Annotated in this window: 77 protein-coding genes and 1 tRNA gene (2 of these 78 cut by a window edge); 41 read left to right on the top strand and 37 right to left on the bottom strand. The window is 32.9% G+C overall.

The features are described from left to right. The 5 genes from Q0975_RS06795 to galE form a co-directional block, all read left to right on the top strand. On the top strand, window positions 1-1345 hold the 3' end of the coding sequence (locus Q0975_RS06795; protein ID WP_299434673.1) for a VCBS repeat-containing protein. It extends 2018 nt beyond the left edge of the window; the window shows 1345 of its 3363 coding nt (coding positions 2019-3363); its start codon lies beyond the left edge, outside the window; it ends in the stop codon at window positions 1343-1345. Next, complete coding sequence (locus tag Q0975_RS06800) at window positions 1326-3143, top strand: glycoside hydrolase family 36 protein (RefSeq protein ID WP_299434675.1); 1818 nt, start codon at window positions 1326-1328, stop codon at window positions 3141-3143. The genes Q0975_RS06795 and Q0975_RS06800 overlap by 20 nt, the downstream gene beginning before the upstream one ends. A 204-nt stretch (window positions 3144-3347) precedes the next feature. Beyond that, a complete protein-coding gene (gene glpK, locus Q0975_RS06805) occupies window positions 3348-6527 on the top strand; it encodes a glycerol kinase GlpK (RefSeq protein ID WP_299434677.1) in 3180 nt (1059 codons plus the stop codon). A 45-nt stretch (window positions 6528-6572) separates the two neighbouring features. Beyond that, window positions 6573-8219: a solute:sodium symporter family transporter gene (locus tag Q0975_RS06810; protein WP_299434679.1), complete on the top strand. Its 1647-nt coding sequence runs from the start codon at window positions 6573-6575 to the stop codon at window positions 8217-8219. 98 nt (window positions 8220-8317) lie between these two features. Continuing rightward, a complete protein-coding gene (gene galE, locus Q0975_RS06815) occupies window positions 8318-9334 on the top strand; it encodes a UDP-glucose 4-epimerase GalE (protein WP_299434681.1) in 1017 nt (338 codons plus the stop codon). 80 nt (window positions 9335-9414) lie between these two features. Here galE and Q0975_RS06820 read toward each other — a convergent pair whose 3' ends face one another. The 7 genes from Q0975_RS06820 to Q0975_RS06850 all read right to left on the bottom strand — a co-directional run bounded on the left by Q0975_RS06820 (window position 9415) and on the right by Q0975_RS06850 (window position 17797). Continuing rightward, window positions 9415-11490, bottom strand: a complete 2076-nt coding sequence (locus Q0975_RS06820; protein ID WP_299434682.1) for a peptidylprolyl isomerase — start codon at window positions 11488-11490, stop codon at window positions 9415-9417. Between the two features lie 149 nt (window positions 11491-11639). Continuing rightward, window positions 11640-12332 carry a lysoplasmalogenase gene (locus tag Q0975_RS06825; protein ID WP_299434684.1) on the bottom strand — a complete coding sequence of 231 codons (693 nt, stop codon included), beginning with the start codon at window positions 12330-12332 and terminating at the stop codon, window positions 11640-11642. A gap of 73 nt (window positions 12333-12405) precedes the next feature. Then, the gene (locus Q0975_RS06830; protein ID WP_299434686.1) at window positions 12406-13674 is read right to left on the bottom strand and encodes a hemolysin family protein; all 1269 of its coding nucleotides are present in this window, start codon (window positions 13672-13674) and stop codon (window positions 12406-12408) included. Window positions 13675-13877: 203 nt separating this feature from the next. Then, the gene (gene lptC, locus Q0975_RS06835; RefSeq protein ID WP_299434688.1) at window positions 13878-14435 is read right to left on the bottom strand and encodes an LPS export ABC transporter periplasmic protein LptC; all 558 of its coding nucleotides are present in this window, start codon (window positions 14433-14435) and stop codon (window positions 13878-13880) included. Then, complete coding sequence (locus Q0975_RS06840; RefSeq protein ID WP_299434690.1) at window positions 14435-15805, bottom strand: tetratricopeptide repeat protein; 1371 nt, start codon at window positions 15803-15805, stop codon at window positions 14435-14437. The genes lptC and Q0975_RS06840 overlap by 1 nt, the downstream gene beginning before the upstream one ends. A gap of 16 nt (window positions 15806-15821) precedes the next feature. Next, window positions 15822-17069: a hypothetical protein gene (locus Q0975_RS06845; RefSeq protein WP_299434692.1), complete on the bottom strand. Its 1248-nt coding sequence runs from the start codon at window positions 17067-17069 to the stop codon at window positions 15822-15824. Continuing rightward, entirely contained in the window at window positions 17066-17797 is a 732-nt protein-coding gene (locus Q0975_RS06850) for a type III pantothenate kinase (RefSeq protein WP_299434694.1), read from the bottom strand. Before Q0975_RS06850 ends, Q0975_RS06845 begins: the two co-directional genes overlap by 4 nt. A 208-nt stretch (window positions 17798-18005) precedes the next feature. Between Q0975_RS06850 and Q0975_RS06855 the strand changes: the two genes are divergently transcribed. Continuing rightward, a tRNA-Phe gene (locus Q0975_RS06855) sits at window positions 18006-18078 on the top strand. Between the two features lie 123 nt (window positions 18079-18201). Here Q0975_RS06855 and Q0975_RS06860 read toward each other — a convergent pair. The 5 genes from Q0975_RS06860 to Q0975_RS06880 form a co-directional block, all read right to left on the bottom strand. Next, window positions 18202-19413 (bottom strand): cytochrome-c peroxidase, encoded by a 1212-nt coding sequence (locus Q0975_RS06860; protein WP_299434696.1) that lies wholly within the window; start codon window positions 19411-19413, stop codon window positions 18202-18204. Window positions 19414-19878: 465 nt separating this feature from the next. Next, the gene (locus Q0975_RS06865) at window positions 19879-20697 is read right to left on the bottom strand and encodes a T9SS type A sorting domain-containing protein (RefSeq protein WP_299434698.1); all 819 of its coding nucleotides are present in this window, start codon (window positions 20695-20697) and stop codon (window positions 19879-19881) included. A 41-nt stretch (window positions 20698-20738) separates the two neighbouring features. Then, a complete protein-coding gene (locus Q0975_RS06870; RefSeq protein ID WP_299434700.1) occupies window positions 20739-28421 on the bottom strand; it encodes a matrixin family metalloprotease in 7683 nt (2560 codons plus the stop codon). A 380-nt stretch (window positions 28422-28801) separates the two neighbouring features. After that, window positions 28802-30427: a 7TM diverse intracellular signaling domain-containing protein gene (locus tag Q0975_RS06875; protein WP_299434701.1), complete on the bottom strand. Its 1626-nt coding sequence runs from the start codon at window positions 30425-30427 to the stop codon at window positions 28802-28804. A gap of 256 nt (window positions 30428-30683) precedes the next feature. After that, window positions 30684-32387, bottom strand: coding sequence for a 7TM-DISM domain-containing protein (locus tag Q0975_RS06880; RefSeq protein WP_299434702.1), 1704 nt, complete (start codon window positions 32385-32387; stop codon window positions 30684-30686). 665 nt (window positions 32388-33052) lie between these two features. Here Q0975_RS06880 and Q0975_RS06885 point away from each other — a divergent pair. The 7 genes from Q0975_RS06885 to Q0975_RS06915 all read left to right on the top strand — a co-directional run bounded on the left by Q0975_RS06885 (window position 33053) and on the right by Q0975_RS06915 (window position 41850). After that, the gene (locus tag Q0975_RS06885) at window positions 33053-33460 is read left to right on the top strand and encodes a response regulator (RefSeq protein ID WP_299434703.1); all 408 of its coding nucleotides are present in this window, start codon (window positions 33053-33055) and stop codon (window positions 33458-33460) included. Between the two features lie 18 nt (window positions 33461-33478). Beyond that, window positions 33479-34018: a heme NO-binding domain-containing protein gene (locus Q0975_RS06890; protein ID WP_299434705.1), complete on the top strand. Its 540-nt coding sequence runs from the start codon at window positions 33479-33481 to the stop codon at window positions 34016-34018. Beyond that, a complete protein-coding gene (locus tag Q0975_RS06895; protein WP_299434707.1) occupies window positions 34018-35613 on the top strand; it encodes a PAS domain S-box protein in 1596 nt (531 codons plus the stop codon). Before Q0975_RS06890 ends, Q0975_RS06895 begins: the two co-directional genes overlap by 1 nt. Next, on the top strand, window positions 35610-35930 hold the full coding sequence (locus tag Q0975_RS06900) for an Hpt domain-containing protein (RefSeq protein ID WP_299434709.1): 321 nt from the start codon (window positions 35610-35612) through the stop codon (window positions 35928-35930). Before Q0975_RS06895 ends, Q0975_RS06900 begins: the two co-directional genes overlap by 4 nt. A 14-nt stretch (window positions 35931-35944) precedes the next feature. Further along, the gene (locus Q0975_RS06905) at window positions 35945-36673 is read left to right on the top strand and encodes a LytTR family DNA-binding domain-containing protein (RefSeq protein ID WP_299434711.1); all 729 of its coding nucleotides are present in this window, start codon (window positions 35945-35947) and stop codon (window positions 36671-36673) included. A gap of 334 nt (window positions 36674-37007) precedes the next feature. Further along, entirely contained in the window at window positions 37008-37622 is a 615-nt protein-coding gene (locus Q0975_RS06910; protein ID WP_299434713.1) for a hypothetical protein, read from the top strand. Window positions 37623-37893: 271 nt separating this feature from the next. Continuing rightward, on the top strand, window positions 37894-41850 hold the full coding sequence (locus Q0975_RS06915) for a DUF4114 domain-containing protein (RefSeq protein ID WP_299434715.1): 3957 nt from the start codon (window positions 37894-37896) through the stop codon (window positions 41848-41850). Window positions 41851-41905: 55 nt separating this feature from the next. Here the strand turns inward: Q0975_RS06915 and Q0975_RS06920 are convergent, their stop codons facing one another. Then, window positions 41906-42571, bottom strand: coding sequence for a GyrI-like domain-containing protein (locus Q0975_RS06920; RefSeq protein WP_299434717.1), 666 nt, complete (start codon window positions 42569-42571; stop codon window positions 41906-41908). Window positions 42572-42692: 121 nt separating this feature from the next. Continuing rightward, a complete protein-coding gene (locus Q0975_RS06925) occupies window positions 42693-44780 on the bottom strand; it encodes a tetratricopeptide repeat protein (RefSeq protein WP_299434719.1) in 2088 nt (695 codons plus the stop codon). A gap of 185 nt (window positions 44781-44965) precedes the next feature. Between Q0975_RS06925 and Q0975_RS06930 the strand changes: the two genes are divergently transcribed. The 3 genes from Q0975_RS06930 (at window position 44966) to Q0975_RS06940 (ending at window position 48216) form a co-directional block, all read left to right on the top strand. Next, entirely contained in the window at window positions 44966-45262 is a 297-nt protein-coding gene (locus tag Q0975_RS06930) for an STAS domain-containing protein (RefSeq protein WP_299434721.1), read from the top strand. Between the two features lie 316 nt (window positions 45263-45578). Next, entirely contained in the window at window positions 45579-46826 is a 1248-nt protein-coding gene (locus Q0975_RS06935) for an oligosaccharide flippase family protein (RefSeq protein ID WP_299434723.1), read from the top strand. A 160-nt stretch (window positions 46827-46986) separates the two neighbouring features. Further along, entirely contained in the window at window positions 46987-48216 is a 1230-nt protein-coding gene (locus Q0975_RS06940) for a glycosyltransferase (RefSeq protein ID WP_299434725.1), read from the top strand. An 87-nt stretch (window positions 48217-48303) separates the two neighbouring features. On the opposite strand, the gene Q0975_RS06945 is transcribed toward Q0975_RS06940, so the two are convergent. The 3 genes from Q0975_RS06945 to Q0975_RS06955 are packed head-to-tail and all read right to left on the bottom strand — an operon-like array spanning window position 48304 to window position 54163. Next, window positions 48304-49851, bottom strand: coding sequence for a cellulase family glycosylhydrolase (locus Q0975_RS06945; protein WP_299434727.1), 1548 nt, complete (start codon window positions 49849-49851; stop codon window positions 48304-48306). Continuing rightward, window positions 49848-51068: a hypothetical protein gene (locus Q0975_RS06950; protein ID WP_299434729.1), complete on the bottom strand. Its 1221-nt coding sequence runs from the start codon at window positions 51066-51068 to the stop codon at window positions 49848-49850. Before Q0975_RS06950 ends, Q0975_RS06945 begins: the two co-directional genes overlap by 4 nt. Beyond that, window positions 51068-54163, bottom strand: coding sequence for a hypothetical protein (locus Q0975_RS06955; RefSeq protein ID WP_299434731.1), 3096 nt, complete (start codon window positions 54161-54163; stop codon window positions 51068-51070). The genes Q0975_RS06950 and Q0975_RS06955 overlap by 1 nt, the downstream gene beginning before the upstream one ends. A gap of 246 nt (window positions 54164-54409) precedes the next feature. On the opposite strand from Q0975_RS06955, the gene Q0975_RS06960 reads away from it, so the two are divergent. Continuing rightward, the gene (locus Q0975_RS06960) at window positions 54410-55231 is read left to right on the top strand and encodes a dolichyl-phosphate beta-glucosyltransferase (RefSeq protein WP_299434733.1); all 822 of its coding nucleotides are present in this window, start codon (window positions 54410-54412) and stop codon (window positions 55229-55231) included. A 26-nt stretch (window positions 55232-55257) separates the two neighbouring features. After that, a complete protein-coding gene (locus tag Q0975_RS06965) occupies window positions 55258-56226 on the top strand; it encodes a type I phosphomannose isomerase catalytic subunit (protein WP_299434735.1) in 969 nt (322 codons plus the stop codon). A gap of 433 nt (window positions 56227-56659) precedes the next feature. Here Q0975_RS06965 and Q0975_RS06970 read toward each other — a convergent pair whose 3' ends face one another. Continuing rightward, window positions 56660-57883: a hypothetical protein gene (locus Q0975_RS06970; protein ID WP_299434737.1), complete on the bottom strand. Its 1224-nt coding sequence runs from the start codon at window positions 57881-57883 to the stop codon at window positions 56660-56662. Between the two features lie 123 nt (window positions 57884-58006). On the opposite strand from Q0975_RS06970, the gene Q0975_RS06975 reads away from it, so the two are divergent. Further along, window positions 58007-58921, top strand: coding sequence for a phosphatase PAP2 family protein (locus Q0975_RS06975; RefSeq protein WP_299434739.1), 915 nt, complete (start codon window positions 58007-58009; stop codon window positions 58919-58921). 23 nt (window positions 58922-58944) lie between these two features. Here Q0975_RS06975 and Q0975_RS06980 read toward each other — a convergent pair whose 3' ends face one another. The 8 genes from Q0975_RS06980 to Q0975_RS07015 all read right to left on the bottom strand — a co-directional run bounded on the left by Q0975_RS06980 (window position 58945) and on the right by Q0975_RS07015 (window position 77692). Next, window positions 58945-59847 (bottom strand): GyrI-like domain-containing protein, encoded by a 903-nt coding sequence (locus tag Q0975_RS06980; RefSeq protein ID WP_299434741.1) that lies wholly within the window; start codon window positions 59845-59847, stop codon window positions 58945-58947. A gap of 4 nt (window positions 59848-59851) precedes the next feature. After that, window positions 59852-61246, bottom strand: a complete 1395-nt coding sequence (locus Q0975_RS06985; RefSeq protein WP_299434743.1) for a vanadium-dependent haloperoxidase — start codon at window positions 61244-61246, stop codon at window positions 59852-59854. After that, window positions 61233-64496 carry a VCBS repeat-containing protein gene (locus Q0975_RS06990; protein WP_299434745.1) on the bottom strand — a complete coding sequence of 1088 codons (3264 nt, stop codon included), beginning with the start codon at window positions 64494-64496 and terminating at the stop codon, window positions 61233-61235. Before Q0975_RS06990 ends, Q0975_RS06985 begins: the two co-directional genes overlap by 14 nt. 23 nt (window positions 64497-64519) lie before the next feature. Beyond that, entirely contained in the window at window positions 64520-67846 is a 3327-nt protein-coding gene (locus Q0975_RS06995) for a VCBS repeat-containing protein (protein ID WP_299434747.1), read from the bottom strand. Continuing rightward, the gene (locus Q0975_RS07000; protein ID WP_299434748.1) at window positions 67839-71159 is read right to left on the bottom strand and encodes a VCBS repeat-containing protein; all 3321 of its coding nucleotides are present in this window, start codon (window positions 71157-71159) and stop codon (window positions 67839-67841) included. The genes Q0975_RS06995 and Q0975_RS07000 overlap by 8 nt, the downstream gene beginning before the upstream one ends. Window positions 71160-71246: 87 nt before the next feature. Next, window positions 71247-72731 carry a RagB/SusD family nutrient uptake outer membrane protein gene (locus Q0975_RS07005; RefSeq protein WP_299434750.1) on the bottom strand — a complete coding sequence of 495 codons (1485 nt, stop codon included), beginning with the start codon at window positions 72729-72731 and terminating at the stop codon, window positions 71247-71249. 23 nt (window positions 72732-72754) lie between these two features. Beyond that, on the bottom strand, window positions 72755-75733 hold the full coding sequence (locus Q0975_RS07010) for a TonB-dependent receptor (RefSeq protein ID WP_299434752.1): 2979 nt from the start codon (window positions 75731-75733) through the stop codon (window positions 72755-72757). A gap of 291 nt (window positions 75734-76024) precedes the next feature. Then, window positions 76025-77692 carry an alpha-glucosidase gene (locus Q0975_RS07015; protein WP_299434754.1) on the bottom strand — a complete coding sequence of 556 codons (1668 nt, stop codon included), beginning with the start codon at window positions 77690-77692 and terminating at the stop codon, window positions 76025-76027. A gap of 690 nt (window positions 77693-78382) precedes the next feature. Between Q0975_RS07015 and Q0975_RS07020 the strand changes: the two genes are divergently transcribed. Next, a complete protein-coding gene (locus Q0975_RS07020) occupies window positions 78383-79414 on the top strand; it encodes a LacI family DNA-binding transcriptional regulator (RefSeq protein ID WP_299434756.1) in 1032 nt (343 codons plus the stop codon). 279 nt (window positions 79415-79693) lie between these two features. Here the strand turns inward: Q0975_RS07020 and Q0975_RS07025 are convergent, their stop codons facing one another. The 4 genes from Q0975_RS07025 to bglX all read right to left on the bottom strand — a co-directional run bounded on the left by Q0975_RS07025 (window position 79694) and on the right by bglX (window position 88257). Further along, window positions 79694-80716 carry a LacI family DNA-binding transcriptional regulator gene (locus Q0975_RS07025; RefSeq protein WP_299434758.1) on the bottom strand — a complete coding sequence of 341 codons (1023 nt, stop codon included), beginning with the start codon at window positions 80714-80716 and terminating at the stop codon, window positions 79694-79696. Window positions 80717-80737: 21 nt separating this feature from the next. Next, window positions 80738-83452 carry a LuxR C-terminal-related transcriptional regulator gene (locus tag Q0975_RS07030; protein WP_299434760.1) on the bottom strand — a complete coding sequence of 905 codons (2715 nt, stop codon included), beginning with the start codon at window positions 83450-83452 and terminating at the stop codon, window positions 80738-80740. Window positions 83453-83667: 215 nt separating this feature from the next. Next, window positions 83668-85938 carry a glycoside hydrolase family 3 N-terminal domain-containing protein gene (locus Q0975_RS07035; RefSeq protein WP_299434762.1) on the bottom strand — a complete coding sequence of 757 codons (2271 nt, stop codon included), beginning with the start codon at window positions 85936-85938 and terminating at the stop codon, window positions 83668-83670. 3 nt (window positions 85939-85941) lie between these two features. After that, a complete protein-coding gene (gene bglX, locus Q0975_RS07040) occupies window positions 85942-88257 on the bottom strand; it encodes a beta-glucosidase BglX (protein WP_299434764.1) in 2316 nt (771 codons plus the stop codon). 657 nt (window positions 88258-88914) lie between these two features. Here bglX and Q0975_RS07045 point away from each other — a divergent pair. The 7 genes from Q0975_RS07045 to arsM all read left to right on the top strand — a co-directional run bounded on the left by Q0975_RS07045 (window position 88915) and on the right by arsM (window position 94147). Next, entirely contained in the window at window positions 88915-89250 is a 336-nt protein-coding gene (locus Q0975_RS07045) for an arsenosugar biosynthesis-associated peroxidase-like protein (RefSeq protein ID WP_299434766.1), read from the top strand. 56 nt (window positions 89251-89306) lie between these two features. Then, window positions 89307-90362: an arsenosugar biosynthesis radical SAM (seleno)protein ArsS gene (arsS, locus tag Q0975_RS07050; RefSeq protein WP_299434768.1), complete on the top strand. Its 1056-nt coding sequence runs from the start codon at window positions 89307-89309 to the stop codon at window positions 90360-90362. A gap of 13 nt (window positions 90363-90375) precedes the next feature. After that, window positions 90376-91056, top strand: a complete 681-nt coding sequence (locus Q0975_RS07055) for a DUF2064 domain-containing protein (RefSeq protein ID WP_299434770.1) — start codon at window positions 90376-90378, stop codon at window positions 91054-91056. 147 nt (window positions 91057-91203) lie between these two features. Further along, entirely contained in the window at window positions 91204-91704 is a 501-nt protein-coding gene (locus tag Q0975_RS07060; RefSeq protein ID WP_299434772.1) for a rhodanese-like domain-containing protein, read from the top strand. After that, window positions 91668-92318: a TIGR04282 family arsenosugar biosynthesis glycosyltransferase gene (locus Q0975_RS07065; RefSeq protein WP_299434774.1), complete on the top strand. Its 651-nt coding sequence runs from the start codon at window positions 91668-91670 to the stop codon at window positions 92316-92318. Before Q0975_RS07060 ends, Q0975_RS07065 begins: the two co-directional genes overlap by 37 nt. Further along, window positions 92311-93123, top strand: a complete 813-nt coding sequence (locus tag Q0975_RS07070; RefSeq protein ID WP_299434776.1) for a purine-nucleoside phosphorylase — start codon at window positions 92311-92313, stop codon at window positions 93121-93123. The genes Q0975_RS07065 and Q0975_RS07070 overlap by 8 nt, the downstream gene beginning before the upstream one ends. 55 nt (window positions 93124-93178) lie before the next feature. Further along, window positions 93179-94147, top strand: a complete 969-nt coding sequence (arsM, locus tag Q0975_RS07075; RefSeq protein ID WP_299434778.1) for an arsenosugar biosynthesis arsenite methyltransferase ArsM — start codon at window positions 93179-93181, stop codon at window positions 94145-94147. A gap of 90 nt (window positions 94148-94237) precedes the next feature. On the opposite strand, the gene Q0975_RS07080 is transcribed toward arsM, so the two are convergent. Together Q0975_RS07080 and Q0975_RS07085 are read right to left on the bottom strand one after the other, a co-directional pair. Then, complete coding sequence (locus tag Q0975_RS07080) at window positions 94238-94417, bottom strand: hypothetical protein (protein WP_299434780.1); 180 nt, start codon at window positions 94415-94417, stop codon at window positions 94238-94240. A gap of 188 nt (window positions 94418-94605) precedes the next feature. Further along, window positions 94606-94782, bottom strand: coding sequence for a hypothetical protein (locus Q0975_RS07085; protein ID WP_299434782.1), 177 nt, complete (start codon window positions 94780-94782; stop codon window positions 94606-94608). A gap of 122 nt (window positions 94783-94904) precedes the next feature. On the opposite strand from Q0975_RS07085, the gene Q0975_RS07090 reads away from it, so the two are divergent. From Q0975_RS07090 to Q0975_RS07100, 3 genes are all read left to right on the top strand, one after another. Further along, entirely contained in the window at window positions 94905-95036 is a 132-nt protein-coding gene (locus tag Q0975_RS07090; protein ID WP_299434784.1) for a hypothetical protein, read from the top strand. 415 nt (window positions 95037-95451) lie between these two features. Next, a complete protein-coding gene (locus Q0975_RS07095; RefSeq protein WP_299434786.1) occupies window positions 95452-96201 on the top strand; it encodes a LytTR family DNA-binding domain-containing protein in 750 nt (249 codons plus the stop codon). Window positions 96202-96209: 8 nt separating this feature from the next. Then, complete coding sequence (locus Q0975_RS07100) at window positions 96210-97688, top strand: histidine kinase (protein WP_299434788.1); 1479 nt, start codon at window positions 96210-96212, stop codon at window positions 97686-97688. A 10-nt stretch (window positions 97689-97698) separates the two neighbouring features. On the opposite strand, the gene Q0975_RS07105 is transcribed toward Q0975_RS07100, so the two are convergent. Then, window positions 97699-98919 carry an NADH:flavin oxidoreductase/NADH oxidase family protein gene (locus tag Q0975_RS07105; RefSeq protein WP_299434790.1) on the bottom strand — a complete coding sequence of 407 codons (1221 nt, stop codon included), beginning with the start codon at window positions 98917-98919 and terminating at the stop codon, window positions 97699-97701. A gap of 744 nt (window positions 98920-99663) precedes the next feature. Here Q0975_RS07105 and Q0975_RS07110 point away from each other — a divergent pair. The 11 genes from Q0975_RS07110 to Q0975_RS07160 all read left to right on the top strand — a co-directional run bounded on the left by Q0975_RS07110 (window position 99664) and on the right by Q0975_RS07160 (window position 112595). Next, window positions 99664-105339, top strand: coding sequence for a GEVED domain-containing protein (locus tag Q0975_RS07110; RefSeq protein WP_299434792.1), 5676 nt, complete (start codon window positions 99664-99666; stop codon window positions 105337-105339). A gap of 244 nt (window positions 105340-105583) precedes the next feature. Then, window positions 105584-106297, top strand: a complete 714-nt coding sequence (locus Q0975_RS07115; RefSeq protein ID WP_299434794.1) for a DUF547 domain-containing protein — start codon at window positions 105584-105586, stop codon at window positions 106295-106297. 27 nt (window positions 106298-106324) lie between these two features. Next, window positions 106325-107035 (top strand): TIGR04283 family arsenosugar biosynthesis glycosyltransferase, encoded by a 711-nt coding sequence (locus Q0975_RS07120; RefSeq protein WP_299434796.1) that lies wholly within the window; start codon window positions 106325-106327, stop codon window positions 107033-107035. Window positions 107036-107059: 24 nt separating this feature from the next. Beyond that, window positions 107060-108175, top strand: coding sequence for a helix-turn-helix domain-containing protein (locus Q0975_RS07125; protein ID WP_299434798.1), 1116 nt, complete (start codon window positions 107060-107062; stop codon window positions 108173-108175). A gap of 123 nt (window positions 108176-108298) precedes the next feature. Further along, window positions 108299-108700, top strand: coding sequence for a hypothetical protein (locus Q0975_RS07130; protein ID WP_299434800.1), 402 nt, complete (start codon window positions 108299-108301; stop codon window positions 108698-108700). A gap of 2 nt (window positions 108701-108702) precedes the next feature. After that, window positions 108703-109191 carry a hypothetical protein gene (locus Q0975_RS07135; protein ID WP_299434802.1) on the top strand — a complete coding sequence of 163 codons (489 nt, stop codon included), beginning with the start codon at window positions 108703-108705 and terminating at the stop codon, window positions 109189-109191. 13 nt (window positions 109192-109204) lie between these two features. Further along, window positions 109205-109777 (top strand): YceI family protein, encoded by a 573-nt coding sequence (locus Q0975_RS07140; protein WP_299434804.1) that lies wholly within the window; start codon window positions 109205-109207, stop codon window positions 109775-109777. Window positions 109778-109853: 76 nt separating this feature from the next. Further along, a complete protein-coding gene (locus Q0975_RS07145; RefSeq protein WP_299434806.1) occupies window positions 109854-110720 on the top strand; it encodes an AraC family transcriptional regulator in 867 nt (288 codons plus the stop codon). Between the two features lie 85 nt (window positions 110721-110805). Beyond that, the gene (locus tag Q0975_RS07150; RefSeq protein ID WP_299435891.1) at window positions 110806-111681 is read left to right on the top strand and encodes an NAD(P)-dependent oxidoreductase; all 876 of its coding nucleotides are present in this window, start codon (window positions 110806-110808) and stop codon (window positions 111679-111681) included. 5 nt (window positions 111682-111686) lie between these two features. Continuing rightward, complete coding sequence (locus Q0975_RS07155; RefSeq protein ID WP_299434808.1) at window positions 111687-112292, top strand: NAD(P)H-dependent oxidoreductase; 606 nt, start codon at window positions 111687-111689, stop codon at window positions 112290-112292. Between the two features lie 99 nt (window positions 112293-112391). Next, window positions 112392-112595: a hypothetical protein gene (locus tag Q0975_RS07160; protein ID WP_299434810.1), complete on the top strand. Its 204-nt coding sequence runs from the start codon at window positions 112392-112394 to the stop codon at window positions 112593-112595. 169 nt (window positions 112596-112764) lie between these two features. On the opposite strand, the gene Q0975_RS07165 is transcribed toward Q0975_RS07160, so the two are convergent. The 4 genes from Q0975_RS07165 to Q0975_RS07180 all read right to left on the bottom strand — a co-directional run. Further along, window positions 112765-113151: a hypothetical protein gene (locus Q0975_RS07165; RefSeq protein ID WP_299434812.1), complete on the bottom strand. Its 387-nt coding sequence runs from the start codon at window positions 113149-113151 to the stop codon at window positions 112765-112767. A gap of 10 nt (window positions 113152-113161) precedes the next feature. Continuing rightward, window positions 113162-113560, bottom strand: a complete 399-nt coding sequence (locus tag Q0975_RS07170) for a DUF4440 domain-containing protein (RefSeq protein WP_299434814.1) — start codon at window positions 113558-113560, stop codon at window positions 113162-113164. A gap of 1 nt (window position 113561) precedes the next feature. Continuing rightward, a complete protein-coding gene (locus Q0975_RS07175) occupies window positions 113562-114494 on the bottom strand; it encodes a pyridoxamine 5'-phosphate oxidase family protein (protein WP_299434816.1) in 933 nt (310 codons plus the stop codon). A 162-nt stretch (window positions 114495-114656) separates the two neighbouring features. Continuing rightward, window positions 114657-115343 carry the 3' portion of an NmrA family NAD(P)-binding protein gene (locus tag Q0975_RS07180; protein WP_299434818.1) on the bottom strand. Its footprint extends 192 nt past the window's final position, so the window shows 687 of its 879 coding nt (coding positions 193-879); its start codon lies off the right edge, out of view; the stop codon is at window positions 114657-114659.

The following is a 115343-nucleotide window of genomic DNA, read 5'->3' on the forward strand; positions in this document are numbered from 1 at the left end:
AGGTAGTAAAGGCAAGCCTGGTTTCCTTTTTACTGAAGCTGATAACGGAACTTACCAACCTAGTCAAGAATTTGATGCTATGTACGAAGACACCGCTTCTTTATTTATTGACTTAGATAATGATGGTGATAAAGATTTATATGTTGGAAGTGGAGGAACAGATGCAGGACGCAACGAAGAATTACTTCAGGATAGAATATATCGTAACAATGGAAAAGGATTGTTTTCTAAAATTGAAAACAATAACATTTCCAAAATTAAAACAAATACAAGCTGTGTAGTCGCCAATGATATAGATTCTAATGGATATCAAGATATTTTTATTGGTGGTGGTGTATCACCAGGTAAATATCCTCTTTCTACTCCAAGTTATATAATAACCAATCAACAAGGAAACTTATCCGTAAACGATAAGATCTCATTTTCTATTCCAGGAATCGTAACAGATGCGGTTTGGGCAGACATCAACAATAACAATACTAAAGAGCTTATTGTAGTCGGACAATGGATGCCTATTAGTATATATGACATTAAAAAAGACAGTGCAAAAGAAATCCCAATACATTGGCAGGACGCGGAAGGAAAACCAATAAACATGTCTGGTTGGTGGAATAATATTACCATGGCAGATTTTGATAATGATGGGGATCAAGATATACTTGCAGGAAATCAAGGAATCAATGGATTCATAAAGCCAATTCCTAATCAACCTGTATATATCTACACAAAAGATTTTGACGGTAACGGTAGTATTGATCCTGTTTTAGCTCAATATTTTGAAACTTCAGACGGAACTTCTCTAAAACCTATTCATACTAGAGATGATATCATGAAACAATTGGTAAGCTTAAAAAAGGTATATCCTACCTATGACAAATTCTCTAAAGCTAGTTTTGAAGAATTACTAAATATCAAAAATCTAAAAACTGAAACCCTCAGCGCTCATATATTCCAATCAATTTATGCAGAAAACATAGGTAATAACACTTTTAGAGTTATTCATTTACCTCAAGTTTGTCAGACATCTCCTATCAATGATTTTCTGGTTGGAGATTGGGATCTTGATGGTTTTAAAGATGTCCTGATTGTAGGTAATAATTATTCTGCCGAAGCCAATTATGGAAGACATGATGCAATGGTTGGAATCTATTTAAAAGGAACAAAAAATGGATTCATTCCTATAAAAAATAGCGAAAGTGGCTTTTTAGTACCAAAACAATCGAATCACATTGTCTCAGTCGAAAATAAGCACAATGAAAAATTAATTATTGCAACACAAAACAATGATAGTATCATCGTACACAAGATAAACGATAAAAAAAGCCATGTTTTGGCAAACAATTGATTTTGCCAAAATATCAAAGAATAAAAAACGCATGAAAGAAGCAATTACTTGCAATATAGAGGTGCTAAAGGAATCAGAGGATTTTCAGGTTGACATCTCTTTGCTCGAAGAACATAACGGAGTTTCCATTTACAATATTAATTTTTCTTCAGACTTAGAATTCCAACCTCAAAAAGTCACTTTTAAATGGAAAATTCCTGCAGTTAATGTAAAAGGTGTTTGGAAACCGACCACAGATTTTGCAAAAAGAATCATGGATGACTGGGAATTAGATCATATGGAATCTCGAATTTCTGTAGATTCTCCTGTGATTTCATTGTTTGGTCATGATGATAGTAATATAATAACCTTTGCTTGTTCGGATGCTATAAACACAAAAAAGCTAAACGCCTTATATAGAGAAGAAGATAATTGTATTTATTGCCACATTTCTTTTTTTACGGAAAGACATCATTCCATAACAAATTATAACGCTCAATTAAGGATTGATCAAAGGGATCAGCATTTCTCAGAATCTCTTAAAAATGTAGGGAAATGGTGGGAAAACTTTGAAAACCTCACTCCTGCTATTGTTCCAGATTTAGCAAAAGTACCTGTATATTCTACTTGGTATCAATTTCATCAAAAACTGGATATTAAAGACCTCCTTGAAGAATGCAAAATCGCTTCTACATTAGGATACGAATTGATCATTCTTGATGATGGTTGGCAAACAAAAGATGAAAACAGAGGGTACGATTACACTGGAGATTGGTATCCCGAAAGAATTCCTGATATGGAAGGCTTCGTTAATGAAGTTCATAAAACCGGCATGAAATTAGCGTTATGGTATTCTGTTCCTTTTTGCGGAAAAAAATCCAAAGCTTACAAGAAATTTAAGGACAAGTTTCTTACTGAAGAACATCGTTGGGCTCCAGTATTTGATCCAAGATATCCGGAAGTACGATCCTACCTTATCAGTTTATACGTAACCGCATTAACCACATGGAAAATTGATGGGTTCAAACTTGATTTTATAGACGAATTTAAAGTGTATCCCAGTACTAAACTAACAAAAGAAGACGGAAGGGATTACTCCTCAGTAAATCTGGCAGTAGATCGTTTAATGACCGACATAATTAGCTCATTACACGCCATTAAACCTAATGTTGTAATTGAATTTCGTCAGAAATATACTGGTCCTGCCATGCGTAAATATGGCAATATGTTTAGAGCGTTTGATTGTCCTGGAGATTCTGCCATGAATCGAGTACGCATTGCTGATATCAAAATGCTTTGTGGAAATACTGCTGTTCATAGTGATATGTTCACCTACCATAGAGAAGAGCCTCTAGAGATAAAAGCATTACAATTAGTGAACACCTTGTTCGGAGTTCCACAACTTTCCATTTTACTACAAAAAGCAACAGAAGATGAGTTATCTATGATTCGCTTTTACACACTCTATTGGAGAAATCACGCTAATGTTTTTTTAAATGGAAAGTTTACTCCTCATAAACCTTTGGCTAATTACCCTATCCTTAAATCCTCTTCAGAAGAGCTCACAATTATAGGATTGTATGATAATTATGTAATCAATTTTGAAGAAAAAACACATCAAATAGATATTATCAACGGACAATCGGATGCTAAAATTATAGTAAGTAGTACTAAAAATTATGGAGCATACCATTCTACTACTTATGATTGTACCGGAAAAAAGGTGACAGAATGTAACTTAATGATTCTCATCGGGGTTGTTCAAATAAAAGTCCCTCCTTGTGGATTAATTAGGTTAGAAAAAAATACAGGAACTTGAATTCTTTTCTAAAAACAATAAAAATGATCACCAAGCACATAAAAAAATAATACAAACGATTACATTTTTTTTAATTAGTAATTATTTTTTCTATTGCTTTAATAATTTAGATATTTATAAATAAATGGTTGACATCTTACAAAACATCTTCTTTTTTAAGATAATTACGAAAAAATATCTAGCAATAAAGCTTAACACCTTCTAATGAGTAAAAAATATATTATAGCATTTGATCAAGGCACGACGAGTACCAGAGCTATCATTTTTGATAATAGAGGTATCATTTGTGGCATTTCTCAAAAAGAATTAACCCAACATTACCCTAAATCGGGATGGGTAGAGCACGATCCTCTTGAGATTTTTAAACATCAACAGGAAGTCTTTGAAGAAGTATTATCCACATCTAAGATATCCATTGATGAAATTGCCGGAATTGGCATAACTAACCAAAGAGAAACGACTGTAGTTTGGGATAAAAACACAGGAGAACCCATACACAATGCAATTGTCTGGTTAGACAAGAGAACCTCGAAAATTTGTGAAAACCTTAAAGCAGCCGGACTCGAAGATTATGTCACTAAAAATACCGGACTCGTAATAGACTCTTACTTTTCAGGAACAAAATTAAAATGGATATTAGACAATGTAGCGGGTGCCAGAGAAAAAGCTGAAAAAGGAGCGTTATTATTTGGTACCATCGATACTTGGCTCATCTGGAAATTTACAAATGGGACTAAACACCTTACAGATCATTCTAATGCCTCTAGAACGATGCTGTATAACATTATACAACTAGAATGGGATAAGACAATGTTAACAGCATTAAACATCCCTGAGGCAATGCTTCCAGAGGTTCAACATTCCTCGTCGGATTTTGGAAGTATTTTATATCAAGGGAATGAAATTCCGATATATGGAGTAGCTGGTGATCAGCAAGCTTCATTATTTGGTCAAGGAGGATATAAGTCGGGAATCGCTAAAAACACATACGGAACAGGTTGTTTTTTATTATTAAATACTGGAAAAAAAGCGTATCAGTCAAAGAATGGTTTATTAACTACTTTATGTTGCAGTCTCCCTAATGATAAAATCAAATACGCTCTAGAAGGCAGTGTTTTTGTTGGAGGTGCTTCAGTACAATGGTTACGAGATAAATTACAAGTAATATCAAAAGCTTCTGAAACAGAAGAAATTTGTACATCTACTCCTTCTTCTGAAGGTTTATATGTAGTTCCTGCATTTGCAGGTTTAGGTGCACCACATTGGGACATGAATGCTAAAGGAGCCATATATGGACTAACATTAGATTCTGGAAAAAACGAAATCATAAAAGCTACTGTCGATGCCCTAGCCTATCAAACCCGTGATGTACTTGATGCAATGGTAGAAGATAGCGGTAAACTTATGAAAGAACTCAAAGTAGATGGCGGAGCATCTGCTAATAACTATTTAATGCAATTTCAGGCAGATATTCTTAATGTAGAAGTTGATCGACCTAAAATGTTAGAAGTAACAGCACTTGGTGCTGCATTCCTGGCAGGAATAAAAGCTGGGGTTTGGACCAAAAAGGATATCTCAAAAATTAGAATTGTTGATACCAGATTCAAACCCAAAATTACAGAGCATCAACGAAATCGAAAATATAGCGGATGGCAGGAAGCTGTAGAGCGCACAAAAACGGCCAACGCAACTATGCTCTCCGTAAAAGAAGAAGGGCCAATTCGTTTCTCGATACTCGATCGTGACAGACAATTACAACGGGCTCAAACAACCAAATATGATTTAATCATTATTGGAGGCGGGGTAACCGGAGCTGGTATTGCATTAGATGCTGCTTCCAGAGGACTAAAAGTATGTCTTGTTGAGAAAAATGATTTCGCATCAGGAACGAGTAATAAATCCACAAAACTTATTCACGGCGGATTACGTTATCTAAAACAAATGGAAATCGCTTTGGTAAAAGAATCCGGAAGTGAACGGGCAATGGTTCATAAACTCGCTCCTCATCTGGTAGTTCCAGAAAAGATGTTACTACCTCTCATAGAAGGAGGAACATATGGCAAAATGATGACTGCTATTGGGCTAAAAGTATATGATTTTCTTGCGAATGTAGAAGGAGATGATAAACGAAAAATGTTAAGCGTAGAAGAAACAATCGCCAAAGAACCTTTATTAAATAAAAGCAAACTTACTGGGGGAGGATATTATGCAGAATATCGTACAGATGATGCCAGACTTACTGTAGAACTTTTGAAAAAAGCAGCTTCTTATGGAGCTAATATTATCAACTATTGTGAGATGACCACTTTTAATTATGATGATGAGGGAAAAATTAAAAGTCTAGAATGCCTAGATCACAATTCTCAAAAAAGATTTATTATAAAATCTCGAAACTATGTTTCTGCTGCAGGTCCTTGGGTGGATCTATTGCGTGAAAAGGATCATTCTATGAGCAGTAAGCACCTACACCTTACAAAAGGCGTACATATTGTGTTCTCCAGAGAACGTTTTCCACTTACACAATCTATCTATTTTGATGTTCCTGATGGAAGAATGATTTTTGCAATTCCGAGAGGACGCGCTACCTATGTCGGCACAACAGACACCAATTATAGTTCTAATTTAAATCGTGTGGTCGCCACAAAAGAAGATTCAAAATACTTGCTAGATGCTGTAAATAACATGTTTCCTACTGTAAATCTTACTCCAGATGATATTGAATCTAATTGGGCTGGTTTAAGGCCATTAATCCATGAGGATGGCAAAGATCCTTCAGAATTATCTAGAAAAGATGAGATTTTTGTTTCTAAAACTGGATTGATCTCTATAGCTGGAGGGAAACTTACAGGGTATCGCAAAATGGCACAAAGAGTTATTGATGCTGTTTTAAAAACAATGAGTGATAAGAAAAGAGAGCAATTTTCAAAATCATATACTCAAAATATACCGCTAACAAGTGATCCTTTAAAAGATACTCAAGAAGTCGATCAATATTTAGAAGAAGTTAATCAACAACTTAGAGATATCGGGATACAAGATGAATATTATGGTTGGTATTTGGCCACCACGTATGGCAAACAAGCAGATACCATTATCAATAAAGCAAGTTATTTCTTAAACGATTCTATCGAAGAAAAACTGATACGATCAGAAGTCTGGTATGGAGTACATCATGAGATGATCAATGGTTTAGCTGATTTTTTTGTACGAAGAACAGGAAGATTATATTTTGACATTGCCAGTGTTCGACACTATCGTTCTATGGTTCAAGAAGATCTAATAAAATATTTAGGATGGGATGAACATCGTTTGGAAAATGAAAACAAATACCTTGATTTGTTATTACAAGACGCTTCTACCTATTACGAACATGAAATTGCTTAAAAATAAAAACTTTTTGGGGCGCTATTAATAAAAAACTTTACAACTATGGGAATAATTTCATTTATTGGGTTCACACTATTAGTAGCAATATATGCCTGGTGGAAGACAAAAGATACTGATGAAAAGTCTGCTGATGGGTACTATCTAGGAGGAAGGAGTCTTGGTGCAATTACCATCGCAGGTTCATTGCTTCTTACCAATTTATCTGCAGAACAAATAGTAGGACTAAATGGACAAGCATTTACGGAAGGAATTCTTGTAATGGCGTGGGAAACATTAGCAGCTATTGCCATGGTATTTACGGCTATATGGTTACTTCCTAAATATATGAAAGGAGGTATAACTACAATTCCTGAGTTTATAGAAAAACGTTTTGACGAAAATACGAAAGCGATCTTATCTGTGTTATTTTTAATTGCATTTAGCATTGTATTGCTACCTACAATTCTCTATTCCGGATCCTTAGCTTTTAGTACTATGTTTGATTTACCATCTTTATTAGGTTGGTCTAAATCCGCTACCATTTGGCTTTGCGTATGGAGCATTGGATTGATAGGGATTATATATGCCATTTTTGGAGGCCTAAAAGCTGTAGCTGTATCAGATCTTATAAATGCTATAGGATTATTAATAGGTGGATTATTAATTCCATATTTTGGATTAAAGTTAATTGGTGATGGGAGTATGATGCATGGTATTAACACCCTATGGACAGAAAATCAAGATAAGTTTAATGTCACTGGAGGAGTTACTTCATCTATACCACTAGGAACTATTTTTACGGGAATGATGATAGCACAAATGTATTATTGGGGAACGAATCAATCTATATTACAACGTGTTTTTGGTGCAAAAAGTTTAAAAGAAGGGCAAAAAGGAATGATGCTGGCTGCCTTTGTGAAATTCTTAATTCCTGTAATCGTTGTACTACCTGGTATTATCGCCTGGAATGTATTTAATGGCGACCTAAGTTCAGCAGATCAAGCATATCCAGAACTCGTGCGCAAAGTACTCCCTCCTGCATTGCTTGGTTTTTTTGCCGCTGTGCTTTTTGGAGCAGTTTTAAGTTCATTCAATAGTTTATTGAATAGTAGTGCAACACTTTTTGGGTTTGATCTTTATAAGAAATTTTTTAAGCCTGATGCGAATGAACTTCAGACCGTAAAAGCTGGGAAATTATTTGGATTGGTTATCGCTATAATTTCTATGACCATTGCGCCATTTATCGCTAATGCCCCAGAAGGATTATTTTCTTATATACAGCAAGCATTAGGAAGTCTAAGTGTCCCGATTCTGGCAGTAGTAGTTATTGGTATTTTAACAAAGAAAGTACCTGCCATTGGAGCCAAGATAGTTTTAATTGCTGGAGTTCTTATGTACTTGATAAGCCTACTTGTTTTAGGTCCTCATTTTACTAGTGAAGCATTATCTGAAGCCATTAGCACAGGCATTACGGATCCCGATCAACTAGCCATTATTAAAGCTGAGGCGTACCCGCATTTCTTGCATATTATGGGAATTTTATTCGTAATTAATGTGGTTATTATGCTTATCATAGGAATGATAAAACCAAAAACAGATATATATGTTCCTATCACGACGGAAGCGATAGATACAACTCCTTGGAAATATGCCTTAATAACCGGAACACTCATTACTATTTTGGTAATCAGTACGTATTTAATATTCTGATAATTACTATGGGTATGTTTTTATCTGTTTTTAGTTAAGTTATACCAGGGATTATTAACTTTACAACTTCACATCAAAAAACTCTTAAAAAGTAAAAAATGAAAATATTGGTAACTGGTGGTTTGGGGTTTATAGGATCACATACAGTAGTAGAATTACAAAATGTAGGATATGAAGTTGTTATTATTGATAACTGCTCTAACTCTTCTGTAGATGTATTAAAAGGCATTAGTACAATTACAGGAAAAGAACCTATTTTCGAGAAATTTGATCTTAGGGAAAAAAGTAAGGTTCAAGATTTTTTTACTCGTCATGCTGATATTAATGGTGTAATTCATTTTGCAGCATCAAAAGCTGTTGGTGAAAGTGTAGAAAATCCATTATTGTACTATGAAAATAATATCAATGTACTCATATATATTCTGCAAGAGTTACAGAAAAAAGATAAAACCAATTTTATATTCAGTTCTTCGTGTACCGTTTATGGTCAGGCAGATGAACTACCAATTACTGAAAATGCACCGGTAAAAGCTGCAGAATCTCCGTATGGAAATACCAAACAAATTGGAGAAGAAATCATACGTGATACGTGTAAAGTAAAATCAAACTTACATGCTATTGCTCTACGTTATTTCAACCCCGTTGGAGCACATCCTTCTGCAGAAATTGGTGAACTCCCTATAGGAGTTCCTCAAAATTTAATTCCATTCATTACCCAGACAGGTATTGGACTTCGAGAACAACTTTCTGTTTTTGGTGACGATTACCCTACAGAAGATGGAACTTGTATTCGGGATTACATACACGTAGTTGATTTGGCAAAAGCTCATGTAGTTGCGTTACAACGTCTTTTAAATAGTAAAAACACAACTAACTACGAAGTATTTAATGTTGGAACGGGAACTGGAAGTTCTGTATTAGAAGTGATAAAATCTTTTGAAAAAGTATCTAAACAAAAATTGAACTACAAAATTGTAGATAGAAGAGAGGGTGATATCACAGCTGCTTATGCCAATACTGACAAAGCCAATAATGAACTAGGCTGGAAATCTCAAAGAAATCTAGATGAAGCATTATCCTCTGCTTGGAAATGGGAGCAAAAGGTGAGAGGTTAGCATTAAAAAGTAATATTTATAAATAAAAAAATCCTGAAGACACATCTTCAGGATTTTTTATATCTAACTCTTCTAGTTTATTAATAGAAATTAGCTCTTTTATCTTCTATTTCAGCCGCTTCTTTTAGTGCATTAAACACTTTAGAATTAACTGCATTAGCCTGCGTCTTCGATTCTTGTGATGCATAACTCATATATGTATCTAAACCACTAGCTGGTGTTTTCTTAGTTACTTCTACTACATATACTCCATTACTACCCACAATTGGCCCAGAAATTTCACCAATTTCTAAAGCAAAGGCAGCTCCAACCACTTTAGGCTCTGTTCCAGCTCCACTTATAGTAGGAGTTTTCATACTCAAAGCAGATGCAGTTTTCACTGTTTGAGATTGATTTTTAGCAATATCTGCCAAGGTACTTCCTGAAACTTTCTTTTTAAGAATTTCTGCTTTTTTCTCTTTAATAAGAATAGGCTTTACAGAAGCGCTAGCATCCGCTACTTTTTGTACTCCTTTAGAAGCTTTTGCTGTCAACTGCACAACCGCATATCCATCAGTAACATCAAAACGTTTTACATCACCAACCTTAGTTTCCTCCTTAAATGCCCACTGCACTAAAGTTCTTTGAGAACCAAGTCCAGGAACATTTTCTGCTAATTCACTGATCTTATTTACAGGACGAATAGTATATTCATTTTCTTTAGCTTTCTCTGCAAAATCAGCATCTTTTGTAGCGATCTGGAATTTTGTAGTTTCCGTAAATATAGCATTTATCGTTTTTTCACTAGCTTCAATTTCTCTAGCTATAGTACCAACCTTTATCGCTTTCTGTTCATTCTTTTTATCCTCGACAGTTATAATATGGTATCCAAAAGCAGTTTCTACTATTCCCATATCTCCAACATTATTATCAACAATATAGTCATTGAAAGCAGGCACCATTGCTCCAGGAGCAAAATAACCTAAATCTCCTCCTTTATCTTTATTAGAAGTATCTGCAGAAAAATCTTTTGCCAATGTTAAAAACTGAGCTTTATCAGTTTTAACAACAGATAATAAGCTATCAGCTAATACTTTAGCTTCTTCTTTTGTTCGTTGAGTATCTCCTGCTGTACCTAAACCTTTCCAAGAGACAAGAATATGACTCGCTTTCAATGAATCGTGAAGTTGTTTCTGAGCAACAATCTTAGATATCTTTATGTATTTTCCATCTTTATAAGGTCCAAAAACTTCTCCTACAGGAAGATTATATAATGTATCTGCTACAGATGCTGGTAAATTTTTCTTAAATACAAAACGGTCGTTATATTTTAGTGCAGAACCTTTATCCAGGTTTATAAATTCTTCAATATTTTCAGCAACTTTTAATGCTTGTACATCTTTAGCTACTTCTGCAGTTAACTCATCTTCATCTTCTTGGCTTGGTTCTTCTTTGAAGAACACATATCTCATACTTCTTGAAGCTTCAGCCTTGTACAATTCTGAATGTTTATCCACATACGCCTGAATTTCAGCATCCGAAACATTAACTTCTGAATCTTCTATTCCAGAAAACGGAAGTTGAACATATTTAATATCCACTACATCATTTTCCATTTTATATGCTAATTCACCTTCCTTAAGTGTAACACCAACTCCAGCTTTGATCATATTAAGGTATGTTTGCTCTAAAGCACCTTTACCTAAAGAAATTTTATAATCTCTCCATTGTTGATATGCTACAGGATTCTCTTTGATACTAGCAACATATTCTTGCATTTTTGCTTTATCAAACACACCTGCATCATTCTGAAAAGTTGGATTATTAGCCAATCCTTCTTCTAGTAATTGATTCACTTGATCAGCACCAGCTCTAATTCCTAGTTCTTCAAACTGTCCGTCAAAAACTATTTGTCTAACTTCCTGATTCCAAACATAGTTTACTGTCTGTAGATTAGATCCATTGGATCCAAAATTCCTAGATGCTGCTTCAACTTTTTTTGCAAAATCAGTTCTATCAATTTCTTTCCCGTTTATTGTAGCAATTGTATTTGCCGCTTTTTGAGAAATAGCTCCTCCATTTCGAATCAAATCCGCTAATACAAATGAGAAAAGCGCTAATGCGATAATCACAATTAAGAAAACGGAACGTTGTCTGATTTTATTTAAAACTGCCATTATAAGTTTAATTTATTGAAATATAGTGGGCGAAAATACCATTTTATTAGAATATTACCAATTAAAGACAGAAAGTCTTTACAACTTTTTTCGGTTTTTATTTTTGAAGAAATTTCAGATCTTATTATCTAAGGCTTCAGAATCAAAATTTAACCTCTATCTTCCTGATTTAAAACACCGTATACAATTAAGAATTGTGCAATTGCATAGGTAGACATTATAAGAATATTTCCCAGAAATAATGACGTATGAAACATATTGATTGCCAAAAGGCTATCTGAAAGCATAAAAAAAAGCGATCCTATAAAAACTAAACCATAACTTATATGTGGCACCATACCTTTTCGTAAGTATGCCATATTTGACATCGTTAAAATTATAATCATATATACAGCAACTGGCATCAGTAATGCTGCTAAACCTTCTTGAATAACACAAAACAAAACAGCCCCATAAACCAACGTAAAAATTAAGAATACTGTTCCTTTCCTCTTTTTATTTCTCTTTTTTGCAAAAACCAATACATAGAAAATGTGAGCCATTAAAAAAGAAGCCAAACCACCTATAAAAAACAATGAATGCATTTTATCAAACAACAAAAACACATCTCCAATTAAAGAAAAGATGATAGCTAATAGCATATATCTGCGTACTCCTTTTGTTAACATGGAGTTGTTTTTAATAAAAAAAACTAGTAAAGCTATTAGAATTGAAGGTTTCGTAAAATACCTAAAAACTTCAAAACCCTCTAGACTGCCACATATCAAATCAAGTATCACTATGAAAGCATAGCACCAAGCAAAACGAATAGTATTAGTTTTTGAGATAACTTTTTCACTCATTGTTCTTCATTTTTTCTGATTAAAAGAACAAGATAGGAACTATTTTTTTTTTAATAAGGTGTAAGAAACAATATCAATCCTCTGATAGGATTTTTAGCTCTACTATTTCAATTTTGGTGTTGGAAGTCTCAATAATATTGATTGTTACTGACTCAATATTTACAACATCTCCTTGTTCTGGAATTTCTTCAGTGTGATTAACAATCATCCCACCCAGTGTTTCGTAGTATTCACTTTCTGGCAGATTTAATTTATAGGTTTCATTAATGTAATCCACTTCCATTCTCGCAGAAAAACGATAATGATTTTCTTCTAGTTTCTCTTCAATAAGATCTATAGAATCATGCTCGTCTTCGATCTCACCAAAGAGCTCTTCTACAATGTCTTCTACCGTAATAATTCCACTTGTACCACCATACTCATCAATAACGACTGCAATACTTTTATGCTTCTTAGTTAAAAGATTAAGCACATCTTTTACATACATCGTTTCAGGAACGAAAACCACCGGAAGCAATATGGAACTTATAGATTTAGGCTTTCTGAACAATTCAAAAGAATGCACATACCCTATAAGATCATCAATCGTTCCTCTATAAACCAATACTTTAGACAAGCCAGTATCAATAAAAAGCTGACTAACCTCTTCTAGAGATTGAGATTTTTCTACAGCTATAATCTCAGTACGAGGAATCATAACCTCACGTGATTTTACATCCGAAAAATCAAGAGCATTCTGAAAAATTTGAATCTCACTATCAATTTCATCATGTTCTTCTACCGTTTCCATTTGTTCGTTAATATAATCTCCTAATTCAGTCTTACTAAACGCAAGTTGAACCTCATCTCCATCTGTCTTAAAAAATTTCTTTAGGACTAAATCAGATATCCAGATAACAAAAGAAGATATAAACCAAAATAATAAATAAAAGAAATAAGCGGGTAGCGCAAAGATCTTCAATAAAGTATTTGCATAAATTTGAAAAAACACTTTAGGAAGAAATTCTGCGGTAAGCAATATGACTAGAGTAGATATGATAGTTTGTAGCAACAAGTTAATGCTTCCAGCCATATCTGGATAATACCCTTGAATAACATCCATTAACAACTCGCCCATATAAAACCCATAAACTACTAAGGCTATATTATTACCCACTAACATGGTAGCAATAAATTTTGAAGGTTTTTTTGTTAATCGAGATAGTATGTTAGCAAGAAATCCATCTTGCTTTTTTTCTATTTCGATATGGATTTTATTAGACGATATATAGGCAATCTCCATCCCAGAAAAAAAAGCAGATAGAATAACAGAAAGTACAATTACTATAATTTGTAGTTCCATTAATTATTCTTGTTATTGGCATCAAATCTTTTCCGGAAATTTCTTTTGAAAAAAAACATAAAAATTGCTACTCCTGCAAAACATAAATACAAAATGCTTCGGCTATCTTCCTTTCCCCATTCTTCATATGCTTGGTATAAGAAAAAACACATTATTGCGAGATAAGCGAACTCAAAAAATCTAAAAATTTTCATCATATAAGTTTATTCTTCGATGAACATTATTCCTTCATTGATGCGAGAATTCAATATAGTAAAATCCTGATTAGCATCAAAACCATCAGCTTCATTAACAGTGCCATCTGGAAGATAACTTTTGTATGGCTGATCCGTAAATACCCAATTTATGCTTTGATCCCAATATAGTTGACGCGCTATAAGATGTGTGCTATCTGCTGTTTTTATATCTACGTTCCCTCTCATATCAATGAGTCCCGTGTTTTTATAAAAAATAGCATAATCTGATTTAACCACACTTACTTTACCATCTTTATCAATGATATCTAAAATAATACCTTCTGGAAACTCCTGGTATCCAAAATTTTTATTTGTATAATCTTTTACTTTGGGGGTTTTAAGAATTGCAGTAAGTCTACCAGAATCAGTATATTTTAGATTCACCTCATATGCTTCTGCAACTGGAGCATCTTCTGTTATATTATAGTTATTAGTTTTTGACACATTTGATTGACATGAAAAAAACAATGTCACAGCAAACGCTGTGACAAAGTTTAATAATATATATAAATTCTTTTTTTGCATTATAGCTTCGGTACTTTTACCGTTTCACCAATCCAACATCCTATTTTTACTGAAGTAATTCCAGGATTATTAAAGATATCTGTTTTAGAAGGTGCTTTTGCTTTATAATTTGCTGCTGCTGCTGCCGAAGTTTTCTTTAAACTAGGATCTACTCTCCCTGCTCTTCTTGCATAATTTTCAGCTAACCAATATACTGCTCTTTTACTAAATACATCAGATCCACAGCTATTAGCACTTTTAGCAACCATCGTCGCAATTCTTAAATAAGCAGTACCAAATGAAGGTTTATTAGCTAGGGCTTTCTTGTAGTAAGATCTAGCTTTACTATAATTACCTTGTTTTTTCACTACTTCTCCAATTCTAAAATACACTTTAGCCTTATCACTTGCTTTTGTTTCTAACTGCGCTGATTGGTTAAAGTATTCTAAAGCCTTAGATGTTTTTTTATCTTTAAGAGCTAATATTCCTAAGTAGTATGCTGATTTTGCAGAAGGATCTGCCTTATGCAATGCTTCAACTAACTTAAAGAATAACGGATCATCTGTACATTCTTTTGCAGACATTCTACTTGCTGCTCCTTTTAACCAATTAATATCAGTCTTTTTACCTTCGAATTGTCCGTTATAAAGAGGTATTAAATTTTTACAATCTGCTAATTCTCCTAGCTTTTGATTGATTCCTCCTTTTACTTTACTGTAAGCTCTTAGGTTTATCCCAGCATTTTTAAGGCTTCTCTTTTCCTTAGAAGTCAACGCTGCACCTGATTCTTCTTTCTCACTAAGCGTAGCTATTGTCTTCGCTTTCTTACTTTCTTCTTCTTCTATTTTTTCAGTAATATTATCATACAAATTAAATACATCCTGAAGCTCTTTTTTTCCACTAGCCTGCAAATCAACTAACAAAGAAAAATACGTGTATAATTTTTTAGGTCTCTTAAAGTTTGTTTTATCTTCAGTATACGCCTTATCAAACTCAGTAAATTGACTTTCAGCAGTACCCATTTTATTATTATACATAATCTGACCAATATCAGAATACATATCTCCTACCTTAGTTTTAGCAGGAAAATACTGAAGACGTTCTTTCCACAAAGCAATCATATCATTCGCAATAGCAGTTTTTTCTGCTCCAGTTGCTTTTTTATATTTACTCTCAAGTAATTTTTTTCCAAACTGAAAAGTAGCAACACTGTGCGTAGGGCATTCTTTTCTTACTTTCCATAAAGGCTCTTCTGCCGCCTCATAATTTTTCACCTTCGCATGCTCGTAGGCTATAGATGCCGTCGTAGCACAGTCAGTAGCTTGAGCACTAACACTTGTAGCACTTAAAACTAATCCTGCTGCTATTGTATATAAAAATTTAGTATTCATAGCTGTATAATTGTAGTTAATTAAATTTCACTTTTCTAAACCATTTATCATTTAGTGACAAACTTAATGATAAATTAAAAAATTCCTCTTTTACCAGTCCTGCGTTTGTTGTCCCTCTTGTTCCGAACTCAAAACCTACATTGGCGTTAGAGAATAGTCTTCCAACTGGTAACCCTACTCCAAAAGATATGCCAAACTCATTAATTGCTTGTCCATTTATGTTTAAACCCGTTTCTTCATACCTGAATCCAGCTCTATAAACAATTCTATTAAGATAGCTGGTCAAAGAGTTATATTTAGGTATGTAGTACCCTCCTAATTTCACTTTCGAAGCATTTTCATACACTACATTATCTGTTGTAAATGATCTATTATCAAATTTACTAGCATTAAAATATGTATATTCTGCTCCAACAAACCATTTTTTTGATTCTCCAATTCCTCCTCCTACTTTTACTTCTGCGGGAAGATCTAAATCTCTGTCAGCGACCTCTATATCTTGTCTTTGCACAACTCTTTCTGCTCCATTAGATGCCACTTGAACTGTCGCTAACTCTAAAGTGTTTTCAGATGCTAGTTCAAATGATGGAGTAGAAACAATCGACGTTGTCAATTCTAACTTTTCAGTTAACATTCTCTTATAAACAACACCAAAAGACAAGCTAACCCCAGACAAATCAGAATTATTGATTTCTCTAGTATCAAATTGTAGTTCTGGGCGTCTTAAAAGCGCTTTGTTTTCAATATTTCCAAAGTTATAATTAATATCCAAACCAACACTTAAATTCTCGTTAACTTTAAAGCCCGCCGCAACGAATACTTTATTAAGACCACCTGTCCCAAAGAACTGATTCTCAGAACCATCACTATTAAAAGAGTTCGTTTGATATCCAACAGAACTAACTGGAATAACTCCAAAACCAAAACCAAATCTACCCGCTGGAATACCAATTGCAAGGTAATCCAAAGATGCATTATCCTTATAAGAATCATCTCCTGCGGCATTATCAAGATTCAACGCATTATAATTAGCACCTAATGTATAGGTAGTTAATCGTAATTCTCCATAGGATGCTGGATTCTGAAGATTTAAGTGAATACTATCCGTAAGTATACCTAATCCCCCCATCGATCTATTTTCTACTGTTCCCTTGAACTTCTGTAATCCTACTCCGTAAAAAGAGTATGGAGAGGAAGTTCCTTCCTGAGCATAAGATACACTGGTAACTATTACCAGAATTACTAATAAAATCTTCTTTATCATTGACTATTATTAAAAGCTAAAATGTGATTTAGTCCCTCCAACAAAAAATTAGAGGTGGCAAATATGCTATTTTTTAATCTTTTAGACAAAAAATGTGCATCTCCTCCGGTTAAAATAACTGTTAAATCTGGGTAAGTGTTGCAATATTCATCAATTGTACCTTTAATTTCGTACAAAACACCATTCACAACTCCAGAATGTATGGCTTGATTTGTTGTATCTCCAATATGATTTTTTGGGGATTCTAAATCTAGCAAAGGTAATTTTGAAGTAAAATTATTTAAACTAGTATATCTTAATCTAAGACCTGGTGCTATCGCTCCACCTAAATATTCTCCTTGTTTATTTTTAAAATCATACGTAATGCAGGTTCCTGCGTCGATTATTAATACATCTTTTCTAGGAAACTGATGAATAGCGGCTGCTACTAGAGCTAACCTATCCACTCCAAGAGTAGTAGGTGTTGCGTATAAGTTTTTAAAAGGCATATGTATCGTATGATCCAGGATCATTGTGCGAAACAAATCTTTTACAAAACTCACATCTTTCTCTTTAATACTTGCAACCGAAGAAAGTAAAGCTTGATCGATAAGAGGATAATCGTGATGAATTTTCTTAATAACCTCTAAAAAACTCTCTGGCTCCATTGTTTCTTTATGAACAATCGAATCTCCTTCAAAAACACCAATCTTTATAGAAGTATTACCAACATCAATAACCAGATTCATCTATCTATTTTTATTATTTTAATTGATCAGACATCGTTTATCCAAAGTCTGAAAAAATTTGTGATAATAATTGAGATAATTGCAGCTTCTGTATTACAGCATATTACACTCCTTTATTTACAAGTTGGTAAAAATACAAAACGATTTTTTTATATTTTTCTTTTGAGGATTAAAAAAAGCGTTATATATTTGCATCCGCTTACAGCGAGGTGCCTTAGCTCAGTTGGTAGAGCAAAGGACTGAAAATCCTTGTGTCCCTGGTTCGATTCCTGGAGGCACCACCTTAAAAACCCGAACGTTTGTTCGGGTTTTTTGTTTTTTCAAAGGATTTTCAATTATGTAATGAAATTCGGATCCATCAAAAATCCTTTAATTAAATTTTCTGTCTAAATGCCTAACATCAATTAATTACTTAAAAAAGGATTGCTCCATTTCTCGTTGGCATATACATCATTTCCTGTAAGAGTTTTCATAAAAAATTCTATGGCTTCCATTTCTGTTTCGGTAAGATTCAGTTGCTGACCATTTTGTCCCGGATCACCTCTCAATCTTGGATCCAGATTCGTGTTTCCGGTTGCGTCGATTGCGTTATAATGTTCTACAACTTCAATCATAGATGCTTTGCCGGCATCGTGCATTAAATTTCCATTGAGCAAACCATTTGGTCCAAAAACATCCCGAAGTGTTGGTGCTCTTGTTACTTTTTCGTCTGTAACTGATATATCTCCAAAAACTCCAATAACGCCATTATTTAAACTCCGAGGATCAATATCAAATTCTGGTGCCCTATGACATCCCATACAACCAGCACCTCCCTGATTCGGTGGATCCATAAATAATCGTTTTCCCTGATTCTCCTGCGTAGTGAAGTTGGGAAAGTTTTGGTTAATATTATTAGTCTGTGAGAGTCCCTGATCAAATCTAGAATCAAAGGATTGTATACTTCTTATAAATTGCGCTATACTTTCCTGAAGTCGGGTTTCAGTAATTTGCAAATCTCCGTACACGTGTTCAAAAATTACCGGATAGTATTCTGTATCTGCAAGTTTTGCAAGTAAATCGTTTAGTGACGGATCTCCATCTTGTCCACTAAATCCCATCTCTGCGTGATCCTGTATAGGCTGAGTAGTTTGTTGTTCCAGCGTAGCCGCTCTTTCATCCCAGAAAAAACGGACCTCATCCGAAAACCGACTGTTAATCAGCCTCATACTATGCCTGCCGGTTGCTCCATTGACTCCCTGGCTTACAGCTACCTGATCACCAAAGGCAAAAGCTTGTTGGTGGCAGGATGCACAAGAAATGGTGTTATCCACGGATAGATTTTTATCATAAAATAATATCCTTCCCAATGTAGCCTTTTCATCAGTTATCACATTGGCTGCCGTATTATCTTTGGTAATATAAGCAGGAATCTCCTGGTTCTCATAATTGGCTAAACCATTAAAATCAATGGAATTGCCAAAATAATCTGATATTAATACTGAAAGTTCAGTACTTATCTCTTCATCCTCAGATTCTATAGAAATATATCCATCATCTGATTTACAAGAGTGCAAAAGGAATTGAAAAAAAATGACAATAAATAGCGTCTTAGAAACATATTTTGGGGCTTTCATATGGGTTAGTTGTTTAAAATTAGTTTATTATTATTAGGCTTTGGGACTTCTATTTGGTTTAAAAACTGCCCAGAAAAATCCCAGGCAGTTATCAGCGGTGATCTTGCCAATGTTATTCTGTTACAAAGCCCCTTATCTCTTTGCAAAATCCCATTGACAACTCACTAGATTATCTAAATCAAGCAAAAGATAATATCATTATGGTATAAAACATAGCTGAGTAAAACAATATTAAGGTTATGGATAGTCTATGTTTTGCAATCAATCTTTTCACCATACTATTGTTTTTTAATTTTAGGGATACTTTCAAATCAGCCTTAAGCTATCACAATGATTTTCTACATCTGTTTTGGTTTGTTATGCATATGTAAACCGTAACACGTTTTTACCAAAACCTGCATCATTGTTGCTTATATCAAAAATTAATTTCGTTAATACTAACGTATTATCGAAATCAATGTATTATTACTTCTTGAGAATTTGTTTCACATCAACCCCCTTCTCGGTAAAGATGTGTACCGAGTACATTCCATTTGGTAATGAAGCCATTTCGACCTCATTATTAGCGGTTGTCAACACCTTTTGACCTATGGTGTTATATACAACAACCTGTTCTACATTGTTTGTGATGTAAAGCTTATCTGTTGTTGGATTTGGGTATACATCGATAACCTGGAAAGTAATATCCAGATTGGATAGCAAATTAAACCCGTGGTTATTGTCTCCACTTTGACCCAAATATCTGTTCTCAAAACTTACACTGCCATCATCATCCGTGTCCACTTGAAAAAAACTATCCAAAGCTCCATTCAATGCAGAAGAACTCGCTGGAGAACTCTCGTTATCTACAAGACGAACCTCTCCACTGGCAGGATCACCGTTAACCGTAAAAGTCAGTAAGTTAATAGGCTGTGCATCGGTATGTGCTCCGATTCCTATACCGGCAATGTCGGTATTGATAAAATAATAGTCAAAGTTGGATACATCTGCATCCACACCAGAAAGACCATTCAAATTTGAACCATCTACAAAAGTTACTGTTTCTGTAGCTCCAGATGGCAATGCTTCGGTAACCGTAAGGTCTACCCCATCAGGAAGCTCTATAGTGAAACCGTAGCTGTTGGCCAATGGAGAAAAAGATCCGGAATCAAAGTTGGATACAGCTGCCACCGTATAGCTATAACTTCCATTATCTAATAAGGTAAATGTATAGCCCTGAGCGCTGGTAGTAAATACACAGCATAATAGGCTTACTATAAGGATATAATAGGTTGTATTTTTCATAATTTGTAAATAGTTATGTTATATCAAAAAGGGGTTAGGAATTATTTTCTATATTTCTTCTCAAGGTTCTTGCGCTCCTGTAAGGTAGCATCTATAATTTCTGGCAATTGAGCTTCTATAGGCCACGAAGGAAGGCTTAAAAAGTTGGCCGGATTGGCAAGAACGTTCTGTAAAATGATAGGGACATCTGTATTGGTTCCTGTGTATTGGGAGGTCTGATCTAGATTCAGGTCCGTTTCGGTATACTCATCAATACTCCACGATGGTAAGCCCAAAAAGTTACTCGAGTGGTTCAACACAAAAGATAAAATGGTCGGTGTCTCCGGGGCACTACCGGAATATTGAACAATACCATCGGCATTGGCATCTCCTGCCCACATGGCCACTACGCCATCTGGCATTCCAGAAGTCGTTTGGGCATTCGTACCGTAAGTAATCTCGTTTGTGGCGTTGGTAAAGTTGACGTTGTGAATAGGACCACTTATTAATGTGACCGGACTTACTGTCATGATACCTAAATGATTTCTGTGTCGTACGCTAATATAGTAGAGGTCATTATCTAAAGCAATAATTAAATCAGAAATACCATCTGCATCAACAACATCACCATCGCGTTGTAATAGTGCAGATTGCGAGTAGCTTACTGTAGAAGGATCTGTTGAATCTCTAAATTCAATCAATATCCAATCTACGATGGCATTATTGCCTGTGGTATCGAATACGGACGCATCACAAGTTAATCCATCACCATACGGACTTGTGGTTGGTATTAAACCTGCAACACGCAGGTCGTCTCGCATTAGGTTTTCTTCGCCTGTATTTGGATTTAAAGCTGCACCTTGTAAAAAGACATCAATTGCAATGGTATACTCTAAGGAACAATCCTCACTAAAACTTGTAGAGGTATCAACACTTGTCCAATTTGTTGTACTGTATGATGCATCGTCAACTTGCATACAGGCTAAATCTGGATTATTATTACTAGCATAAATTGAAATGTTTGTATTGTTGCCGTTTTGAAGGTTCACACTTGTCAATGCATTGTCATTTACTAAAAACCATTCTAAAGCAACATTAGTAGAGGCATCTAGTGTGGTAATTGCATTGTTGTAACACACAAATTCTACCAATGCTGTATTACCAGCAATATCTATACTAGACAATAGGTTGTCATTAACCCATAATTTTTCGAGTAAGATATTATTAGAAACATCGATAGTTGTTATAGGATTGTTACTAGTATGTAACCATAGTAAAGCTGGATGACTAGAAACATCAATGGAAGTAACGCTATTGTTAGAGAAAATTAAATATTCTAAAGCAGTGTTATTGTCTACGTTTAAGCTACTCAAATCATTTGATTCTATACTTAGATAAGTAAGGCTTGTATTGCTTGATAAGTCTATGCTTGTTAAAGCATTTTCTCCTATAACGAATGTGGCTAAGTTTATAGACGATGATATATCTACGGTACTTAAACTGTTATTACTTAATGACAATGAATTAAGAACACTTAAACCGGTGAGATTAACGCTTGTTAATCCATTGTTGCTACACTGAATTGTTTCTAAATTAGTATTCCCGCTAAAATCCACAGTAGTTAAATTTGGATTATTATTACAAATAAAGGTTACTAAACTACCATTGGTTGGTAAACTTAATGTAGCAAGGTCATTAGAGTCTAAATCTACCGTTTCTAAAAGCGTATTATTACTAAGGTCTAATGATGTTAAATTATTTACTTCCGCGTCTAAATCAACAAGTGCGGTAAAATCTTCAATTCCTGTTAAATCACTAATACTTTTGCTACTCACATCTAATGAAGTAACTACTTCAATGAATGCTGTTGGAACTTGCCCATCTCCAGAAATATCATCATATCCCAACACTTCCAATTCTGTTTCAAAAACAGCATCTGGAATAGCAGTATAAGCGATTTCACAAACGGTATCACTAAAAGAAGTTTGTGTATCTATAGTAGTCCAATTTGTAGTGCTATAATTAGCGTCATCTACTAGAATACAATTCAAATAATTATTATCAGCTGTAAAATTAGTAATGTTTGTATTATTTCCATTTTGAACATTTAAAGAAAGCAACGCATTATTATTAACTGTAACTTCTTGTACTGAAGGATTATTAGACAAATCAATAGTAGTTAATGAGTTATTATTCACTCTGAATCTTGTTATTAAAGGATTGTTGCTAACATCCAAAGAGATAAGTTGATTGTTGTTGATTTGTAAAATCCCCAAATCTGGTTGATTGCTTAGATCTATAGAGGTTAAATTATTATTTTCAATACGTATATCAGTTAATAGCGGGTTGTTTGATATGTCTAAGGTTTCAAAATTATTTGTTAGCGCCCATAATCTTGCTAAAGACGTTAAATTAGACAAATCAACACTACTTAGCTCATTATCACTAATATAAAGAGACTCTAACCCTACAAAATCTTCTATACCAGATAAGTTAGTGATAGACAAACTCCTAACATCTAAAGAAGTTAATGCTTCAACTTCTGCTGTTGGTACCTGGCCATCTCCAGAAACATCGTCATATATTATGGCTTCTAAGGCAGTTTCAAAATTAGCATCAGGAATCAATGTATACCTACAATATTCAGCTTCTGTAAAACTGGCATGATCGTCTATTACTACCCAATTTGTGGTACTATAATCGGCATCATCTACTTGAATGCACGTTAGATTATCATTATTATTTACCGTAAATTGTGCAATACCAGTGTTAGCACCATTTTTTACGCTTAATTTAGATAGGTTAAGGTTGTTTTTTATTTCAAGAGAATCCAAACTTGAGTTTAAACTTAAATCTATAGTAGTAAGATTATCCAAATTACTAAGTGTTAGTAATCTTAGCAAGGTATTATTACTTAAATCAATATCTGTAAAACTTTCGTTATCGGTAACGGATAAATCTTCTAAAAGGATATTAGATGAAAAATCAATGGAACTAAATATGTTATTTGAAGAACTAACTTTCTCTAGTAGTGGACAACTTGTAACATCAATACTAGCTAGATCAACATTATTGCTACAAGATAACTCTACTAAATTTGAATTACTTGTTAGGTCTAAAGATGTTAGACTGTTTGAATCAACATTTAATGTTTGAAGCGCAACAAAAACCTCTATACCCGATAGGTCTGTAATTGAGCTATTAGATGCATCTAATGTGGTAACCACCTCTATTAATTCAGTTGGAACTTGACCATCTCCGGAGATATCATCATATCCTAAAGCCTCTAAAGCGGCTTCAAAATTTGCATCTGGAATAGTTGTATAATTACAGTTGGTATCACTAAAAAATGATTGAGAATCTATATTGGTCCAATTGGTGGTACTATAGGCAGCATCATCAACAATAATGCAAGTCAACTCAGAATTATCTATCGCATTAAATCCCGTAATGTTGGTATTATTCCCGTTATTGATATTAAGGTAGGATAAGTTATTTTGTTGCAAAGCCACAGTTTTTAAAACAGTATTGGCACTTAAATCAAGGGTTGTAAATGCATTTCCGTTGAGTCTTAATTCAGATAAAAGCGTATTATTGCTTAAGTCTATTTCTGTAAGTCCCAAACCGCCAACGTGTAAAGTATTTAAGGATATATTATTTGTAACATCGATACTAGTAATATTGGTAGAATAGCATTCTAGTTTCTCTAAGTTTGAATTGTTAGAAGTATCTAAAACAGAAATATTTGTGCCAAAAATATTTAAAATACGTAAAGCTGTGTTATTTGAAATATCTAGACTTGATATATTTGTGTAATAACATTCTAGCGTTTCTAATAGCGGATTGTTACTTACATCTAAGGTTTCTAAATTACCATTACTCATTAATTTTAAGCTTGTTAAATTTAGGTTATTTGATACATCTATTGAAGTTAAATTATTACTTCTTGCATCTATAGATGTTAAAGCTGTATTATTTGTAAGATCTAAGCTAGTTAAACTGTTTGTTCTACAGTCTAATGATTCTAAGGCAGTAAAATCTTCAATACCTGTTAAATCTGAAATTGATTGTGATTGTACAGATAAGGAAGTAACAGTGTTTATAAAAATTGTAGGTACTTGTCCGTCACCAGAAATATCATCATAACCCAGTGCTTCCAATCGCGCTTCAAAATTAGCATCAGGAATTGCCGTATAGTTACAGTCAACTGCACTAAAACTAGTTTGCGAATCTATATTTATCCAATTTGTTATACTATAGGCTACATCATCTACTACAATGCAAAATAAATTACTATTACCGGTAGTGTCAAATGTTTGGATTAAAGTATTAGTGCCATTTTGAATGTTAAACTCAGTTAATTGATTGTCGTTAACTTCTACATACGTCAAAGCTGTATTAGAAGACAAGTCTAAGCTTGAAATTTGATTATTGTATAACGTTAAATGGTTAAGTGAAGTGTTAGTATTAGTATTTAACGATGTTAAGGAATTTGAATAGGCTGAAAGTTCTTCTAAATTGGTGTTCTGAGAAATATCTAAACTTGTAAAGCCACAAGAATTGGCCTGAAGATATTTTATACTTGTATTATTCGATAAATCTAAGGTTGTAATGCTATTGTCTGATATATTTAAATCAATTAGAGCTGTAAAATCTTCAATTCCTGTAAAATCAACGATGCTCTCACTAGATAAATCTAAATTTGTAATGCCTTCAATTAAAACTGTTGGAACTTGACCATCTCCTAAAATATCATCATAACCTTGAGCTTCTAATGCGGTTTCAAAATTAGCATCTGGAATGGACGTATAGACGCAGTAATTAGTTTCTGTAAAATTGGTTTCACTATCTATGTTCCCAGACCAGTTTGTATTGCTGTAGTCTTCATCGTCTACCAAAATACACGAAAGACTTGCATTGTTAGTGGCATCAAACAATGTAAAATTGGCGTTGTTTCCGTTTCTCACATTCAATGAATTTAGCAAGTCATTATCAGACACGTCTAATACAACTAATGCGGTATTGGCAGAAACGTCAATACCCGTAATATCGGTTAGCTCTAAACTCAACTCCGTCAGATTAACCAACGCGGTAAGATCAATATTAGTCAAGGGATTATTATCCAAACTCACTTTTTCTAATAACGTATTATTGGATAAGTCAATAGATGACAGTCCAATTTGGTAGAAATCTAATTCAGTTAATGATGTAAAATCCTCTAGGCCGGTAACGTCATTTATAGAGTTATCACCAATTTGTAAGCTAGTTACATTTTCAATTAAAGCGGTAGGGACTTGTCCATCATTAGAAATATCGTCATAACCTAAAGCTTCTAAGGCGGCTTCAAAATTGGTGTCAGGGATTGTAGTATACCCGCAATAGGACGTGTCACTAAAATTAGTAGTAGCCTCTACATTAGTCCAATTGGTTGTACTATAAGCTGCATCGTCTACCAGTATACAGGTAAGATTTGCATTTCCTGTAAAGTCTGTAGAGCTTAAAATTGTATTCGCGCCATTACGTAAGTCTATACTGGTTAGTGAGTTATTACGTACGTTTACTTGCGTTAATGCTGCGTTAGTACTTAAATCTAGTATTGATAAGCTGTTATTTCGTATGGCTAACACTTCCAGTAGTGTATTATTGCTTAAATTAATTGTAGTTAAGTTGTTAAAAGCCCCGTAAATATCTGTTATGTTAGGACTATTACTAATATCCAGCGTTGCAATGCTATTTTCTCTGAAAGCAACTGTAATTAAAGCGGTATTAGCACTTAAATCCAAAGTTGTTAAACTGTTGTTTCTTACCTGTATGAATTGAAGCGCTGTAAAATCTTCAATCCCAGTTAAATCAGAAATATTGGAGTATTGAACATCCAATGAGGTTACATTTTCTATTAAATAAGTAGGTACTTGCCCGTTTCCCGAGATATCGTCATAGCCTAAAGCTTCTAAAGCAGCTTCAAAATTAGCGTCTGGTATCGCTGTGTAACCATAAACCGTCAGCGTTGCCTGATCTGTATTGAGAAATTCACTACAATTATTTTCAAGATAAGCTCTGTAAAAAAGACCATCGTAATTTGCAGGAACATTACTTAAAGTCAAGGTGGCTGTTGTTGTTCCCGAATAGATGCTATCATCAGAAAGTGCAGTCCAGGAGTTACCATCTGCACTACTAAACCAAGATACAGAATCGTAACCTGATGCGGTTACCGAAAATTGCCCGGAACCATTTTCTCCGATACTGATATCTTGCGGTTGCGAACTAATAGCTATATCATCACAGCACAACACATTTGACGACATTGGTGTTACACCACATCCGGGTGACTCTGTAAACTCACCCATAACATATTGCGCAGCTGCTATATCGTTAGATGCAAGATTGTATTTATTCTCTCCGGCACCTAAACTGTAATGCATAACAAGATCGGTATCTATAACGTGACCTAATTGATGTGCATGTCCTAATTCGTGTAAAGCCACTGTCTTAAAATCGTACTGCGAACTCGATGGATCACCGTTGCCATAATACCAATTAGTGCTATCATCCCAGGTAATATCAATTTCGTTTACAATCGCTTTTCCTGTAGAAACACAAGACCCTAGATATCTTGTGGTCACCTGTCCCAAGACACCTGATGCCAGTTCACTTCCATTGTCAAAACGTACAATATTAACACCATCTTCTACAGACTCATCCGTAGTTGTCGTACCGTCAAAAACAAAATTTATGCTCGACTCACAATTCCATAGTTCAAAGGCGTCCTCAAAATAAGTTTTAGCAGAACTCGTATCGAAGTCGGTATGATACACAAAGGTAAATCCGCCATTACCATTATCATCCTGAAGTACATTTGGATATTCATTGGTACCTGTTGAGCCATTTAAATGACTATAGCTAATTGTTAAGGGAACCGTTGTTGTTTGAGATTCATTATCGGTATTGGTCACCACAATACTTCCTGTTCCGGCCAAATACGGAATCTCCACCTGAATTTCGGTGTTACTCCAACTGATGACCTGAGAATCGAGCGCTGTTGTATAACTTGAAGCACCATCATTGGCATTAGAGAATCCAACAGATCCTGTATCTGTACCAAAGTTATTACCTGTAATAGTTAAAACTGTTTGGGTACCAGCCGTTGCTGTAAGTGGTGAGAAGCTATAAACAATCGGAGCGGCCTTGGCAAAGGACTTGGATTGAGCAACCGGACGGTTTTTAAGATTTGTGAATGCACGATTTGTAGAAAGTTGAATTCTGCCATACAGTTCATTTTCAATAGAAGGATATTTATTAAAAAGATCAGATGCTTCATCTGTATACTTACTATACTTTACGACACCCTGAGCAGCAGCAACCAATTGATAAAGTCTGCCTTCAACATTCATCTCTTTATTAAAATCTTTCATCAGGAAAATCCCTGTGGTTCCTTTCGATAGATTAGGAGCACTCGAAGTGATCTGTATCGCTCCATCAACCTGTCCACCCAAGGTAACCACCTTAAGAGTATTTCCGGTACTTCCTTTGAAACTTTTATAAGTCTCAATCGTATGTACTGTATAAATATTTCGCCTTTTGGTATCCCAGTGCGCTTCACTAGAGACAATGACACCTTCTATAATAATCGAGGCTTCAGCTATCCGCTCCTTTAGCGAAATAGGTTTCATTAATGCGCTACACTCCTGCGCAAAAATCGAGATGGGTAAACATAGAAAAATTAGGATAAGTACAATTCTCTTCATTTGGGATGCTTTACTATTAATACTTGTTACTTTACAGCATAAAATTCACCAAATGCTACATGTTTATATTGTGCTTTGGGGCTTTTACACAGTATTCAGTTTATGAGTTCGCACCATCCTCACCTGAAAATGAAGTTAGGGAGAAACTCAGACTGCGAAATAATAGAATTTGTTTAAAACCCCAAAGAATAGACTGCGGACAAACAGGCGGACAGTACCGTTAAACTATTGATTTTGATGAAGAAATGGTATTTGTACGTTAATTTTTAAAGAAAAGCATGAGTTCAAGGCTTGGGATAAAAATTTTATCTTGGATCTCGAATGGATGGATTTTTGGATAAGGAAATTAAAATGTACAATGGATTGTATCTAACAATAGACTATATACTTTTCAAATAATTTTCTAAGTCTTCATCGATTTCCAGTTCCAGTTTTTTTCGAATGCGATAGCGAGACTTTCTGATGGCTTCAACCGTAGTACTTCGTAAACGAGAAATTTCGTTTCTATTGAGTCCCATATAGATATAAGAACATATTTCTAAATCGGTTTCAGTTAAATTTGGTGCTTTGACCTTTAAACGTTGCAGATACTCATAATTCAGAATTTCGATATCATTCTTGATGGTGTTAAGCTGATTGTCCTCTAATAATTCGGACTTTAGCTTATTGAGGATGGTATTTATGGATACCGCATTATCCTCTTGCTTTATTTTTATTAAGTTGTCTGCTAATTCTCTTTTGGATTTTAAATGGTAATACGACTCGTGCAGTAGTTTAGAAATTTTGGTTTCATTGTGTTGTATTTGTTGATTCATTTGTGCTACCTCCAAAGTCATCGTACGAAGCATTTCTTCTTTTTGCCTGGCAATTTTATGATTCAAATACATCTGAAAAACCACATAGGCCAAGAACCCCATATTAACGACAAAGGCAGTTTGTATCACCAGCATTGCATTTAAAATATCATTGGTAAATGTTACCGAAATAATTATAAGATTGAGCAGTACCCATTTTGCAAAAGGTTTTTTACCTTTAATTGCTTTGATCGTCAACCAGAAAGAAGACAAAACAGTCAATAAGCCAAAAACCTGAAAAAACGGGGCACTATAGGTTCCATAAAAAACAGGTGTTACTATTACGAAAACCACCCCCAAAACCGGGATAAGCGTAAAAACAAGTATTACTTTTCGGGAAAAATAACCTGGAAATAAGTAATGATGATATAAGAAGAAAAATCCTAGGCCTGAATAATAACAGAAATATCGTAATCGCTGCGTAATTTCGAAAGAGATTTCGGGGAACATATTATGCATAAATGCCTCACCTACAAATAGCTGTCTTCCACATCCGAATATACAGAAAAGTCCAAAATACAAAAAGTATTTTTCCTTATGAACACTTGTGTATGTAAATATCTGGTAGATCCCGAAAATTATGATCAGAAAAGTAACTAAACTCTCGAATACAAATTTTCTTTGTTTAATTATATAAAAGCTCTCTTTCTCATTAATTGAATTTTGAAGTGGAAAACCTCCTCCTAAACGAGAATTGGAACTTGAAATTAACAGCATTACATCCAAAAATTCCTCTTTTGGCAGGTCTACTACAAGAGCCGGTATACCATCTACAGAATTCGCAAGATTTTTAGATAGATTCCCGTGTGCTACCTGCTTTTTCCCGTTAATCCATACTTCACAAGCTCCTAAAACTCTCGAAAAATTAAGCACAGCTTCATTTTGAAGGTCTTCTTGTTTAATAAAAAACCGGTAGGTTCCAAAACCTTTTGGTGGATATCCTATCCGTGTCCAAACAGTAGATATCGAACTGATAGTATCAGGTTTAACAAGCTTCGTTTGATCAAAAGTGCCTTCTTCATTTACCGGCCATTGATTCCAATAAAAAAGTAGTTTTATATCTAGAATAAGCTTTGTTGTTTTTTGAACATTCCAGGAAGCAAGAGTAACATATTCATCATCAGATTTGACAACATCTTGTCTTTTTGACAAACAACTTCTAAGCAAAAAGAGAGTAATACCTATTAAAATTATTTTAAAAAAAAGGGAACTTCGTTCTTTCAAATTCATTGCTTACAAAAAACTGATGTATTACAAAAATACTCAAAAAAGAAGGATATCTGTTGAAAATTCAAGCCTCTAATGTCTTCAATTGAATCTAAAACTAAGCTTATTTTAAACACGAAATACAATATCAATTCATAGGAGACCACTAGGGTTTACCGTTTGAAATCCTCGTGAAAAAAGATTAAATGTTTTTTAAATAATTTTCTAAGTCCTCATCAACCTCCAACTCTAATTTTTTTCGAACCCGATACCTAGACTTTCTTACTGCCTCTATGGTTGTATTGCGCAATCTGGAAATTTCGTTTCTACCAAGTCCCATATGGATATAAGAGCAAATTTCTAAATCGGTATCTGTTAGATTTGGCGCATTGGCTTTTAACCTTTTCAAATACTCATAATTAAGAATTTCTATGTCATTTTTGATGGTATTGAGCTGATTGTCTTCAAGTAATTCTGATTTTAGATTTTTAAGAATGTTTGTTAACGATACCGTATCATCTTCCTGCTTGATTTTTGTTAAGTTATCCGCTATTTCTCTTTTTGACTTTAGGTGATAATATGATTCATGTAGCAACTTAGAAATCTTTGCTTTATTCGTTTGTATTTGTTCATTCATTTGCGCTACTTCCAGAGTCATCGTACGAAGCATTTCTTCCTTTCGTTTCGCAATTTTATGATTTAAATATACCTGAAAAACCACATAAGTAAGTAATCCCATATTAACAACAAAATCAGTTTTTCTAAGCATCATCGCATTCAAGATATCATTGGTAAATGTTACTGAGATGATTATGAGATTGAGTAATATCCATTTTGCAAATGGCTTTTCATCTTTAATGGCTTTTACCATCAACCAGTATCCGGCTACAAGATTTATAAAACCAAATAATTGAAAAACCGGCGCACTGTACGTACCATAAAAAACAGGTGCTATTGCAACATATAATGTTCCTAAAACCGGAAATAGCGTAAAAAAAAGAACAACTCTTCGAGAAAAATAGCCGGGATATAAGTAATGATGGTACAAAAATATAAGTCCAAGTCCTGCATAAAAACAGATGTATCGCAACCGTTGAACAATTTCAAAAGAAATTTCGGGAAACATTTTATGAATAACTGTCTCACTAACAAACAATTGCCTGGATGCCCCAATAATACAAAAGAGTCCAAAATACAAGAAATACTTTTCTTTATGAACGCTGGTATATATAAATATTTGGTACATACCGAAAATTATAATCAGCAAAGTGACCAGACTCTCAAATGCAAATTTTCTCTGTTTAAATAGGGAAAAGCTTGCTTTTTCGTCTATAGAGTTTTGAAGTGGAAAACCTCCACCCAAACGAGAATTCGAACTTGAAACCAGCAACATCACGTCCAAAAACTCTTCTTTGGGAAGCTCTACGATAAGAGCAGGGATACCATCTACAGAATCAGCAAGATTTTTAGATAGATTTCCGTGTGTTGTTTGCTTTTCCCCGTTAATCCATACTTCACAAGCTCCTAAAACTCTGGATAAATTAAGCACCGCTTCATTTTGAACGTCTTCTTGTTTTATAAAAAAACGATAGGTTCCGAAACCTTTTGGAGGATATCCTTTACGTGTCCAAACGGATGAAGTTGAATTAACAGTATCAGGACGTGTCAGTATGTTTTTATCAAAAACACCTTGCTCATTTTTAGGCCATTGTTTCCAATAGAAAAGTAATTTGGAATCTATAATGAGCTTTGTAGTTTTTTGGGTATTCCAGGAGGGAATATCTATATATTCATTGTCTGATGTAACTACCCCTTGCTTTTTTGATATACAACCTCCCAATAAAAGAAAGGTGATACCAATTAAGGACATTTTAGAAAACAGAAACCTTCGTTCTTTCAAATTCATTGCTTAAAAACAACTTGTTTATTGCAAAAATACTTAAAAAAGTAAGCTTAAATCATAATCCAACTCGTAAACAATCATTGAAAACTGTGTTATTTATTCTAAAAATTCTATTGCTCTATCTTAATAGTTTATGTTAAATGGTCAAATACACTAAACATTTCTCAAACATTAAGATGCTACCCCACGCAGAGTCGCTATTTGTTGATTTCTACTTATTTCATAAGTTTTCAAAATATTATGTGAAATAGAATTTTCAATAACCAATTGAAAATCCCTTGATTAACCCGAAATCCTGCATTAAAAAGTTCGATTCTATTCCTGGAGGCACCACCTTAAAAGCCCGAACAATTTGTTCGGTTTTTTTATTTTTAAGATAACATAGAAATCAATTACTTATTCACAAACACTCACCTAGTAATTACTTAATTAACGATATAAAGAATACTCTTAGAAAATATATTCTTTATCAAAATAACAATTTGTATAAATACTTTTGGAGGCATTTAATAACAACAACTATACATCTTCTACTCATCTACACTAAACTACCATTCGTCTATATTAAAAGCATCTTTCAACGAAAGATAATGCTAAATTGAATCATAAAAGAACATATTTAGCAACGATTATCAACATATTCAAGCTTAAATTAAAACACAAAAATTATGACTCTGACCCTCTTATTAATCGAAGATGATGAAATTGAAAGATTAAAATTCGAAAGAGTATTGCAAAAAAACAATTATAATCATACCTTGATACAGGCTGAAAATGGAGAAACTGCATTAGAAATTTTAGAGAATAACACCGAACTCCCTGATCTAATTTTTTTAGATCTTAACATGCCAAAAATGAATGGTTTGGAGTTCTTAAATATTTTAAAATCAAACCCCGTTCTAAGACATATCCCCATAGTTATACTTAGTACTTCAAATAATCATAATGATCTTAAAAAGAGTTATGAAATCGGAATTGCCGGTTATATAGTAAAGCCATTAAAGTATGAAGATTACGCCCACAAAATAAAATGTTTGATTGAATACTGGAGCGTGAATGAACTTATAAAAAGATAATTTAAACCTACTTATCACATGAAAGGTATTGTATTTACAGAATTTTTAGAATTGGTCGAAGATAAATTTGGTCTAGCAACAGTAGATAAAATCATAGAACAATCTAAATTAGCCTCTGGAGGTATTTATACTTCTGTGGGAACCTATGATTTTTCAGAAATGTTGAGTCTACTAACTCACTTAAGTGAACATACCAATATTAGCATTGACGATCTACTGCTCACCTACGCAGAGCATTTTTTTGGAGTACTCGCAGCTAGTTACCCAGGATTAATCGACAAATATGAAGATCCAATAGAACTGCTTTCCTCTATTGAAAATCACATCCATATAGAAGTACAAAAAATATACCCCGATGCGGAACTTCCGACTTTTGAAGTTTTAGAAAAAACTCCAACAACCTTAATTATGATCTACAAATCCAGTCGAGCAATGTACAACTTTGGCTTAGGATTAATGAATAAGACATTTGATCATTACAACAGTACTGCTACTATTCTTTTAGAAAAAATAAAAGATGATGGCACCGAAGTTAAATTTAGTATAACCAAACATTAATGAGTAGTGAGTTAGAAATATTACAACGCGCATTACAAAGAGAAAAAGCAGCAAGAAAGCAAGCAGAACAAATTCTTGAGGGAAAATCCAGAGAACTTTACCAACTTACTCAAGAGTTAAAGGGTGCTAATGCAAAACTTGAAGATGGGCTCACCGAAAAAACCTCAGAATTACAAGGGGTTTTCGGAAATCTCGTTGATGCCTATGTACTTATGGATATCTCTGGAAATGCCATTAAAATGAATCACTCGGCCAAAGAGTTATTTGGTTATGACATCAATCAAGAAAAATTAAATATTATAACATTGATCTATAAAGAGGACTATGAATATGCTATGAATTCTTTTCAAGAACTTATTGTCAAAGGATCATTCTCCAATTATCAAGCGAGAGTATACACCAAACATAAAGGAGTTAGAACCGTACATATTAATGCAAGTCTCATTTTAAATAAAGAAAATCAACCTATTGCAGCCCAAGGTATTGTAAGGGATATTACCGAAGAACTTAAACAAAAACAAATTTTTGAGGAACAGAAAAAACAATTATCCGCCATCGTCGAAAATTCTTCTTTAGGAATTGCACTTACCCAATTTGGAAAAATTCTACAAACCAATAAAGCATTTCAAGACTTATTGGGATACACACAAGACGAACTTTTGCAGAGAGAGGTGAAAGACATATCTCTAAAAGAGGGATATGTAGAATCTGAAAATAATATGAAGAAAATGAATGATGGGGAGATTGACAATTTTTCGGTAAACAAAAGATATTTAAAACAAGATGGAACTGTGTTTTGGGCCAAGACTAATGTTGCGGCGGTAAGAAATGAAGATGGAAGTATTAAATATCAAGTCGCACTAATTGAAGATATCACAGAACAATTAGAATTTGAAAAACAAAGAAATCGATTGGTGAAAAATCTTGAAAAGAGTAATAAAGAGCTTAATGACTATGCACACATTGTTTCTCATGACTTAAAATCTCCTTTGCGTAGCATGAATGCCTTATTAACCTGGCTAAAAGAAGATTATGTAGACGTATTGGATGATAATGCGCACAACTCTCTAAACATGCTACTTAAGAAAGTTGATAAAATGGACCATTTGATTAGTGGTATTCTTAAATATTCTAGTATTGATAAAGTAGACCATCCTAAGCAAAGCATTACACTTCGAGATATTGTAACTGATATCATAGATGTCATACATATTCCCGATCATATAACCATAAAAATCATTACAGAATTACCTGTTATCGAGGGAGATAAATTTAGATTACAACAATTGTTTCAGAATCTAATCGGTAATGCTGTAAAATACAATGATAAAGAACAAGGTATTATTACAGTTTCTTGCGAACAAAAAGATGAGTTTTGGGAATTTGCGATCGCCGATAACGGTGCTGGGATTTCAAAAAAATACCATCATAAGATTTTTCAGATTTTCCAAACTTTGGATAATAAAAATGAATCCACTGGAATAGGATTATCAATAGTCAAAAAAATAGTGGATTTATATGATGGTAAAATTTGGCTAGTATCTAAAGAAGGGGTTGGAACCACTTTTTATTTCACCTTAAAAAGTAAGATATGACCGAAACACCAAACCTTATCTATATAAAAGAACTGGCAGCAGGATCTGATACTTTCGAGCAGAAACTAATTAATATTGTAAAGCGAGAATTTCCAGAAGAACAAAAAGAATTTCTTGCAAATTATAATTCAAAATCATTTACCAAAGCAGCAGAAAATGTGCATAAACTAAAACATAAAATAGGAATGTTCGGATTCGAAACTGGATATCAAGTTGCTATTGACTTTGAAGAAGAACTAAAGGAGAATAATCCCTCTTTATTTACAGAATTTATGTTAATTTTAGATGCTATAGAAAACTTTTTAAAGATAATATAAAACAATCTACATATATGAATTGTATTATTATAGATGATGAAGAAACTGCAAGAGTGATTATTCAACAACTTTGTTCGCAGGTTGAAGAACTTAGTGTTATCGAGGAATTTCCCAATGCAATCCAAGCTATTAAATTTTTGAATAAAGAAAAGGTTGATCTTATATTTTTGGATATCCATATGCCAGATTTTACAGGATTTGATTTTATACAAACATTAAAAAATCCTCCAAAGATTATTTTAACTACTTCTGATAAGAATTTTGCTTTAGAAGCATTTGAATACGAATGTATTGTAGATTATTTGGTAAAACCCATTACTTTACCACGTTTTCTTAAAGCTATCCAAAAAGCAGAAAGTACACCTGACATAAATCCAGCGTCTACAACTCAGGATCAATCTGAGAATGAAACCGCTGGGATTTCTTCTGGAGAAAACGATCTCTATATCAACATAGATCGCAGATTAATTAAGATCGATATGTCAACAATTCTCGTGATAGAAGCGAAAGGTGATTACATATTAATTAAAACAGAAAAACAAAACTATACAGTACATTCTACATTGAAAAAAATCGAAGAAAAACTACCTAACGATCTTTTTCTAAAAGTACATCGTTCTTATATTATCAATATCAAAAAGATTATTGACATTGAGGATAATAGTGTTCTTATCGAAAAAGATGTTATCCCGGTAAGTAGGTCAAATCGTTCAGAATTAATGAAGCGCTTAAATTTATTATAAACTTTTAAAGAAAAATATCCACAAAAGGGCATAAGAAAGCTTTTTGACCTAAAGAATTGAACTTGTAATTCCCCTATTAATTCTTCAATAAAAAAATCTACATTCATCGATTACTCAGACCCACTCAACTAAACAAACACCTTCTAGATCAAAAAAAAGATAAATATTCGTCGTATGTAAATTTCATTTCATCGACAAAAAAGCAATTTTTATCGAAAAAACAAAATTGATTTCCCGTTGTCTTGCGATTATTCTTTAGCTTATAAAAGAGAAAACAAAGAAGTGCACTTCTTAATTCTTTTTGAATTATTAATAACCCTAAAGTACCGAAACAATGAAATACCTTATCCCCATTTTTTTAGTACTCTTATTACCTTCATGTTCTGTAGAAGATGACTCTGCCCCATTATTCATTGAACCAATATATATGAATAATCCTACAGCAAAATTGCTAGTAGATATAATTTATGTTCTTCCTAATGAGAATTATGATAAATCAATGTACAATTTGAATGAATCTAAATACATAGACTTTTTAAATGGTTGTTTTTTTAACCGACATGATATTGGAATTATTATGGGAGAATCAAAAACACTAATAAACGCAGAACTATATAATCTTAAAGATAATCGAAATGATGAATCAGTAATTTTTAATACTGAGACTCTAAATTCTTATGCGATAGATCGTTTAAGTATTTATATTATCCCAAGATCCAACACCATTGCTATAGCCGGTATTGGATTAAGGCAAAGAGCTTTGATAACTGATGAGTTTTTATTTAGGTCTACGAGCCCTCATGAAATAGGGCATGCGCTTGGATTACCGCATTTAGAATTAGAAGGGAACATTATGTGCCAGATAAAGCCTTACCTGCGAAAAGATTTTAATAACTACCAAGCGGATAATATGATTGAAAGAATTACAAGTATTAATTTGGGCGATTAAATCATAAAAATACGATAATACTGTAACCATTTTCTAATAAACCTATTTAATTAAAATTCGTTTTTTGCCCCAGAACAGCAGGATACACTATAAAATATTCTGCTGTTTTTATTTAAACTTTTCTCTTCTATATCCGGCTTTAATTATTAAAACCCTTTATCTTTTAAAATAAACCATTCACCTTATCAAAAATCTCATTGGTCGAATAACTCCCTTTTTCATAATACATATACACTAGTTTTGAGTATCTGAAACCTAAAATTATTGTATTATGAAAAAAATTACTTTCCTATTAGCGCTTCTAATTACTTCCACAATAAATGCGCAACAACCTTTTGAATGTGACGAAGGTAATTTTTATCAGGTAATATCTGGAGCCATGAAAGCATATGATCCGGTTACAGGATCATACTCTGATGCATTACACACGTATTCTTCCTACAATGCGGGAGGATATAATGTTGTCGACAATTATCTATACGCTATTAAAAGTAGTGATAACCATTTACTTAGAATTGGTAAAGATATGGTAGTTGATCTGGGCGCAATAACACCAGATGGAACCTCAGCATTTGGCGGCGGATACGCTGCAGATGTAGATCCAGAAGGGAACCTTTGGGTTTTTCAAAATACCAATAAAAAAACATTTCATAAAATAACTAACTTAAGTGGATACAATGGTTCATCCTCTCCTGATTTTGAGGTTGTCGAAGCTGATGTAGCTTCTCCTAGTAATTGTGCGGATATCGCCTATGTAAATGGTGCATTTTACGGAGGTAGTAGAGGCAAACTATATAAATGGGATCTTTCATCAGGATCTCCAGTATTCACAAGCAAATCAGTAACCAATCTACCTAGTAGTACTTTTGGTGCTGCTTATGCAGATGCTAATAATCGTTTGTATTTATCCGATAATAATGGAGGATTATACCTTATTAATAATTATGAAAGCGCTACTCCAACAGCAACTTTACTTAATCTTACCGAAACAACTAATTCTAATGATGGTTTTAAATGTGCTAACGGCAAGTCACCTTTGGATAAAGATCAGGATGGTGTGTTAGATTCTATGGATGAAGATTGTGATGGCGACGGAATTTTAAACATCTTAGAATGTAATGGTATAGACCCTTATGGTGATGATGATGATGATGATTTGTTTAATTATCTAGATAACGATGTAAGCGGTAATGGCGATAATGTAGTACAGGATGCCTTTGATAGAGATGGAGATGGTATGCCAGATTTTTTAGACATTGACTCAGATAACGATGGAATTTATGATATCGTAGAAGCTGGACAAGGCGACAAAGACACCAATAATGATGGAATATGCAATGCATTAGACACAAACTACGCAGATAGCGATAATGATGGAATAGCAGATGCTTTTGACGCAGATCAAACAGGAAGTACATTTATTCCTTTAGACACCGATAATGATACAATTTATGATTGTTATGACATAGATTCTGATAATGATGGTATCGTAGATATTATCGAAGGACAATATAGTGAATCATATAAAGGATTATCGAATATAGATCAAGATCGAGATGGATTAGATGATGCCTTTGACTCCGATTTTAACGGAACTTTTAATGGATTGGTGGATACAGATAACGACTCATTATATGATCATTTAGATGTTGACTCTAACAATAATGGAATACTGGATACAACAGAAGCATATGATAGTGATGGCGATGGTATTGCAGAAACAATAGCTTCTGGCAATGATACAGATCAAGATGGATTAGATGATAATTTTGATTTAATGAAAACAAGTTTTGCTCCAGAAAATGGAGGACAAACCCCTGGTAGTTTTCCAATTCCAGAAATATGTGACAGATACAACTATTTAGGTGAATTTTCTTCGGATGGGACACCATTATATTTAGATGAAAAAGATATTGTAAGTCAAGAGACCATTACAATGATTAATGATGCGTTACCTGAAAGTTATCCGGTACCTGATTTTAATCCGCACTATATTTCTTCAGGGTATGATACAGATGTGGTACTAGAAGCATCAGCAGATATATGGATAACTTTTGTTGGTGAAGGCGCTGGATATAAAAACACTTTAGGATTCTATACCTATGACATCAATGATCCAAATCCCTCAATGCCAGTCCCTGAAGATATCACGATTATTTTTCCTAATGTATCAGCAGTAGGAAGCGGTGGCAGTCTTGAAATTGGAGACAAAGTAAACATAGGAAGTTTTCCTCCTGATACAGGAATCGGATGGGTATTATTAGCAAATGCATGGTCAGATGGTTGTGTGGGAACAGGAAACTGGCAATTATATTCTAACCCAGATTATAACCCAGAAAGTGATTCTGTATTGCGTCATCATAATGTTTTATTATCAGATCCAGATAATGAAAGAATCATTCTTGGGTTTGAAGATATAAGACGAGATTACGCTTCTTGTGATCAAGATTTTAACGATACTTTATTCTATATCACAGCAAGCCCTTATACTGCTATCAAAACAGATAATTATGTTGGTATCGATACCGCAACGGATGTTACCTCAGCAAATGATGGTGGGTTAGAAAGTAATGGAAATCTTGCTAGTCTTATCGCAAAGCGTAATTTTAATAGAACTAAAACAAATTCGATCTTTAACACTAAAAAATCACAACAACGTTTTGAGCCTAGGAAGAAATCTTATAAATCAGGAAACAACGATGACTTAAGTATTTATTTCCCAGAAACCGGATTATTAGGTAATGAAACCACCTATGTATCAAGTCCTGAAGATTTAATCGGAATAACAAATGCTGAAGCTGTTTTTTCTGTAGATTATTATCAAGCTGATAGCAGAGTAGCTGCAGGATTGGCCACAATAACCAAAGGTGGTATTTATGATCATTCTAAAACGATTTGTGATCGATTAAACGGTTCTAAGCTACTAGATGTAAGAACAGTAATGATCAAAGGTCATACAATGGTAAGCACTAAAATTGAGCGAGCATCAGGAGAAATAGAATATGCATTGACGTTCTCAATAAAAGAAGAAGCATCAGAAAATGAGATCTATAGCTTATGGAATATCGCTGACTACCCAGAAGGTGATTATAAAAACTTCCAGATTTGGGGTGGATCAGTATCTCAGGTAGCTAATATTGCGAATCACATTCTAGATGAATTTGTTGCTGAGAAACCATTACGAAGCCATGAAGTAACAGAGCGTGTTCCTACTGTTTTTGTAAAACAAGGACATTATTCTAATGGAAAATTAACATTACAAATGATTAATAAGAAAGGTGCTCATCAAATGGCTTTTACTAGCAACACTAGAAGTACCGAATTATCTGATGAGGAAAATAATATACAAACCGTAACATTATCTGGATCATATAATGAACAAGTTACGATAGATACAGGATACTTGTTTGACATTGGATTTTCTATTCAAGGAGAGCATACTACTAAACTAGATGCACTGTATTTGGCAGATGGTCCTTGGGGAATAGATTTTCAAGAGCAAGGTGCGATTATCGAAAACTTCGAAGTACTTGCACATACACCAATAGAAAATGAGAGTTCATATATAATTGAACGTAATGCAACTGTAAAAGGAGAAGTAAAAGAAACCTTTAATTTATTTAGAAACATATTAGCTGGTGAACTTACTTTGGATGTTGCTGAATATGATGCACTACAGTTTGAGATGAACTCCACAAAAGATGTAGAAGTGATTTTGGTTACTAAAGATCTTATAGATTGGAATAACAGGCTTAGATTCGAAATAAAAGCGAATACAGAAAATAAAATGTACACCATTGCTTTCTCTGATTTCACTAATGGAAATCAATCAGTAACTGATATTAAAGACGTAAGAAGCATTGTGTTTTCTACACAAGGAGATTATCAAAACTTTTCCCCTTTTAGTCTAAATATTCAAAACACATCATTTGTACAATCTAATATGTTAAGTACTGAAGATCAAAGTCCAGTGGCAGTTACTAAAATCACGAGTTATCCTAATCCATTTTCTACTACAACTTATATTAAAGTACCAGAAACAGTGCAAGGGAATATAATGATTACAGTGGTAGATATGTTAGGAAGAATTGTACGAAACGAAAAACTGCAAATGGTTAGTAACAATGAAGCCATTTTCGAATCCAAAAACTTAAAAACAGGAATCTATAAATACATAATAACAGATAACAATAATAAAAAATACATAAGTAGTTTTATGAAACAATAAAAGGTTAGTTTCGGATTTGGGTTGATAGCTAGAATAAAATTCTATTTTATTCTAGCTATCTTTTTGTATCAATACTACTCGTATTTGATTTAACTTTAAACCTTAATACTGTTTTAAGCTTTTCTGGTGCTACTTTTCTAAAATCAGATAAGTAGATTTCCCTATGTGTTCTAGATAATCGGGTAAGGTTTTCTTTTTTGGCATATGCTTCCATTAATCGGAAGCTTTCTGGTTCATTGTCATAGCTTCCAATATGCATTATTTGCACACATTCCCCGTCAGTAATTTTCTCAAATTTGATATTTCTTAATAGTTTGTGAGGCTTTTTTTCTTTTACTTGATTACGCATTTGTTCAAAGAAAGTTTCATTGATAAAGTTAGGTTGTCTAATCATTAATTTAAAAACCAAGTCATCTTTATCAAAAGTACCGTTATATGCTTTTTTAGCTTCCTTGTTAAGATCCCAAACCCCTTCTAGAGGATACACTGTATAATCAAAATATCCTTTAGGTTTAGTTTTCTCTTTTTTAAGATTCATTTTTATTGCGTAAGCCATAGCATACAAAACCCCTATATACTCAGCAAAAAAATCACTGTTTGGGTTGCCCTCGCCTTCTATAGTAACAAACTTATATTCTGGTATTTGTATTTTCTCAGGGTTAGTTTTTGGTAGATACATTCGTTTTTCACTTTTCCTCCATTCGTGTTTTACACTACTCATTTTATATTACTTTTTAAGATGTAATACAAAGTTAAAAACAAGAGTGACAACCCTATGTCAGTTGGAATAGATATTTAGTAAATGAATCAGCAGATTTTAAATAGTACTGTCGAAGGTACTATTATCTTTTATTTTGTTTCCCTTTTTGAAGTTTCATAATCTTCTTATTAAAAATAGGTTGTTTTAGAAAGTACCATTTTAATAAAAACCCAAATTCTGTAAATTCAAAACCTGTTGCAGTAGCAGAAGCAATATTACTATATTTACCATATAATGTGCCAATTAAACGGTCAGAGAAACTATATCCTAGCTTACCTTCTGCTCTATATGTTGTAGTTCCAGGATCATCTTCTATAAACTGATAACCAGCAGCTCCATTCAATCCATAAAACCATTTACCACTATCTTTACTAATCATATCTGCAAAAACTTCTACCACATTAAATTTTTCAGGACTAAAATAAATAGTAGGAACTTGATTAGCAAAAGTCATGTGTTGATAATTGACCCCTAGTTTTACAGCTGGCCTATTAAATATGTTATAGTATAATGAAGTGAATAATAAATTTCGACTATTATTATCAGTTTGTGATGTATATATATACTGCGTATACCAACCTAAGTTTATATTGGTACTAAGATTATAATTTAAAAAGTAGTTATTCATTACAATTTCGCGATCAATCAAATCAGCATTAAAATTTTGTAACTGGCGTTGATATCCAATATCAAGATTTTGTAATCTAAATGGTTTTGTAGTTAATCGTATCTCACCAGTCCATTGTGTATAATCATTTGTAAAAGCATTCGACTTACTGATACCTCCCTTTGTTATTAAAGACAAGTTACCATTAAATTTATAAGAAAATCGCAATGCTAATTCATTGGATGAAGCTTCATTTTTAAATACAGTATTTTTCGTTCTACGATGTACATATTCTAATTCTGATTTAAACTTGGTTGATAAAGGTAACTCAGAACGAAATGCTAGATTTACAGCTTCATTATTACCATTATCAAACGTAAAAGCCGTTTTTAATTCTACGAAAGGAGTATATGAAGACTTCAATGTTTTAATTAACTTTTCTGCATCTGGTTGCTTGGGATAATAGTCTAATGTTTTAAAAGCATATACAAAAGCCTTCTTGTCATCTCCTGTCGCCCGATATGCATTTGCAATCCCCAAGTTTCCATCAAAAGACCCTTCGCTTTTCGATAAAATATTAGTATAACTCTGTATACTTGATTTAAATTTACTAGTATACATACCCTCTGTAGCCGACAATGCCAATACTCTAGGTTCATCTGGGTATTCTAATTTTAATTGTTCTAGTTCTTTAATAGCACTAGAAAATTTTCGATTCCATAACAATGCCTGGATATATCGTTCTTGGGTAGACAAGTATAGATTCTTATCATCTTTATACTTTTCAACTTTTGACTTTGCCGTTGTAGCTAGATCAAGTGCTTTCTTTTCTTTTTTATTTTTATGTGCTACTAACGCCAAACCATTTAAGGACAATATACTATCTTTAGAATTGGTAGCTAAAGCCTTATATGTCTTTTCTGCAGATCCCATATCATTCGTAACCAGATATATGTTTGCTTTATTAAGCTGAGTATCTTTGTCACCAGGATAATCTAAAAGGTTTTTATCCAATAAAATAAGTGCTTCTACATATTGTTTATTTTGTGATAATTCATTAGCATATCCAAGACGAATGTATTTTCTAGAGGTTAATGCATTTGGATTCCCTGCTTTTAATTGTAATGCTTTATTTACTTGGGTTAATGCTTTTTTATAGCTCTTACGATTAGAAAGGGTATTGGCATATCCTAAAACTGCGGGGAAACTTGTTTTATCTTCCTCAACTAATTTTACATAAAAAGATTCTGCTTCAGAAAATTGATTGTTCCATAAAAGAGATTCTGCATAGTTTAGTTTGATTTCAAAATCTTTGGGGTATTCATTTATCAATGTAGCAAATATTGTCACTGCTTTTACTGAATCTCCTGACAATCCAACGGCTCTTCCATAACATAATCTTGCTGTACGGTTTTCGGGATAAGTTTTTAAAACGTTTTCAAAAAAACTTTTGGCTTCTATATATTTCCCAGTTTCTAAATAAGTAAAACCTTCTTGCATTTCTTGCGCAAAAGAGGAAAGTGCAAATAGCCAAAAAATAATAATAGGTAATACTCGTTGCATAACTTGTTTGGGTTTCTTTTCTACAAGGTAAGTATCTATTTCAGGATAGTTACGTCGTTCCTTATTTTTTCAACGTCACCATTTTCCCATTCATCTATACAAAACAGTAACTCAACGAAATTAAGAAAAATTCCCTACTTAAATTCTTCACATTTGTACTATTACAAACCCTAAAAAGAAACATTATGGCGCTGACAATTACGAACAATCAAGGAATTTTTGAAATTAACGGAAGTTTAATTAATAAAAACGCGTTATCGCTGGAACATCATTTCCATCAATTAATGAATCATAAAGAAAAAATAGTAATATCCTTAAGTAAAGTAAGCCATGTCGATACTTATGGTGTACGAGTGCTAACCAACTTATATAAAAACGCCATGAAAAGTAATAAGATCTTTTATATCATAGGAAAAGAGAACAAAAAGGTACAAAAAGCATTCGGAAAAGTGAATTATATCCTTAGAAACGATTTCGTATAAAATCACATAATCTTAAACCCTAGAATCATGGAGCTATAAATACAAAATAGACAAGGAACTTTTGGAGTAATTGGAAACTTTACTTCAGAGAATTCAGAAAAAGTCAAAGATCATTTCAATTATCTACTTGATCATTATGAAGAAATAATAATGTGCTTTCATCGGGTTAAAAAGATTGATCAAAGAGCATTAAATGTTCTTAGACACATATACAAAAAAGCTAGCAAAAGAAGTAAGATTCTTTTTATACTAGGTAAGAAAAATAAAACAGTAGCTAAGGCTTTCAATAAAAACGAATTGACCTATATCTTTAGAAATGACTATTAAAACCTACATACCAACATTAACAGCAGAGCAAAAGTTCATGTGTAGTGTGATTATTGTCAATGGCGGTAATTACCTTTATAATCTTTTATTAGGAAGGGTTTTAGGCCCTGAACTTTTTGCTGATGCTGCTTTATTAATCACCTTTCTATTAGTTTTATCCTTTGTGGCTATGACTTTTCAATTAGCAACAGCAAAATTCTCCGTGCTTTTTGAGAAAAGCATTCTGAATCGTTTTATAAATTTAAGCTATAGATATGCATCTCTAATCGGAATTATATTAGGAGTATTGGTAATCGTCTTTGCCAATGATTTACAAATTCTTTTTAACACAAAATCAGCTCAGATGTTTACTCTTTTTGGTATAGGCATACCTATTTACTTCATAATGAGTATAAATCGAGGGGTTTTTCAAGGAACAAAAAAGTTTAGTGAGCTTGCTATAACATATCAGAGCGAAATGATTAGCAGATTATTATTCACCTTACTATTGATCTACGTATTACCAATTCAGCCTATCATTTCTATAGCCATTGGAATTGTGCTATCATTTGTATTTAGTTTATTACCATTTAAAACAAAGGGTGTTTCGGTTTTTAAGAAGCAAACACTTCCTAAAAAATATACCAAACATATCATTAGATTCTTTATGCTTACCGCATTTTATGAATTGACACAAATCATAATTAATAACAGCGACATATTATTGGTTAAGCATTATTTTGAAGAATACGAAGCGGGACTATATGCATCATTAGCATTAATCGGTCGTGTTGTATATTTTGTAGCCTGGATGTTTGTAATGTTATTGTTACCTAAGGTAGTTCAAAAACAAAAAGACGGAGAAGCAACAGCTCCTGTTTTATTCAAGTATGTGGGATACATCACTATACTTTCGGCATGTATAGTTTTAGGATGTTATTTATTTCCAGAAACTGTAGTTAACCTAATGTTTGGTTCAGAGTATATCTCGATAGCACCCTTATTATGGAAATATGCCATTGCTACTTCTCTATTCGCAATTGCTAATATTTTTGCGTACTACTATTTATCGCTAGATAAATATATACCAGTTTTAATATCAGGGTTATTAGGAATCTCTCAACTAGCATTGATCATATGGTTTCATGATTCGTTACATCAAGTCGTTATGATGCAAATTATTTCTATGACCGTTTTGCTAATTATCCAGTTATTATATTTCTTTTATCAAACTAAACGTATCGAAGTCTTAATGTAGATAATTCGTTTCTATTATCCTTCATCGTTTGTAGGACGATAAAAAACAGTAATCCATAGAAAAAAACCACTCGTCGACAGTGATCTACGACTCACCGAAAATTCACTCACTTCTTCTTAATATTCAAGCATCTTTGTAGTGTCACCTAAAAGAAATTATTATGAAACTTGCTATTGTAACCGCTTATCCACCTAGTAAAGTAACCTTAAATGAATATGCGTATCATTTGGTAAAACATTTTAGACAGAATACAGAAATTTCAGAATTAATTTTGCTTACCGATATTGATGCTAAAGAAGCAGAAATCAACTTTGAGGAACAAGGATGCAAAGTAACTATAAAACCTTGCTGGAAATTCAATAGTTATTCGAATGTAATTTCTGTGATGAAAGCAGTAAGACAAATTTCACCCGATGCGATATTATTTAATTTACAATTCATGAAGTTTGGAGATAAGAAGGTTCCAGCTGCTTTAGGGTTATTATTACCGTGGTTTTGTAAAATAAAAAAGATTCCTACCATCGTTTTATTGCATAATATTATGGAACAGGTAGATCTACAAAGTGCCGGTTTTACCAAAAACAAAGTCTTGCAAAAAATTTATCAACTTATAGGAACATCTCTTACTAAGTTGATATTAAAAGCAGATACTGTAGCGGTAACTATAAGTAAGTATGTTACCATTCTTGAAGAAAAATATATCGCCAATAATGTTACTCTTATTCCTCACGGAACCTTTGAATTACCATCAAAACCAAGTTATGAAGTTAATGAAGGGCCTCTTAAAGTAATGACTTTTGGGAAGTTTGGAACTTACAAAAAAGTAGAAATACTGATAGAAGCAGTAGAAAAAATACGATCAAGAACTGATGCCAACATAGAAATCGTTATTGCCGGAACTGATAATCCTAATGTATCTGGATATCTTAAATCGATGGAAGAAAAATATGCAGCAGTACCTCAACTAACTTTTACAGGATATGTAGCTGAAGAGGATGTTCCAAAAATCTTTGGAGAAAGTGCTGTAGTGGTATTTCCATACACTTCTACTACAGGAAGTTCTGGAGTATTACATCAGGCAGGTAGTTATGGTAAAGCAGTGGTTATGCCTGATCTGGGAGATCTAAGTATTCTAGTAAAAGAAGAAGGATATAAAGGTGAATTTTTTAATCCACAAAGCATGGAGAGTTTGGCCGATGGTATTGAAAAAATAATCCTTGATTCTTCTTACAGCGCTGAATTAGGCCAAGCAAATTATAAAGCTGCAACTGCTTATCCTATGAGTAGAATTACTCAAATGTATATTGATGCTTTTAAAGAAATTAGTAAACCCAATATTGTAGATTTTCAAAAAGCCAACACAGTTTTTATAACGAAAAAATCATTTTAATCCCTCATCGAGGGTTCATTATCCCAACCCGTCATCGTCATAATTGTTAAACACCTGTATTTCTACAGGTGTTTTTTATGTTATTTATTAATCTCTAATAAATTTCGAAGCTTCTTTCCTATTCCCTTCAACATCAATAACTCCAAAATACTTTTGTTTATGCTTTCTCCAAGGTAAGTTACCTGCAACATCAGTGGGAACATTATCGAAATCATATAGTGTCCAAAATAGATAATGAATATTTTGTTTTTGAGTTATCTCTCGAAACTGTGTGTAATACTCAGCCTGTTCTTTTTCTGAAGCACCTAAAGGATTCCAAAATCCTCTGCTACTAGACAATCCAAACTCTTGTAAAACAATAGGCTTATCAATCTGAGAACTCATACTAACATATAAATCTTCAAAATCATCTATGTTTTCATAGTAATGAAAAGACACAAAATCTACCTCATCCATCAATAGACTTGCTGATTCTATATCAGACCATCCTATAGTTACTAAATGATTAGGGTCAAATTGTTTGATTTGTCTAGCCATTTCTCCCAACCATGCTAGTACGTTTTCTTTTCCTCGACTTTCAAAATCCAGATTGGGTTCATTTTTAATATCCCATGCTACTATAGCTTTGTGAGTGCGAAACCTATTTACTATTTGTTCAGCATGACGATGCGTAAGTGTCCAATCTAATACAGAATAATCTCCATAAAAATCAAACAATGTAATGACTACTTTCAAGTTCTTGGCTTCTGCCTGATCTAATACTTGTTGTAATTTCTGCAGTTTTTCTTCTTTTACTGTCGCTTTTCCAAAATCTTCGTATTGAAGGAAAACTCTAACAGTATTGAGTCCTATTGTTTTGATAATATCAAAATCTTGTTCAATAATATTCGAATCAAAATCATCCCCAAACATATCCCAAGGTGTTTTTTGAGGATAATAATTAATTCCTTTGATCTGAAACCCGCTATCTTCTATGTATATTTTATCTTCCTTGATTTTAACTAAACGTTCTGTGTTAATAGTATCTTTTATAGTTTGAGCTTCTTCTTTAATCAAATGTCTTATACGCCAGAACCCATCTTCTAATAGTAATAGTACTTTGTAATCAGAAATTATTTCAGTTTCTAACAATAACTGATCTTCTTTATATATTCTTTGATACTCCCTTACATTTTTATCTGTTAACACAGCCAATTGACCATCAGCACTATAAAAATCAAGCAATAAGTTATGATTAATTGTTGTACTATGTATCGCAACCCCATTTGTCTTATTAACCGCTATGGGTTCGGTAATACGTTGTCTGGCTTTTGTAGTATAATAATCATCTACTCCCAGCGTGTCATAGGTTTGATAAGCCACTTGACGCACATACCAAGCGTTCAGATAATCTTTTTCTATATCATATAGCGTTTGTTTCTCAATTGGCCGTCCTGGGTTGATAGTATCTTTCCAGATTACTTTAGGAAGGTATACTTGATTATTTTCTAGTTTTAAATGTAACATAGAAGACCGATCTGCTCCAGTATTCAAGTAAGAAAGTACTTGACTGATCCCAAATAGCATCAATATAATAATACCTAAAAAAGAAGCTAGGATTACAGATCGGTATATGTTTTTATTCCAAGTGCTCATTGCATCAAGATATTTTCATACTGTTTTTCCACTCCTAGAACTTTAATTTTTAAATTATAATTTCCATTCGCATAAAATCCTTCTGATACTTTAAACGTGACTACTCCATTAGATGACGTCGTCATTTTAGTATCTATTAAATTGTCTTCTTGAGAAATCCTCAATACCACAGTAGCTCCATCAGGAATCAGTTGTTCCATAAAACTTACTAATGGACCAACTATGATCTCTCGATTATTTTCAGAAAATTGTACTTTAAAATCGTCCAATACTGACTCATATTCAATATGTATCGTATCACTCTCTGCAATACCTGATACAAAAGCTTTTATTTCCCAAGAATCCTCATGGTCGGGATGTAACATTTTAGCAATAGCGATACCACGAACGGTACTCGCTTGTGTTTTTAGCAAAACCCCTTTTTTATTTTTTATTTGAAATGTCACTAAAGTCCCATCACTAATAATATTCCCATATTGATCGTTAAGCGTTGATGTAATTAGCTCCGCAATCTGATTACCATCAGCGTATTCATGTTTGCGTTTCGCGTTGATCTGAAAACTTTCTGGTATTGCTGGAAAAACTACTATAGAAAATTCCTTAGAAGATGTCTCTTTAACCTTTGAGGACAGTAATAGTCGTCCAGATTGTTCATACGAGAATATAGTTGACCATCCTATTAAATCCTTGGTGTATACAATTTCTTCTTTCTCATTACTCAAAAACTGATGTTTTAAAACAATTTCTGTACTATCCGGTAGTGGATTATCATATATGTCTGCAGGTATAATAACCGGCATTGTGTAATCATTTCCTCCTGCAGTTATACTTGGTGGTCCGATATAAGATTCTAGTTGAACTTTTGTATTGGTATTTGCTAATACCTTAATAATTCCTGATAAAAGCTGTTCTGAATCATGTAATAACGTATACTGTATAACTCCTTTATTGTTCGACAAGAATTTGGGCAATATAAACTGACCATTTTCGGATTGTAACAGTATATTCCCAAATGAAGAATGCAAAAACAATTGAGTACTTACAGGGGTGTTTAATTCAAAATTTAATTGGATTTCTTCACCTGCTGTATATATCTCTTTTTTAGATTTTAAAACAACTGAAACTTGTGCTGAGTCAATCAGCATCGTATTAAAACTAACACTAAAACATATTAGAATTAAAGATCCAAGGACTATATGTATTCTTCTAAAATTCATTACTTAGGGTTTCCTATATATGTGTTGATCTCAATTTTTACGTAGCTAAATCCTTTTCCTTTTATAGATAAAAGCTGAGAAGATTGATCACGATTCCGATTAGGAACTACTTTTCTACTGATTTCTTCATTGGGTAATCCATTTATAAAAACAGATTCCATATCACTATTAATAGTTGCCAAATGAGAAACATTTAATAAAGTATAATCAAAATACTGTTTGCGTTGTGGACGAATCCCTTCAGATAAATATTGATGATCCACCCATACTAATTCTTTCTGATTATTATAATAAGAAACCAATATTTGTGGAATTGTAACTTCTTGTAATCCCGAATTAAAAAGAACCCCTTTAATCTGATCTCCTGAAACAGAAATATCATTGATTGCTATTCCTTTATACAAGTCCGTTGTTGCGACGTTTCCGACACATTGTAAATCAAATTTAGTTGGAATGTTCTCAAGCACAACGTCTGTAAATTGATTCGGATCAAAAGTATCTGGTTTAGCATCATCAGTATTTAGCCAGGCAATATCTTCAAAATCTATACGGAAACTAGTAACTTCTTTTGGGAGTAATTTATGTTTCATTTGGTGTTTTACATTGTATGACGCTAGTTTTCTATCCTCTTGATCATATAAGGTACCTGTAACTACTACATCAGCGGGAACGTTATCCACATTTTGTAATTCGCCAATAATACGATATTGTCCTTTTTGTCTAATAATTTTTGCCGAAAGGACTTCTAAAACTGGCTGTTTCAACACATCTTCGTGATAGGTTTGTTCGGAACTTATTCTACGTCTTCCGTGATTATAAAAACCTATAGTATTCTCAGAAAACAACTGATCTGGAGGAATATCAAGATCATACGTCGATGGTTGTATGTACCATTTCCCTTTATGTTTAACCAATTCGTGGTAATATGTTTTTTTAATTTTTTCTAATGGGGTGATCCAATTTGTAATAGCATTGACTCTTGCGGTAGTATCTGTTTGTATTATAACATCTACATTAATCTCATCTAGTTTAGCATATGAACTTAAAAGGCCATCTGTCACAGATACTTCTAGCATATATTGATCAATTGCTTTATTACTTTGTGGATCCAAATAAGAATAAGCCTTATTGAATTCTTTAAAATCCAATGCATCATAATAGGATGTCATTACATTTTCTGGGCTTACCTGGGATGCATTTTGAATGTAAAAAGAATATATAGCACCTACAAACACTACAAATAAAAACCATCCCCAAACATGTAAAACTGTAAACACTTTTTTCCTGAATCCTTCATACGGAATTGCGAAACTAAAATATTCAGGAATTCTAGATTGAGAACCCCGCAAAGCTCTAATCCATATCATTTGTATATTCAATATAAAAGCTAATAGAGCGGTAGTAATTGGTATCAATCCCCACATCAACTTTTGATAGATTGGCACTTCTTCTTTTGGTAAAATTGTCGATAAAGGAGGGATATTTAGTTTTTCCCAAACCATGATTCCGTTTTCTAATTGACGTAAACGTTGCCATCCACAGAAATACAGTACAGGGTCATAAAATTTATCATTAGAGAATACATATTTCAAATTATACTTCTCCGGAACTGTCAAAAATTGTTGTAACGAGCCTATTCCTTCTACACCTCGAAATTTTGAGTTTTCTAAACGTTCTACTGCTCGAGTAGTTAATTCTGGTAATCTTCTGGCGGAATGATAATTTCCATCCACTGTCATTGCTTGTGTCTGAGCAGACAGCCATGCCATTTGATCTCCAAACCCTAATGGTAAATATCGCCAATGATCGTGCTGATCTTGTTGTAAGAAGTTAAGAATCGGAAGCATTTTTATTTTTTGCGGTTGAGAAGGTCTAAAATATCCAAGACTCATAGTAAAAATGATGGTGGCAATAAAAACAAAAGCCAATCCTCCTGCTATAAATCGATGATATACAGCTCCAAATTTTTGTTGAATAAATTGTTTAAAATCACCTTCTACAAAACGATATATAAACTCCCCAAATATAGGAAGTGCCATTATCGATGCCCACAGTGTAAAACGATCTAACGTAAGAATATTAAATGCATTTTCTCCTAATATCATCCTAGGTATTGGAGTTGTTCCCCCAGTTCCTAAAATAGTTAACAAGGTAATAGACAATCCAAAAAACAAATATCGTTTGCTAAAGAATCGATACCATATATATGGTAAAAAGAGTAATAGTATTCCCCAAGGAATTAAAAAGAACACTAATCCAGAAGAAGTAACTTCTAAAAAATTATCACGAGAACCATGAGGAATTGGTACTTGAGTAATAGGGTTGTTTTTTGTATTAATCCAATATGGTAAAATGCACACTATAATTAATAGCAAAGATCCCATTCCAAAAACTATGATTCTCTTAAACAGTTGTAAAAACGTTTTTATAAACACTACAAAGGTCACTTCTTTGAACGATCCTACCTTCTGCTTTGAGGCATCCATAATAATCATTCCAATCAATGGGAATATGAAGAAAATCATTCCAAAAATTGGTGTTACATGATGAGAAGTTACCGTTACTGCTATCAAGCTTAATGACTTAATCAGATATATCTTCTTTCCTGTTTTGATCCATAAGTAAATTTCAGGTAGCGAATGCATTAATATTCCGATCCCCACAATGCTTGGGAGTTGCCCAAAAACATGTAATGTTTCTACAAAAGAAGAGGAAAAAACAGCTAAGATAGCGGCATATCCAGCAACAGTTCTATTAGCTGTAAGCAGTAAAGCAAAACGATATACTCCGGTAATAAATAATAAAATGGCAAGGATAGCTACAGTAAATAACCCAAACTTTAAACCTCCTATATAAGATAATAGAGCAATACTCTGATGTACTAATGGAGGATACCCCATAACGGTAATACCAGTATACCAACTATAATTCCAAGGTTCGAACCAACTTTCTGCATAATGATGTCCAAAAAAAAGATGAATCAACGCATCATAGGTAAACTCTAACGTAAAGAAGATGGATGTCCCATGAAAAAGGACAGCTATCAGTAACGCCAGTATTAAATACTTATTAGTAGTTTTTTTATCTATATCCAAAATATTTTGTTTGATAATACTCATTATAATTATCCGTAGGTGAATGAGAATAATGGTTCAAATAACTCCCAATAAAATCTATAAAGGGAATTATACTCCAATATACAACAAAGCTTTTGGTTTAGACGAATGGTACGTCTTTCGATAAAAACCATTCACCGACAGCAATCTTCCAATGAGCGAAATGCTCACTTTTCGAGCGACAACTCCAAGTAATTTAGAGGTGTAATCCCAAAATAACCTATTATGAAAACCGGAATTATTATACCTTGTTACAACGAAGAAAAAAGATTAAATGTAGCTGCTTTTATAAACTTCATTCAAAAAGAAAACAACTTTCATTTATGTTTTGTAAATGATGGTAGTAAAGATGATACTATCGCTGTATTAAAAGACATACAATCCGAAAACCCTTTAAAGGTAAGTGTTATTGATATCAAAAAGAATTCAGGTAAAGCTACTGCTGTTAGAGCAGGTGCAAGATATCTTCATAGTAGAGGAGATATGAGCTTTGTTGGATTTATAGATGCTGATCTATCTACTGATTTTGAAGATTTTGATGGTCTTTTAAAAACACTAAAAACCAACAAAAAATTAAGTATGGTATTTGGGTCCAGAGCTAAAGACGCTTCTGAAGGAATCGAAAAAGATACCTTAAGAGCATGTTTCTCAAAGATCATAAAAATGTTGGTATTTTTTATTCTTAGACTACCGATAGAGGATACACAATGTGGTGCCAAAGTATTTAGAGCTGATATTATTCCAGTACTTTTTAAAAGAAACTTTTTTAGCAGATGGTTATTTGATGTAGAGATGTTTTTAAGAATGAAAAAACATTTTGGTAAAGTAATTATATTAAATAAAATCTATGAACAACCCTTACAAAGATGGGTACATATGGATGATTCTAAATTAGGCCTAAAAGATTCTTTAGAAATTCCATACAGATTATTATCAATATGGTTTAATTATAATGTCCTACAGAATTTAAGTTATTCTAATACAAATGAAGTTTCTGAGCCTGCTGTAGAAATATTTGGACTTCCTATGACATCTTTAGCAGCATAATTCATAATCTCCTAAAACTTATTATCATGATCAATTATCCAATCAAATTCGAGCCTATCTTAAAAGAAAAAATATGGGGTGGCAATAAACTTAAAAATGTACTTCATAAAAACACAACACTTAATAATGTTGGAGAAAGCTGGGAAATCTCGGATGTAGACAATTCAGTTTCTGTAGTTGCTAATGGAGCATTAAAAGGGCTCAATTTAAAAGAATTAATTGGTCAGTATACATCAGATTTTATGGGAAAACAAAATTATAAAGCTTTTGGAAACAACTTCCCGATTTTGATAAAGTTCATTGATGCTAAAGAAGATCTTTCTATACAGGTACATCCAGGTGATCAAATTGCTAAAAAAAGACACGATTCTTTTGGAAAAACAGAAATGTGGTATGTAATGCAAGCTGATAAAGATGCTAATGTGATCGTTGGTTTTAATCAAGAGATGTCTCAAGAAAAATACAAATATCATTTAAAAGAAAATGAATTAAAAGATATTTTACATCACCAAAAAGTAATCGAAGGAGATTCTTTTTTTATCAATGCAGGAAAAATTCATGCGATAGGTTCTGGAGTATTATTGGCTGAAATACAGCAAACATCAGATATTACATATAGAGTGTATGATTGGGATAGAAAAGATAGTAACGGAAACGGCAGGGAATTACATACTGACTTAGCTTTGGATGTAATTGATTATAATAACAATAATGATTACAAAACTTTATACGAAAGAAGATACAATCAGTCATCAACCATTATAGATTGTAATTACTTCACAACCAATTTTCTAAAAGTAAAAAATAGCTTAGTAAGAGTATCTAATACTATTGATTCTTTTATAGTGTATATGTGCACAAAAGGAACCGCAGAGATAACAGTAGACTCCAATTCAGAAATGATTCAGGAAGGACAAACAATATTAATTCCTGCAACTGCTAATCAGATTGAGATAACATCTAATAGTGCTGAGTTTCTGGAAGTTTTTGTGTAAAATTATACGATACATTATTAATCATAGATAAAAAAAATCATAACTATAAACTAAAAAAAATCAACAATTAAAATTACTTTGTAATAAACTACACGAAATACTCCTGGAAGATAACCCGTTAATAGTGTTAGAATAAATGCAACATTGAAAAGCTATAGTGAAAGCTGATTAGAACTGCCTATTCCGATTAAAAAGAGTACTATTATAAAAACTATTGCAACGGAACAATCTAAAAGGTGTGTATTCTTTTGGTTATGAATTTCATTGCTTTAAAAATATTAAATTATCACTAATTAATTATGCGCCTTACTTTGTTTTCCAGTTTTTATTAGCCTCTTAAACTAATTTCTTTTGATCTTTTTCTACTAACCATAATTATTATATCTCTAATTTATAGAAATAAGAAATACTATTTAATCCCTGAAGAATAGTACTATTCTGATACCGTTGTTTTTTTATAGGTAATCTCCCTTTTCACATCCTTAACTAGACTTTTCTTATCATTAACATAATTATACTGAAGGATTTCAACAAAATTACCATGTTCATCATAACTAAACTCCTGCATTTCTGATAATTTGTTATTATAAAAATGTTTAATCACTTTCTTGTTATCTTTATATTCAATACCTATATGAGCTACACCATCATATTCACCTTCTTCTAAAGCTTCTTTAATGAGCAACCCCATTTTGTTATAATAAGTAGCCTCATTCTCAAGTACCTTTATGAGTTTGTTTTTATCATATAAGTAGCTCTTTTCACTGATTTGTCTACTTTCAGACAAATCTAATGCCTGATCTATTTTTGCTACATCTTCTAATAACACTTCTAAATAACTTTTTTTACTATTAAATATCTCAACAACTCCGTTAATTTCGCAAGTAATACTTCGCTCTTTACTCGGCAACCCCTTTTCATTATAGCTAAATTCTGAGGTTCTTATATTCAACGCTCCTTCAAAAAAATTATCCAAAGTGTATGTTTTTATGATCTGATTTGATGTATTATAAATTACGTGTTCGTAATATGTAGGATCAGTAGGGATAACAACATATTCATAATTTACATATCCCTCTTTTTCATACTGTTCAATGCCAGTATCTAGTGTATCTGCTCTATAATATTTATATTCTGCATAATTCTTTTTATGTCTAAAATTTGTAACCGAATTTCCAAAATAATAAGTCTGCAAACGGTTTCGCCTATCATAAATGAATTTTTCTTTATTTATTTTATTAGCGATTTCTTTTGTTACCTGATACTTCCCTTTCTTCATTAGGAGCGTATCAACCGATATTTTTTTTGTATTTCTTTCTTTAAAATATATCGTATCAACGGTATGTGTGCAATTACAGGTTCCATCATTATATATGTTACTAGGATCTAACTCATTCCAGGTTGATGCTACTATTTTATATTCCTTATTTTTAAAAGATTCATACGTAGAACGGATACTACCATCTTCGTATTCATTACTTACATATGAGATAGATATTATATCTTCTGAATTATAAACAAAAAACTCATTGTACGAAAGAGTTCTGGTAAGGGAATCAAATTGTTTTGGGTAAAATTTATGTGTAATACTTTCCGGCAATATTTGTCCACTGCTATTCAGAGTAATTAAAAAAACAATCACAAAAAATCTAATCATATACCTATTTTGAGATTAACTATTGCTTTCTAAATTACTAAAAAGAAACAGTATCATCACTATTCGATATATTTAACTTTTGTTTACGAATAAGTTATTATTTTTGCTTTCCAAATTGTGTCTATGAAAATTTTTAATCTCCTACCTGCTTTCCTATTATCATTTCTATTTCTAGTTCCAGTTTATTCTCAAGAAAAATCAAAAGAACAACCTGAAAAACAACTAGAAGAAACACAATCAGAATCAATTCCTGAAGAAAAAACGGAAAAATCACAACATGAAATGACCAGATGGCAAATGCTAAAGTATGATGGTGTTTCTGCTTTTGGAGGTATAAAAAATGCGTATACACAGCCATTTAGATGGAAAGGTGATGATTGGGCAACATTTGGAGGAATTATTGCCGGAAGTGTAATTTTGCTAGCCGCTGATGAACCTGCTAATGATTATTTCACTAAGCAAAGCGAAGGTGTTCCTCAAATAATTAAAGAAAGTGGTTTTCGTTTTGGAAAACCTCTTTTTAACTACGGATTGACCACGGGTATTTATGCCTTAGGTTTAATTACTAAAGATGAAAAAATAAGAAAGACAGGAGTGTTACTTATTGCTTCAGCCACCGCTGGAGGAATTATCCAAACATTCAGTAAAACATTGGCTGGTCGCGCAAGACCTACCTCAGGAGAAGACAATTTAAGTTTTCGTTTTAATTCTAGCGAAGCTGAATATCATTCATTTCCTTCCGGACATGCTATTTTGTCCTTTACTACTGCTTATGCTATAGCGAAGCAATTTGATAATCCCTATATAAAAGGAGGGCTTTATGCAGTAGGGTTAATCTCTCCAATATCTCGATTATGGAGTGGAGCTCACTGGTTAACGGATGTAGTTCTGGGTGTAGCTCTTAGTGTGGTTATTGTAGATGGAATAGACAACTATCTTAACAAGAAGGAAAGATATGTTTATGACAGTAAAAAGTTCAAGGTTAAATGGGATTTAAAATTAGGAGCGGGTCAATTAGGTGTAGTAGGCACATTCTAATGTATACTTGAAATATAACGCTCTTATTTTATGGGCAGAAAAATTTCTGCTTTCCATTGTAACTCATCACCACCTTGCATAGGGTTATTATAAAAAATCTCAAATGGTTTTTTCTCGACTTCAATCGAGTTTCTTTTAGCATATTCGATTAATGCGAACCAAGCTTGGTCACTGTTTTTATAATTACCATAATAAGTAGCTTTTAAGGCTTTTTGAGAAACTTGTTCATTATATTTAAAGATTGAATGTGTTTTAACAGAGTCTTTATTTTTTACTGGAAATCCAAAATCAAACTGAATAGAATCTGATTTAACATCCCAATATTTCACTTTAATTACAGGATGTCCTTGCTGTTTTATATTATTCTTAGGAATATCTAAATAGAGGTCACTATTAGCCATAATCATTTTACTAGCTTTTTCTGATCTTTTAGCCTTCATAAAAGCACTTACATACTTTACTTCGGGAATTACACTTTCTCCATTGATATGAACCTTAAAGCTATTCGTATAATCAATAAGCTTATTATTAAATTTAATCATTTGATTTTTATACAAATCAACAAAATCCGAAGAACCTGTAAGAACTTGTAATCTATTTCTTATTGATTTCTGTTCTGAAACAATACCCACAGTAACCTTAGTAATTGTATCCGAAATACTTTTAAAATTCCAATCCAAGATGAATGAAGAATTCTGTTGAGCTACCCTCTGTTTTACGTTTCTAAATAAAACCGTATCCAGTAACGTTATGTTTTGATTTTCTTTATTAACTCCCCAGGATTTTAATGCTAAGACCTCATAGTATAAACTTCCAGATGCCGTACTTGCTTTAAAACTCACTTGATAATCATACTGTTTAACAAACAAATACCAAACAGCTACTCCTAAGAATATAGTGAGCATTATAATTCCAGCTTTTTTCATAGTATTAATTAGTCGCTACTTCAGATTTTGAAGTATTCATTTTTAATTTCTGAACTACAAATCTGCCTAGTTCTCGACCCTGATCTAACCCTAAATCGATTGCTGCTCTATAATGAATCCCTCCATACAATCTACTAATAGCAGCTTCATCAGCGGCCTTATTAAAAGATGTAAAAGAACGAACCGGTAACCCGTATTGTAATTCTGTGTCATCATCAAAAGCAAAATCATCGCCAAAAATATCTGTCAGCACTGTAGAAGCTGCTCCAGAAACTACAGAGTGACCACTAGTGTATTCGGGAAAAGGAGGTGTTTGCAAAACCGGAGTCCAATTCTCGTCAATATGTTGATTAATTAATGTTTCTGGTCGAATAAGGTTACTTCTGTATTTCTCATCCCAGCAGCTTATAAACGCATCGGCAATCGCAATAGAGGTTTTTGTATAAGCAAAAATAGTTTTTGCAAAATCTGCATTGGTTTTTTTACAAGCAATTTTACAAATCCCAATCCAATGTGCACCTGGTGTATTTTTTTTAGTTGCAAACATTAAATGACCTTTATGCGTAGAAACATAGGGATTACAATCCCAAAATTGTGCTATTTCTAATTTTTCTGAATCTTCTCCTTCTTCCTTAATTTTTTGACCCACTTCATAAGTCTCCATCAATTCTTTGTAGAATGGAGTATCTTTTTCTAATGAGAAATCAGGGTATCTAGCTGGTTTAAACTGTGATGAGGAATTTATAATCGATGGTCTTATTTCTTTCCAATGAGGTTCAATTCCATCCATATAATCCGGTGGAGTTGGTTGCCATCTAGAAGGATCCTCTGTATTTACTGAAAACTTAGGCATTGTTCTGGTCTGCGCATAATTATCAGTAGCATACCATTTTTTTACATGTTCGGCTACCTCTAATCCATAAGTTTTAGAATCGTTAAACGTGTTCTCATCCTGTAATTTCCAGGAATTATAAAGGCTATCACGATATATTTCTACACGATCTTCAGAAAAAAGCAATGATTTACCTACTTCTAAATAGGCTACCAAAGCGGAAAGTTTATAGTTTATATTTTTGGTAGTATCAACAGAAGGAACAGCTCTTAAACTATGTAATTGGTTTGACAACGTTGCATAACCTTCACCTTCTTGCCTAATCACCTCATAAGCAGCAATATTAGCATAGTTATATATTCGACTCGCAACTGGCGGAGAAAAAATATCATGCACCATTACTTCTGTAATTTTATCTACAGCATTGTGATAATCATCAGAAGTAATTTCAATAACTTTTACTTCTTTTTGACAAGCATTTAAAAGTAGTGCTAATGAAGCGAGTAAAAACACATTCTTGCTCTTAACTAAAAGGGGCATTCCGCTTAATTTATTAAAGTATTTCATAAATTTCCGCTTTTCCATTGTTTAATGTGATTAGTAAATAATCCTTATTTACAAAATTAATAATATTTAATCCTCTAACCGATTTCTGGTTCAAGTTAACACCTAATTCTTTGCTTTCAATTATAGCAGTATCTCTTTCTAATATTGCTCCTGCAAATCCATCAAACCTACCATGATAGGGAATCACTCCAAAATAGTTACCCGCCATAAACACTTCTTCTTTTCCATCTTTATTAAAATCGTGTTTTAACATAGCCATGATCGGAGCTACTTGTAACGAATTTTCAAATGGAACAAACGAAAAGGTTCCATTTTCATTTTTCAGGTATCCAGAAGCTAATTGATGTACTTCTAATAACGTTGCTTCTTGTAGTTCCTTTTCTCCAAAAACTTCCTCTATAGTTTTTCCTGCAAAATTATTATAGGTTGTAAATTTTTTCTTTAGATAATTTAACTGACCTGACAGTTCATCTAACCCTAATGCTGTATAATATTTCCCTTTTTTAGGTAATGCTAAAACTGTTTCAGTTGTTTTATTATTGTCAAAATCCGAATAATACAATCTTAACGGGTAATCCGATGAAGCCGTTAATTTAGAATTCAATCCAAAATTGCCAATTAAATAGTCAACATCGCCATCATTATCAACATCAAAATCGACTATAGATTGCCAAAGGCCTTTTAGTTTTTCTTTTGAAAATTTATCAGTTACGTCTATCAGGTCTCCATTTTTATTTTTAAAAAAATGAGGTGACATCCATTCTCCGATAACAATTAAATCTTTTATCTCATCATTATCAAAATCAGTCCAAATAGCATCTGTAACCATTCCTACTTGCCGTAAGTCTGAATTTTCTTTTATTGCGAAATTTCCAGTATCATTTATCAGAATATATGAATTTGGGGTTTTACCAAAATCATTAGAAACGGCATAACCACCTACAAAAAGATCAAGGTCTCCATCTGCATCTATATCAAAGGGTTTGATTACCGATTCATGTTCATATAAAGCTGGAAAATTACTTTTTGACAAACCAGTATCCGAATTCATAAATAACCTATCTACTAATTCTTTTGATTCACCAAAAAACTCACCTCCGGAAGATGCTATCAAAAGATCATTTTTAGTATCATTATCAAAATCTTCTATAACAGCTACTGCATCTTCTTTCTTCTTATCACTAGTAAGCATTTCAGATGGTTGCTCTTCAAAACCTGTATCAGTTTGGATGTAAATTTTAGAGGTTTCAAGTTTAGAACTTCCGAAGAAAACATCATCTTTTCCATCACCATTTAGATCTCCAATCGCAGTAGCTGGTCCTCGATCTGAAATTTTATACGGAATTAATTTTTGTCGATTAAAATCTGTATAATTATTCTCTTTATGAACATATTCTAGCCCAGGAATAGCATCTACCTTTTTAAACCAACTCTTACTTTTAGGAAACAATTTTTCATAATCAACCGCATTCCTTTTATGTAATAATTTAATCGTCAAACTTTGATTTGTTGTTATATTTTCTGCTACCTGAATGGTATTATCCGGCCATATAATTTTTAGTGAATCTATAGTTGTGATGCTATCGTATCCAAAATGAATCATCGGTTCTGAAGAAGACTGAAACCCCTTCGAAGTAAATAACTGTTTGTACTGAGCAATTCCTTGATGATAAGAGATTACTTTGGTTCCTATCCCCAGTTTGTTTTTGTCTTTAAAATCAAATTTTAGCTTTAAAAAGTTATTTTTTTCATTTGTTTTATTTTGATAAAAAGAGGCTGGGGCATTTATATTATTGGTTACTATATCCAGATCTCCATCATTATCAAAATCCGCATAAGCACTTCCTGTAGAAGCTGTATTTTCTAATGGAAGCCAGCTTGAAGATTTATCAATAAAATTAATCTCTTTATCTCCTTTAAATATGCAATTCTGTACTTCTCCGGAAGGCATTATATTTAACGCTTCGTTATCGACTAACTTTGAACTATTTAGTTTTTCCTGGATTTTTTCATTAGAAATATATTTAATATAATCAAGATCGTTAGGGCGTTTTGGAATTCCATTAGATATAAATACATCTTGTTCTCCATCTTGATTATAATCTGCAAACAATGCAGACCAACTCCAATCTGTAGCAGCTACACCACTTAGCAAAGCTGTTTCGGTAAAATGATCTCCCTTATTAATCTGAAGCATATTGCGGGCATACTGATAATGATATCCTAATCGATTGATGCGCATTTGTAGCATATCTACTGTTTCATCTCCTGCAGAAGCCTTTAGAATAGTCTCATCCTCTGGAGTCATATCCAACGTGAGAATATCCGCATAGCCATCGTGATTGATATCAGTTACATCATTACCCATAGAGAAACGGCTGGTATGACCAAAATTTTGTTTTAATGATTCAGTAAAGGTTCCGTCGCCATTATTGATATAATAATAATCATCTTCATGAAAATCATTACTTACGTAAATATCTGTATATCCATCATTATTAAAATCCGCAGTTGCAATTCCTAAACCGTATCCATTTCCTCCACCAAAAACTCCTGCTGCTATACTCACATCTGTAAAAACTTCTCCATCATTGCGAAGTAATTTATCACCACTTTCAGGACTTCTTTTATTTCTTAATGAAGCTCTTCCAAAAGAATTCTGAGTATGTATTGCATGATTCAATAAATACATATCTAAATCTCCATCATTATCATAATCAAAAAAAGCAGCTGATGTGGTATAGTTCTTAAAGTCTAACTTATATGCAGAAGCCTTTTCGGTAAATGTATTGTCCCCATTATTTATGAATAACTCATTTTTCCCTTTTAATCCTTGCAGACCAACTACAGCACAAACGTAGATATCCAAATATCCGTCTCCATTAACATCTGCCATTACTGTTCCTGTATTCCAATCCGAACTTCCTGCTACTCCTGCTTTATCCGTTATATCTTCGAACTGAAAATTTCCTTTATTGAGATAGAGTTTATTCTCTCCTTGATTAGAAGTAAAGAATACATCAACCAAATCATCCTTATTGATATCTCCAACGGCTACACCAGCACCATTATAGTAATACAGATAATCAAGAATATTTAATTCTTCAGTAGGAACCAATATATTTTGGAAAGAAACATTTGTAATCTCTGATGCAACCTTATCAAATAATTCTCCTTGGTGTATGTTTTGTTTTGTACACCCAGATAAAAATAAAAGCCCAAAAGTTACTATGATTATATTTTTGATCATCCGTATAAAATCTACGATTTTGACTATTTGTTATTCATTTTAAATATTTTAGGTATTTCATTATTAATGACTACCAGTAAATATTTTTCTCCTGATTTATTCTTCATCCAACGCATGTTTCTCACTTCATCCTCTACCAAAAACCCTGATGATTTTTGATCTTTAAAATTGCCTTTCCCATCTCCTAATAAAACATTTCCTCGACTGGCATCTAATCTGGAAAACTGTGGTTTAAAATTATAATTATTACCAGCGACAATAAGATCTAAGTGACCATCTTTATTCAAATCTTCCGTTTCGATATCACAGATACAAGATAATTGTGTTTCTCTTGGAAGCTCTTTTATTTCAAAAGTATTATCACCATTGTTATAAGCTACTAAATTGGCAAAGTTATTTACGGTTTTAATAGTTGTATTTGCTAAAACTTCTTTAGAAAACAACTCATCGATAGACTTGGTCGCATACTCAGAAAACTTGAGATTTTGCTTCTTCAAAACATTAATTTGAGCTGTAATCTCTTTCTTTAAATGTATTGGAATGTCTTTACCATTGATCGTTTGAGTAACAATTTGTTCGACGGTCCCATTATTATCAAAATCATTGATATACATCTTGGATGGCGTTTCTTTACCACATTCATAAATAGAATTTAACCCTCTATTTCCCAAAACTAAATCTATATCTCCATCTTTATCTAAATCAGTTGCTTCTACTGTATTAAACCAGCCGGAAACCTCATCTAAATTTGTTTTGATAAGATCTAAAGTATTGCCATCGTTTAAGAACACTTTTGGAGACATCCATTCACCTACAATAATTAAGTCTTTTTTACCATCTCCATTCATATCCTGCCAGCTAGCATCAGTTATCATCCCAATAGACTGAGCTTTAGTAGCTTTATTTGCAGTTACATCTTTAAAATTCCCTTTACCATCGTTCTCTAAAAAATAACTCTGTGGAGAAACTCCATATGTTCCTACAACACTATGACTTCCTACAAATAAATCAATATCTCCGTCCTGATCGTAATCATATGGGGCTAATGTAGAGATATTAGTAAGGGTAGGTAGTATAATTTGTCCTCGGGAAAAGTATCCTCTTCCATCGTTTATATAACTTCTAACACCTGTTCTTGCTCCTCTAAAATTTCCTCCCGAACCTATTACCAAATCCACATCGTTATCTCCATCAATATCTTCAAAAATAGCGACAGTATCTTCAAAAAATGTTTCAGTTTCGAATTTAGATAATGTTAATCGACCTCTTTCATTCTGATAGTATAACTTACCTGGTTGGTTATATGCACCTCCAATAAAAACATCATCATTACCATCTCCATTGACATCTGCAATTGCAATAGCAGGACCTTCTCTAGATTGCATTTTGTAAATCAACCCTTCATAATCAAAATCAACATAAGGGTCTTCTTTATGGGATTCTAAAGTAGTACTCATTGCTTCAAAAAAAGTATCTTGCTTCTTTTCTGGCTGTATATAATTTTTTGTTGCATTTTCCTGAGTTAATTGAACTACCGTATTGAGGGCAACATCTTTAATTACTTCTGTCTTTCCGTTAGGATAGATCACCTGTAATGAATCTACTTTCTTTGTTTTCCCTAATCCAATGGTCATTATATATTCTACAGAAGATTGAAAACCTCTTGTTGGTATTAATTCTTGCCTTATAATTTCGTTATTAGCATATAGCTCTACGACACTACCAATCCCAAAGGTATTTTTACCAGCTCCTTCGATTTTAACCTTTAAATAATTATTTCCTTTTTCTTCACTATTATTTTCATAAATAGCAACTGGCATATTAAAATTATTAACGACCAAATCTAAATCACCATCATTATCCAGGTCAGCGTATGCAGATCCGTTAGAAAAAGTTGGTTCATCAAACCCCCAATCCTCGGTTAGATCAGAAAAAGTAAGGTCTCCATTGTTTTTAAAAGCATAATTAGGAATTGGCGTAGATGGCATTTTATTAATAATCGAATCTACTTCTTCTTTTTTTCCGGTCAATGTCATCTTCTGAATAATATCATTAGCGAAAAAATTCATGAAATCCTGATCTGTAAGATCATGATAGATTCCATTACTTACATAGATATCGCGATAACCATCATTATCCATATCAAATAATAATGCTCCCCAACTCCAATCTGTTTTTGCTACACCGCTATAAAAAGCAATTTCCGAAAACGTATTATCTCCATTATTAAGTTGAAGCGAATTTTGCATATACTGATTATAAAAATCTCTACTTTTCTTTAATTTATATACGTCATAGTTTTCGAAAGAACTAGTTTCTTTTAATCGTTGATCATCTTCAGGCAACATATCAGTTACAAATATCTCCGGATATCCATCATTGTTGATATCCGCCATATCTGCTCCCATTGAAGAAATACTAAGATGCTTTACCCAATCCTTAATTTCTTCCTTAAATGTTCCATCGCCCTGATTTATGTATAGGTAATCTCTTTCGTAAAAATCATTAGACACATATATATCTGGAAGTAAATCTTTATTGACATCTCCAATAGTGACTCCTAATCCAAAACCAATAAGGCTTCCGAAAATTCCTGCAGTTTCACTAACATCGGTAAATACTCCGTCATCGTTTCTAAGTAACTTATCTCCTCCTCCTTTTAAAATCTCAGGAATATTCCAATCTTCTGCCCTAAGATTACGCTTGTTTACGTACCCTAAACTACTAACTGGTATAAAACTATTATTAAGAATGTACACATCCAGATCCCCATCTTTGTCATAATCAAAAAAAGCGGCGTGTGTTGTAAACCCACTATCCGCAAGATTATATTCTGCCGCTTTTTCCGTAAAGGTTATGGTTCCTGAGCTTGCAGAAGGACCATTATTTATAAAGAGTTCATTCTTTTGATCATCTCCTTCTACATTACCTGCATTACAAACATAAATATCCAGTAATCCATCTGCATTTATATCTACCATCACCACTCCTGTAGACCAGGAATTCTTCCCTGTTGTGTTAGAAGATTTAGAAATATCCTCAAAAGTAAAATCTCCTTTGTTAAGGTATAGCTTATTTTCTTTTTTATTAGCAGTCAAATAAACATCTGGCAAACCATCATTGTTTATATCACCAATTGCTACTCCTCCTCCATTATAGAAATTTCTATAAGTAAAAATATTGAAGTCTTTTTCATTATCAACCTGATTGATAAAATCAATGTTTGTCTTATCTGGTGTTAGTTTCGTAAACAGAGTATTCTCCTGCTGCGCGAGCTTTTCCTGAACCTTCTCTTCTGTGCAAGAAAAAAGCACTAGCAGTACAAGAATACTATATAAAAATTTATTCATGTTCCGTATTTATTTTTTTAATCATCTGAAGACTATCGTTATTAATCCCAAATAGAAAATATTCATCTTCCCTTATCTTGATCGTTTTAATAGATCTTACAGCTCCATTGATCTTCAAACCAGTATCTTTATAATTCACAAAACTTCCATTTTTATTATTTAAAAGTACTGTTCCGTATGATCCATCTAATCTACTTAATTGGGTGCTGATCTCATAAGTATTACCTCCAAGAATTACATCTGGATATTGATCATCATTTATATCATGAATTAATATATCGTGAACCGAAGAAATTTGAGTTTCCCAAGGCAGATCGTGTGCTACAAAATCTAAATTTCCTTTGTTTTCAAAATATGTAGTCTTCAGAGTAAAGACTTGTTTTTTTTCTGCTTGATCTACCTTTTCTTTCGAGAAATAATCTTTGAAATTGGCTTCAGCAAAAGCTTTGTATGATAAAAACTTTTTATTGAGTTGTGGTATTTGTTTTGTTAATTCATCTTTGGTTGCAATAGGTATTTCTCTTCCTTGATAAAAATATGTTACAATTGGATCCACTTTACCATTATCATCAAAATCATTAAGATATAACTGAATTGGTTCTTTTTCTGAAGCTTTAAGACGACTATTAAGACCCCAATTACCAGCGATAATATCTAGATCTCCATCTTTATCCATATCACTAATTTTGATACAGTTCCACCATCCATTTGTGTTTTCTAAAGAAGGTACTAATATTTTTTTAAAATTGCCTTTCCCATCATTCATAAGTATTGTTATTGGCATATAATGACCTGCCAATATCAAGTCCTGATGGTTGTCATTATTAAGATCCATAAATACCGCATCATGCACTTGTCCGATAGTATATAAATCCTGTGCATTATTTATAGTAACTTCTTTAAAGCCTCCTTTTCCATTATTTACAAAAAGATAATTTTTAGGTGATTTGCCATAAGATCCCGAAACACTATTACTACCAATAAAAACATCTTCATCACCATCTTGATCAATATCCGAGGATATCACAGCAGAAGCGTTCATTTTAATATCAGGAAAAGCACTTAGACTTGCTTTAAATTCACCATCATTATTAATGAAAAGCGTTGGACTTGTCTCATATCCAGAATATTTTTCATTACCTCCATAAATTGTAATCAGATCTAAATCACCATCTGCATCTGCATCAAAAAAACATTGACCAACATCTTCATATTTCTTATCCAACGCTAGACTTGGCTGTTCAATTTTATTGAATTTTCCTGATTTTTCTTGCAAATACATCATTCCTGTTCTAAATCTTCCTCCTGAAACAAAAACATCCTCTAATCCATCCTTATTTATATCCTTAACCGATATATGAGGTCCTTCATTAGAAACGGCATAGGGTGCTAATGGTTCTACACTGAAATCTTTAGTTTCATAATCTTGATGTTTAAATTTTATAGATTGAGAATCATTCTCAAAAATGAACGAAGGTTTTCTAGCAGTAACTGTAGTAGCGTAACTATCTTCCTTATTTAAGGTAATAGAAGTATTTGCTTTTATATTTCTATACATAGAAGTATTTCCATCCGGCCATTGAATATTAATCGAATCTAAACTAGTGCTATTCCCTAATCCAAAATGTAATCTGGGAGAAACGGAAGATAAGTATCCTCTGGTTGTATACACTTCTGAAGATTGTAAACCTTTATCCGTATAAATTGTTGCTTTAGCTCCAATAGCGTTAAGATTTTGAGCAGTTCCTTTTAGTTTTATTTCTATATAATTATTATGATCTAATGTATCTGTCTTATTTTGATACACAAAAGCATGCTCGTTAATATTATTGGTTACAATATCTAAATCTCCATCGTTATCTAAATCGGCATAAACTGCACCATTACTATAAGATGGTGAATCCTCTGACCAAGTATTAGAAACATCCTCAAAAGTCAAATCACCTTTATTACGATAGAAATAATTTGTAGTTTTTTTATCAGGTAATTCATCAATCAATACCAAGTCTTCTTTAGTCATTCCTTCATTGATACGCTTCTGAATATTATCATTCGCAATAAAGCTTATAAAATCCATATCATTGGTCGCTCCTTTTATTCCATTAGAAATAAAAACATCTTTAAAACCATCATTATCATAATCCGCTATTAATGGTGTCCAACTCCATTCTGTTGCTGCAATTCCTGAAAAAAAAGCGATCTCACTGAAGTTTTCATTCCCTCGGTTTAATTGTAATGCATTTTGCATATACTGCGGTCGATATCCATTTTTTAGGTATTGATTATAAATGGTAAATCCATATTCGGTTCCGGATGACTTATAGGTTGTTACATCTTCGGGTAACATATCCAGTGATAAAATATCAGACCATCCATCATTATTAATATCAGCAATATCCGTACCCATAGAAAAATGCGATGTATGCTGTATGTTATTTAAATCAGAAGTAATTACTTCTTTGAAAGTACCATCCTGTTCATTGATATATAAATAGTCATTCTCAAAAAAATCATTCCCAATATAAATATCAGGGTATCCATCATTATTAACATCGCTCGTAGATATCCCCAAACCATATCCTATTGCTCCCTGAAAAATCTCTGCTTCTCTAGAAATATCTATATACTTATTATCATCATTTCGATATAATCGATCACCTGATAATGAATCTATTTGCTTTCGCTTAGTACCTCTTCCGTAAGTTCGATTTGGATGAACCGAGTGGTTTAAAAGGTACATATCTAAATCTCCATCCAGATCATAATCAAAAAAACTAGCCTGGGTAGAAAAACTAGATATGTCAAGATTATACTGAGATGCTTCTTCTTTAAAAATTGGGACACCTTTTTTCCCTAGTCCTTGATTTACAAATAGTTTATTTTTCCCTTTTATTCCTTTATAATTTCCAACTTTACATACATAGATATCTAGTAACCCATCGTTATTAATATCGATTACAGTAACACCTGTAGACCAACCTTCTGTATCTTTAAGGAGATCAGAAGTAACCTCTTTGAATTGAAAATCCTTTTGATTGATGTACAGTTGATTTTCATTTTGGTTAGCCACAAAATATAAATCTTCCCATCCATCATTATTAAAATCCCCCACACCAACACCTGCTCCATTATAATAGTAGAGATATGTAAGTATGTTAAGTTCCGGAGAATCTTTTAATTGATTTTTAAAAGATATTCCGGTTTCCTTGTTTGGTAATAGTTCAAAAAAATACGTTTTCTTTTCTTTCTTACACGATCCCAAAAAGATTGCAAAGAGTATACAAATACTAATATTTTTTATATAATTGATCAATATGGCAATTGTGTTAAAATATATTAATTAGTAGAGCCCTTCATTAATGAAGGGCTCTACTCTAACAAATTTTAGTATTTTAATGATTTAGTAACCAGGGTTCTGCGTTAAATTAGGGTTAGTCGCCACAGCGGGTGCTGGTATTGGGAACAATACTCTAAAATCTTCTGTATTGTCTTTCATATCCCATGTATTATTAAATGTACCAAAGCGTATTTGATCATTTCGTCTCCAACCTTCAATATATAACTCTCTACGTCTTTCAGTCAATAATTCGTCCATAGTATAACTTCCTGAAGCCGTTGCTCCACGTAATGTTCTTAAGCCATCTATAATACTCTCGGCAGTTTCTCCAGAAGTACCTCCCTTCATAATTGCTTCTGCCTTCATAAGAACCACATCGGCATATCTAGCAATCACTGTACCATTACCAGGTGCAACAGCACCAGCATCCCTTGATGTATACTTATGAGGTCTCACACCTGTACGTTCGTTATTACCACTGATTCCTGTTGGGAAATCTTTTGTAAATGCTAAAGGATTTCCTCCTCTATCTCTCAGCATAGTTCCATCGGGAGCATATTGCTGACCAATAAGCATTCCCGTTCCTATACCTGCCGTACTAGGCTCTCCAATTCGAATATCACTACTTTCAAAAGAATCGTATACTTCTGCTAGAGTAGCGAAACCATTCCAACCTCCTTGGGTAGAATGTAAAATATTGAATACTCTATTTCCTGTCCAAGTGTCTAGTGCCAAAATAATCTCTTGGTTTGCATGACCTGGTAAGAAAATTCCAAAATAGTCTGGATCCAAAGTATATCCGTCTGCAGTGACAGCGTCACAAAACTCAATTACTTTAGTGTAATCTGATGCATCAGCACTTCCTGTATATACTTCTTTATTAAGATATAATTTTGCTAATAAGAAATTAGCAAAAGCTTGATTAACTGTATATATATCCGCTTGATTTCCCGCAGCTAAATCTGGTAATGCTTCTGTAAGATCCTGAACAATAAAATCAAAAGCTTCCGCTCTTGTAAAAACTCTAGGATCCACATCTATTCCATCATTAGCTTCTCTAAATGGAACCTGCCCAAAGAAATCCATAACATAAAACATGTTTAATGCTCGTAATGTTTTGGCTTGGGCTAATTGAGAAGAGGTTGCCTCAGATTCTGGTGCAATAATTTTGGTGCAATTCAGAACTGCTGTATTTCTATTATTCCAAGCGTTTAAAATATGTCCATGACTTGGACTCCATTGGTGTTGATGCATGGTTCTCCATATTCCATTATCCCCCCAGTCTGCTCCTCGAGTAAGTACAACCAACTCATCTGAAGACACTTCAAGAAGTGCATAGGTATTCGCCTGATCTCCCATACTTTCTATTTCATTGTAGGAAGCTTCTAAAAAAGTTTCAGGATTAATTCCTGAAAAATTCCCTGAGCTATCTTCTGATGGGATAGAATCATCAAACGAAGGTTCCAAGTCTGTACAGGATACTCCCATCAATAGAAGAGAGATCCATAGAACAGGCTGTAAACTGTTTCTAAAATTTAATTTTTTCATGATTATTTTTTTCTAATAAGTTACTAAAAAGTTACATTCAATCCTAACGAAAAGGTTCTGGCTCTTGGGTAGGCTGTATAATCGATTCCTGCGGAAGGCACTCCGTTTATTTGTTTATTTATAGACACTTCAGGATCTTGTCCACTGTAATCTGTTATTACAAACAAATTTTGTGCATTAACATTTAATCGCAATTTGCTTATTGCTTTAATATTATCAACATTAAAATTATATCCTAAAGTTGCATTTTGAAGTCTTAAAAAATCACCATCTTCCAGGAATCTTGTAGAAACATCACCTGCATTAAACGGATCTTCTGTCCCAATTAATGAAGCGGTATCCGCTGATACATTTCTACCCTGAGACAAGTTTGCTACCGTAAACAATGCATTAGCATTGTTATTATAAATTTTATGCCCAAACTGTCCAGTTAAAAATATAGTTAAATCAAAATTCTTGTATCTGAAATTATTAGAGAATCCTAATGTAAAATCTGGTAATGGGCTATCACCTGTGAATTTTTGATTATCAACACCTCCTTCATATTCAGCTAGACCATTTGCATCAAAACCAATAAATTCTCTTAAGTAAAAAGCATATAACGGTTGATTATTATCTATTCTTTGTGCAAACGCACCCGTTAATCCTGGGCCATCAATTGCACCTGTATCCAGAGGACTTTGGTTATAATTAGTAATTTCATTTTTATTAAATGCAATATTAAATGAAGAATCCCAACTAAAGTTTTCTTTATTAATAGCATTTACATTAATTAAAAATTCTACCCCTTGATTTATTACATTTGCATCTAAATTAGTAAAGACAAAAGGAGTTTCAGAAGGAGCTGCAGCATTACTTAATATCAACAAGTCGGAAGTATTCTTTCGATAAAAATCAACAGATCCAGTAATTCTATTATTTAGAAGTCCAAAATCTAAACCAATATTCAACTGAGATGTCTGTTCCCATTGAAGATCAGAGTTCTCGGTTGAGACTGTACCTTCACCACCTGGAATAAAAACACCATTATTATCAATACTTCCTAACCCAAACTGAGTTCTTTCTACGTACCTATTAGTAGGTAATTCTTGATTTCCGGTGATACCATACCCAGTCCTTAGTTTTAGATCTGAAAATAACTCAGGAATAAAATCTTCGTCAGATAATCTCCAAGCTACCGCAAATGAACTAAAATTCCCGTACTTCTTATTTGGACCAAATCGTGTTGAACCATCTCTCCTAAATGTAGCCGTTAATAAATATTTTTGTTTAAACGAATAATTTACACGACCAAAAAAGGACTGTAATTCATCCGTAAAATCTCCAGAATTTACACCAAATGCATTTGCTGAACCTATATTGTTTAGCATAAATTCTGGGTCAGCCGATCTAAAATCTGCAGCAATAGTTGTTCTTGTTTCTGCATTAAATTTCTGGTAAGAATATCCTAATAAAAAATCAACCGAGTGATCTTCACCTATATCCTTATTATAATTAAAATATGCTTCCAACAAACTTGTTGTCAAATTTAGATCATCAATCTGTGCTCTACCAAGACCTTCAACTCCATTCATTACTAAATCAGAAGAATAAGCTCCCGCTCTTGTAGAAACCGATTTATCTACACCAACTAAAGTTTTAAAAGATAGTCCTTCTAGTATTTCATATTCTGCTGATAAATTAGCAAAAGTTCTAAATGTATTAGTATCATCTCTAATATAGAGTAATAACGCCGCTGGATTTAATTGTTCCTGAGACCCTGTTGGTGTTGGCAATCCATCACTTCCATATGGTGCTAAAGTAGGGTTAGAATAGTAAGCCGCAGACAATAAATCTCCACGGGCATTTGCGTTATCTGCAATGGCCGCCCTTTCATCGCTATTATCAGAAACTGTCAATTGAGTCTCTAATTTAAGTTTGTCATCAAAAAAATTGTATTTTCCATTAAATCTAGCAGTTAATCGCTCTAAACCACTATTTTCAACCACACCTTCTTGATCTGAGTAACCTACTGAGAATCGATATGCACCATCTTCATTTGCTCCACCAAAAGCCAAATTATAATTTGTAGAAAAGGCATTTCTAAAAATAATATCCTGCCAATCTGTATCAGCACCTTGGTCTAACACACTTAGGTCAGCACCTAGAGAAGATTGCGCTGCTAAAAAACCTTCTCTATCTAACAATTCTATTCTATTGGACACACTACTTGTAGAAACAGATGTAGAGAACTCTAGCAATGGAACACCCTGTTTTGCCTGTTTTGTACTTATTATTACTACTCCATTAGCTCCACGAGAACCATAAATAGCAGTAGCAGATGCATCTTTTAAAATATCGATACTTGCGATATCATTAGGGTTCAAGAAATTAAGAGGATTTTTAGCTGATGCACCTCCAATATCTGCACCACCCGTACCCGCTGAAGTATCGGAACCATTTAACGGGAACCCATCAACCACATATAATGGATTATTATTAGCTCGAACCGAAGATGTTCCACGAATTCTTAAATTAACCCCTGCTCCTGGTTCTCCACTTGTTTGTGTTATTTGTACTCCAGCAGTCTTACCTTGAATCAATTGCTCAGGAGAAGAGATTACTCCTTGATTAAAGTCTTCAGATTTCACAGACGCTACAGCACCAGTAGCATCTTTAGCTCTTATAGAACCATACCCAATTACTATTACTTCTTCCAGTGCAGCTGCATCTTCTTGTAAAGTAACATTTATGGTCGTTTGACCATTAACAGGAATTGCTTTGGACTGAAATCCAATATAACTAAAAATCAATGTAGCATCTTCTGCCACATTGTTTAATGTATAGTTCCCATCGAAATCGGAGATTGCCCCATTTGTCGTACCCCTTACGAGGATATTTACCCCAGGTATGGGACCATTCGCATCAGAAGTTACCCCTGTAACCGTGATTTGTGCAAACATCATATTCCCCGAGATAAATACTAAAAGAAACATGAGTTTTTTAAGTATCATACTTTTCATAATTTAGAGTTTGATTAAATTTAAATATTTAGTTGTTAATTATTATTGCTTTTATAGTTAAAAAAATATGCTTTTTCTCCAAAAAAAATTAAGCAACAGGGGCATCTTAGTCATACTAGAACAATCGACACATTGGTAACCACAAATAAATATTTGCAAACAAAAGTTACAATTTAAGATGCCCCTATGTTACCTATTCCAAAAGAGTTTCTATCAGAAAAACCCCTTTGCTAACAAACAAAAACTAATTTCACTTTCTACTATATTCATATTTGTTATACATTGATTTTATTATAAATCCAATATCACACCTTGGTATGGTTTTAGAATTACCTTATCATTTTTAATTTCTAAGTTTTTATAATTATTCACAAGAATCTCAGCCTCATTCATACTATTTCCGATATCAAATGATTCCTCTGAATCACTAAAATTAAGGAGTACCATGATTTTTTCTTGACCTAGAACTTTTTTATAGATATACAAATTAGGATTATTGAATTCTAGCTCTTCAAAATCTCCATATACAAATACATCATGTTTTTTTCTGGTTCTTAATAAGCTTCTATAAAAATTTAATATCGAATTTGGATCACCATCCTGACTCCCAACATTAATATCCTTACTGTTTGGATTAGTTTTCAACCAAGGTTCTTTTAAAGAAAACCCGCCATTTATTTCATCACTCCATTGTACCGGAGTTCTTGCATTATCGCGTCCTTCTTTATTAATCATTTCTAAGGCTAATTCTTCTGAATACCTATTAGTTACTTTATTTTCATTATAAAAATTTAATGATTGTATATCTCTTACTTCGTCAATACTTTGTAAGGATATGTTGGTCATACCGATCTCATCTCCTTGATAAATATTCAAAGTACCATTTTGGGTGGACAACATTGTTATTAACATTTTAGCAGATTCTACATGGTATCTCTTATCATCTCCAAATCTAGATACCATTCTAGCGAAATCGTGATTACCCATAGCATTAGCAATCCAACCCGTTTTATCTATAACACCTCTCCATTTTTTAAAAATCTTTTTCATCTGAACAAGATCAAACGGAGAAACTTCTTCAAATTTTCCATTTACAATAGTGCATTCGAGAATATCAAAATGATATAACATGTCTAATTCTTTTCTATCCTCATTTACATAGAGTCCAGCCTTGGTCTCATTAATTCCTACTCCTTCTGCTAACGAGAAGGCATCATACTTACTAATAACTTTTTCGTTCATCTCATTAAGGTATTTATGAACGGTAGGACCATTTGCATACACCTCTTCAATAATCTTTCTAAAACCTACATCGGGTGCATCTGGATATCCAACAGGTTTTGATATTAAAGGAATAACATCCATCCTAAATCCATCAACTCCTTTATCTAACCAAAACCGCATTGCATCATAAATTTCTTCTCTTACCTTAGGGTTTTCCCAATTAAGGTCAGGTTGTTTCCTAGTAAAGAGATGTAAATAATACTCTCCTGAGGCTTTATCTAACTCCCAAGCACTTCCCCCAAAAAAGGATTTCCAATTATTTGGAGGCCCACCATCAAGGGCAGGTTTTCTCCAATGAAAATAATCCCTATAAGGACTATCCTTCGATTTTTTAGCTTCTTCAAACCATTTATGTTCATCAGAACAATGATTAGCAACAAGATCCAAAATTAATCTCATCCCTCTTTTATGGGTTTCTTTTAATAATTCATCAAAATCATCCATAGTACCAAATTCTGGCATAATCGAACAATAATCACTAATATCATATCCATTATCATCATTTGGAGAATTAAAAATCGGACTCAACCAAATAATATCAATATGTAAACTTTTTATATAATCTAGTTTTTCTATTATCCCTCTTAAATCACCGATACCATCATTATCACTGTCATTAAAACTTCGAGGATATATCTGATAAATAGTTCCTTTTTTAAACCAAGTAAGCTTCACTCAATATGTTTTTAGATTTTAAACAATACTTTACTCTTAACCAACTAAGGATATAGGCTCTATATAGACTTAAGCTTACCACAAACAACTTATCAATAAAAAAAAAGTTAAAATACACAAGTATTCACATTTATTGAGTTATTTATTTATCAAAACTACAATAATATTTATATAGAACTTCAAATACCTAAATCTTTACATTAACTATACAATTTAAACATATGTATATATAATGAAATTCAATATGCTGAAATTCAATCAATTAGATTCAAAAAACACTTTCGATTAAAAGGCAAAAAATAAAGAAAGTAATCGATTAAGTATAGATTTTATATAGACATATACTTAGCATTTTTCTATACATTTATAGAAAAACAATCGATAAGCTTCTTATCAAACTACATTTCAATTTCTTAAAAAATAGATGTCTTAACATTATTTATTATAAATTAGCATAGGTCTTTCAAATACGAAAATTTGAATGCTTATTTTGGGGGAAGGTTTTATAAAACTTAATATTCAATAAATCTTAAGGTTACTTGTTTTTATAATAATTAATCTTATTACAAATTTCATAACAAATAGTTTACTAGGAAAGTAAATCTTCTACTAAAAATAATACAAACGTTTGTATTATTGTTTTTTTAGCAAAACAGTCGATTCATTGATAATTTTTTAATAATAATTTTAGTGGGTTTTAAAAAAAGAAGAGTAAAACTTGAGGATATTGCAAGAAAACTTAACGTTTCTATTGCAACAGTATCACGTGCGTTAGACAAAAACCCTAGAGTAAAGCAGAGTACTAGAGAAAAAGTATTAGAGACGGCAAAGATGATGGGGTATATGCCAAATCAAATTGCCAAAAGCCTTAGTTCCGGTAAAACTAATATCATTGGAGTTCTGATTCCTCGATACGATGAACCTTTTTTTATTGAAGTATGCAGAGGTATTGATCAATATGCCAGAAATCATAATTATAAAATACTTATTAGTTCTTCTAGAAACTCCTATGAATTCGAAAAAGAAAATCTTATTTCTTTTGAAAGAGGTCTTGTCGATGGAATTATTCTATCGCCTACTCATGAAACTAAAAATGTAGAACATCTTAATGATTTGATTAGTAAAGGAATGCCAATGGTGTTATTTGATAATATCAGAGAAGAAGTTTCTGGAGCTGATCATGTAAAGATAGATGATGAAAAATCTTCTTTTGCAGCTGTTGAATTCCTGATCAAAAAAGGAAAAAAAAAGATTGCTTTCATTGGAGGCATTAAACAAAAGAAGGTGTTTCAGGATAGATACAAAGGATATATTGCTGCATTAACAAAGTACAACATCCCTGTCTATGAAGAACTCGTTTTGCACTGCAACTCCCTTCATAGAGAATTTGAGGATAAAGAAATTCTTGACTTCTTTAATCATTTATCCCATACTCCTGATGCTGTTTTTGCCTGTACGGATAATTATGGTTTATTAACCATGAAAACATTGTTAAAGACCGGAAAGAAAATACCACAAGAAGTTGCTGTAATAGGTTTTGGAGATTTAGGTTTAGGAGAAATATTTGTTCCAGCATTAACCTGTATATCACAACCTAGTTTCGAGATGGGACAAAAAGCCGCAAAACTTCTTATTAATCAACTAAATGAGTCTGATGATGTAGATCATAAGAAAAGAATAATTCAATTGGATACTAAATTAATTGAACGAGAAAGCACTTAACACATATTATCAAGACATAAATATCTTGAGGGTTTTGAAAATGAATTTTCAGTTTTTCGAAAAAAAATACAAAAAACGTCTACTTATAAAGAATTAGCCCTACAACGACATTTATTCATAATACGGTTGCAGAAATATACGGTACATATATATTCTTAGAAATGCTCCGTTTATTGGATATATTGATTTCCAAATAAAAGCTTCTAACCACCTTTACAGAAAAAAACTAGCCATTACTGCGGTAGGCTAGGAAAAGAAAACATTTGTAATTTTACAACACTAATTCGTAGAATCCCTTAGTATTAATGAGGTCTTAACAATCTCCGTACTTGTCTTATATTTATTTTCTGATGTATCTGAGGTATTAGACAATCGGTCGAGTAACATTTTTGCTGCTTTTGCGCCCAAATCTTCTGCATGTTGAGAAACAGTAGTTAATTTAGGATATGAGTGTTTTGATAATAAACCATCTGTAAAACCGATCACAGAGATCTCTTTTGGTATCTTATAACCCAATTTGTTAGCCATATTTATTGCAATAGCTGCTGCAGTTTCATCCAATCCCAATACTCCGTCTATCTCATTATTTTTAATAAAAACTTCTATCTCTTTTTCTTCAGTCTCAATATTTTTTATTGGTAATTCTATCAACGTAACTCCATCGTGCATCGAAACTTCTTCACGAGCTCCCTCTAACCTTAATTTACCTACACTAAGATCGAAAATAGTAGAAATCACCGCTACTTTTTTACATCCAGTCATAATTAAATGCTGAACTGCAGTTTTTGATGCATGCTTATCATCTACAATTACTTTGTCACAGTCTACTTCTTCACTTACACGATCAAACATAACCAAAGGCACGTTGTCTCTTTTCAAATCCTTTAAATGATCCAACTTATTAAGCATTTGCGTTTCTTTACTCAATGCCAAAATAAAACCATCAACACTACTATAGTTAAGCATTTCTACGTATTCCACTTCCTTTTCATAAGACTCATTGGTTATGCAAGTGACAATTTTATATCCATTTTTGGAAGCTTCTTGCTCAATACCGAATAATACTTTTGCATAAAAATGATTTAGAATTTCTGGTAATAAGACCCCAATTGTATTAGTTTTATTACTTTTTAGACTTACTGCCAGTGCATTTGGTTTATAATTATAGAAATTAGCCAATTCATGAACTCTATTGATAGTTTTCTGACTTATTTCTGAATCATTCTTTAATGACTTAGAAACCGTAGAGATAGATAGGTTCAATTCTTTTGCAAGCTGTTTTAGGGTAACCTTTTTCCTCATGACCTTACTATTAGAAATTCTTTATTTAAGACTTATAAGAATATTAGTCAAATTATCTTTGGAGCCTAAATTAAGCTTTTTTCTTAATCTATGCCTGCTAACATCTACACTTTGTGAACTTATTCCTAATAGTGGGGCAATTTCTTTAGAAGAAAGATTCATTTTTAAGTATGCACATAGCCTTAGGTCTTTGGAAGTAAGATTAGGATAATTTTTAGAAAGCTTTTCATAAAATTCTTGATGTGATTTATCAAAATTAATTTCGAACAGCTTACTTTCTTTATCTGTAATATAATAATCTACCAACCTTACCAATTCATTATAACTATTAGTTGGCAGTTTCTGAGCAGAAGAACCTTGTACTTTGACAATCTTATCTTTTATTTTCTTGAGAATTTTATTTTTATTTAAATTCACATAAGCAATTTGAGTAAGTTCCCTGCTTTTTGCCTTTATCTCATCCTGTAATTTTGAGTTATTTAGCTCAATAATTTTATGTTCTTGTTCTAATTTCTGAGCCCTATGTTCTTCTTCTTGTTTATGAAGTTTTTCTGCTTTTTGCTCTAACAAAATTCGCTCTTGCTTCTTCAATTTATGTCGATTAATTCCTATTACGGAAATAATCAATAACAAGAACAAAAACAGATACAGAAGATATGCCCAATGTGTTCTATAGATAGGAGGTTTTATGCTAAATTTAAAAGTGTTTTCTCGAAAATCTCCATTATATTCCGCTCTGATTTTAAATATATATTCTCCTTCAATAAGATTAAACAACGTTTGTTCGGTTGCTGTAGTCTTTTTACCCCACTCTTCATCATTCAAACTAGTCTGGTATTCTATTTCCTGACCATAAATAGGGAGCGCATAGTTAATTTTTAGATCATTATCAGAAAATGGTATTTCAGAACCCGAAGTATACGATTTGCCACTATTCACCGAAACGAAATTTCTGATCAAAACATCATTTTCTATATTTTTTGACATTGTCTTTCTACCCTTGGAATACATAGCAAAACCATTAAAAACAGGAATAATTTTACGTTCCTCATCCAATGAAAAAACATGAAGAACATCAGGAATCAATTGATCATTTAGTTCATGTAATACAGTAAGACCTGCTTGATCTTCTACAACCACCTTATCATTTTCTAAATACCAGATTTCATCTCCTTTTTTAAATATTCTTGGAGCACGTCCTCTATTTACTCCAATTTCAGATTTTGCGAAAGTGTTTTCTTTACTCGAATACGTGTACGAATGAAAATTAGAAGTTACAACAATCCTATTTTCAACTTTTGAAAGTGATATTTTTTTTCCATCAAAGTCACTTACTGGATAAAAAGCAAGATTTTTTAATTCTTTATTGTCATAATCTAAACTAAATTTAAATACTCCATCGGACCCTACCGCTACCCAAATATTATTCTCATCATCAACCTCTAAATACCTTCCTGATTTTTCAAAACCTTTTAATTTATACCCTTCCCATTCATCTCCATTCTTTTGATATAATGAGATTCCATTATAATTTCCTGATACAATAACATCATTTTGTTCTGGCACTTGATATTTCCTAAAATTCCAAGCACCCAAATCTTCTCCCATTCTTGTTAAAACTTTTCCATCTAAAGCATAAGCTCCTTTATCGTGTCCAACATATATTTCACCTTCAACCTTTTCTATATTCCATACCTGTCCATTAAGTAATAATTCTAAAGCATCATTAGAATTTCCCGCTTTATTATTAGTAACGTATAGTCCTTGATTGGTTCCTAGGTATGAGAAGTTTTGTTCTTTTACTAATGCATAAGTTGCTCCCAATTCTCCATAGTAATCATAATAATAGGTGAGAGGTGAATTTAATTTAATATAATCCACTCCATAGTCTAAGGCTAACCAAAGATTATCTTCGTCATCTTGATAAATAGAAAGTATGGTGTTATTCTGCAACCCACTGCGCTTATTGATATTATCTGTTTTGCCTGTCTTAAGATCTAATATGTATAGCCCATTAGAAACAGTACCAAGTGCAATTCTATGATCACTAAGCTTAAGGAAAGAAAAAATCTGAGCCTTTTCAACTTCATCAGACATAGGAAAATTGATAGGAATCAACCGATCTCCAATAAGCTTATAAAGCCCTTTTGTATCCGTAATAATGATTAAATCTTCATTAACCTTTGTGACACCAATGATATTCTCATTTAAGCTTGAATCACTAACCACAGGAATTAAGTTTGTTTCCTTCAGTTTGAAAACCCCATATTTAAGGTCATTAACATATACCTGATCATCTACCTTATAACTCCATTTAAAGCGATATGGCGCAGGGATTTTGGTAATTATATTATCTTGATTAACATATAAATTTCTAAATGTCTGGAAGATAATTTCATTATTAACGAAATGGGTTCTCCAATATTCTTCGATATCCGACACCACATCTTTCTTACTATTCCTTAATGGTTGTACATTGTAGTCATCATACCCATTTTTAATTAACATACCATGATGTCCATCCGCCCCAAAATAAATAGTGTCTTTATTCTTAACAAATAAACTTCTATTAACCATTTCTGGATTAGTGGTTACAGATGACCAATCGGTTCCATCAAACATCAAAATCTGACGTCCATTAGCAATATAGATTAGACCGTTTTCATCCTGTTTAATATCCCAAGACTGAGCATTAAAGCCCATATTCTTAGTATCATAATGGGTAATTTTTGGCAAGGTTTTATTCCTTATAGATTGGGAAAAAACGGAGAAGGACAAAAAAGAAATTAAAATAAAAAAACGACACATTGGATGAGTTTTAACATAAGTAAGCCTATCAAATATACCATTAAAATCTTAACACATTTCACAAACAAGTTGTTTGTGGAATATTAATAAGTAATCAATATTCATTTTTTCGTAAAAAAAAACGAATACTGAATCATAATAAATTATTTAAGCTTTATTTTTTTCTTCAAATCTCCAATACTAATTTCGAAATCCCCTGGTTCTGCAATAGTTTTCATGTTTTCATTTACAAAAGATAATTCATCTTTTGTAATTGTAAATAGAACCTCTTTAGACTCCCCTTCATTCAGTGCTATCTTTTCATATCCTTTTAAAGCACGTACCTCTGGTGTTATACTAGCATAAAGATCACTAATAAAGAGTAATACTGCTTCTTTTCCTTTTCTATTTCCTGTATTTGTGATTTTTACAGAAACTTCGATAGATCCATCCTGATCCATTTCTGTTGCGTTTGTTGATAAATCACTATACTCAAAACTGGTATATGATAACCCATCGCCAAATTCATATTGCTGATCGTAGTCCGAATCATAATAATTAGGAACTGAAATATTATCTGAATGCTTATGATTATAATTTACAAAAGCATGTGGATGTTTCGGGTAGTTTATTGGCAATCTACCTGATGGATTCTCTATTCCAAATAGTAAATCTGATAATGCATCTGCTCCATGATTACCAGGAAGGTATCCCAGAAAAACCGCATCAACCAATGGCTCTATTTCATTAAAAATAATCGGCCTTCCTTCTAATAAAACAAGTATTATTTTTTTTCCGGTTTTAGACAAGGCTTTTGCCAATTCAATCTGATCCTTTGGCATTATTATAGAATTTGTATTCCCAGGTGTTTCCGTATAAGAGTTTTCACCTAAACACAATAACACAACATCACTTTGTTGCGCAGCCTTCACTGCTGCATTAATATCATTTTTCCCTTCAAAAGAAACTCCTTGCATGAAAGTATTCCCTAAACTTACGATAGCTTCTGCAATTGTATTTTTATCTTTCGCATAATTATCCGCTTCACTACCTTGCCAGTTATAAGACCAACCTCCATTCAATGATCTCATAGTATTAGCAGTTGGCCCCGTTACTAATATTTTAGTCCCTTTTTGTAGAGGTAAAATGTTATCCTTATTTTTCAATAACGTAATAGATTCTATCGCTGCTTTTTTACTTACTGCCGCAAATTTATCTGATCCAAAATCTGGATACTCTTTTGGATTCGTAACTGGGTTTTCGAATAACCCTAATTGCATTTTAACTTTTAATATTCTAGAAACGGCATTGTCTATTCTTTCTTCAGAAACACTCCCTTCTTTTACAAGTTCCACTAACAATTCTATAAATTCAAAATCATGTGGTACCATACTCATATCAATTCCTGCATTAACAGATATTTTTATAGCATCTTTTATAGTCTCTGCAACTTTATGTCGTGTATGTAGATAATTGATATCTGCCCAATCCGTAACCGCAATCCCGTCAAAACCTAATTCACCTCTCAATATATCTGTTAGCAAAAACTTACTAGCATGCACCGGAACTCCATTTATTTCTCCAGAATTGATCATTAAAGTGACGGAACCAGCATCTACTGCTTCTTTAAAGGCAGGTAAAAAATATTGCCTTAATTCTCTTTCTGGTATCCATGCTGGTGTACGATCTTTACCAGAAAGAGGAACACTATAACCCAAATAATGCTTCATACAAGAAGCAACTGTATTTGGATCACCAAGAGTTCCTTGATAGCCTTCTACCATGGCCACACCCATTGTTTTTCCCAAATACACGTCTTCTCCAAACGTTTCCCATAATCGAGGCCACAATGGATTTCTTCCTAACCCTAAAACAGGAGAAAAATTCCAAGGAATTGATGAAGCTCTGGTTTCATAAGCCGAGATTTTTGCCACATCTTTAACCAAGTCTTTATTAAAAGTTGCTGCTAATCCTATTTGCTGTGGAAACAATGTTGCACCAATTGTATAATTAACTCCATGAATGGCATCTATCCCATAAATAATAGGAATCTGCCTTGGAGTTTTTGCCGCTTCATCCTGAAACGTTTTAATAGTCTTATACCAATCTTGTCTTGATAGAGGCACTCCTGGAGTGTTTAATATAGAACCTACCTTATACGTATGAATTGCTTTATGAACTAATGCAGAATCTAACTCATACGGCTGCGAAGAACTATATTGATTATCTCCTTTTGTAATTACATCCAGTGTAATTTGTGTCATTTGACCAACCTTTTCTTCTAAGGTCATTTCAGAAAGCAAGGCTGCTACCTTTTTATCTATTTCTGAGCTCATTGCTGGTTTTTCTGACGTTGACTTTTCATCTCCCTTATCTGATTCTGAACTACAACTTACGACAATTAGAATCAATACTATTATATATAACTTTTGCATTATTTATTTTTTAAAAGAAAAATCAATTTCAAGATTAGTAGCTGAACTTCCTCCTACGAAAGCCTTAAAATCTCCTGGTTCCGCTTCCCATTTTTTATTAGCGGTATAAAACTGAACAGTTTTTTCATCAATATTAAAAGTTACTGTTTGACTTTCTTTTGATTCTAGTTCAACTAATTTAAAGTCCTTAAGCTCCTTTACTGGACGTGTCAAACTTCCAATTAAATCTCGAATATATAATTGCACTACTTCTTTACCTTTTCTTTCACCTGTATTTGTAATCGTTACCGAAACTGAGAGATTCCCTCCAGAAGCAAAAGAAGGAGCGCTTATTTTTAGATCTTTATACTTAAAACTTGTGTAACTTAATCCATGTCCAAAAGGATATAAAGCATCATTCTTCTCATCAGTATAATGTGACCAAAACACCATGCCATCCGCATTTGAAGGTCTTCCAGTATTCTTCACATTATAATATAGAGGTAATTGACCAACGTTTCTTGGAAAAGAAACTGGTAATTTCCCAGAAGGATTATAATCCCCAAATAACACATCTGCGATTGCATTTCCGGATGCTGAACCTAAATGCCAGGCTTCGACTATTGAAGGTGCTTTTTCTGCAATATCAGCAATTACCATAGGACGACCATTCATTAAAACAACTACTATATTTTTATTAACCGCATGTACTGCTTCGAACAGTTTTTGTTGCGGCTTAGTAAGCTCTATACTCACCTGGCTTCTAGCTTCTCCTGATTGAAAAGCTTCTTCTCCAAGTGCCAAAATCACAACTTCTGCTCCTTTAGCCGCATCTACCGCTTCTTCAATTCCCTTAAAATCGTCTCTATTTACTTTTAAATCACGTACAAAACTCCGCTCGCCTACACCAACTTCAACTCCTTTAGCTGTAGCTATTTTTACACTTTCATTGACAGCACTTTTAATTCCTTCTAAAAGTGAAACCGCAGAATTGGGTGTTGCCATTCCTCTCCAACTTCCAATAGGAGTATCTTTATCATCTGCTAATGCACCTATTACCGCAATACTTTTTATATCTTTTTTAAGAGGTAAGACATTATTATCGTTTTTTAACAAAACGATAGATTTTCTCGCTACATCTCTAGAAGCTTCTAGATGTTCTTTTGTATATACATCTTTTTTCTCTCGCTCTTCGTCGCAATACCTAAACGGATCATCAAATAATCCTAGCTTAAATTTAACTCTAAGCACTCGTTTAGCAGCTTCATCAATCAGTTTTTCGTCTACTTTACCGTCTTTTACTAATTGTTCTAAACCTGCCTCATAAGCTCTTCCTTCCATATCCATATCATTACCAGCATTCATAGCTAGTTCTGCGGCATGTGTTTTATCTTTTGCATATCCATGAAATATCATTTCGGCAATGGACGCCCAATCAGAAACTATGAAACCATCCCAATTCCAATTGTTTTTTAAAATATCTCGCTGTAATTCTTTATGTCCCGTAGCAGGTATCCCATCAATTTCATTAAAAGAGCTCATCATAGTAGCAACACCTGCATCTACTGCTGCTTTAAATGGTGGTAATACGGTGTTATGTAATTCATATTCGCCAATACTAACTGTATTATAATCTCTTCCTCCTTCTGCAAATCCGTAAGCGGCAAAATGTTTTGCACAAGCAGCTAAGGTTGTATTTTTGGATAGATCATCCCCTTGAAAACCATGTATCCTTGCTACCGCAATTTTTGAAGCCAAAAAAGGATCTTCTCCTGCGCCTTCCATTATTCGTCCCCAACGAGCATCTCTAGAAATATCTACCATCGGTCCAAATGCCCAATTAATACCAGAAGCAGTTGCTTCTTTTGCAGCTATAGAAGCAGACTTAGTTATTGCCTCTAGATCCCAGCTTGCGCTCTCACCAAGAGGAATAGGAAAAATTGTTTTAAAACCGTGTATGACATCATAACCAAAAAGTAACGGTATTTTTAATCTGGAATTCTCAACAACAGTTCGTTGCAATTCTTTTGTTCCAGCAACTGAGGTGGCATTAAGCATAGCTCCAACCTCTCCGTTTTTTAATTTTTCATATTTTTCTTTATTACCAACATCAGAAGGTGGTCCTGTTACATCCCAACTTCCGTTATATAATACGAGCTGTCCTATTTTTTCTTTAATTGTCATTAATGAAAGTAATGAATCTACCTTCCTTTCAATAATATCAGAAGACTCTTGATCTCCTTTATTTTGAGAAAAACTAAATTCAGGTACTAGGAATAAAAGACCAATTACAATAATTATATTAGTATTCCTTAAATTACATTTTTTATAAATTTTCACTGATCTTTTTTTTTAGTTATTGGCAATAAATGATTAAACAAATCTATCTTTCTTATTTTCTCCAAAAATATTAACTCGCTTATCACGTAAAGAGTAAATAAAGATTTTAGATTTTTTATTATGAATACTGATAAAACTACGACATTACATCCTAATTCACTACAACAAGTTAATCTTAACATTCTATTTACATGTCTCCGTAAGAGTTCTTTTACAATTTGAAATTTTTCATAAAAAATGCTGTAAATCAGATATTTGTGTTATTTAGTTATTGAAATACTGAAGATTTCAATAGTTGACAAAACAAAACCTAGTAAAGATTAATTAAATATACAATATCAATGAGTTTTATAATTCTGACCAAAAATTATCTATCAATTTTCGAATTAAAAAGAAGCGCGTTATCTTAACATTTACAATTAAAACAACATAACATCAGAATTTTTGCAATACTTGACTTAGTGCACAATTAAGATGTTTTCACTATTTAACAATCAACAATTTGTAATAAAAAAGACTTAATTATTTAACATTAACTTTTATTTTAACCACATAATGCAGACTTTAGTCCTTATCAAATAAATATAAATTTATTGTAAGTTTTGATCTTTGTTATACGACTAACAATAAATGCCTGTAACTAAAAAATGACACAGCATGTCTAAAACATATTACGATCCAGCGGATCTTAGAAAATTTGGAAAAATAACAGAATGGAGTGAAGAACTTGGTACAAAGTTTTTTGATTACTATGGAAAAGTTTTTGAAGAAGGTGCGTTAACTGCACGCGAAAAATCTTTAATCGCTTTGGCAGTTTCTCACGTGGTAAAATGCCCATATTGTATTGATGCATATACTAAAGATGGCCTTCAGAAAGGTATTACAAAAGAAGAGATGATGGAAGCAGTGCATGCAGGAGCTGCTATAGAAAGTGGAGCCACATTGGTACACGGTGTGCAGATGATGAATAAGTATGAAAAACTTTCCATGTAAATAGACCCAAATTCATATATTACTGAAAAAGAGAATATTACTACTAAAAACAATTTATGGCTATCAAGTCACTAAAAAATAGAAATAACGAACTCGCTGACTCTCATAGACAATTAGAGATTCTTAATAACGGAATTTTTGCAAATGGCGAGTTACCAAAATTTGCTGATAAAATTGCCGAAACTGGTTATAATTCTTTACGTCCTAACAAATTAGAAATACTTCAGATCAATGTAGGTTACATGTGTAATCAAGTATGCGAACATTGCCATGTTGATGCAGGTCCTGACCGAAAAGAAATTATGACGAAGGAGACCATGAAACAATGTCTTGAAGTCATTAAGAAAACCGAAGCTCATACATTAGATCTCACTGGTGGTGCGCCAGAAATGAATCCTAATTTTAGATGGTTTGTAGAAGAAGCAAGCAAAGCTGGAATCAAAGATTTTATTGTACGGAGTAATCTTACTATCATCAGGGCTAATAAAAAGTACTATGATCTCCCAGATTTCTTCAAAAAATATAATGTACATGTAGTTTCATCAATGCCTCATTGGACTAGAGGTAAAACTGACAAACAACGTGGCGATGGTGTTTTTGATAAATCCATTAAGGCTCTTCAGGAACTTAATGAACGAGGATATGGCATGCCAGATAGTGATCTAAAATTAGATTTGGTTTATAACCCATCTGGTGCTTTTTTACCAGGTGATCAGGCATCTATGGAAAAAGATTTCAAAAAGGCTTTATTAGAAGATTTTGGAATTCGCTTTCATAATTTGTTTGCAATTACTAATTTACCGGTCAGTAGATTTTTAGATTATCTGATTGCATCAGAAAATTATGAAGATTATATGTACGCCTTAGTAGAAGCATATAATCCATCTGCTGTAGCTAGTGTAATGTGTACCAATACGATTTCGATAAGTTGGGATGGATGGTTATATGATTGTGATTTTAATCAAATGTTAGATCTTAAAGTCGCTAGTAAAGTAAAACATATTAGTGAGTATAATGAAGAATTACTACAGAACAGAAATATTATTATCTCTCAGCATTGTTATGGCTGTACAGCCGGTGCGGGAAGTAGTTGTCAAGGAACTGTAGCATAACGAACACCTAAATATGAATATAAAAACTGCCATATTAGTTTTTGCGAACTCTTCTAAAGAAGAGCTTCTGCATAAACCTATGATTGGTGGTGAAAAACTATTCACAGAGCTTACAAAAAAAACACTTTCTGTTGTTGAAAGTTCTGGACTTCCTTTTTTTGTATTTACAGAAAGAAAACAAAGCGGTAAGACCTTTGGAGAGCGTTTTGTAAACGCAATCCAATCTATCTATGACCTTGGATTCGAAAATGTGATTACCATCGGAAATGACACTCCTCATTTAAAGAAACATCATTTATTAGAAAGTGTAAAACAACTAGAAAATAACAAGTTTGTATTGGGACCATCAGCAGATGGAGGGTTTTATCTTATGGGATTACATAAATCTCAGTTTAACCGTAGTACTTTCTTAAAACTTCCTTGGCAATCAAAAGATTTAGCTAAGAGCATATCACTTTTGATTAAAACTGCAAAAATTGAAGTAGCATTACTCGAAGTTTTGCACGATATTGATACAGTTGAAGATCTAAAAATCATTTCTAAACTTAGTTTTGCTTTTTCTAATGTTCTTAGAGCAATTATATACAAAATCACACATTCTTCTTGTGAGATATCAAAGTATGTTATACCAATAAAAGACACTAGTCATCACGCATCTTTTTATAACAAGGGTTCTCCTCTTTTTATGGCTTAAGTTGTAATAATATTTATATTCTAACAACCGCCAACTCCTCTCAGATAAATTACCACAAAAACAAGTCTAACAATTTGTCTTTGTGAGTAAACCTTCGCCTTTAATAAACAATACGTTATGCTATAATTATTAAGCATACTATTATATATGAAAAAAATAACATTAGTTCTATCATTTATTTTATTACCCTTTTGGAGTATTAGTCAAGATTCACTTGATGAACTATTGGGGCAATACAATAACGAAAGTATTCCTTATATCTCCGTTGGAGAATTAAGTGTTATTCAAGGTGAAGTAATCTTGTTAGATGCAAGAGAAATAAATGAGTATCAAACAAGTCACTTAAAAGGAGCAATCCATGTGGGATATGATCATTTTGATATCAACACAATATCCAGTCAAAACATCGACAAAAAGTCTAAGATAATCGTATACTGCAGTTTAGGCATACGATCAGAAGACGTTTCGGAAAAACTAAAGGAAGCAGGTTATGACAACATATATAATCTGTATGGAGGAATTTTTGAATGGAAAAATGAAGATTACAAAGTGGTTGATTCTAATGGAAATGAAACAGATAAAATACACGCATTTTCCAAACAATGGGGAAAATGGTTACTCAAAGGAAAAAAAATATACAAAAAGTGAAAGATAAAAACCTATTAATGATTTTTACCCGAAACCCAGAATTGGGTAAATGTAAAACTCGTCTAGCTGCTACCATAGGAGATCAAGCTGCTCTGGAAGTGTATCAATTATTGTTAGAACATACGGTAACTATTACCAAAAACCTTGGAGTAACAAAAGAAGTGTACTATTCTACAAGAATTGGAGAGAACGACATTTGGAATCAAACTATTTATAACAAAAAACTACAAGAAGGAGAAGATCTTGGTATTAGAATGTATAATGCATTCCAAAACGGGTTTAATGCTGGGTATACCAATATCATTATTATAGGAAGTGATATGTATGACCTAATCCAACAAGATATAGAAAATGCTTTCAAAGCTTTAAAAGCTAACGATTATGTAGTTGGTCCTGCGGAGGATGGTGGTTATTATTTACTAGGTATGAAAAAGTTGAATTCCAAAATTTTTCAAAACAAATCCTGGGGAACAAATACAGTACTACAAAATACATTAAACGATTTACAACAAACAAATATCAAATTATTAGAAGAACGTAATGATGTAGATTATTATGAAGATATCAAAGACATCTCAGTTTTTCAACATTTATTAAGCTATCAAAATGACTAAATACATCGAGGAAACAACAGAATATCTACAGGAAAAAGGATTTGACAATCCAGAAATAGGTATTATACTAGGTACAGGATTAGGCCAACTACTAGATGAAATAGAAATCCTTAAAGAAGTAAGCTATAATCACATTCCTAATTTTCCAACAGCTACTGTAGAATTCCATAAGGGAAAATTAATCTATGGAAAATTAGAAGGAAAAAATGTAGTCGTAATGCAAGGACGTTTTCATTTATATGAAGGCTATTCTTTACAGGATGTAACATATCCGGTTAGAGTTATGCATCAATTGGGAATTAAAACATTATTAGTTTCTAATGCATCTGGAGCAATTAATTTAGACTTTAAAAAAGGCGAATTAATGCTTATTGATGATCATATTAATCTTCAGGGAGGTTCTCCACTTGCATTTAAAGGAGTGGAACAATTAGGAACTCGTTTTACAGATATGAGCGCTCCTTATGATCTTAAAATTAATGCAAAATTAGAATCTATTGCTAAAGATCATAGTATCAATCTCCATAAAGGAGTATATGCATCCGTAGTAGGACCACAATTAGAAACTCGTGCAGAATATCGCTATCTAAAAATCATTGGAGCCGATGCAGTAGGAATGAGTACCGTTCCCGAAATTATCGTAGCCAATCACCTTAGTCTCCCAGTTGCCGCAGTATCTGTATTAACTGACGAATGTGATCCGGATAATTTACAGCCTGTAAATATTGATGAAATCATAGCAATGGCAGGAAAAGCTGAGCCAGAAATGATCCTTTTATTCAAAGAATTGATAAAGTCATTGTAGAGATATTATAAATTAAATGATTACCCCCCTTCAAAATAAGAAAACAAAAAAAGATATGAGTTATTTAGAAACTACACATGATGTATATAAAGAAGCAGCATTAACACCAGATATAGGTTTATGTTGTACTACAAATCCTATTTGGGAATTACCAGGATTAAAAATCCCAAAGATTATGCAAGAGATGAATTATGGCTGTGGGAGTACGGTAAATGCTCGTGACTTAACCAATAACCCAAAAATTCTATATGTCGGAGTTGGTGGAGGAATGGAATTATTGCAATTCTCATATTTCTCACGCCAGAAAAGTGGTGTAATAGGTATTGATGTTGTACAGGAAATGCTGGATGCTTCTCATAAAAATTTCAAAGAAGCTGAGGAACAAAATGAGTGGTTTAAAAGTGAGTTCGTAGACCTAAGGTTCGGTGATGCATTAAATCTTCCTGTAGAAGATAATAGTATCGATGTTGCAGCGCAAAACTGCTTGTTCAATATTTTTAAAGCGGAAGATTTAAAGAAAGCAATCGAGGAAATGTATCGTGTGTTAAAACCTCATGGTAGGTTAGTAATGAGTGATCCTACTTGTGAACAGCCCATGAATGATACACTTAGGAATGATGAACGATTAAGAGCATTATGTCTTAGTGGTAGTTTACCGATTGCAGAATATGTAAAAGCATTAACAGATGTTGGTTTTGGAACCATTGAAATAAGAGCCCGTAAACCATATCGTATTTTGGATCCTAAAAATTATGAAACAAATGAGTTAATTTATATAGAGTCTATAGAGGTAGCTGCGATCAAAGATCCGATGCCAGAAGACGGACCTTGCATATTTACAGGCAAAGCTGCCATTTATTACGGAGATGAAGATTATTTTGATGATAAAAAAGGGCACGTATTGCTCAAAAATCAACCTATAGCTATCTGTGATAAAACTGCTGGTGCTTTAGCTGACCTAGGAAGAGATGATATTTTTATCAGTGAATCTACGTACCATTATGATGGTGGTGGATGTTGCTAGATCCAAAAATAAAAAGGATTAGGAGAGTTATTGAATATTCTCCTAATCCTAAAATTACAATTTAGTTCTCTAGGCTATAAAACCTAAACCCTAATAATAAGAACACCCTCTTACCCCACAGTAACCTGCATAGCAATTTGTTCCGTCCAACTTACAACATAACCCTTGTTTTTGAATACAAGGCCTCCAGCCTAAACCACCTTGAAGTGACTTTTGCTCCGTTTTGTTCAATTCCTGAACTCCACTAATTTCTAAAATGTTCTTTAACATAATTGTGAGAATTAAAAGTTAATTAAGAATTCACTTGAAAATTTATAGACACTCAAGCATTATGTCTATCCTTGCAAGAATTTTTTAAGTCAGATTAACTTAGTTTTTAGGATAAAAGAGAGCTCTGGATAGGAAGAATTAAGGAAACAGGAATCCCATTCCCTCAATTCTAATATTCAATCTAATTATTACCACCAGAAGCAACCATTACGACGACAGTACCCTGGATAACATGCTCCATTCATACAGCAAATCCCGCTAGGTTTCATGCTACACGAACCATAAAAAGCGCCTCCGTGAAGTGACTTTTGCTCGCTTTTGTCCAATTCCTGAACTCCGTTGATTTTTAAAATGCTCTTTAACATAATTGTGAAAATTAAAAATTAATTAAGTGAATGCTTGAACATTTATAGACACTCAAGCATTGTGTCTATTCCTTCAAGAGTTTTCTATGTCAGTTTAGTTTTTAAGGAAAAAAGAATTCCCTATGACAAAAATTAAGGAAACAAGAATCCATTTACTTGATTCTGAAAATTCAATCAAATTCTTCACATCAAAACAATCCAATGTATCTGAAACAGTTTTAACACTGTTAGGGTTAGGAGGTGATTTTAACTGAAGTTGAAAAAGAGGTTCCTTTACAGGAAAAATAGCAGAGGTAAACAATAATTGTTTTATCAGATGATACATTATGAAGAATAGGTTTTAAGGTTTCAAAAGGAGCTTCTAGAAAAACTAAAAGGGGTAGTCTCACTAATTGCATATAAAACAACCCCTTTTTAGTAAATACATAAACTCAAGACTTTTGTGAAAACTGATTCAAAAATCTAATAATCAACAAATCACATAAAGCCACAGGCAAATTTCAAAACAATAAAGTTGCAATTCAACTACGAGTTTATATCTGGTCTCTAATAATTCATAATTAGCGATTTATGGAATAAATCAGGAAAAAAACAGCGCCTGTGTACAGCAGAAATCTATACGTTATTAGAATAATTTAATTAGTATTGTAGGAACAAAACCTAAACGAAATGTTAAAAGCCATCATAATTGACGATGAACAACTAGCAATTGACTCCTTAAAATGGGAAATAAAAACTAATTGTAAAGAGGTAGAAGTACTATTTTCTACCAATAAATCAACTGAGGCTATACAAACTATTAATGATATTAAACCAGATGTTCTATTTTTGGACATAGAGATGCCAGAATTAGATGGGTTTCAACTTTTAAATCAATTGGAATACAAAAATTTTGACCTCATATTCACAACGGCTTATGACAACTATGCAATAAAAGCCTTTAAAATGAATGCCATTGATTATCTCCTAAAGCCTATAGAGAAGGAAGAATTAATGCAGGCAGTAAAAAAGGTAATCATTAATAAACAGAATAAAACACTAGGAGAAAACTTAAAATCTTATATAAAACATAATCTGGAATTACTAGATACTAATAACGCCAAAATTGCTTTGCCTATGGAAAAGAAAATTGTTTTGGTTGATCAAAAAGAAATTCTGTACTGTGAATCTGATGGTAGTTATACGCAGGTGTTTATGGATAGCGGTATCAAACATGTGATTTCTAAAAACCTAAAACAATTATCTCTTCAATTAGATAACAATTATTTTATTAGAATACATCAATCCTTTATAGTAAATATTAATTCAATTAAAGAATACTACAGAGGTGACGGAGGTGAAGTTATACTTATTAATGGCAAAAATATTCCTGTATCTAGAAGTAAGAAAAATGAATTACTTAAACATATTCTTAAATAAATTATTTTTTGAAAGACTACGCATATTTATCGCAGATTCTATTTTTTGGATGGACATTAGGAGCAATTTTTTTGCTCTCCACTATTACTTTTCTTATATATTTAAAAGTAAAGGAAAAAAGTTTTCTGTATTATTCATTATATGCGATATTTTTAAATATCTATATAGCCTTTCAGGCTATGCCTTTAATTCACGAGTCACGTATTATTTATGGAGTAGCACTTACCTCACTTATTAATTGGCCTGTACAATTTGTTTATTACTTACTATATACGCAGTTTATTAGAACATTTTTTAATTTCAAAAAAAACAACCCCAAGCTTGATAAATTAATAGTTCAATTTATCTGGTCAATGGGTATAATTTGTCTAGGGTATACACTTCTTAATTTTTTTGTATTACACACACCTACCAGAAGTATCTCTTACAATTTCGAAAAATTTATACTCTTCTTTTATATACCCGTTTTTGTTCCTTTTGCTGCATATGTATTATATAAGATTATGAAATCTAATGATTCAGCTAAATATTTCATAATCATTGGATCTACAGTATATGTATCATCCGCTCTAATATCGATGTATTTTTCAGTTACAAAAAAAATCGACTTCCCATTGGTGTTTTTTATGTTTGGTGTTCTTATAGAGTTTATCTTTTTTGCAGTTGCACTGGGAATGAAAGTATATCAAATATTTCAACAAAAAAATGAGTATCAGGAAAAACTCATTGATCAACTAGAAACTAATAAAAAGTTAGTGGAATATAATAATCAAATTCTAACAGATAGAATTGAGAGTTTTACTAAAAAAGAAATCGAATTAGAATTTAAAAATAGCATAAACAAACTAAAATCGAAGGTGTTCAGAAGTCAAGTGAACTCACACTTTATTTTTAACATCCTAAACTCTATCAAGGCAAGTATCATTAGTAATAACAAAGAGAAATCGATAGATCATCTTAATAAATTTTCTAAACTTATACGAAACATTTTAAACCATTCTTTAGAAGAATACGTATCACTAGAAAAAGAAATAGAAATAACAAAACTGTATGTACTTCTGGAGAATCTAAGATTCGAAAATCAAATCGATTTTACCTTAAAAATAGACTCTAGTATTATATCTACTAACAGTATCAAAATTCCTCCTTTTATTTTACAACCTTTTGTCGAAAATTCAATCTGGCATGGGTTAGCAAATAAACAAGGAAAAAAATCGATTAAAATCCATATTAGCCAATCTCAACAAAAACTTAAACTAACTGTTCAAGATAACGGAATAGGAATGTTAAAGGCTTTAGAAATACAGAAGAACAAGAGTATCAAACATAAATCATTGGGAATTGATATTACCAAAGAACGTTTGATTCTTTTTGCTCAGGATAGTATCCAGGATTATAGTTTAGTTTTTGAGAACCTTGGTCCAGAAAATAACTCTAAAGGGACTAAAGTACTTATTGAACTTCCTATTAAAAACACAACAGTTTAAAAACCAATGATTAGGCAAGTTTCTTAGCCATGGCTTTTCTGAATTCATACAATATCAAAAACACCGAACACCAAAGCGGGTTCATATTAGTTTTTAAACCTTTTCCTTTAGAAAATCGGATAATCTGTCTGGCATAAAAACCACCTTCTGCTGCATCTTCAAATTGTTTTAATCCTGTCCGGAGTACCAGGTTTTTTAGCTCCGTTAATTCTCCATTAAGAAACTTAGATATATCTTCTCTATTCGTAATAAACGGTCGCGCCATACCAATCAGGTCAACTTCTCCATTTTCTAATACTTCATTACAAAAACTATAAGACCTAAAACCACCAGTAATCATTAGTGGTAGTTTACTAATAGCTCTTATTTTCTTCGCAAAATCGATAAAATATGCCTCTCTTTGCTTGGTGCTTTCTTTAAGTTCAGAATCTTCCTCATTCAATATGAAGAAAGCCAGCTTCTCATAGGTTCCTCCAGATATTTCAAGTAAGTCAATCTTTTCCTGATCTAACATCTTTACAACTTCCAGTGATTCTTCCTCAGTAAAACCTCCTCGTTGAAAATCCGCAGAATTTAACTTAACCGAAATGGGAAAATCAGCTCCAACTACTTTTCTAACCTCTCTAATAATAGTTAATAATAAACGACTTCTGTTTTCAATACTGCCTCCCCAATGATCAGGCCTCATGTTAGTATTAGGTGATAAAAACTGGCTTAATAAATATCCATGAGCAGCATGAATTTGTACTCCTGTAAAACCTGCTTCTTTAGCCAATTTAGCTGCTTTTACAAAACGCTGAATGACATCCAGAATATTTTCTTCTGTCATCGCTTTTGGCTTACCAAAAAGCCCTAACTTTTTTAACTGTACTTCAGAAGGTGCTAAAGGTCTATTGGTGCCAAACCTATTCGTCTGTCTTCCTGAATGAGAAATTTGAACCCATACATGATTCCCATGCTTTTTACCCGCTATAGCCCATGATTTTAATTTGGGTAACATCTTTTCATCATCAAAACATACATTGCCAGCAGATTCAAGATGTTTGCGATCTATCACAACATTACCAGTGATCAATAAGCCCGCTCCAGTTTTGGACCAGTCTGCATATAACCGTTCATGATCTTTAGTTGGTTCAAACCTATTATTGCTAATGCGTTCCGTCATAGCAGATTTCACTAACCTATTGTTCAATGTAACTCCACAAGGGAGTGTTAAAATTGTACTAATCATATCAAAATAGTTCGATTGCAATAATACGGAATTGAAGAACAATCTACAATCCAAAAAATAAAAACCATTGTAAATAAATATAAGGAATGGGTCTTAATTCTGTGAGAAGCGGACTTTTTTGAGTAGAAATTCTAAATAACCCTTGCTTTCTGAAATTCGTAAAATATTAGCCTTTTCGCTATAAAATAATTTACAATAAAAAAAACAGTCAAATGGAAATTTATCTGGTATAAGTATTTCGTGTTTTAATGTGAGAATAGATGATAATTATTAAATATTTTAAGATTTTTATTGATTAAAAATCAATTATTTTAGGGTTTTAAAACAGGTCATTTACGGTATATGCATATAAATTGATAATAAAGTATATGGTTTGGGTATGATGATACAGTTTTTGGCGCAGGAGTATTTTTAGTTTTACCAGAACTTAACATTAAAAAACTCAACTATGAAAATGCAACTGTTTCTAACTACCATTTTATTGCTAGTTATTTATGCCACAAATGCGCAAGATAAATCCTGTTTGACTCCGGAATTATATACATCAACTTAGAAAATCAGAATCCTATAATCTCTGCGGTTATGAAACAATAAACCAAAGTAGAGAGGAATTCATATCTCCCATTAAAAAAATGAAAAAACTATTCGTAATGATAGCTTTTTTCAACATTATTATTGATCCCTGACATATTTAAAAAACATCGGTTATCAATAATTCTATATTATAAATTTAAAATTATAGTTATGCAAAAACATCTATTATTATTAGCGCTCATTGTTTTTTATTCCGGGTTTTCACAAACCAATAATTTTTGGAAAACAAATGAACAAACAAAATTATTGTCAACAAGTAAAAATGAAAAAACGTATAATTTAGATTTTGAAAAAATAAAAAACGTACTTATTCAATCTCCGAAACAAGATAATATTGCTAAATCTGGACTATTAGTTACTTTTCCAAATGAATTCGGAGAATATACAGCGTATAGAATGATTGAAAAATCAAATTTGCATCCTGATTTAGCAAAAAAATTCCCTAACATTAAATCTTATGTAGGTAGTTCTGCTAACGGTACAAGTTTCATCTATATAAGTCTTAGTTCTAGCGAACTCAGTGGTATGATTATAGAAACAGGTACTAAAACTCAATTTATCAAATCACAAGACACAAGTAAAAATGTATATCAGATAACTTCTAAATCGGATAATAGTGGAGAAGAAAAATTACAATGTGGTACTGTTGATAAAGAAGATGATTCCTCTTCTTTAGAAAGAGCTTTTGAGAGTGCAAAAAAATCATCAAGTTTAGTAACTAAAAATGCTAACGATGCAACATTAAGAACATATCGTTTTGCATTAGCTACTACGGCTGAATTTTCTAATTTTTATATTAATAGAGCTAATGTAAGCAATGGTACAAACCAACAGAAAAAAGCGGCTGTTCTAGAAGGGTTAAACGCGATTATGACTAAGATGAATGCTATTTATCAAAGAGATCTAAGTGTTCGTTTTCAATTAGTAGCTAATAATGATGCTATTATTTTCCTTAACACTAATACAGACGGTTTTACGAGTGGTGTTAGCTCAACATTAGTTAATGAAGCGCACGGTGTTATTACCAATACTATAGGAAATTCTAGTTTTGATATTGGTCATGTCGTAGATTTATCTAACCAAGGCGGTTTTGGTGGCTTAGGAGTTGTGTGTAACAATAATAGAAAAGGAGAAGGAGCTTCTACTGCACTTGATCCAACAGGTAATTTTTTCGAAGGATTATTTCTTCATGAAATAGGGCACCAATTAGGAGCAAGTCATACCTTTAACAATTTTTGCAATGGAAATAGAGCTAATTTTAATGCAGTTGAACCGGGTAGTGGATCTAGTATCATGTCTTATTCTGGTGTTTGTGCTCCAAATGTAATCAATAGTAGAGATACTTACTTTCATGCTAAAAGTATAGAACAAATGTGGAATGTTGTATCTAATAATAATTGCGCTACAACTACAAACACAGGTAATAGTGCTCCAACTGCAAATGCTGGAAGAAATTTTACAATACCAAAATCTACTCCTTTCGTTTTAAACGGTTCAGCTACTGATGCTAATACACCTTCTAGCCAGTTAACATATACTTGGGAGCAAATGGATGTAGGAATTGAAGGAATTTCATCATACATAAAAACAGGTCCTTCTTTCCGATCTTCTCCGCCTTCTTCATCTTCAGAGCGTTATTTCCCAGCTATATCTGGTGTAGCTAGTGGATTTGTTTCAGATTTTGAAAACCTCCCAGCTGTATCTAGAGAAATGAACTTTAGACTTACTGTAAGAGATAATCACAGTGGAGGTGGAAACACAGCTTCTGATAACACGTTAATTACTGTTAATGATGAGGCTGGACCATTTGTGGTTACTTCTCCTAATACTAACGAAGTTATTTGGAGAACTGGTACTAATCAAAACATTACATGGGATGTTGCCGGAACAACTGGAAATGGAATAAATGTAGCTACTGTAAATATTTTATTATCTACTGATGGGGGAAACACATTCAACACTACATTAGCTTCAAATGTTCCTAATGATGGAGCACACCAAATTACTGTACCAAATAGTCCTGGTGCTCTAAATAGAATTATGGTTAGAGGTGTGAATCATGTTTTTTATGATATGTCAAATGAAAGTTTTTTTATCACTAATGGTTCTGATACTCAACCTCCAAGTACTCCTATAGGTTTAACTGCTGTAAACCCTCAAAATAATTCTAATATTGCTGCAGATTTAAACTGGACTGCAGCTACAGACAATGTTGGTATTGCTGGATACATTATTGTGCAAGACGGAGAAGAAATATTCACTTGGAATAGTCAATCCCCTTCAATTATAATGCGTGGTTTAGATGATGGTGCTCAGTATTCTTTTCAAGTAATTGCCTTTGATGCAGCTGGTAATAAGTCTGATCCTAGCGCTGCTGCAACTGTTACAACTACTGGAAATGCACCAACAGCACCTAAAAATGTTATAGCCACTAACATAACTCAAACTGGATTTTCTTTAAGTTGGAATCCTTCTACTAGCACCGGCACAAATATTGACGGTTATAGTGTACTTCTAAATGGTACCTTTATACTTTACACAAAAGATGTAACCCCAAACAATCTTACATCAGCAGTCATTACTGGTTTGGATCCTGGCAGAGTTTATAGTGTCGAAATCACCGCTGTAGATGGTAATAATATTAGATCTAGAAAGAATTCTATCCCAATAGAAGTTAGAACCATAGAAGATAATATTCGTCCAACTGACCCTACCAATGTAACCGCTAGTGAAGCAACAGAAACTACAGTAAAATTAAATTGGATTGCATCTACAGATAATACTCGTGTAGCGGGATATATTATCGTTCAGAATGGAGAAGAAGTTTTTACTTGGAACAGTCAAGATCCTGAAATTGTCATGCGTTCTTTAACTCCAGGTACTCAGTATACTTATCAAATAATAGCTTTTGATGCTGGAGGGCTTAGATCAAATATTAGCGCCTCTTCAGCAACAATAACTACACTTGGTGGGAGTAATGATACAACACCTCCAAGTAATGTGACTAATGTAACGGCAAGTAATATTACATCAACAACAGCTACCTTAACCTGGAATGCCGCTACTGATAATGTTGGAGTTACTAGTTATGATATATTTAGAAACCAAGAAACCACGGCTTTTCAAAGCTCAACTACAAACAGTTTTGAACTTACAGGATTAACCCCAGAAAGTACGACTACATATTTTGTAAAAGCTAAAGATGCTGCTAATAATGTTTCTTTAGGAACTAGTAATGTAGTTACTGTTACTACTTTACCAGGAAGTTCAATAGCATATTGTAATGCTGGTAGACAAGGAAGTAATGGTATAGAACAAGTTACTTTTGGTACAATCTCTAATACAAGTACTAATGGTGCATATTCAGATTTTACTTCTCAGAGTACTAGTGTTTCTAGATCAGAATCAATTGTATTAACAGTTACTCCTATTATAACTAGTTCTAATTGGAGTTCTAATGTTGTTGCAGGTTGGATAGATTGGAATCAGGATGGAGACTTTACAGATGCCGATGAGCAAGTTTTATTGAAACCTAGAGGTACAGGAGGAGGTACAGCCACAGTTGTAGTACCGGCAACTGCCCAATTAGGAGAAACGAGATTGCGTGTGCGTTACATGTGGTTTGATAATCCTAACCCTTGTGGAACTGCTGCGTCTGACGGAGATGAAGTAGAAGATTATAGTATTGTTGTTAGTGATGGAACTCAAACAAATCCTCCTACAATTCCTACTAACTTGGTGGCTTCTGAAATAACACAAACTTCTTTAGTGTTAAATTGGGGAGCATCAACTAGTGATAATTCTACGATAACTGGTTATGAAGTTTATCGTGATGATGCTAATGGTAATCCAATTTTATTAGGAACTACAGATAATGCAGCGACAACAACGCCAATCATTAACTTAGGAGCAAATACTACGTTTTCATTTTTTGTAATTGCTGTTGATGCGAATGGACTTAAATCACAAGCTACAAGTAAACTTTCTGTTACTACCTTACCATTAACTACTACTGTGAATGGAGGAACAGTGGCAACAAGTACTAACGAAACACAGGTTACAACGATAACTAATGATGGTATCGCAGATCTTATTTCATTTACGAATTCCAATTCTTCAGGAACTAATTATAGATATTTAATTACTGATAATGCGGATAACATATTAGCGGTAGAAACAACTTCTCATGATTTTGAAGGAACTGTAGTTGGAATATGTAAAGTATATGGAATAGCATATGAAGGAACATTAAATGCTGTCGGTAAAAATATAACGAATACCACATTAGCTTCAGATAGTTTTGATGTATCCAATAATTCTATTGAAGTAAATAGAACTGCCGCAGATGTAACTGCATATTGCGCAGCTGGTAGACAAGGAAATAATGGTATAGGAGAGGTTACTTTTGGTTCAATTTCTAATACAAGTACTAATAATGGATATTCAGATTTCACATCGCAGAGTACAAATGTTAATAGAGGAGCATCAATTACACTAACAGTTACTCCGATTATTACTAGTTCTAATTGGAGTTCTAATGTTGTAGCTGGTTGGATCGACTGGAATCGAGATGGAGATTTTACAGATGCAGGAGAACAAGTTTTATTGAAACCTAGAGGTACAGGAGGAGGTACAGCCACAGTTGTTGTGCCAGCTACTGCTCAATTAGGAACAACAAGATTAAGAGTACGTTACATGTGGTTTAATAATCCGAACCCTTGTGGAACTGCTGTTGCTGATGGAGATGAAGTAGAGGATTATAGCATTGTAGTTGATAATGGAACAACAACTCCAGTAAACGGAGGAACCGTAGCAACAAGCACTAACGCCACACAGGTTACAACGATAACTAATGATGGGATAGCAGATCTTATTTCATTTACGAATTCCAATTCTTCAGGAGCTAATTATAGTTATTTAATTACTGATAATGCGGATAATATATTAGCTGTAGAAACAACTTCTCATGATTTTGAAGGAACTGCAGTTGGAATATGTAAAGTATATGGAATAGCATATGAAGGAACATTAAATGCTGTCGGTAAAAATATAACGAATACCACATTAGCTTCAGATAGTTTTGATGTATCCAATAATTCTATTGAAGTAAATAGAACTGCCATAGATGTAACCGCATATTGTGAAGCTGGTGGACAAGGAAATAATGGTATAGGAGAGGTTACTTTTGGTTCAATCTCTAATACAAGTACTAATAATGGATATTCAGATTTCACTTCTCAGAGTACTACTGCTGTTATAGGAACATCAATTACACTAACAGTTACTCCGATTATTACTAGTTCTAATTGGAGTTCTAATGTTGTCGCAGGTTGGATCGACTGGAATCAAGATGGAGACTTTACCGATGCAGGGGAACAAGTTTTATTGAAACCTAGAGGTACAGGAGGAGGTACAGCCACAGTTGTTGTACCGGCTACTGCTCAATTAGGAACAACAAGATTAAGAGTACGTTACAGATGGTTTAACAATCCTAATCCTTGTGGAACTACAGTTGCTGATGGAGATGAAGTAGAGGATTATTCAGTAGTTGTTAGTAATGCATTAGTAAAGTCTAGAGACGCTGGCGCATTACGTGTTTTCCCTAATCCGTTCGAGAATACTTTCACGATTGATGTTACTAAGTTATCTGATAATTTTACTGTAAGTGTTTTTGATTTACAAGGAAGAAAAGTAATTGATCAGAGGTATAATAAAAATCCTTCAGAGATCACACTAGGAGAAAATTTAAGAAGTGCTGGAGTATATTTTATACATATCAATTCAGGAGATCAAAATTCTATAATCTCTAAAATTATGAAAAAATAAACTGGAGTAGAGAAAAATCTATTACTTGACAATTGAATAAAAGAGGCTGCCATTTTTGGTAGCCTCTTTTTGTTTAGTAGAAATCTAGTCTGGAATAATACGGAATTGAAGAACACGCTACAATCTGAAAAATAGAAACCATTGTAAATAGATGTAAGGAATGGCACAAACTTTGGACTAAAGCTGAGTGTTTTTAAATATTTATCTAAAGAACTCGTTATAACCAAACATTAAAAACGTAAAAATGAAGACCCCAAAAATAATTATACTAACATTACTCGCATTATTCTCTTTTCAGGTAAAGGCGCAACAAAATCTTGATCACGCTACTTGGGATCAAATTTTATTAATTAATGTTTCTGAAGATGGTAAAGTAAATTACAAAGGATTTATGAGAGATAGTGCTCAGCTATATGAATATTTCACTTATTTATCTGATAATTATCCTACTGCAGAATGGAGCAAAGAAGAAACATTAGCATACTGGATTAACGCATACAATGCATATACTATAAAATTAATCATAGATAATTATCCTTTAAAAAGTATCAAAGAAATTAAAGACCCTTGGGATAGACAATTTTTCAAAATCAATGGTGTTTTACATAGTTTAAATGAACTAGAACACAAGATTCTTAGAAAACTCGGAGATCCTAGAATTCATTTTGCTATTAATTGTGCTTCATTTTCTTGTCCTATAGTATGGAACAGAGCGTTTACAGCTAGAAATGTAGATAATGCTTTAGAAACACTGACCAAGAATTTTATTAATGATCCTAAAAGAAATACAATTACCGAAGAAGTAGTGGAAGTATCTAAAATCTTCAGTTGGTTTAAAAAAGATTTCAAGGTAGATGGAGAGGATGCAAAGGCTTTTATAAATAAGTATTCAGAAGTTAAAATTGATAAACAGAAAAAGAAAGGGTATAAAAAATATGATTGGAGTTTAAATGAGTAATTTTATATTCGCATAAAACCCTAGCTTTTGAAAATATCAATAATCATCCCTATTCTAAACGAGGCAGCTACTATTTGTAAGCTGCTTTCCCATTTGATACAGGCTGCGAATTCAAAAGATACTATCAAAGAAATTATTGTTGTGGATGGTGGTAGTGTGGATGGATCTAAAAAAACAGTTCAGAATTTTTCGGAGACACACGACACATCTATTAAAGTAATTTCTTCAGAAAAAGGGCGTGCCCGACAAATGAACGCTGGAGCGGCAAAAGCTTCTGGTGATGTACTTTATTTTTTACACGCAGATTCTTTTCCTCCTGACGGATATGATCAAAACATTATAGATGAAATCAATAAGGAAAATGAAGCAGGATGTTTCCGAATGAAATTTGATTCTAATCATTGGTGGCTTCGTTTTCTGGGATGGTTAACACAATTCGAAAGCAAGCGCTGTCGTGGTGGTGACCAGAGTCAATTTATCACTGCTTCATTATTTAAAGAAATAGACGGCTACGACGAAGCGTATGTGGTATATGAAGATAATGATTTAGTAGATCGTCTTTTTGCTATAGATAAATTTGTAATTATTCCTAAATACGTCATTACTTCTGCCAGACGCTATAGAGAAGTTGGAGTTTGGCGTTTACAATACCACTTTTTAAATATACATATGAGAAGATGGTTAGGTGCTTCATCCGAAGATTTATACCGGTATTATAAGGAAAAGGTTGTTTCTTAAATCTTCTTCTTTATCTTTAACGAAGTGGAAACGTTAGAGATACTTTTGATCATATTATTATGCATTGGTGCCATACAAGGAATCATATTTGGCACTATATTATGGCAAAAACAAGGCTTACACTATGTTGCTAATAGATTTCTTGCATCCATATTATTCTTTTTTTCTTATCGTCTTATTGTAGAAACCTTAAATATTTTTGGGTTGGGGCGATATGATTTGTGGTATCATATATTATTAGAGTATAATTGGATTTATGGTGCACTTATCTATTTTTTTGTAAAAAGTTATGTCAATCCAAAGTTTAAACTTTTAAGAAAAGATTGGATTCATTTCCTTCCTGTATTGATAGAATTTGCCTGGAGTTTTTTTATAAAAGCCCAAAATTTTTATTGGGATGGTACTCGTGAGAGTCTCTCCTGGCTAGGATATTGGGGATATGTTGTATGGATGCATTATCCTACAATGTTCATCGTTTCTGGAGCATTAATTATTTTTTATAGCATCAAAGCTGAAAAAATACTTAGTAATACTATTCAGATCGAAGGATATAAAATTCTTCCAGAAAAAATTGACTGGATCAAAAGAGTTGTTTTAGTAATGAAAATATTCTCCATTCTTTATCTACTTGGAATATTAGTTGACTTTTTCTTTTTCAATTTCGCTAGTAATTTTTTCTACGGACATCCGGTATTTATAGGAATGGCAATTATTACCTATTGGTTAGGTTTAGAAGGGTTTGCTCGAAGAAAAGAATCTGCTTTTAAGGAAATAGCGATCATCTCTGACAAGGAAAAAGAACAACTACAAAATATTAGTAAAACTTTAGAAATTAAAATGAAGGAAGAGCAGCTCTTCAAAAATCCAGAACTTACCCTGGCTTCTCTATCAAAACAACTTTCTGTAAAACCATATTTGGTTACTAAATGCCTAAACACAATCTATCAAAAAAAGTTTAGTGATTATATAAACGAACTTCGTTTTAAAGAAGTGAAAAAGTTACTTAGTAATCCCAAAAATGATAATCTTACCCTTCTTGCTTTAGCATATGAAGCGGGTTTTAATTCTAAAGCTTCTTTTAATAGAGCCGTAAAGAAAATTACCGGAAACCCTCCAAGCGCTCTAAAATCAGAACAATAAAGGTATCAATTAAAAAATTGCACCTTTTATTTCTCTAAAAATCCGTCTCATTTAGCAAATTGAAACGATTCTTTTCTGTATTTGATCAATATTTGTCTCAAATAAATTCTAAAATCAGAAAAAATGAAACATCTCACGATCTTAAAAAAAGCAATTCTACTTATTCTTTTGATTACTTCTTTCTTAAGCTTTTCCCAAGAAAATAATAAAGATCTAAAGTTACTAATTGGCGAATGGCAATTAGATATGAGTCCACAGAATAAAACAGATACCAATTTCGCTATGATGCGCATAGATAAAATAGATGCTAATTCTGTGCAGGGAACATTTTATCGAGAAGGGGTTGAAATAAAAAAGGGAAAAGTTAATACACAACAAGACGTTATTTATGTTGCCCTAATCTCTGGTGACAATAGCGGAAGTTATAATACCAGCTTTTATTACAAAAACGGAAAATTATATGGTTCTACTCACGCTGTTGACAGAGGGTTTTTAGCAGTTTGGATTGCTGAAAAAATAAAATAATTATGAAAAAAATTATTCTATTATTAGTAATCATTGGTTCTATCTCTGCTTATTCCCAAAAGAATTATGGAACCCCTATAAATGATAAATTACCAGAGAAACTAATAACATTACGTAAAGCAATTGAAGTAAAGAACTTCCCTAAAATAATTGATCCGGTTAAGATTGATAATCTATATTATTGGAAACATAATACCGCAATTCTGTGTAAAGAAAGTGAGATAAAAATTATTGAATATGGAGCATATCTATTCTATAACAATACTTGGAATTTAAGAAAATCATACCCTCTGAAGGAATTAAACAAAAACTTCGGAGTTAAAAAGGAAATAATGAAACAGTCTCAGCCATATACTTGGACAAACAACTGGCGGACTGATAGCTCAATTTTCGGAGGATGGGCTATGTGGTATTTCATCGGTATTACTACAGAAGGTGAAACGGTATGCGGATACGAAAAAATAGAAACAACGGATAAGCTTTTAAACTAGAAAACTATCTAAAATGAAAATAGTACAAATAATCAGTATTACCCTATGTCTTCTAGTTGGATTACAAGAAATTCATAGTCAGAATTATAAATTAGATAAAAAAAAATCATTTATATCCTGGACAGGTAAAGCAGCGTTTAGCTCCTATTCTTTAAAAGGAACTATAGCTCCTGAACAGGGAACCCTTGCTATAACCAATAATACAATATCAACTCTTGATATTACAATCAACATGAAAAGTATTGACCACGAAAACAATGATCTTAAGAAACATCTTAAAAATGAAGATTTTTTTGAAGTGAAGACCTTTCCAAAAGCAACATTTTTAATAAAAAATGCTACAGAAATTAATAATAAGAAAGCCATTCTAAATGGTGAGCTTACCATCAAAGGAAAAACGAATACAGAAAATATTCCAGTAAGCATAAAGCAAACTAAATCCGGAATCAGTCTTACATTCAATCATACCATTGATAGAACCCAATATGGTGTAAATCATAATTCTCCCAGCATTTTTAAACGCATGAAAGAGAATGCCATTGCGGATGAATTTATACTGGAAGGTACATTGGTATTTTCAAAATAACATTTTTGACCGAAAATCACTACTTTTAACAAATGCCGTTATTTAGTATCACTCATTCTTTAGATTTTTGTCTGTTATGAAAGTAGTCCCTCAAGCATTTTATCAACATCCTAAAATCGAAAAAATATTGATCGATGGTCTTTCTTGCGTGATTTTAAAAAGTGTACAACAAGCAGATCTTCAGAATGAGCGCTATTTGGCTTCTCATGCATTAACTCTAGTTTTAAATGGTGCTTTACAAGTTGAAACGAAAGAAGGTGATTTGACTATTGTTCATAAAAATCAAATCATTTTTTTACCAAGAGGAATGTATATGATATCGGATATCATTCCAAAAAACGAAGCTTTTGAAGCTGTCGTATTCTTCTTTGATGAGGAAATTACAGATGAATTTTTGAACCATGTTGAGATATCGAACATCGAACATGTTTCTAAAAATTTAATTTTAGAGTATGATCAAAATTTACGGCTATTTACCGATACTCTAATTACGCTTTATAGGTCGAAAAATCAACATCAATTCACAAGACCAAAACTACTAGAATTATTACATCTTATTAGTATTTCGAAACAAGGTGATGCGTTTGTTTCGAAACTTTTTCAACTAAAAAAAAGAGCGAAGAAAAACATTAAAACTTTTATGTTGGATAACTTTGATAAGCCTTTGGATATCGAAGATTATTCATACCTCACCGGAAGAAGTATTTCAACTTTTCGAAGAGATTTTAAATCCAAATTTGGTATTTCTCCAAAAAAATGGCTGATCGAAAGGCGTATGGAAAAAGCAGCACTTTTACTAAAAGAAACAAATAGTTCCGTAACCAGCATTTCGCAGAAAATTGGTTACGAAAATATCTCCCATTTCATTAAGGTTTTCCAGAATAAATTCAATATTTCTCCTAAGCAATTTCAGATTAAATATCGAAAAGATATATTGATTTAAATTTTTGACCGAAAAACACAACTTTTATTTTTTTTGAAAACTTATCCCCTTTACTTTCATTGACATTTGTATCAAAAATAAACAGATACAAATGAAAAAAATAGGTTTTATCGGGCTCGGCATTATGGGCAGTAGAATGGCGATCAATCTTCAGAAAGCAGGTTTCTCACTTATCATTTATAACAGAACTAAAGAAAAGGCAAATAACTTATTAAATAACGGAGCAATGTGGGTCGATACCCCTAAAGACGTAGCTCAAAATGCTGATATTATTATTACTATGTTATCAACTCCCGAAATAGTAAAGGAAGTTGCTCTAGGTTATCAAGGTTTTCTTTCCTCTTTTAGAGATAATAGTCTTTGGATTAATTGTAGCACTGTAAATCCATCTTTTACAAGAGAAATGGAGTCAAGCGCTAAAAAAATTGGTATACGTTACTTAGATGCACCCGTAGCTGGTACCAAAAGACCTGCCGAGAATGGAGAATTACTTTTTTTGATTGGAGGTGATACATCCTCTATAAATGAAGCGGCTCCATTATTTAATAGTATGGGTAAAAAAACACTGCATTTGGGAAAAGTGGGTGCGGGTGCTTCCATGAAAATGTTAATCAACCAATTATTAGGGCAATCTATGGTGGCTTTTGCAGAAGCTATGGTAATGGGAGAAGCTATGGGTCTAGAAAAAGACACTTTATTTAATGTACTACTCAATACTCCAGTAGTCGCTCCTGTGATATCGACAATCCGTCCAAAAATCGAAAACGCTGATTACGAAGCTAATTTTCCATTAAAATGGATACAGAAAGATTTGCATCTATCTAGTATTTGTGCATATGAACATAACGTAGCAGCTCCCAATCTTAATACGACCAAAGAAATCTTTGCGCAAGCAAAACAACAAGGATATGGAGATCTGGATTTTACTGCAGTATATAAATATTTAAACCTTAAAAAATAACAACTATGAAATTACTTAGAATTGATGCTAGTTCCAGAATTGAGAGTTCTGATAGTAGAAAAATGGCAAATCAATTTCAGGAACAGTGGCAAAAAAACACTCCTGAAAGTTCTATAATCATAAGAGATATTATAAATAACCCTATACCACATATACACCAAAAAACTATCGAAGGTTTTTATACTTCTAAAGAGCTATTTAACGATGAATTAAATAATGCTACTCGACTATCTGATGAGCTTATTACAGAGTTAAAGGATACAGATCTACTTTTAATTAGCACTCCTATGTATAATTTTAGTATTCCCTCTGCTCTAAAGGCCTGGATTGATCATATTGTTAGAATTAACAGTACTTTCGGAATAAATAAAGAAAGTCAATTTTATGGTATGGTAGAAAATGTAAAAGCATATATCATTACCTCAGCCGGAGCTGTTTATAACTCGAAAGAAATGAAAGCCTTAGACTTTGTTCAACCCTATTTACAAACGGTTTTAGGTCTTATCGGGATAACTGATATTACATTCTTATCGCTAGAAGGAACAACGATGGATCCAGAAATTTTTGAGAATACAAAACAAGTCGTTTCAGGAATCATAAATAAATTATAAAAAGCAACAAATTCCCCGTTTTAACGTTAAGGATTTCATAGACACAAACCTCAAGTGTCTTTAAATGTTTGGGGAAATATTATTCTTAAAACCTTAATTATGTTAAAGAACATTTTAAATTTAAAAAACGCTAAAACTCTTAGCAAAGACCAACAAAAGTCTGTAAATGGAGGTAATCTTGGAGTTTGCCCTAATCCTGTTGATGCTCAAAAATGTCAATCTTGTGGTGGGTATCCTTTGTCAAATGGTTGTTGTTTAGGAACAAGAGAAACGCATATGTGTATTTCAGGTATATTTGAATAATAATGAAACAAGGATCTAGTTTATCAACTAGATCCTTGTTCTATTTTATAAATATTATTTAATATTTTTTTCCTATGCAAAATGCACAACGTTGTAAAAATTACAGTCAATATTTTCCGGTCCTTTGAGTGTTAGTTTACTCTGATTTAATATTAAGAAATCTAAAAAATCATTCCAAAAGAGGTAACCCTAAAGGGCAATCTATATAATACTGCCAGGAACCGTCTGTTCTTTGTTTTAGAACTTCTGTGGATGACCCTTCACCCATCTTGTTTCCTTCTAAGTCTATAATACTCCAATTTGCTTGTAACACTGCAATATTACTATTGATCAGTTCTCCTGTAACTTTACTTAAGAGTTTTGCTTTTTTATCAATAAAAGGTTGAAAACTCGTTCTTATTGTGTCTAAACCAGATTTAAGAGATTCTGTCGGAGGGAAAGACATTACATAATCTGGATGGAAAAAATCCAATATATTTTCAATGTTACCCTCGATTATACATTCACTAATCTCGTTGGCGACGTCTCTTGGCCGCATTGCTTTTCTCATTGTCATATTACTTATTTTAGATTGTTACATCAGGTGGACGATTATCCATATCAAACACCAGTTTCCATTGTCCCGATGCATTTTTTCTAAAAACAACAACAACACGTCCAGATTCCTCTATTGCATTGTCATCTTCTGGATTTGTGCCTGTAATTTTAAACTGTCCGGCTATATAGCCAAGACCATCAACAGCAATCGTCTGTTCTTCTTTGAAAAATACTTTTGGTTTAATAACAAAACCGTCTATAAAGCCTTTTTTAACTACAGGTATTCCTATTTCTAACGGTTTGGCACTATTTGCATAAACGATTTCCGGATCGTACACAGTCATTAATGCTTCTATATCATTATCATTAAATGCTTTTAACCATTGATCTAGAGCGTTTCTAACTTCTACTACTGAAATTTTATTCATTTTATTTATTTATTTGGGGATTGAAAGGTGAAAAACTAATCAGTTTCCAATCTATTTTATTATGAAATTCTGTTTGTATCCACTTTTGAGGTCTAAAAAGCCAATACCGACCTGTTCCCATTGTTTTTTCTTGATCTTGAATTTTTTCTTGATCAAAGATGAGTTCTGTTACTCCGGTAAGCTGTAAGGAGTGTCCTTTTTCAAAGTCTATAAATAACATACCGGCCATAGGCACTTGAACAAAGTTTCCCAAAGTATTGAACATGTTATTCCCTACATAATCTGGAATTTTTAGAACATTGTCCTCCAATAGCTCAATAAAACCAGTTGCCCCACCACGATGAGAAGCATCCATATCATCTGCTGCGTTCATACTTCCTAAAAAGAAAGTATCTGCTTTTTTTATCCACTCTTTATGAATGTTTTTTAATATTGATCCTGTTACCTCGTTAATTCCAAGTTTCGTTTGTTCATCCGAAAAAATGGGCACACGTTGTTGGATATATTTAGGACAATTGGGATATGCTTCAGATACGTTGATTTCAATCTTATCTGAAAGCAAAGAAGCATTCCCATTTAAGCGGTATCTAGATCTTGTAGCCGTATCAATGAACAGTAGTCCTATTTTAGATTCTGGTCGAATATTTTTAAAGAGAATCTCTGTGGGAGTACTTTTTAAAAGATCTAGATCAATATGTACCTGTTTACTTGTAACAACTTTTACAAACCCTGAACTACCTACAAGCATAGAAGTCCAGATATTACCGTCCACATCCGTAGTACTCACAATTATAGTAGACTGTTGTTCAATAAACGGAACCAATCTATCTATAATGTGATCTTTGAGTAAACGTTCTGCAAGTCTTGGATCGTGCTTAATTTTATATTTATTCTGAATATTCAATTCTCCCTCATGGAAATGTGTTTTTTTCATCACAAGTTGTTTTTGGTATTCATCTATGGTTTTATAAAGTAATTTAGAACGAAGATTCTATATAAATTCTATCAAGCTTTTAGTATGATTAATTAGAATTTTAATTAATCGCTCACTTATTATTCATGTCAAATCTTCTTTATTTACGGAATGTCAAAACCTTTATGATATACTCCAGTTTACAGAATCCGTCCATTCCTTTAGTGTTTGAGGTTGTATGTCTAAAAGCGTATTAGTTCTATCGAAATCCTTGGTTACAAAATCAGAATGATTTTGTTCTACAAACCGATATAAATTGGAAATTTCTCGTGCAGCCAACTCCCCAAATCCAGGTACTAATTGTTGTTCAAACTCATCTACTGGCACTTGTATAAAATTGATGTCTTGCTCTATTTGAGAAGAAATGGCCGCTGTAATCTCCTTTCCAGAGATAAGATTCCCTCCTATAGGAAGTGTTTGTCCTGCTAACTCGGGTTTAGAAATTGCTTTGACTACATATTGTGCTAAATCTGAATGACTGATCCACGGTAGTTTTTTATCTGATACAATTGGATAAGAAACAATTTTGTTTTCCAAAATAACTGGTATTGACCATGGTGCAGAAATATTATCTATATATATATCTGGTGCAAGTGTAATAACATTTAAACCAGATGCGTCTAATAACCTCTTCATTGCAACTTTCATATCCAATGCTAAAAAGCCAGTTTCTTCTTTGGGCAAATGAAAAGTTGTATTAAAAATTATCAACTCTACGTTTTCTTGCTTTACAGCCGCTATAAAGTTATTGGTATAGGTTTTTGCAATTTCTATGTCAAAAATAAGTGGGAAAGAGTAAACAGCTGCCTG

The organism is uncultured Aquimarina sp., assembly GCF_947500065.1.
In the GTDB taxonomy this organism is placed as follows: Bacteria; Bacteroidota; Bacteroidia; order Flavobacteriales; family Flavobacteriaceae; genus Aquimarina.

Excerpts from the sequence above, each read along its gene's own strand:
- Q0975_RS06935 (WP_299434723.1), top strand. The coding sequence starts at position 45,579 with ATGACTATTAAAACCTACATACCAACATTAACAGCAGAGCAAAAGTTC.
- lptC (WP_299434688.1), bottom strand. The coding sequence starts at position 14,435 with ATGCAAAAAAAGAATTTATATATATTATTAAACTTTGTCACAGCGTTT.
- Q0975_RS06890 (WP_299434705.1), top strand. The coding sequence starts at position 33,479 with ATGAAAGGTATTGTATTTACAGAATTTTTAGAATTGGTCGAAGATAAA.
- Q0975_RS06945 (WP_299434727.1), bottom strand. The coding sequence starts at position 49,851 with ATGAGCACTTGGAATAAAAACATATACCGATCTGTAATCCTAGCTTCT.
- Q0975_RS07165 (WP_299434812.1), bottom strand. The coding sequence starts at position 113,151 with ATGACAATGAGAAAAGCAATGCGGCCAAGAGACGTCGCCAACGAGATT.
- Q0975_RS06950 (WP_299434729.1), bottom strand. The coding sequence starts at position 51,068 with ATGAATTTTAGAAGAATACATATAGTCCTTGGATCTTTAATTCTAATA.
- Q0975_RS06980 (WP_299434741.1), bottom strand. The coding sequence starts at position 59,847 with ATGAAAAAAGCTGGAATTATAATGCTCACTATATTCTTAGGAGTAGCT.
- Q0975_RS07055 (WP_299434770.1), top strand. The coding sequence starts at position 90,376 with ATGAATATAAAAACTGCCATATTAGTTTTTGCGAACTCTTCTAAAGAA.
- Q0975_RS06985 (WP_299434743.1), bottom strand. The coding sequence starts at position 61,246 with ATGAAATACTTTAATAAATTAAGCGGAATGCCCCTTTTAGTTAAGAGC.
- Q0975_RS07085 (WP_299434782.1), bottom strand. The coding sequence starts at position 94,782 with ATGTTAAAGAGCATTTTAAAAATCAACGGAGTTCAGGAATTGGACAAA.
- Q0975_RS06845 (WP_299434692.1), bottom strand. The coding sequence starts at position 17,069 with ATGATAAAGAAGATTTTATTAGTAATTCTGGTAATAGTTACCAGTGTA.
- Q0975_RS06895 (WP_299434707.1), top strand. The coding sequence starts at position 34,018 with ATGAGTAGTGAGTTAGAAATATTACAACGCGCATTACAAAGAGAAAAA.
- Q0975_RS07065 (WP_299434774.1), top strand. The coding sequence starts at position 91,668 with ATGGTTACTCAAAGGAAAAAAAATATACAAAAAGTGAAAGATAAAAAC.
- Q0975_RS06860 (WP_299434696.1), bottom strand. The coding sequence starts at position 19,413 with ATGAAAGCCCCAAAATATGTTTCTAAGACGCTATTTATTGTCATTTTT.
- Q0975_RS06850 (WP_299434694.1), bottom strand. The coding sequence starts at position 17,797 with ATGAATCTGGTTATTGATGTTGGTAATACTTCTATAAAGATTGGTGTT.
- Q0975_RS07080 (WP_299434780.1), bottom strand. The coding sequence starts at position 94,417 with ATGTTAAAGAACATTTTAGAAATTAGTGGAGTTCAGGAATTGAACAAA.
- Q0975_RS06840 (WP_299434690.1), bottom strand. The coding sequence starts at position 15,805 with ATGAATACTAAATTTTTATATACAATAGCAGCAGGATTAGTTTTAAGT.
- Q0975_RS07105 (WP_299434790.1), bottom strand. The coding sequence starts at position 98,919 with ATGATTAGTACAATTTTAACACTCCCTTGTGGAGTTACATTGAACAAT.
- Q0975_RS06960 (WP_299434733.1), top strand. The coding sequence starts at position 54,410 with ATGAAAACCGGAATTATTATACCTTGTTACAACGAAGAAAAAAGATTA.
- Q0975_RS06885 (WP_299434703.1), top strand. The coding sequence starts at position 33,053 with ATGACTCTGACCCTCTTATTAATCGAAGATGATGAAATTGAAAGATTA.
- Q0975_RS07175 (WP_299434816.1), bottom strand. The coding sequence starts at position 114,494 with ATGAAAAAAACACATTTCCATGAGGGAGAATTGAATATTCAGAATAAA.
- Q0975_RS07115 (WP_299434794.1), top strand. The coding sequence starts at position 105,584 with ATGAAGACCCCAAAAATAATTATACTAACATTACTCGCATTATTCTCT.
- arsS (WP_299434768.1), top strand. The coding sequence starts at position 89,307 with ATGGCTATCAAGTCACTAAAAAATAGAAATAACGAACTCGCTGACTCT.
- Q0975_RS07035 (WP_299434762.1), bottom strand. The coding sequence starts at position 85,938 with ATGCAAAAGTTATATATAATAGTATTGATTCTAATTGTCGTAAGTTGT.
- Q0975_RS06990 (WP_299434745.1), bottom strand. The coding sequence starts at position 64,496 with ATGATCAAAAATATAATCATAGTAACTTTTGGGCTTTTATTTTTATCT.
- galE (WP_299434681.1), top strand. The coding sequence starts at position 8,318 with ATGAAAATATTGGTAACTGGTGGTTTGGGGTTTATAGGATCACATACA.
- Q0975_RS07135 (WP_299434802.1), top strand. The coding sequence starts at position 108,703 with ATGAAAAAAATTATTCTATTATTAGTAATCATTGGTTCTATCTCTGCT.
- Q0975_RS07025 (WP_299434758.1), bottom strand. The coding sequence starts at position 80,716 with ATGAGGAAAAAGGTTACCCTAAAACAGCTTGCAAAAGAATTGAACCTA.
- Q0975_RS07090 (WP_299434784.1), top strand. The coding sequence starts at position 94,905 with ATGACAAAAATTAAGGAAACAAGAATCCATTTACTTGATTCTGAAAAT.
- Q0975_RS06930 (WP_299434721.1), top strand. The coding sequence starts at position 44,966 with ATGGCGCTGACAATTACGAACAATCAAGGAATTTTTGAAATTAACGGA.
- Q0975_RS06965 (WP_299434735.1), top strand. The coding sequence starts at position 55,258 with ATGATCAATTATCCAATCAAATTCGAGCCTATCTTAAAAGAAAAAATA.
- Q0975_RS07060 (WP_299434772.1), top strand. The coding sequence starts at position 91,204 with ATGAAAAAAATAACATTAGTTCTATCATTTATTTTATTACCCTTTTGG.
- Q0975_RS06880 (WP_299434702.1), bottom strand. The coding sequence starts at position 32,387 with ATGAATTTGAAAGAACGAAGGTTTCTGTTTTCTAAAATGTCCTTAATT.
- Q0975_RS06970 (WP_299434737.1), bottom strand. The coding sequence starts at position 57,883 with ATGATTAGATTTTTTGTGATTGTTTTTTTAATTACTCTGAATAGCAGT.
- Q0975_RS07005 (WP_299434750.1), bottom strand. The coding sequence starts at position 72,731 with ATGAAAAAATTAAATTTTAGAAACAGTTTACAGCCTGTTCTATGGATC.
- glpK (WP_299434677.1), top strand. The coding sequence starts at position 3,348 with ATGAGTAAAAAATATATTATAGCATTTGATCAAGGCACGACGAGTACC.
- Q0975_RS07130 (WP_299434800.1), top strand. The coding sequence starts at position 108,299 with ATGAAACATCTCACGATCTTAAAAAAAGCAATTCTACTTATTCTTTTG.
- Q0975_RS06870 (WP_299434700.1), bottom strand. The coding sequence starts at position 28,421 with ATGAAGAGAATTGTACTTATCCTAATTTTTCTATGTTTACCCATCTCG.
- Q0975_RS07140 (WP_299434804.1), top strand. The coding sequence starts at position 109,205 with ATGAAAATAGTACAAATAATCAGTATTACCCTATGTCTTCTAGTTGGA.
- Q0975_RS06940 (WP_299434725.1), top strand. The coding sequence starts at position 46,987 with ATGAAACTTGCTATTGTAACCGCTTATCCACCTAGTAAAGTAACCTTA.
- Q0975_RS07160 (WP_299434810.1), top strand. The coding sequence starts at position 112,392 with ATGTTAAAGAACATTTTAAATTTAAAAAACGCTAAAACTCTTAGCAAA.
- Q0975_RS06900 (WP_299434709.1), top strand. The coding sequence starts at position 35,610 with ATGACCGAAACACCAAACCTTATCTATATAAAAGAACTGGCAGCAGGA.
- Q0975_RS07095 (WP_299434786.1), top strand. The coding sequence starts at position 95,452 with ATGTTAAAAGCCATCATAATTGACGATGAACAACTAGCAATTGACTCC.
- Q0975_RS07155 (WP_299434808.1), top strand. The coding sequence starts at position 111,687 with ATGAAATTACTTAGAATTGATGCTAGTTCCAGAATTGAGAGTTCTGAT.
- Q0975_RS06915 (WP_299434715.1), top strand. The coding sequence starts at position 37,894 with ATGAAAAAAATTACTTTCCTATTAGCGCTTCTAATTACTTCCACAATA.
- Q0975_RS06800 (WP_299434675.1), top strand. The coding sequence starts at position 1,326 with ATGTTTTGGCAAACAATTGATTTTGCCAAAATATCAAAGAATAAAAAA.
- Q0975_RS07010 (WP_299434752.1), bottom strand. The coding sequence starts at position 75,733 with ATGAAAAGTATGATACTTAAAAAACTCATGTTTCTTTTAGTATTTATC.
- Q0975_RS06830 (WP_299434686.1), bottom strand. The coding sequence starts at position 13,674 with ATGGAACTACAAATTATAGTAATTGTACTTTCTGTTATTCTATCTGCT.
- Q0975_RS06820 (WP_299434682.1), bottom strand. The coding sequence starts at position 11,490 with ATGGCAGTTTTAAATAAAATCAGACAACGTTCCGTTTTCTTAATTGTG.
- Q0975_RS06810 (WP_299434679.1), top strand. The coding sequence starts at position 6,573 with ATGGGAATAATTTCATTTATTGGGTTCACACTATTAGTAGCAATATAT.
- Q0975_RS07110 (WP_299434792.1), top strand. The coding sequence starts at position 99,664 with ATGCAAAAACATCTATTATTATTAGCGCTCATTGTTTTTTATTCCGGG.
- Q0975_RS06905 (WP_299434711.1), top strand. The coding sequence starts at position 35,945 with ATGAATTGTATTATTATAGATGATGAAGAAACTGCAAGAGTGATTATT.
- Q0975_RS07070 (WP_299434776.1), top strand. The coding sequence starts at position 92,311 with ATGACTAAATACATCGAGGAAACAACAGAATATCTACAGGAAAAAGGA.
- Q0975_RS06865 (WP_299434698.1), bottom strand. The coding sequence starts at position 20,697 with ATGAAAAATACAACCTATTATATCCTTATAGTAAGCCTATTATGCTGT.
- Q0975_RS06910 (WP_299434713.1), top strand. The coding sequence starts at position 37,008 with ATGAAATACCTTATCCCCATTTTTTTAGTACTCTTATTACCTTCATGT.
- Q0975_RS06975 (WP_299434739.1), top strand. The coding sequence starts at position 58,007 with ATGAAAATTTTTAATCTCCTACCTGCTTTCCTATTATCATTTCTATTT.
- Q0975_RS07045 (WP_299434766.1), top strand. The coding sequence starts at position 88,915 with ATGTCTAAAACATATTACGATCCAGCGGATCTTAGAAAATTTGGAAAA.
- Q0975_RS06925 (WP_299434719.1), bottom strand. The coding sequence starts at position 44,780 with ATGCAACGAGTATTACCTATTATTATTTTTTGGCTATTTGCACTTTCC.
- arsM (WP_299434778.1), top strand. The coding sequence starts at position 93,179 with ATGAGTTATTTAGAAACTACACATGATGTATATAAAGAAGCAGCATTA.
- Q0975_RS07170 (WP_299434814.1), bottom strand. The coding sequence starts at position 113,560 with ATGAATAAAATTTCAGTAGTAGAAGTTAGAAACGCTCTAGATCAATGG.
- Q0975_RS06920 (WP_299434717.1), bottom strand. The coding sequence starts at position 42,571 with ATGAGTAGTGTAAAACACGAATGGAGGAAAAGTGAAAAACGAATGTAT.
- Q0975_RS06995 (WP_299434747.1), bottom strand. The coding sequence starts at position 67,846 with ATGAATAAATTTTTATATAGTATTCTTGTACTGCTAGTGCTTTTTTCT.
- Q0975_RS06825 (WP_299434684.1), bottom strand. The coding sequence starts at position 12,332 with ATGAGTGAAAAAGTTATCTCAAAAACTAATACTATTCGTTTTGCTTGG.
- Q0975_RS07145 (WP_299434806.1), top strand. The coding sequence starts at position 109,854 with ATGAAAGTAGTCCCTCAAGCATTTTATCAACATCCTAAAATCGAAAAA.